Annotated in this window: 112 protein-coding genes (2 of these 112 running past the window's edge); 51 read left to right on the forward strand and 61 right to left on the reverse strand. The window is 31.8% G+C overall.

Annotated elements, in window-relative coordinates:
- The 3 genes from AC3IF2_RS02170 to AC3IF2_RS02180 all read right to left on the reverse strand — a co-directional run.
- On the reverse strand, nt 1-256 hold the beginning of the coding sequence (locus tag AC3IF2_RS02170) for a hypothetical protein (protein WP_489165371.1). 272 nt of this gene lie to the left of the window's left edge; only the first 256 of its 528 coding nucleotides appear in the window; its start codon is at nt 254-256; its stop codon lies off the left edge, out of view.
- Nucleotides 257-261: 5 nt separating this feature from the next.
- Complete coding sequence (locus AC3IF2_RS02175; RefSeq protein WP_489165372.1) at nt 262-1,173, reverse strand: OmpA family protein; 912 nt, start codon at nt 1,171-1,173, stop codon at nt 262-264.
- 125 nt (nt 1,174-1,298) lie between these two features.
- On the reverse strand, nt 1,299-3,503 hold the full coding sequence (locus AC3IF2_RS02180) for an endonuclease MutS2 (RefSeq protein WP_489165373.1): 2,205 nt from the start codon (nt 3,501-3,503) through the stop codon (nt 1,299-1,301).
- A 49-nt stretch (nt 3,504-3,552) separates the two neighbouring features.
- Here AC3IF2_RS02180 and AC3IF2_RS02185 point away from each other — a divergent pair, with 49 nt between their 5' ends.
- Entirely contained in the window at nt 3,553-4,218 is a 666-nt protein-coding gene (locus AC3IF2_RS02185) for a uracil-DNA glycosylase (RefSeq protein WP_489165374.1), read from the forward strand.
- 52 nt (nt 4,219-4,270) lie between these two features.
- On the opposite strand, the gene uvrB is transcribed toward AC3IF2_RS02185, so the two are convergent.
- The 4 genes from uvrB to AC3IF2_RS02205 form a co-directional block, all read right to left on the reverse strand.
- Nucleotides 4,271-6,259 (reverse strand): excinuclease ABC subunit UvrB, encoded by a 1,989-nt coding sequence (gene uvrB, locus AC3IF2_RS02190; RefSeq protein WP_489165375.1) that lies wholly within the window; start codon nt 6,257-6,259, stop codon nt 4,271-4,273.
- A gap of 160 nt (nt 6,260-6,419) precedes the next feature.
- Nucleotides 6,420-7,271: an ABC transporter permease gene (locus tag AC3IF2_RS02195; RefSeq protein WP_489165376.1), complete on the reverse strand. Its 852-nt coding sequence runs from the start codon at nt 7,269-7,271 to the stop codon at nt 6,420-6,422.
- A gap of 6 nt (nt 7,272-7,277) precedes the next feature.
- Nucleotides 7,278-8,177 (reverse strand): ABC transporter ATP-binding protein, encoded by a 900-nt coding sequence (locus AC3IF2_RS02200; protein WP_489165377.1) that lies wholly within the window; start codon nt 8,175-8,177, stop codon nt 7,278-7,280.
- Between the two features lie 67 nt (nt 8,178-8,244).
- On the reverse strand, nt 8,245-8,754 hold the full coding sequence (locus tag AC3IF2_RS02205) for an IS1096 element passenger TnpR family protein (protein WP_489165378.1): 510 nt from the start codon (nt 8,752-8,754) through the stop codon (nt 8,245-8,247).
- 89 nt (nt 8,755-8,843) lie between these two features.
- Between AC3IF2_RS02205 and AC3IF2_RS02210 the strand changes: the two genes are divergently transcribed.
- From AC3IF2_RS02210 to AC3IF2_RS02220, 3 genes are read left to right on the forward strand one after another with little or no spacing between them, the layout of a single operon-like run.
- Nucleotides 8,844-9,266 carry a hotdog fold thioesterase gene (locus tag AC3IF2_RS02210; RefSeq protein WP_489165379.1) on the forward strand — a complete coding sequence of 141 codons (423 nt, stop codon included), beginning with the start codon at nt 8,844-8,846 and terminating at the stop codon, nt 9,264-9,266.
- A gap of 2 nt (nt 9,267-9,268) precedes the next feature.
- The gene (locus AC3IF2_RS02215) at nt 9,269-10,126 is read left to right on the forward strand and encodes an alpha/beta fold hydrolase (protein ID WP_489165380.1); all 858 of its coding nucleotides are present in this window, start codon (nt 9,269-9,271) and stop codon (nt 10,124-10,126) included.
- Nucleotide 10,127: 1 nt separating this feature from the next.
- Nucleotides 10,128-11,183 carry a chorismate-binding protein gene (locus tag AC3IF2_RS02220; RefSeq protein ID WP_489165381.1) on the forward strand — a complete coding sequence of 352 codons (1,056 nt, stop codon included), beginning with the start codon at nt 10,128-10,130 and terminating at the stop codon, nt 11,181-11,183.
- Nucleotides 11,184-11,301: 118 nt separating this feature from the next.
- Here AC3IF2_RS02220 and AC3IF2_RS02225 read toward each other — a convergent pair whose 3' ends face one another.
- The 4 genes from AC3IF2_RS02225 to AC3IF2_RS02240 all read right to left on the reverse strand — a co-directional run bounded on the left by AC3IF2_RS02225 (nt 11,302) and on the right by AC3IF2_RS02240 (nt 14,358).
- On the reverse strand, nt 11,302-11,985 hold the full coding sequence (locus tag AC3IF2_RS02225) for a class I SAM-dependent methyltransferase (RefSeq protein WP_489165382.1): 684 nt from the start codon (nt 11,983-11,985) through the stop codon (nt 11,302-11,304).
- Nucleotides 11,986-12,128: 143 nt separating this feature from the next.
- The gene (locus tag AC3IF2_RS02230; protein WP_489165383.1) at nt 12,129-12,899 is read right to left on the reverse strand and encodes a DUF6090 family protein; all 771 of its coding nucleotides are present in this window, start codon (nt 12,897-12,899) and stop codon (nt 12,129-12,131) included.
- A 102-nt stretch (nt 12,900-13,001) separates the two neighbouring features.
- Nucleotides 13,002-13,877: a peptide chain release factor N(5)-glutamine methyltransferase gene (gene prmC / locus AC3IF2_RS02235; protein WP_489165384.1), complete on the reverse strand. Its 876-nt coding sequence runs from the start codon at nt 13,875-13,877 to the stop codon at nt 13,002-13,004.
- 1 nt (nt 13,878) lies between these two features.
- Nucleotides 13,879-14,358, reverse strand: coding sequence for a GNAT family N-acetyltransferase (locus AC3IF2_RS02240; protein WP_489165385.1), 480 nt, complete (start codon nt 14,356-14,358; stop codon nt 13,879-13,881).
- 35 nt (nt 14,359-14,393) lie between these two features.
- Here AC3IF2_RS02240 and ribD point away from each other — a divergent pair, with 35 nt between their 5' ends.
- Entirely contained in the window at nt 14,394-15,449 is a 1,056-nt protein-coding gene (ribD, locus tag AC3IF2_RS02245) for a bifunctional diaminohydroxyphosphoribosylaminopyrimidine deaminase/5-amino-6-(5-phosphoribosylamino)uracil reductase RibD (RefSeq protein ID WP_489165386.1), read from the forward strand.
- A 2-nt stretch (nt 15,450-15,451) separates the two neighbouring features.
- On the forward strand, nt 15,452-16,060 hold the full coding sequence (locus AC3IF2_RS02250) for an IMPACT family protein (RefSeq protein WP_489165387.1): 609 nt from the start codon (nt 15,452-15,454) through the stop codon (nt 16,058-16,060).
- On the opposite strand, the gene AC3IF2_RS02255 is transcribed toward AC3IF2_RS02250, so the two are convergent.
- On the reverse strand, nt 16,057-16,464 hold the full coding sequence (locus AC3IF2_RS02255; RefSeq protein ID WP_489165388.1) for an acyl-CoA thioesterase: 408 nt from the start codon (nt 16,462-16,464) through the stop codon (nt 16,057-16,059). The genes AC3IF2_RS02250 and AC3IF2_RS02255 overlap by 4 nt on opposite strands.
- Nucleotides 16,465-16,642: 178 nt before the next feature.
- Between AC3IF2_RS02255 and dnaA the strand changes: the two genes are divergently transcribed.
- Genes dnaA through AC3IF2_RS02270 form a run of 3 tightly spaced genes read left to right on the forward strand, consistent with a single transcriptional unit; the run spans nt 16,643 to nt 19,236 of the window.
- Nucleotides 16,643-18,070 (forward strand): chromosomal replication initiator protein DnaA, encoded by a 1,428-nt coding sequence (gene dnaA / locus AC3IF2_RS02260; protein ID WP_489165389.1) that lies wholly within the window; start codon nt 16,643-16,645, stop codon nt 18,068-18,070.
- Nucleotides 18,071-18,079: 9 nt separating this feature from the next.
- The gene (locus AC3IF2_RS02265; RefSeq protein WP_489165390.1) at nt 18,080-18,529 is read left to right on the forward strand and encodes a low molecular weight protein-tyrosine-phosphatase; all 450 of its coding nucleotides are present in this window, start codon (nt 18,080-18,082) and stop codon (nt 18,527-18,529) included.
- The gene (locus AC3IF2_RS02270; RefSeq protein WP_489165391.1) at nt 18,526-19,236 is read left to right on the forward strand and encodes an SAM-dependent methyltransferase; all 711 of its coding nucleotides are present in this window, start codon (nt 18,526-18,528) and stop codon (nt 19,234-19,236) included. The genes AC3IF2_RS02265 and AC3IF2_RS02270 overlap by 4 nt, the downstream gene beginning before the upstream one ends.
- A gap of 57 nt (nt 19,237-19,293) precedes the next feature.
- On the opposite strand, the gene AC3IF2_RS02275 is transcribed toward AC3IF2_RS02270, so the two are convergent.
- The 5 genes from AC3IF2_RS02275 to dapF form a co-directional block, all read right to left on the reverse strand.
- Nucleotides 19,294-19,926, reverse strand: coding sequence for a hypothetical protein (locus AC3IF2_RS02275; RefSeq protein WP_489165393.1), 633 nt, complete (start codon nt 19,924-19,926; stop codon nt 19,294-19,296).
- A 117-nt stretch (nt 19,927-20,043) separates the two neighbouring features.
- Complete coding sequence (locus tag AC3IF2_RS02280) at nt 20,044-20,958, reverse strand: DUF2279 domain-containing protein (protein WP_489165394.1); 915 nt, start codon at nt 20,956-20,958, stop codon at nt 20,044-20,046.
- 2 nt (nt 20,959-20,960) lie between these two features.
- Entirely contained in the window at nt 20,961-21,995 is a 1,035-nt protein-coding gene (gene mltG / locus AC3IF2_RS02285; RefSeq protein WP_489165395.1) for an endolytic transglycosylase MltG, read from the reverse strand.
- The gene (locus tag AC3IF2_RS02290) at nt 21,992-22,516 is read right to left on the reverse strand and encodes a GNAT family N-acetyltransferase (RefSeq protein ID WP_489165396.1); all 525 of its coding nucleotides are present in this window, start codon (nt 22,514-22,516) and stop codon (nt 21,992-21,994) included. Before AC3IF2_RS02290 ends, mltG begins: the two co-directional genes overlap by 4 nt.
- A complete protein-coding gene (gene dapF, locus AC3IF2_RS02295) occupies nt 22,516-23,295 on the reverse strand; it encodes a diaminopimelate epimerase (RefSeq protein ID WP_489165397.1) in 780 nt (259 codons plus the stop codon). The genes AC3IF2_RS02290 and dapF overlap by 1 nt, the downstream gene beginning before the upstream one ends.
- A gap of 150 nt (nt 23,296-23,445) precedes the next feature.
- On the opposite strand from dapF, the gene AC3IF2_RS02300 reads away from it, so the two are divergent.
- Together AC3IF2_RS02300 and AC3IF2_RS02305 are read left to right on the forward strand one after the other, a co-directional pair.
- On the forward strand, nt 23,446-24,894 hold the full coding sequence (locus tag AC3IF2_RS02300) for a trypsin-like peptidase domain-containing protein (RefSeq protein ID WP_489165398.1): 1,449 nt from the start codon (nt 23,446-23,448) through the stop codon (nt 24,892-24,894).
- Between the two features lie 123 nt (nt 24,895-25,017).
- Nucleotides 25,018-26,460, forward strand: coding sequence for a glyceraldehyde-3-phosphate dehydrogenase (locus tag AC3IF2_RS02305; RefSeq protein WP_489165399.1), 1,443 nt, complete (start codon nt 25,018-25,020; stop codon nt 26,458-26,460).
- Between the two features lie 110 nt (nt 26,461-26,570).
- On the opposite strand, the gene AC3IF2_RS02310 is transcribed toward AC3IF2_RS02305, so the two are convergent.
- Nucleotides 26,571-27,443, reverse strand: coding sequence for a class I SAM-dependent methyltransferase (locus tag AC3IF2_RS02310; RefSeq protein ID WP_489165400.1), 873 nt, complete (start codon nt 27,441-27,443; stop codon nt 26,571-26,573).
- A 149-nt stretch (nt 27,444-27,592) separates the two neighbouring features.
- Between AC3IF2_RS02310 and ligA the strand changes: the two genes are divergently transcribed.
- Complete coding sequence (gene ligA / locus AC3IF2_RS02315; protein WP_489165401.1) at nt 27,593-29,587, forward strand: NAD-dependent DNA ligase LigA; 1,995 nt, start codon at nt 27,593-27,595, stop codon at nt 29,585-29,587.
- Nucleotides 29,584-30,255: a lysoplasmalogenase gene (locus AC3IF2_RS02320; RefSeq protein ID WP_489165402.1), complete on the forward strand. Its 672-nt coding sequence runs from the start codon at nt 29,584-29,586 to the stop codon at nt 30,253-30,255. The genes ligA and AC3IF2_RS02320 overlap by 4 nt, the downstream gene beginning before the upstream one ends.
- On the opposite strand, the gene AC3IF2_RS02325 is transcribed toward AC3IF2_RS02320, so the two are convergent.
- Nucleotides 30,248-30,571, reverse strand: a complete 324-nt coding sequence (locus AC3IF2_RS02325; RefSeq protein ID WP_489165403.1) for a YbaB/EbfC family nucleoid-associated protein — start codon at nt 30,569-30,571, stop codon at nt 30,248-30,250. The two genes, AC3IF2_RS02320 and AC3IF2_RS02325, sit on opposite strands and share 8 nt — an antisense overlap.
- A gap of 65 nt (nt 30,572-30,636) precedes the next feature.
- On the opposite strand from AC3IF2_RS02325, the gene AC3IF2_RS02330 reads away from it, so the two are divergent.
- The 3 genes from AC3IF2_RS02330 (at nt 30,637) to capB (ending at nt 35,285) form a co-directional block, all read left to right on the forward strand.
- Complete coding sequence (locus tag AC3IF2_RS02330) at nt 30,637-32,808, forward strand: S9 family peptidase (protein WP_489165404.1); 2,172 nt, start codon at nt 30,637-30,639, stop codon at nt 32,806-32,808.
- A 58-nt stretch (nt 32,809-32,866) separates the two neighbouring features.
- Complete coding sequence (capA, locus tag AC3IF2_RS02335) at nt 32,867-33,904, forward strand: cysteate synthase (protein ID WP_489165405.1); 1,038 nt, start codon at nt 32,867-32,869, stop codon at nt 33,902-33,904.
- Nucleotides 33,905-34,037: 133 nt separating this feature from the next.
- Nucleotides 34,038-35,285, forward strand: a complete 1,248-nt coding sequence (gene capB / locus AC3IF2_RS02340; RefSeq protein WP_489165406.1) for a cysteate-C-fatty acyltransferase — start codon at nt 34,038-34,040, stop codon at nt 35,283-35,285.
- Nucleotides 35,286-35,512: 227 nt separating this feature from the next.
- On the opposite strand, the gene AC3IF2_RS02345 is transcribed toward capB, so the two are convergent.
- Nucleotides 35,513-36,589 carry a DUF418 domain-containing protein gene (locus tag AC3IF2_RS02345; protein ID WP_489165407.1) on the reverse strand — a complete coding sequence of 359 codons (1,077 nt, stop codon included), beginning with the start codon at nt 36,587-36,589 and terminating at the stop codon, nt 35,513-35,515.
- A gap of 202 nt (nt 36,590-36,791) precedes the next feature.
- Complete coding sequence (gene tsaD, locus AC3IF2_RS02350) at nt 36,792-37,823, reverse strand: tRNA (adenosine(37)-N6)-threonylcarbamoyltransferase complex transferase subunit TsaD (protein WP_489165408.1); 1,032 nt, start codon at nt 37,821-37,823, stop codon at nt 36,792-36,794.
- Between the two features lie 169 nt (nt 37,824-37,992).
- Between tsaD and AC3IF2_RS02355 the strand changes: the two genes are divergently transcribed.
- From AC3IF2_RS02355 to guaB, 14 genes are all read left to right on the forward strand, one after another.
- The gene (locus AC3IF2_RS02355) at nt 37,993-42,393 is read left to right on the forward strand and encodes a translocation/assembly module TamB domain-containing protein (RefSeq protein WP_489165409.1); all 4,401 of its coding nucleotides are present in this window, start codon (nt 37,993-37,995) and stop codon (nt 42,391-42,393) included.
- A 112-nt stretch (nt 42,394-42,505) separates the two neighbouring features.
- Nucleotides 42,506-43,492, forward strand: a complete 987-nt coding sequence (pfkA, locus tag AC3IF2_RS02360) for a 6-phosphofructokinase (RefSeq protein ID WP_489165410.1) — start codon at nt 42,506-42,508, stop codon at nt 43,490-43,492.
- A 13-nt stretch (nt 43,493-43,505) separates the two neighbouring features.
- Nucleotides 43,506-44,531 (forward strand): type I glyceraldehyde-3-phosphate dehydrogenase, encoded by a 1,026-nt coding sequence (gene gap, locus AC3IF2_RS02365; protein WP_489165411.1) that lies wholly within the window; start codon nt 43,506-43,508, stop codon nt 44,529-44,531.
- A gap of 96 nt (nt 44,532-44,627) precedes the next feature.
- Entirely contained in the window at nt 44,628-45,620 is a 993-nt protein-coding gene (gene gap, locus AC3IF2_RS02370; protein WP_489165412.1) for a type I glyceraldehyde-3-phosphate dehydrogenase, read from the forward strand.
- 86 nt (nt 45,621-45,706) lie between these two features.
- A complete protein-coding gene (locus AC3IF2_RS02375; protein WP_489165413.1) occupies nt 45,707-46,564 on the forward strand; it encodes a hydroxymethylglutaryl-CoA lyase in 858 nt (285 codons plus the stop codon).
- Nucleotides 46,565-46,574: 10 nt separating this feature from the next.
- The gene (locus AC3IF2_RS02380; RefSeq protein ID WP_489165415.1) at nt 46,575-48,113 is read left to right on the forward strand and encodes a bifunctional metallophosphatase/5'-nucleotidase; all 1,539 of its coding nucleotides are present in this window, start codon (nt 46,575-46,577) and stop codon (nt 48,111-48,113) included.
- A gap of 63 nt (nt 48,114-48,176) precedes the next feature.
- Complete coding sequence (locus AC3IF2_RS02385) at nt 48,177-48,530, forward strand: DUF6686 family protein (RefSeq protein ID WP_489165416.1); 354 nt, start codon at nt 48,177-48,179, stop codon at nt 48,528-48,530.
- Nucleotides 48,531-48,663: 133 nt separating this feature from the next.
- The gene (locus tag AC3IF2_RS02390; protein WP_489165417.1) at nt 48,664-49,839 is read left to right on the forward strand and encodes a hypothetical protein; all 1,176 of its coding nucleotides are present in this window, start codon (nt 48,664-48,666) and stop codon (nt 49,837-49,839) included.
- 147 nt (nt 49,840-49,986) lie between these two features.
- Nucleotides 49,987-50,493, forward strand: a complete 507-nt coding sequence (locus AC3IF2_RS02395) for an FMN-binding protein (protein ID WP_489165418.1) — start codon at nt 49,987-49,989, stop codon at nt 50,491-50,493.
- A gap of 5 nt (nt 50,494-50,498) precedes the next feature.
- Complete coding sequence (locus tag AC3IF2_RS02400; protein ID WP_489165420.1) at nt 50,499-50,987, forward strand: hypothetical protein; 489 nt, start codon at nt 50,499-50,501, stop codon at nt 50,985-50,987.
- A gap of 1 nt (nt 50,988) precedes the next feature.
- Nucleotides 50,989-51,219, forward strand: coding sequence for a FeoA family protein (locus tag AC3IF2_RS02405; RefSeq protein ID WP_489165421.1), 231 nt, complete (start codon nt 50,989-50,991; stop codon nt 51,217-51,219).
- Nucleotides 51,216-53,186, forward strand: a complete 1,971-nt coding sequence (feoB, locus tag AC3IF2_RS02410; protein ID WP_489165422.1) for a ferrous iron transport protein B — start codon at nt 51,216-51,218, stop codon at nt 53,184-53,186. Before AC3IF2_RS02405 ends, feoB begins: the two co-directional genes overlap by 4 nt.
- Entirely contained in the window at nt 53,187-53,312 is a 126-nt protein-coding gene (locus tag AC3IF2_RS02415) for a FeoB-associated Cys-rich membrane protein (protein ID WP_489165423.1), read from the forward strand.
- A 72-nt stretch (nt 53,313-53,384) separates the two neighbouring features.
- Entirely contained in the window at nt 53,385-54,860 is a 1,476-nt protein-coding gene (gene guaB / locus AC3IF2_RS02420; RefSeq protein ID WP_489165424.1) for an IMP dehydrogenase, read from the forward strand.
- Between the two features lie 143 nt (nt 54,861-55,003).
- On the opposite strand, the gene AC3IF2_RS02425 is transcribed toward guaB, so the two are convergent.
- On the reverse strand, nt 55,004-55,708 hold the full coding sequence (locus AC3IF2_RS02425) for a LamG domain-containing protein (RefSeq protein WP_489165425.1): 705 nt from the start codon (nt 55,706-55,708) through the stop codon (nt 55,004-55,006).
- Nucleotides 55,709-55,915: 207 nt separating this feature from the next.
- On the opposite strand from AC3IF2_RS02425, the gene yaaA reads away from it, so the two are divergent.
- Both yaaA and AC3IF2_RS02435 read left to right on the forward strand, forming a co-directional pair.
- Nucleotides 55,916-56,674 (forward strand): peroxide stress protein YaaA, encoded by a 759-nt coding sequence (gene yaaA / locus AC3IF2_RS02430; RefSeq protein WP_489165426.1) that lies wholly within the window; start codon nt 55,916-55,918, stop codon nt 56,672-56,674.
- Nucleotides 56,675-57,319 (forward strand): SanA/YdcF family protein, encoded by a 645-nt coding sequence (locus AC3IF2_RS02435; RefSeq protein WP_489165427.1) that lies wholly within the window; start codon nt 56,675-56,677, stop codon nt 57,317-57,319.
- On the opposite strand, the gene AC3IF2_RS02440 is transcribed toward AC3IF2_RS02435, so the two are convergent.
- Entirely contained in the window at nt 57,316-58,740 is a 1,425-nt protein-coding gene (locus AC3IF2_RS02440) for an L-serine ammonia-lyase (protein ID WP_489165428.1), read from the reverse strand. The genes AC3IF2_RS02435 and AC3IF2_RS02440 overlap by 4 nt on opposite strands.
- Nucleotides 58,741-58,948: 208 nt before the next feature.
- On the opposite strand from AC3IF2_RS02440, the gene dnaK reads away from it, so the two are divergent.
- Together dnaK and AC3IF2_RS02450 are read left to right on the forward strand one after the other, a co-directional pair.
- Nucleotides 58,949-60,859, forward strand: a complete 1,911-nt coding sequence (dnaK, locus tag AC3IF2_RS02445; protein WP_489165429.1) for a molecular chaperone DnaK — start codon at nt 58,949-58,951, stop codon at nt 60,857-60,859.
- A gap of 135 nt (nt 60,860-60,994) precedes the next feature.
- Nucleotides 60,995-61,432, forward strand: a complete 438-nt coding sequence (locus AC3IF2_RS02450; RefSeq protein WP_489165430.1) for a DUF7738 domain-containing protein — start codon at nt 60,995-60,997, stop codon at nt 61,430-61,432.
- A 132-nt stretch (nt 61,433-61,564) separates the two neighbouring features.
- Here AC3IF2_RS02450 and AC3IF2_RS02455 read toward each other — a convergent pair whose 3' ends face one another.
- From AC3IF2_RS02455 to AC3IF2_RS02470, 4 genes are all read right to left on the reverse strand, one after another.
- Nucleotides 61,565-62,353 (reverse strand): PhzF family phenazine biosynthesis protein, encoded by a 789-nt coding sequence (locus AC3IF2_RS02455; protein WP_489165431.1) that lies wholly within the window; start codon nt 62,351-62,353, stop codon nt 61,565-61,567.
- A 52-nt stretch (nt 62,354-62,405) separates the two neighbouring features.
- A complete protein-coding gene (locus AC3IF2_RS02460) occupies nt 62,406-62,867 on the reverse strand; it encodes a CAP domain-containing protein (RefSeq protein WP_489165432.1) in 462 nt (153 codons plus the stop codon).
- Between the two features lie 69 nt (nt 62,868-62,936).
- A complete protein-coding gene (locus AC3IF2_RS02465) occupies nt 62,937-63,419 on the reverse strand; it encodes a CAP domain-containing protein (protein WP_489165433.1) in 483 nt (160 codons plus the stop codon).
- A gap of 61 nt (nt 63,420-63,480) precedes the next feature.
- Nucleotides 63,481-64,551 (reverse strand): serine hydrolase domain-containing protein, encoded by a 1,071-nt coding sequence (locus AC3IF2_RS02470; protein ID WP_489165434.1) that lies wholly within the window; start codon nt 64,549-64,551, stop codon nt 63,481-63,483.
- A gap of 116 nt (nt 64,552-64,667) precedes the next feature.
- On the opposite strand from AC3IF2_RS02470, the gene AC3IF2_RS02475 reads away from it, so the two are divergent.
- Together AC3IF2_RS02475 and AC3IF2_RS02480 are read left to right on the forward strand one after the other, a co-directional pair.
- The gene (locus tag AC3IF2_RS02475; RefSeq protein ID WP_489165435.1) at nt 64,668-66,044 is read left to right on the forward strand and encodes an MATE family efflux transporter; all 1,377 of its coding nucleotides are present in this window, start codon (nt 64,668-64,670) and stop codon (nt 66,042-66,044) included.
- A 1-nt stretch (nt 66,045) separates the two neighbouring features.
- Complete coding sequence (locus tag AC3IF2_RS02480) at nt 66,046-67,500, forward strand: lipopolysaccharide biosynthesis protein (protein ID WP_489165437.1); 1,455 nt, start codon at nt 66,046-66,048, stop codon at nt 67,498-67,500.
- A 46-nt stretch (nt 67,501-67,546) separates the two neighbouring features.
- Here AC3IF2_RS02480 and AC3IF2_RS02485 read toward each other — a convergent pair whose 3' ends face one another.
- Entirely contained in the window at nt 67,547-68,278 is a 732-nt protein-coding gene (locus AC3IF2_RS02485; RefSeq protein WP_489165438.1) for a hypothetical protein, read from the reverse strand.
- 319 nt (nt 68,279-68,597) lie between these two features.
- Here AC3IF2_RS02485 and AC3IF2_RS02490 point away from each other — a divergent pair, with 319 nt between their 5' ends.
- On the forward strand, nt 68,598-69,098 hold the full coding sequence (locus AC3IF2_RS02490; protein ID WP_489165439.1) for a DinB family protein: 501 nt from the start codon (nt 68,598-68,600) through the stop codon (nt 69,096-69,098).
- Here AC3IF2_RS02490 and AC3IF2_RS02495 read toward each other — a convergent pair.
- From AC3IF2_RS02495 to AC3IF2_RS02585, 19 genes are all read right to left on the reverse strand, one after another.
- Nucleotides 69,095-70,153, reverse strand: coding sequence for a hypothetical protein (locus tag AC3IF2_RS02495; protein WP_489165440.1), 1,059 nt, complete (start codon nt 70,151-70,153; stop codon nt 69,095-69,097). The genes AC3IF2_RS02490 and AC3IF2_RS02495 overlap by 4 nt on opposite strands.
- A complete protein-coding gene (locus AC3IF2_RS02500) occupies nt 70,143-70,373 on the reverse strand; it encodes a DUF6095 family protein (RefSeq protein WP_489165441.1) in 231 nt (76 codons plus the stop codon). The genes AC3IF2_RS02495 and AC3IF2_RS02500 overlap by 11 nt, the downstream gene beginning before the upstream one ends.
- On the reverse strand, nt 70,370-71,182 hold the full coding sequence (gene murQ, locus AC3IF2_RS02505) for an N-acetylmuramic acid 6-phosphate etherase (RefSeq protein WP_489165442.1): 813 nt from the start codon (nt 71,180-71,182) through the stop codon (nt 70,370-70,372). The genes AC3IF2_RS02500 and murQ overlap by 4 nt, the downstream gene beginning before the upstream one ends.
- 208 nt (nt 71,183-71,390) lie before the next feature.
- Nucleotides 71,391-73,616, reverse strand: a complete 2,226-nt coding sequence (locus AC3IF2_RS02510; protein WP_489165443.1) for an NADP-dependent isocitrate dehydrogenase — start codon at nt 73,614-73,616, stop codon at nt 71,391-71,393.
- Between the two features lie 973 nt (nt 73,617-74,589).
- On the reverse strand, nt 74,590-74,940 hold the full coding sequence (gene rplS, locus AC3IF2_RS02515) for a 50S ribosomal protein L19 (protein ID WP_489165444.1): 351 nt from the start codon (nt 74,938-74,940) through the stop codon (nt 74,590-74,592).
- Between the two features lie 111 nt (nt 74,941-75,051).
- Nucleotides 75,052-75,738, reverse strand: a complete 687-nt coding sequence (gene trmD / locus AC3IF2_RS02520; RefSeq protein ID WP_489165446.1) for a tRNA (guanosine(37)-N1)-methyltransferase TrmD — start codon at nt 75,736-75,738, stop codon at nt 75,052-75,054.
- A gap of 276 nt (nt 75,739-76,014) precedes the next feature.
- Nucleotides 76,015-77,100, reverse strand: a complete 1,086-nt coding sequence (locus AC3IF2_RS02525) for a nickel-binding protein (protein WP_489165447.1) — start codon at nt 77,098-77,100, stop codon at nt 76,015-76,017.
- A gap of 78 nt (nt 77,101-77,178) precedes the next feature.
- Nucleotides 77,179-77,556, reverse strand: a complete 378-nt coding sequence (locus tag AC3IF2_RS02530) for a DUF4242 domain-containing protein (RefSeq protein ID WP_489165448.1) — start codon at nt 77,554-77,556, stop codon at nt 77,179-77,181.
- Nucleotides 77,557-77,847: 291 nt separating this feature from the next.
- Nucleotides 77,848-78,207, reverse strand: a complete 360-nt coding sequence (locus AC3IF2_RS02535; protein WP_489165449.1) for a hypothetical protein — start codon at nt 78,205-78,207, stop codon at nt 77,848-77,850.
- A 4-nt stretch (nt 78,208-78,211) separates the two neighbouring features.
- Nucleotides 78,212-78,382 carry a hypothetical protein gene (locus tag AC3IF2_RS02540; protein ID WP_489165450.1) on the reverse strand — a complete coding sequence of 57 codons (171 nt, stop codon included), beginning with the start codon at nt 78,380-78,382 and terminating at the stop codon, nt 78,212-78,214.
- A 169-nt stretch (nt 78,383-78,551) separates the two neighbouring features.
- A complete protein-coding gene (locus AC3IF2_RS02545) occupies nt 78,552-78,941 on the reverse strand; it encodes a hypothetical protein (RefSeq protein WP_489165451.1) in 390 nt (129 codons plus the stop codon).
- A 23-nt stretch (nt 78,942-78,964) separates the two neighbouring features.
- Nucleotides 78,965-81,175: a DUF5916 domain-containing protein gene (locus AC3IF2_RS02550; RefSeq protein WP_489165452.1), complete on the reverse strand. Its 2,211-nt coding sequence runs from the start codon at nt 81,173-81,175 to the stop codon at nt 78,965-78,967.
- 17 nt (nt 81,176-81,192) lie between these two features.
- Entirely contained in the window at nt 81,193-81,831 is a 639-nt protein-coding gene (locus tag AC3IF2_RS02555) for a DUF3526 domain-containing protein (RefSeq protein WP_489165453.1), read from the reverse strand.
- Between the two features lie 518 nt (nt 81,832-82,349).
- Nucleotides 82,350-84,692, reverse strand: coding sequence for a TonB-dependent receptor (locus tag AC3IF2_RS02560; RefSeq protein ID WP_489165454.1), 2,343 nt, complete (start codon nt 84,690-84,692; stop codon nt 82,350-82,352).
- A 61-nt stretch (nt 84,693-84,753) separates the two neighbouring features.
- On the reverse strand, nt 84,754-85,080 hold the full coding sequence (locus AC3IF2_RS02565) for a hypothetical protein (protein ID WP_489165455.1): 327 nt from the start codon (nt 85,078-85,080) through the stop codon (nt 84,754-84,756).
- A gap of 17 nt (nt 85,081-85,097) precedes the next feature.
- Nucleotides 85,098-85,895: a TerC family protein gene (locus AC3IF2_RS02570; protein WP_489165456.1), complete on the reverse strand. Its 798-nt coding sequence runs from the start codon at nt 85,893-85,895 to the stop codon at nt 85,098-85,100.
- Nucleotides 85,896-85,899: 4 nt separating this feature from the next.
- The gene (locus AC3IF2_RS02575) at nt 85,900-86,274 is read right to left on the reverse strand and encodes a hypothetical protein (RefSeq protein ID WP_489165457.1); all 375 of its coding nucleotides are present in this window, start codon (nt 86,272-86,274) and stop codon (nt 85,900-85,902) included.
- The gene (gene purB, locus AC3IF2_RS02580) at nt 86,274-87,614 is read right to left on the reverse strand and encodes an adenylosuccinate lyase (RefSeq protein WP_489165458.1); all 1,341 of its coding nucleotides are present in this window, start codon (nt 87,612-87,614) and stop codon (nt 86,274-86,276) included. Before purB ends, AC3IF2_RS02575 begins: the two co-directional genes overlap by 1 nt.
- Nucleotides 87,615-87,681: 67 nt before the next feature.
- A complete protein-coding gene (locus AC3IF2_RS02585) occupies nt 87,682-88,296 on the reverse strand; it encodes a hypothetical protein (RefSeq protein ID WP_489165459.1) in 615 nt (204 codons plus the stop codon).
- Between the two features lie 206 nt (nt 88,297-88,502).
- Here AC3IF2_RS02585 and AC3IF2_RS02590 point away from each other — a divergent pair, with 206 nt between their 5' ends.
- The 4 genes from AC3IF2_RS02590 to AC3IF2_RS02605 all read left to right on the forward strand — a co-directional run bounded on the left by AC3IF2_RS02590 (nt 88,503) and on the right by AC3IF2_RS02605 (nt 92,322).
- Nucleotides 88,503-89,225: a toxin-antitoxin system YwqK family antitoxin gene (locus tag AC3IF2_RS02590; RefSeq protein WP_489165460.1), complete on the forward strand. Its 723-nt coding sequence runs from the start codon at nt 88,503-88,505 to the stop codon at nt 89,223-89,225.
- A 115-nt stretch (nt 89,226-89,340) separates the two neighbouring features.
- The gene (gene mnmA / locus AC3IF2_RS02595) at nt 89,341-90,528 is read left to right on the forward strand and encodes a tRNA 2-thiouridine(34) synthase MnmA (protein ID WP_489165461.1); all 1,188 of its coding nucleotides are present in this window, start codon (nt 89,341-89,343) and stop codon (nt 90,526-90,528) included.
- A 10-nt stretch (nt 90,529-90,538) separates the two neighbouring features.
- On the forward strand, nt 90,539-91,480 hold the full coding sequence (locus tag AC3IF2_RS02600; RefSeq protein WP_489165462.1) for an NAD(P)H-dependent flavin oxidoreductase: 942 nt from the start codon (nt 90,539-90,541) through the stop codon (nt 91,478-91,480).
- Nucleotides 91,477-92,322 (forward strand): head GIN domain-containing protein, encoded by an 846-nt coding sequence (locus tag AC3IF2_RS02605; RefSeq protein WP_489165463.1) that lies wholly within the window; start codon nt 91,477-91,479, stop codon nt 92,320-92,322. Before AC3IF2_RS02600 ends, AC3IF2_RS02605 begins: the two co-directional genes overlap by 4 nt.
- On the opposite strand, the gene AC3IF2_RS02610 is transcribed toward AC3IF2_RS02605, so the two are convergent.
- Genes AC3IF2_RS02610 through mtaB form a run of 4 tightly spaced genes read right to left on the reverse strand, consistent with a single transcriptional unit; the run spans nt 92,323 to nt 95,799 of the window.
- Complete coding sequence (locus tag AC3IF2_RS02610; RefSeq protein ID WP_489165464.1) at nt 92,323-93,246, reverse strand: lytic transglycosylase domain-containing protein; 924 nt, start codon at nt 93,244-93,246, stop codon at nt 92,323-92,325.
- Nucleotides 93,247-93,257: 11 nt separating this feature from the next.
- Nucleotides 93,258-93,797 (reverse strand): dTDP-4-dehydrorhamnose 3,5-epimerase, encoded by a 540-nt coding sequence (gene rfbC, locus AC3IF2_RS02615; RefSeq protein ID WP_489165465.1) that lies wholly within the window; start codon nt 93,795-93,797, stop codon nt 93,258-93,260.
- A 12-nt stretch (nt 93,798-93,809) separates the two neighbouring features.
- Nucleotides 93,810-94,463, reverse strand: coding sequence for an alpha/beta hydrolase (locus tag AC3IF2_RS02620; RefSeq protein ID WP_489165466.1), 654 nt, complete (start codon nt 94,461-94,463; stop codon nt 93,810-93,812).
- 1 nt (nt 94,464) lies between these two features.
- Nucleotides 94,465-95,799 carry a tRNA (N(6)-L-threonylcarbamoyladenosine(37)-C(2))-methylthiotransferase MtaB gene (gene mtaB, locus AC3IF2_RS02625; protein WP_489165467.1) on the reverse strand — a complete coding sequence of 445 codons (1,335 nt, stop codon included), beginning with the start codon at nt 95,797-95,799 and terminating at the stop codon, nt 94,465-94,467.
- Between the two features lie 52 nt (nt 95,800-95,851).
- On the opposite strand from mtaB, the gene AC3IF2_RS02630 reads away from it, so the two are divergent.
- Genes AC3IF2_RS02630 through AC3IF2_RS02640 form a run of 3 tightly spaced genes read left to right on the forward strand, consistent with a single transcriptional unit; the run spans nt 95,852 to nt 98,263 of the window.
- On the forward strand, nt 95,852-96,355 hold the full coding sequence (locus AC3IF2_RS02630) for a GNAT family N-acetyltransferase (RefSeq protein WP_489165468.1): 504 nt from the start codon (nt 95,852-95,854) through the stop codon (nt 96,353-96,355).
- Nucleotides 96,352-96,669, forward strand: a complete 318-nt coding sequence (locus AC3IF2_RS02635) for an antibiotic biosynthesis monooxygenase family protein (RefSeq protein ID WP_489165469.1) — start codon at nt 96,352-96,354, stop codon at nt 96,667-96,669. The genes AC3IF2_RS02630 and AC3IF2_RS02635 overlap by 4 nt, the downstream gene beginning before the upstream one ends.
- Complete coding sequence (locus AC3IF2_RS02640) at nt 96,653-98,263, forward strand: ABC transporter substrate-binding protein (RefSeq protein ID WP_489165470.1); 1,611 nt, start codon at nt 96,653-96,655, stop codon at nt 98,261-98,263. Before AC3IF2_RS02635 ends, AC3IF2_RS02640 begins: the two co-directional genes overlap by 17 nt.
- Here the strand turns inward: AC3IF2_RS02640 and AC3IF2_RS02645 are convergent.
- From AC3IF2_RS02645 to AC3IF2_RS02675, 7 genes are all read right to left on the reverse strand, one after another.
- Nucleotides 98,247-99,269, reverse strand: coding sequence for an endonuclease/exonuclease/phosphatase family protein (locus AC3IF2_RS02645; protein ID WP_489165471.1), 1,023 nt, complete (start codon nt 99,267-99,269; stop codon nt 98,247-98,249). The genes AC3IF2_RS02640 and AC3IF2_RS02645 overlap by 17 nt on opposite strands.
- A gap of 24 nt (nt 99,270-99,293) precedes the next feature.
- Nucleotides 99,294-100,148, reverse strand: a complete 855-nt coding sequence (locus tag AC3IF2_RS02650; RefSeq protein WP_489165472.1) for a rhomboid family intramembrane serine protease — start codon at nt 100,146-100,148, stop codon at nt 99,294-99,296.
- A 29-nt stretch (nt 100,149-100,177) separates the two neighbouring features.
- Nucleotides 100,178-100,789, reverse strand: a complete 612-nt coding sequence (locus AC3IF2_RS02655) for a rhomboid family intramembrane serine protease (RefSeq protein ID WP_489165473.1) — start codon at nt 100,787-100,789, stop codon at nt 100,178-100,180.
- On the reverse strand, nt 100,790-102,619 hold the full coding sequence (gene mutL, locus AC3IF2_RS02660; protein WP_489165474.1) for a DNA mismatch repair endonuclease MutL: 1,830 nt from the start codon (nt 102,617-102,619) through the stop codon (nt 100,790-100,792).
- Nucleotides 102,619-102,897: a riboflavin synthase subunit beta gene (locus AC3IF2_RS02665; protein WP_489165475.1), complete on the reverse strand. Its 279-nt coding sequence runs from the start codon at nt 102,895-102,897 to the stop codon at nt 102,619-102,621. The genes mutL and AC3IF2_RS02665 overlap by 1 nt, the downstream gene beginning before the upstream one ends.
- 124 nt (nt 102,898-103,021) lie before the next feature.
- Entirely contained in the window at nt 103,022-103,492 is a 471-nt protein-coding gene (ribH, locus tag AC3IF2_RS02670) for a 6,7-dimethyl-8-ribityllumazine synthase (RefSeq protein ID WP_489165476.1), read from the reverse strand.
- Between the two features lie 9 nt (nt 103,493-103,501).
- The gene (locus AC3IF2_RS02675) at nt 103,502-104,266 is read right to left on the reverse strand and encodes a tetratricopeptide repeat protein (protein WP_489165477.1); all 765 of its coding nucleotides are present in this window, start codon (nt 104,264-104,266) and stop codon (nt 103,502-103,504) included.
- A gap of 101 nt (nt 104,267-104,367) precedes the next feature.
- Between AC3IF2_RS02675 and recF the strand changes: the two genes are divergently transcribed.
- The 4 genes from recF (at nt 104,368) to AC3IF2_RS02695 (ending at nt 109,728) form a co-directional block, all read left to right on the forward strand.
- Complete coding sequence (gene recF, locus AC3IF2_RS02680) at nt 104,368-105,474, forward strand: DNA replication/repair protein RecF (protein ID WP_489165478.1); 1,107 nt, start codon at nt 104,368-104,370, stop codon at nt 105,472-105,474.
- Nucleotides 105,458-105,754 carry a DciA family protein gene (locus tag AC3IF2_RS02685; protein ID WP_489165479.1) on the forward strand — a complete coding sequence of 99 codons (297 nt, stop codon included), beginning with the start codon at nt 105,458-105,460 and terminating at the stop codon, nt 105,752-105,754. Before recF ends, AC3IF2_RS02685 begins: the two co-directional genes overlap by 17 nt.
- A 68-nt stretch (nt 105,755-105,822) precedes the next feature.
- Entirely contained in the window at nt 105,823-109,251 is a 3,429-nt protein-coding gene (locus AC3IF2_RS02690) for a DUF8693 domain-containing protein (RefSeq protein WP_489165480.1), read from the forward strand.
- A gap of 63 nt (nt 109,252-109,314) precedes the next feature.
- A complete protein-coding gene (locus tag AC3IF2_RS02695) occupies nt 109,315-109,728 on the forward strand; it encodes a S1 RNA-binding domain-containing protein (protein WP_489165481.1) in 414 nt (137 codons plus the stop codon).
- A 51-nt stretch (nt 109,729-109,779) separates the two neighbouring features.
- On the opposite strand, the gene AC3IF2_RS02700 is transcribed toward AC3IF2_RS02695, so the two are convergent.
- Complete coding sequence (locus AC3IF2_RS02700; RefSeq protein ID WP_489165482.1) at nt 109,780-111,021, reverse strand: alpha/beta hydrolase; 1,242 nt, start codon at nt 111,019-111,021, stop codon at nt 109,780-109,782.
- Between the two features lie 84 nt (nt 111,022-111,105).
- Between AC3IF2_RS02700 and AC3IF2_RS02705 the strand changes: the two genes are divergently transcribed.
- Complete coding sequence (locus AC3IF2_RS02705) at nt 111,106-111,945, forward strand: 1,4-dihydroxy-2-naphthoyl-CoA synthase (protein WP_489165483.1); 840 nt, start codon at nt 111,106-111,108, stop codon at nt 111,943-111,945.
- A gap of 19 nt (nt 111,946-111,964) precedes the next feature.
- Nucleotides 111,965-112,573, forward strand: coding sequence for a fumarylacetoacetate hydrolase family protein (locus AC3IF2_RS02710; RefSeq protein WP_489165484.1), 609 nt, complete (start codon nt 111,965-111,967; stop codon nt 112,571-112,573).
- Nucleotide 112,574: 1 nt separating this feature from the next.
- Here AC3IF2_RS02710 and AC3IF2_RS02715 read toward each other — a convergent pair whose 3' ends face one another.
- Together AC3IF2_RS02715 and AC3IF2_RS02720 are read right to left on the reverse strand one after the other, a co-directional pair.
- Entirely contained in the window at nt 112,575-114,053 is a 1,479-nt protein-coding gene (locus AC3IF2_RS02715; protein WP_489165485.1) for a M28 family peptidase, read from the reverse strand.
- Nucleotides 114,054-114,125: 72 nt separating this feature from the next.
- On the reverse strand, nt 114,126-115,157 hold the full coding sequence (locus AC3IF2_RS02720) for an acetamidase/formamidase family protein (RefSeq protein WP_489165486.1): 1,032 nt from the start codon (nt 115,155-115,157) through the stop codon (nt 114,126-114,128).
- Nucleotides 115,158-115,243: 86 nt separating this feature from the next.
- Here AC3IF2_RS02720 and AC3IF2_RS02725 point away from each other — a divergent pair, with 86 nt between their 5' ends.
- A protein-coding gene (locus AC3IF2_RS02725) for a competence/damage-inducible protein A (RefSeq protein ID WP_489165487.1) crosses the window boundary here: on the forward strand, nt 115,244-115,343 show its beginning. 1,145 nt of this gene lie beyond the right edge of the window; only the first 100 of its 1,245 coding nucleotides appear in the window; its start codon is at nt 115,244-115,246; its stop codon lies beyond the right edge, outside the window.

A 115,343-nucleotide genomic window follows, 5' to 3' on the forward strand; every position in this document is an offset into this window, starting at 1 on the left:
CACCATCTACAAAACTAGTAGCAATATCCCCAGTATCTGCAATACCAGATGCAGTAACTTTTCTTGCTTTAATGATTGTGCTTTGTTCGTGTTCTAAATCTCTATACTTAGTTTTCCATTCTTCAATTTCATTTTGGCATCTATTATTATACCACCAGCGCCAAAAAAACCATCCGATTAAAAAGGCGCCCAACATCCATAAAAATAATTCTACTAAGTGTGCAGTATTTTGATTTGAAAATATTGATAAGGTCATGGTTATTATTTTATGGTTATTACTATTCTTCTATTTTTAGCTCTTCCTTCTTCACTTCTATTTGTTGCTACAGGTTCTGATTCACCTTTTGAAACTACTTCGATTATATTGGCCGGAATTCCTTGTGAAATTAGATAATTTTTCACATTGTTCGCACGATCTAGTCCCCATTGATAATTATTTACACCAACACTATCTGTATGCCCTGTTACTAAAACTTTTCTATTAGGATACTTTTGTAAATAATTTTTAAGCTCTATAGTATATGCTCTTAAAGTTCTATCTGGCTTAAATTCTGCAACGGCAAAATCTGAATACAATGTTTTATTTGCAATACCTGCTTCAATTTCTGTTACACGCTCTTTACTAATATTTTGAAATAACATTGAAACTCCATCATAATAATTTCCATTTTCATCGTAGCTAAATTCAGACAAAATAGTTTTAGGAACTATCCTGTCAGGATTTATACCTGCTTTAACTAAAATATTTTTTAAGAATTCAACTCTAGAATTACCAAAGTGAATATTCTTTGAACCACCGACTTCTGAAGCTAAATGTTTAACAGATACTAATAATTCTTTACCTTGATTGGCATTTAAATAATTGTAAATGGAGTCTTTAAAACCTAGCAATTCGTCAGGTATGTCAATCTTTCCATTTGAAGAGTTTATTGAAAATCCTTTAGGAAAGTTAAAAATAGAGGTCCCATCGGCTGTCATAATAGAGAATGCAGCTTTAGGAGTTTCTTTAAGATCTTTTGTTACTACAGGTTGTTCTTTGGTTTGATGTTTTTCTAATTGATTATGGGCGGTTGCACATTCTCCACAAATAGTATTGCTAACATATTGGTGAAAAAGTAATGCAAAAATGGCCCAAAGCAAAAAAACCAGAAAGGCTGGCCAGAATTTTTTCATGGTAGGGGATTTGGTTAATTAGTTATAAATATAGAGAAAAATGAATTTAATTCAAAGCTTGTTTGAAAGAGCATTTCTCGTTTATCATATTAAGACACAAAATATTATAAAAAGTCACTATTGCTTTATGGCTTTTTTGAAGCTTCTACCAATTCTAATTTATTTAATGATGCCTTTGTAGTGAATTGACCGTAATTAATTGTAGCGGTATTCTTTTCTATTTTCTCTATGATACCAACAGATCTGCTGTCAATAAGTCGAACGCGATCGTTCAATTTGTATTTATAATCAGATTTTCTTTTAGCCTCCTTTTTAGCTTCTATATCTTTTTCTTTTCTGACCTTCTTAACCTTTTCTAACACTTCTTTTTTTACAGTTTCTAGTTTTTGCTTTTGTTGTTGTTCTTGTTTTTTTTGTGCTACTTTTTCAGTCTTAGTATTAGGTCTATTCTTCTTTTGATGCTTAGATTTTTCTATAGTTACCCATTTCATCAAATCGGTTAAAAACTGCTTTTTGTTATTGGTCTGAAAATATTTATTGCTGAGCTCATTAAATTTTCTACCAACAGAAAGCATCTTTTGATTGTTGTCATACAGTTCTTGAAAACTTGCTAACTTTTCTTGAATTTTTTGTTCTTTATCAGATAAGTTTTCGGTGTGCTCTTGAGCTTTACTTTGAGCTTTCTCTAAGTTTTCTGATGTTTTTCTTAGTTTGTTGCGCTCTTGCTGTAGCTTAGAAATGGTTTTATCTAAACGTATTTTTTCTCGTTCTACTTTTTTCTTAGCACGATTAATTAAACTAAACGGAATACCATTTTTTTGAGCAACTTCAAATGTAAAAGAACTTCCGGCTTGACCGGTATATAATTTGAAAAGCGGCTCTAAGGTCTTTTCATCAAACTGCATATTGGCATTGGTCACGTTTTCTAACTCATCTGCCAATACTTTTAGATTTGCATAATGTGTAGTAATAATACCGTAAGCACCTTTTTCATAGAATTCTTCTAAGAAAATTTCAGCCAAAGCCCCGCCTAGTTCAGGGTCACTACCAGTACCGAATTCATCAATTAAAAAAAGTGTATTTGCATTACATTTTTTTAAGAAATTACGCATGTTTTTTAAGCGGTAGCTATAAGTGCTTAATTGATTCTGTATTGACTGATTATCCCCAATATCTGTAAGGATAGTGTCAAAAAAGTAAACTTCGCTGCGCTCGTGTACAGGTATTAAAATACCACTTTGTATCATTACTTGTAGTAGGCCAATAGTTTTTAAAGTGATACTTTTTCCACCAGCATTAGGACCAGATATTACTATGATCTGTTGCTCATTATTTAGCTCTAAAGTTTGTGGAATGGTCTCTATATTTTGTTCTCTGTTACTTTTTAATAGAATTGGGTGATATGCATCTTTTAAAAAGATTCTTTTTGTATTCGAAATGTTGGGGAGTATACCATTAATAGATTGCGCATATTTAGCTTTTGCAGCAACCAAGTCTAATTGTGTAAGGAATGTTTGATAATCGTTTAATAACGAGATAAACGGGCGAATATCGTTTGTTAACTTCTTTAAAATTCTAATAACTTCCTCTTGCTCTTCATGAATTAGATTTTGCAGTTCACGATTCAAATTAGTAGTAGATTCAGGTACTATAAAAACTATACTTCCTGTTTTAGAATTTCCTAAAATTGAACCTTTTACTTTACGTCTGTGCATGGCTTGCACAGCCAGAACCCGTTGATTTTCAATAACCGATTCTCTAATATCATCTAAATAACCAGCTTTAGCATTCTTACTTAAAGCACCAGAAAAACTTGAGCCGATCTTAGTACGAACAGAACTCATTTCTTTACGAATACTCTTTAATTGATCTGAGGCTTTATTATCTACTTCACCAAAATTATTGATGACTTTTCGAATTGCAGTAATTAATTCAGATGTTAATTCAATTTCAGAAGACTGGTTGTAAAGTGTCGGATAATATTCTTTAAATTTTTTTAAAAATTTTAATAGAATATTTACCGTTTCAGAGATTGCAGCAATTCTTAAAAAAGCTTCGGCTTCTAAAAAGCTGTCTTCAATACCTAGCAAATGTATCTCTTTGGTAACTTCTTCGAAATGATGATTGGGTATTTTGTTTTCGTTTTCAAAAGAACTTAGATATTCGTTTACCTGTTGTAATTCATCTAGTAATTTGAGCTTAGCGGTTATGGGTTTTATGCTTAGAACAGCTTGCCGCCCAAGATCAGAAACACAGAATTCACTTATACTGTTGATAACAGTATAAAATTCGAGGTCATTCAATGTTTTTTGGGTGATTTTACTACTCAAAACTGTATTTTTACAAACGAACTGCAAAGTAACTATTTTTACGAGTATTATGAATGTTAAGATTGCCGAAAGTTGGAAAGCTATTTTACAAGATGAGTTTGAGAAACCTTACTTTAAATCACTAGCTGACTTTGTGAAAACTGAATATAAAAATTATACTTGCTACCCCAATGGAAGTCAAATTTTTGCAGCTTTCGATCATTGTTCTTTTAATGACCTAAAGGTCGTAATTATTGGTCAAGATCCTTATCATGGTGTAGGCCAAGCAAACGGTTTATGTTTTTCGGTAAATGATGGTATTGTACATCCACCATCGTTGATTAATATTTTTAAAGAGTTAGAAACCGATTTAGGTTTACCAGTACCGTCAAGCGGAAATTTAGAACGATGGGCAGATCAAGGAGTATTACTATTAAATGCTACGTTAACTGTACGAGCACATCAGGCTGGTTCTCACCAAAATAAAGGTTGGGAGCAATTTACAGACGCTGTTATTGCCAAAGTTTCTGAACAAAAAGAAAATGTCGTCTTTTTACTGTGGGGTGGTTATGCTAAGAAAAAAGGAGCTAAAACAGACACTACCAGACACCATGTGTTAACTTCTGGTCATCCGTCTCCATTAAGTGCCAATAGAGGGTATTGGTTTGGTAACAAGCATTTTTCTAAAACAAATGATTTTTTGAGAAGTAGAAATTTAAATAGAATTGATTGGTAGTTTTCCGATAAATGATGAAGTTAACGGAAAAGGAATTAAGAGTCAAGTTAGATTATAGTTGCTCTCTTAACAACTTAATCTCATCACGCAATTGCGCCGCAGCGATAAAATCTAATGCTTTCGCAGCTTCTTCCATTAATTTTTGGCGATCTCTAATACGCTTTTCTATTTCTGGCTTTGGTAAGTATTCTAAATCTTGTTCTGCGGCTTTTAAAGCTGCAGAATCATAGTGAAAAGAAGTAATATTATTCTTCGTTAAACTATCATCAATATTCTTTTTAATTTGTGTAGGTGTAATACTATTCTTGGTATTATAAGAGATTTGTTTTTCGCGCCGCCGATTAGTTTCATCAATAGTCAATTGCATACTTCGCGTAACCTTATCAGCATACATAATAGCTTTTCCATTCACATTACGTGCTGCACGACCGACTGTTTGCGTTAATGATCTGTGGCTGCGTAAAAAACCTTCTTTATCGGCATCTAGAATAGCAACTAAAGAAACTTCTGGTAAGTCTAGCCCTTCACGTAAAAGATTTACTCCAATCAATACGTCGAATAACCCTTTGCGGAGATCTTGCATGATCTCAATACGCTCTAAGGTATCTACATCACTATGAATATATCGACAACGGATAGAAATCCTACTTAAATATTTAGTCAATTCTTCAGCCATTCTTTTAGTTAGTGTAGTCACTAATGTTCGTTCATCTTTTTCTACACGAACTTGAATTTCTTCGATCAAATCATCAATCTGATTTAGGCTTGGTCGCACTTCAATTTCAGGATCTAACAATCCTGTCGGGCGAATAATTTGCTCCACAAAGACACCTTCTGTTTTCTGCAATTCATAATCTGCAGGCGTAGCACTTACATAGATCACTTGATTTTGTATGGCTTCAAATTCTTCAAATTTTAATGGACGATTATCCATGGCGGCTGGTAACCTGAATCCGTACTCAACTAAATTTTCCTTTCGAGATCGATCACCGCCATACATTGCATGTGTTTGGGGTATAGTTACATGGCTCTCATCAATTACCATTAAATAATCATCCGGAAAATAATCTAATAAGCAGAAAGGTCTTGTACCCGCTTCTCTTCCATCAAGGTAACGAGAATAATTTTCGATACCAGAGCAATAACCCAATTCGCGGATCATTTCTAAATCAAATTCTGTACGCTCTTTTAGGCGTTTTGCCTCTAAATGCTTGCCAATTTCTTTATAATAATCAACTTGTTTTACTAAATCTTCTTGAATCTGATGGATGGCATTTTGCAACACATCTGGTGAGGTCACGAACAGGTTGGCCGGATATATATTGAGCTTCTCATACTTCTCGATGACCTTATTATTGACTATATCGAAGCTTTCGATTTCTTCAATCTCATCGCCAAAAAAATGTACACGATAGCCATAATCTCCGTATGATGGAAAAATAGTAATGGTATCGCCTTTTACCTTAAAAGTTCCACTTTTTATCTCAAAATCTGTTCTAGAGTATAAACTTTGAACTAATTGGTGCAAGAATCTTGTTCGAGCTAATTTTTGATCAACTTCAATGGAAATAACATTCTTTTTAAATTCTATTGGATTACCAATACCATATAAACAAGAAACCGATGCTACTACCAATACGTCACGCCTACCGGAAAGTAGGGAAGAAGTAGTGCTTAATCGCATTCGTTCTATATCATCATTTATAGATAGATCTTTTTCAATATAAGTACCTGAAACGGGTATATAGGCCTCTGGTTGATAATAATCATAATATGAAACGAAATACTCTACAGCGTTGTTCGGAAAGAATTGTTTGAACTCAGAATACAATTGTGCAGCCAACGTTTTATTATGTGCTAGAACCAGTGTAGGTCGCTGAATATTCTTAACAACATTAGCTACAGTAAATGTTTTACCAGAGCCAGTTACTCCTAAAAGTGTCTGATAACGTTCCCCTGATAAGATTTCTTTACTAATCTGCTCTATTGCTTGTGGCTGATCTCCGGTAGGTTTAAATTCTGATTTTAGTTTAAACTGCATCCTACAAAAATACGGTAATTTGTATTGATTTTAATTCAGAATAAAACAAACTTTATGTCATTTCGAGTGATTTTTCGAAGAAAATTATATCGAGAAATCTTCCGTTTTCTATACAAAATTGCTGTCGCAATTTCACTCAAACTGACAAGATTTTTCTAAACTATAAATCCCTTCTTTTAAGTAGACGATACGATAAATAGATAAAAAGAAATGTCCAAAACAATACTATTAGTATATCTGTTAACTGAACTGAAAAATCTTTAGATAAGTCTTCGCCAACTTGTTTTGCTACACTTTGTACAGCGTTTAATCTGGTAAATGGCTCTTTAATAAGATTAGACATAGATTCTAATGGCAAGAATTGCATAAATTGATTCACTTTTTCAGTGATATTTTCAAAACCTGTATCTCTAAATCTCCAAAAAAGAAATCCTTTAAAGATACTTTCTATAATAAACCAAACCAAGATGCCTCCTACAGCAAATGCAGAACGTTTTACAAGAATACCCATGAATAAACCGAAAGAAAAGAACCCGACTAATTTTATAAAGAATGCTAATAAATATTCTAAGTCAGAAAACACGATGCCAAGCTCATTGTAATCAGAATAAGCATATCCTAAAATTAAAGAAACCACAAAAACAAATATTGTAGATACAGCCGCAAAAACTAAGACTGTGTAGAACTTAGATAGAATAAACTCTTTCTTGCTTAGTCCATCTATTAAATTTTGTTTCAGTGTTTTATTACTGTACTCATTTGCCATCATAGAAACAATAACTAGTAATAAAAAGAATTTAAAAATAGCAGCCATAAAACTGTTAAAGTGCCAGATATATGGAAAGTTAAAAATACCTTGATCTGCTAAATGAAATTGTACAGGGCCAATATCAAATTTAATAGCTGCAATCAAAGCAATTGACGTTAACAAGGCAAAATATATGATCGATAGAACTCTACTAGCTCTATTGTGTTTTAGTTTATGAAATTCTATATTTAAAAGACGTAACATGGCTGATTAGTTGTTGTTGGTTAGGGTTAAGAATTGTTGCTCAAGGCTAGGTTTACGTTTTACTAAATGTGAGAGTGTAATACCATTTTTAAATAAGTAGGAATTGATATCTGTAGCAGACATTTCTTCATTTAAAGTAGCAATCAATTTTCCTTCGTCTAGTTTCACTGAACTTATGGATGCATGTTGTTCTAACAATTCTTTTAATTTATTTTCATCACCATCGGTATTTAATTCAAAAAATCCACTAGTGGCTACAATTTCATCAACACGACCGTCATATAATTTTATACCTTCTCGTATTACAACTACATGAGAACAAACTTTTTCTACTTCATCTAACAAGTGCGAAGCCAATAAAATAGTAGTACCATTGTTGGCAATATCTTTAATGATTTTACGAATTTCATGAATACCTTGTGGGTCTAATCCGTTTGTTGGTTCATCTAGGATCAATATTTCAGGATCATTTAGTAATGCAGAAGCAATAGCTAAACGTTGCTTCATCCCCAAAGAATAGGTTTTAAACTTACTATCTCTACGTTCATACAGATTAACAACCTTTAATTTTTCATCAATCTTATCGTATGCTACTCCTTTTATTTTACAAATCAGCTTTAAGTTTTGAGTTGCTGTCATATACGGATAAAAATTAGGTCGCTCGATAATAGCTCCAACTTTCTTTAGAGCTTCATGCGTAGAGATATTTCCATCAAACCAGCTAAAATCACCAGAAGTACGGTTTACTACATTTAAAATGATACCTAAAGTTGTAGATTTTCCGCTACCGTTTGGACCTAGAATTCCATAGACGCTTCCTTTTTTAATATCGAATGAAAGGTTGTTTACAGCATGTACTTTCCCGTATTTTTTATCGAGATTTTTAAGAGATAAGATTGTTTCCAAGTGTATTATCGTTTTGGTTGTTGTATAGTATGACGACCAAATTTAGGAATTGTAACAAAAAAATCAATTAATTCATAAGTTCATCAAAGTTGTCGAAGTCGAATTCATCAATGTCTATATCATCGTCTGCTACATTTGAAACATCATCAACTAGTTCACTTTTAAATTCCTTTTCTGGAGCCTTGTCCGGCACATTTCCAAGAGATAGAAGTAATAGAGGTAATTCACTTTCACTTAGGTTATCTACAAGACCTACTAGTTCTACAAAAAATGACCACATCGAAAAGAAATCATACACATAGATCAACTTAGATTTTTCTTCATCTATAATTTCTGATAGCAAAATATGTTGCATAGTGATAGCATCACCATCTTCACTCATGTCAAACAAAGGAATCTCTTCACCTTGATTCCAATTATCATCTGTAGTAAAAAACGAAGCCATTTCCGATCCGTCAAAACCAAAAGCATTAATAATAGCATTGTGCAGATCTTCTAATGAATCGTTTTGATTGATGGCAATCTCACGAATCACATCCTGTTCTGTGTCTAATATAATGCGTAGTTTGTAAACCATAAATAGTTATAAATACTGTGCAAAGTTAGCTATTTTAACAGGATAAAATAGTATAGTTTTAATTACTTTTACGTTTCTAAATTTTCTTTATGGATAAGCAAGCGATGCTAAAATTAATGAACCAAGCTTCTCAAAATACGTTGATGCAAACATTGGGTATTGAGTTTATAGATGTATCTCAAGATAAGGTGGTTGCTAGGATGCCCGTGTCTTCAAAGGTACATCAACCAGATGGTGTATTACATGGTGGAGCAAGTGTTGCCTTAGCAGAAACGGTGGGTAGTTTTGCTTCGTTTTTATCTATAGATCGAGAGAAAAAAATGGTACGAGGTTTAGAAATTTCTGCAAATCATTTGCGGGGGATTAAAGAAGGGTGGGTTACTGCAACGGCTAAACCATTACATAAAGGTAGAACTACACATTTATGGGAAATACGTATAGAAGATGAAGAACAAAGACTAATTTCTCTTTGCAAGCTTAGTACGATTGTTTTAGATAAAAAATCGGATTAAAAATGCGTATTCTAAAGCGTATTTTTAAGATATTATTAATTGTAGTTGTTGTACTTCTTTCTGGATTGCTAATAGCAACGCATGTATTTATGAGCCCCGACTCAGATAGAAAAGTGCTAAAAAAATTAACCAATAATTTTTCTGAACCAATTATAGCATATAATAATTATAAAGGTTTTGATTACCGTGTGATATCTATGCAAAAAGAAATAGATACAACATTACCTATTTTGATTTTTGTGCATGGTTCACCTGGTGACGCAATGGATTATCAGCGATATTTAAGAGATTCTTTATTGAATATCAAAGCCAATATATTAGCTTATGATAGAGTGGGGTATGGACCTAAAAACACAGGTAATGTCCAACCTACTTTAAAGTTCGAATTAGGAGTTTTACATAACCTAATTAAAGATTATCCTGAAGAAAGGATAGTCTTGGCAGGATATTCTTATGGCGGCCCCGTAATATTGGCATCTGATAAAAATTATAAATACAAAGTTTCTATGGCTAGTGCTGTGGTTGGTGAATATGAACCTATGTTTAAAGTGCTAAATTTTTATAAATGGAGATTAACTCGATGGTTGATTCCTGCAAAAGTAAAAGCAGCCGCTAAAGAAAAATATGCACATGTAGAAGAGTTTCCGAAGTATAAAGATCAATGGAATAAAAGTCCTTCAAAAATCATCAACATTCATGGTGACAAAGATTGGATAGTACCTTATAAAAATTCTGAATTTTTAGAGAAAGTTATTGATAAAGATAAATTTACGATGGTAACTATAAATGGTGGAGGCCATGATCTTATCTGGACTGATTTTGATTTGATTAAGGCTGAAATTTTAAAAACAGTAGACTAAGTTGGAATTTCAAGAGCTTTTAAATAAAATAGTATTTTCTTATACAAATCGACTCCCTTTTGTTGCATATAATAAGCCTAATAGCAAAGAAATTATAGGTTTTTTTCAAAAGAATGATGATTTATTTTACTTAGATTCTTTTAATACTTCAGGGTTTGTTTTCGCACCTTTTGATGATAGCGAAAAAACAATAGTAATCCCAGGGAGCGAGGCTGAAAGAATTGTAACACATTTTCCTGATAAAGAAGTGTTACTTAGTGCCAAAAATTTTCCTAAACCAACTAATAAATTTAAAGATCAGCATTTAAATTTAGTCAATAACGGAATAAAATTTATTAAATCTGGTAAAGCTCAGAAAATTGTTCTGTCAAGAAAAGAAGATGTTGAATTACATAATTTTTCGATTGCATCTGTATTCAAAAAATTAGTATTAAGCTATTCGAATGCTATGGTATACGTTTGGTGTCATCCTAAAATTGGATTATGGATGGGAGCCACGCCAGAGACCTTGATCTCTGTTACTAATAATGAATTTAAAACCATGGCATTGGCTGGAACTCAATCCTATAAAGGTAGTTTAGATATAGCATGGCAGCAAAAAGAAATAGAAGAGCAACAGTATGTGACTAACTATATTGAATCTCAATTAAAAGAAGTAACTATAGAATTGAGCTTTGGCAAACCGAATACAGTTAAGGCTGGAAATCTTTTGCATCTAAGAACAGATATTACTGGAAAATTAAATAACAAAAAAGATTTAGAAGTCTTAGTTAAAGAATTACATCCAACTCCAGCAGTATGTGGGTTGCCTAAGACTATTGCTAAGCAATATATTTTAGAAAACGAAAATTACAATAGAGATTTTTACACAGGCTTTTTAGGAGAGCTAAACATGAATAATTCTTCTAATTTATTTGTAAATCTACGTTGCATGAAAATTAATACCGATACCGCATCAATTTTTGTTGGTGGTGGCATTACTAAAGATAGTATTGCCGAAAATGAATGGCAAGAGACTGTAGAAAAATCGAAAGTGATGAAGATCAGTTTGGTTTAAAACATAAAAAAAGCCTTAGCGAAAAGCTAAGGCTTAACCCCTTTATTATACTTTGTTTTTAGTTTTCTATTTATAAAACAATCATGGTTCAAAAACTCCTACCTAATTTAAAGATTATTTATTTCTGAGCTTTAAAATGAGTCCAATAAACATCTTTTACAGATATCTCAAAATTTTTAAAGCCTACTTCTTTTAACCAATCTAGTTGATCGGTTACATTATCTGGCTTATCAAATTCATTATAATGATCCATGAGCCACTCCCACTTTTTGTTGTTGGGGTAGTTATTGAGAACAAAATTTTGCCAATATTTTAGCAATTGTTTATGCTCGGCAGCATTTTTATCGGTCATAAGATCTGAACTAGCATAAACACCATTTGGTTTTAAAGATTGGTAAATGCGTTTAAAAATTTCTTGCTTTTCTTTTTGATTACAATGATGGATACTAAACCCTGATACAATTAGATCAAAATGATTTTTAGGAAAATCATAATCATTAAAATAAGATTTAACGGTTTCGATATTTACATTTTTAAAACGCATCTGGCAATTAGAAAGCATTTCTTGCGAGGCATCTAGTAAAGTGTATTGTGCTTTAGGAAACAATAGCAATAACTGTTCTGTAACATTACCGTTGCCACAACCCAAATCTAAAATGGTTAGCGGATTAAAATCTTTAGAATAATTATTAGAAAAACAAGACAATAAATAATCGTAGTGCGGTACACATTTCTGCATATCGCTGGTATAGTTTTTAGAAAACTCGTCAAACTCAGATGCTATGTTGTCTTGTATTTTCAAGTTTCGCTTATCGGTTGGTGTATGGTTAGTTACGGAAAATCAGTTAGGATTTTCCGACGTACTCAAATGTAATTAATTCAAGTGAATTCCTGCGAAGGAATTCCGTAGTAATTAATTATACACGTTGTTGTGCTTTCGTTATTTTAATGATTCGAATCACAATATGGTTCTAGTTCAGATTTCAATTTTTGAGTACTTAAAAGTATTTGATTAAGTAATTGTTTTTCTCTAGAACTGACAATTATAGAAAGTGATATATGTTCTTGGAATTGCTTATAAATTACGTTGTTTTTATCTATATACCAGTTGACATTTGGCATCTGACTTAATAACTCATCACCAAATTCACTTTTATACAGAGGTGTTTGGTGAAGTCCAAAATCGGCTAAATCTTCATATTTGTATATAAATTGGTTTACATCTATGCGATTTTGATTAATGGTGTTCAATGCAAATTCTAAATCAGCATAATGTTGTAGAACTGCTATTTTTAAATCCGATTGTTTTAAATTTTCTAATTTACCAGACGATGTAATATCTTGTATTGCCAATTTACTTGGCACAAAATTATAAGACCTTATTGCTGGTAAATAATCTTTCATTATATCTGATTTATCATTTACTCCAGAATATAAATTAGTTAACACTCTTTTAGCAGAAGACTTCCTTTTATCTAACGATTCGATACTTGCCTTGATATTATTTTTATCAGTTTCTAAATCTTCCTTGATTTTACAATAGTAGATTTTTTCCTGCTCTTTTTTCTGAATATTTTGATTCCAATTGTTAATTGACAAGGCTATTAAAATTCCAATAACGACAAGTACAATTTCTCCAATTGCATATTTAAAATACTTTCCAGTTTTTCCTTCTGAAAGTAAATTTTGTCTAATTTTTCTAAAGAATTTTATCATTGGTTATTGGTTGGTCATAATGAAGCACAATGTTTAGATATCGTTCCGTTTTAATGAACTATATCGGCCGATAAGCGAAGTTAGCAGAAAACAAGTTAAGAATCAAGTTGAATTATAACATGCTTTTAGTATTCGATCATTACCAAAAAGGTCTTTTCGTAATGCTACATCTGCAAACCCTTTTTGTTGTAATAGTTGAACAGTTTCTTTACCTAAATATTGGTTGATCTCGAAAAATAAAAGTCCATTTTTGGTAAGCTGCACTTTAGAAATAGCAGCTATTTTATCATAAAACAATAAGGGGTTATTGCAATTTACAAATAATGCAAGATGTGGTTCATTATCTAAAACATTAGCTTTTATTTCTTGTTTTTCATCTTCTAAAACATATGGTGGGTTAGAAACAATGATGTCGAACATGAGGGATTTCTCATCTTCACTCGAAATAACATCAGTGTTTAGAATATCTTGCTGAATAAAATTTATATCTACTTTATTTAAATCGGCATTGTGTTTGGCTACAGCTAAAGCTTCAGTCGAAATATCTAAAGCAAAAACTTTTGCGTCTGGTAAATTTTTAGCAAGAGAAACTGCTATGCAGCCACTACCAGTACCAATATCTAGAATGTTTAAATTTCCTTTTTTGTTTTTAGTTTCTTTAATAATCCAATCCAGCAATTCTTCTGTTTCTGGTCGAGGTATTAAAACATCTTTTGTGACTTTAAATTTTAATCCAAAAAACAAAGTTTCACCTATAATATATTGTATAGGTTTTTGTTGTTGCAATTCCGCGAAAGCGTGTAGAAAAAAATCTAAATCGATATCATTTATTTTAAGACCTGGCTGCATAACTAGATCAACTCTGGTCAATCTTAATTTATATTCGATCAATAGCTGAAAAAAAGAAGCTATTTCTTCTTTAGGATATAGAGTTTTTAAACCGACATCGAATTTAGATCGTAATTCTTTTAAGGTCATGTTACAGATCTTTTAGCATCCAAACTCCGCAAGCTGTATGCCCAGTGCTACCCAAGGGGCCATTTAAATGTTTAAATCCGTTCTTCTCATATATTTTAATAGCAGATAACATACTGGGGTCAGACTCTAAGTAACATTGCTTGAATCCTAATTCTTTAGCGGCTTGTATGCAGGTATCAAATATGTTTTTACCATAACCTTTACCACGAACTTTAGGCATTAAATACATTTTCTGAAGCTCACATGTCTCACTTTTTGATCCTTTTAAAGCTTTAATACCGCCACCACCAACTACTTCTTCATCAACTTCAAGTACAAAGTAAGCTTGATCATTGGCTTGGTAGGCTTCATACATGGCTTTTGTATCGTCATCTTCATAAGCACTTCCGGTAGTTGGTAAGCCAAATTCGACAATGGTAGATTTGACAATTTGTTCAATTTTTTGATTGTCTTTGGGTTCTATTTTTCTAATATTCATCATATAAATACTATATCTTAAAACTGTACATTTGTGACGTGAATATACACGAAAAATATATAAAACGCTGCCTAGAATTAGCTAAAAACGGATTAGGAAATACAAGTCCAAATCCGATGGTTGGTTGTGTAATTGTTCATAATGATTTAATAATAGGCGAAGGGTATACCAGTGCTTATGGCGGAAATCATGCAGAAGTGAATGCCATAAATTCTGTGGAGGACAAATCTTTACTCAATGAGGCTATATTGTATGTTAGTTTAGAGCCGTGTAATCACTTTGGTAAAACACCACCATGTTCCGATTTAATTGTAAAAAGCGGAATTAAGAATGTGGTTATCGGTTGTGTTGATCCTTTCGAAAAAGTTGCTGGTAGCGGAATTCAAAAGTTAAAAGATAATGGGTGTAGTGTTACTGTTGGAGTTTTAGAAAAAGAATGTAGAGAAAGTAATAAGCGATTTTTTACCTATCAAACAAAAAAACGACCATATATTATTTTAAAATGGGCAGAAACTAAAGATGGTTTTATAGATATTGATAGACAGGTTAATGATATTGAGGATGCAAAACCGAATTGGATAACGAATCAATATTCACGCCAATTAGTGCATAAATGGAGAGCTAAGGAAGATGCTATTCTTATCGGAACTAATACTGCTGTAAAAGACAATCCTAAATTAGATGTGAGGGATTATAAAGGTAAAAATCCTGTTCGAGTAATTTTGGATAAAAGTTTACGAATTCCTACCTCTTACCATATATATAATAAAGGTGTAAAAACGATAATTTTAACAGAACAAGAAAAGGATTCTTCAAGTGATCTAGTTTTTGAACAAATTGATTTCTCTAAAAATGTAGCCAAACAAGTGTGTGAGGTTTTATTTAAACATAATTTATTATCTGTACTTGTAGAAGGTGGTGAACAAACGTTGCAATCTTTTATTGATTCAAATCTTTGGGATGAAGCTCGCATTTTTACTGGAAGCACTAATTTTTCAAATGGAATTGGAGCTCCAAGGGCCTCAGGAAAATTGATTTCTGAAACTAACATTCAAAAAGATGTTTTAAAAATCATTAAAAATGTTTCTTTTTAGAAATGATTGATACTTATAAAACAATTTCAAAACCTTCAGAAGAGGCTATTTTTAAAGATCGAGGCAGTAAATTTTTGGGTTATGCTTTTCCAATTCTTAGAGAAGAAGAAGTAAAAGAAATTATTATTGGTTTAAAAGAACAGCATCATAAAGCAAGGCATTGGTGTTATGCTTATAGAATAGGAATTGAGGAAAACACTATAAGATTTAGAGTAAATGATGATGGTGAGCCTAATAATTCTGCAGGTCAGCCTATTTATGGTCAAATTCTTTCAAAAGATTTAACAAATGTATTAATTGTAGTAGTTCGCTACTTTAGTGGCACTAAATTAGGTGTTAGTGGGCTTATAAATGCATATAAGACTGCTGCTGAAATGGCTTTAAATGCATCAAAAATTATTGAAAGAACAATTGAAACTACTTTTAAGCTTGTTTTTGACTATAAAGATATGAATAGAGTAATGCGTGTTATAAAAGAGAAACACATAAATATCTTAGAACAAAAAATGGAGCTTAATTGTGAATTAGTGATTTCAATAAGAAAAAGTGATGCTGAAATGGTAAGAACAGCTTTCGAAAACCTACGTTGTTTAAAAATTAACGAAATTTAACCGAACAGGTTTTCTGTTTTTTCTAAAATGTAATCTGGTGCTTTAGTTGGCTTGTTTTTTTTCATATCAATAAAAACTAAAGAGCAATACGCTTTGTTAAGTAATTCATTGTCTTCATTATATAGCTCAAAATTAAATTCTATTCGTACAGAAGGTTTTTTAATTAAGGTTGTTTTTAAGGTAAGCAGATCGTCATATTTTGCAGGTTTTAAATAATCGATATTTAAATTTAAAACTGGTAACATAATACCAAGCTCTTCCATACGTTTATAAGATAGGCCTAGGTTGCGTAACCATTCGACTCTCCCCATTTCAAAATATTGGGCATAGTTACCATAGTAAACGTAGCCCATTTGGTCGGTTTCTCCGTATCTGACGCGGAATTGAATAGTATGTGAGGACATTAATTTTTGTAAATTAGGTGCGAGAGTTTACGTAAAAAAAAATTAATAATCAATAGGAATTTTATTTTTTTATGACAAAAAATATTCACATTTTTGTAACGCCGAAGAATGAAAGAGTTCTCACCCAAGAATTCTTGATTTTTTACCCTTAACCAAAACAAAAACTAGACCCTAAATAATGACAAAAACTGCAACTTCAGTTTGGAATAATTGCCTGTCCTTTATAAAGGATAATATTAAGCCTCAAGCATACAAAACTTGGTTCGAACCAATTAAGCCGATTAAAATTACTGGAGAAGCATTAACTATTCAAGTTCCTAGCAAATTTTTTTATGAGTGGTTAGAAGAGCATTATATTAAATTATTAAGGGTTGCTTTAGTTAGAGAATTGGGTGATGATGCAAAGTTGATTTATGATGTAAGAATGGAAAATGCTTACAGTAGTAAGAATCCTCACACAGTAAAAATACCTAGCTCAAATAGAAAACCATTTAATTCGCAAGGAGTAACAGTTCCGTTAGAATTTGATAAACGTGAATTAAGAAATCCATTTGTTATACCTGGTATTCAAAAAGTTAAGATCGAATCTCAGTTAAATCCTAATTACAATTTCGATAGTTTTATAGAGGGTGATTCTAATAGATTAGCCAGATCTGCGGGCATGGCTGTTGCCAATAAGCCTGGAGGCACTTCTTTTAACCCTTTGTTGATCTATGGTGGTGTTGGATTGGGTAAAACACATTTAGCACATGCTTTAGGTGTAGATATTAAAGATAAATACCCTGAAAAAACGGTTCTTTATATTTCAGCTGAAAAATTCACACAGCAATATATAGATTCTGTTAAAGGAAATACTAGAAATGATTTTATTCATTTCTACCAAATGATCGATGTGTTAATTATTGATGATGTACAGTTCTTATCTGGTAAATCGGGTACTCAGGATGTATTCTTCCATATTTTCAATCATTTACACCAAAATGGCAAACAGGTGGTGTTAACGTCAGATAAAGCGCCTGTAGATATGCAAGATATTGAACAGCGTTTATTATCTCGTTTTAAATGGGGTTTGTCAGCAGAATTACAAGCGCCTGATTATGAGACAAGAATTTCTATTCTTCAAAAGAAGCTATTTAGAGATGGAGTAGAAATGCCTGATGAAATTGTTGAATATATTGCTAAGAATATTAAAACAAATGTTCGAGAATTAGAAGGAGTTCTAATTTCTATGATAGCGCAAGCATCATTTAATAGAAAAGAATTTACGCTAGCTTTAACGAAGCAGATCGTAGATAAGTTTGTTAAGAATACTAAGCGTGAAGTTTCTATTGATTATATACAAAAAGTAGTATCTAAATATTTCGAAATGGATGTTACTACATTGCAATCTAAAACCAGAAAACGTCATATTGTTCAAGCGCGTCAGTTAGCAATGTATTTTGCTAAAAAAATGACAAAAGCTTCGTTGGCAAGTATTGGTTCTCAGATAGGTAGCAGAGATCATGCAACAGTACTACACGCTTGTAAAACGGTTGATAATCTTACTGAAACTGATAAACAGTTTAGAAAATACGTAGAAGATATTACCAAAAAACTTTCGTTTTAATTTATTGATATGACTCGTATTCTAATGGTTTGTCTGGGCAATATTTGTCGCTCACCATTAGCAGAGGGTATTCTAAAATCTAAAGTCGATTCCAATAATATTTATATTGATTCTGCTGGTACAGGAGGTTATCACATAGGTGAATTACCAGATAAAAGATCTATAGCTGTAGCCAAGAAACATGGCATAGATATTACGGATCAACGTTGTAGAAAATTCACTGTACAGGATTTTGATGATTTTGACATAATTTTTGTTATGGATAATTCGAATAGGAGAGATATACTTTCTTTAGCTAGAAGTAAAGAAGATGAGGATAAAGTAAAAATGATCTTAAACGAAATATTTCCTAACGAAAATGTAGATGTTCCCGATCCTTATTATGGTGGTGAATTTGGCTTTGAAAGTGTATACGATATGCTAGATAAAGCTTGTGATATAATTGTTGAGAAATTATGAGTTTAGGTAAATTATATTTGATTCCTACTACTTTAGGAGATAATGAGCCTTTAGAAGTATTACCGCTTTCGGTAAGACAAGTGATTGAAAAAACACGTCATTTTATTGTAGAGAATGAAAAATCAGCCAGACGTTTTATTAAAAAGATCACACCAAAAAAGGCACAGGGATTATTACACATTTATATTTTAGATAAATTCACTGACAGCATAGAGATACAAGATTATTTAAATGCATGCTTAGATGGTAAAAATGTAGGATTACTATCTGAAGCTGGTGTTCCAGCTGTGGCAGATCCTGGCGCGTTAGTTGTGCAGTTAGCGCATCAAAAAGAAATTAGAGTAGTTCCATTAGTTGGTCCATCATCTATTATAATGGCCTTAATGGCATCAGGTTTAAATGGTCAAAATTTTGCTTTTAATGGCTATTTACCTATCGATAAATCTGATCGTAAGAAGAAAATTAAGCAATTAGAAAAACTATCTTCAGAAAAAGATCAATCTCAAATATTCATTGAAACACCATATAGAAACGAAAAAATGTTTGCAGATCTATTGCAAACATTAACACCAATAACAAGCCTTTGTATAGCTGCGGATATTACGTTGGCTACAGAATATATACATACCTATAGTGTTCAAGAATGGAAAAATAAAAAACCAGGCTTGCATAAACGCCCTGCAATTTTTATAATACATAAGAAATAAAAAATCCTCGACAATAGCCGAGGATTTTTTAATTAACTAACCAATAATTATAACCAATCAAATTGCGGGTTTTCTATTTGCTTCAACTAATGAAGTATCGTAACCAGCAAACTTTTTTAAGTAATGTTCAATTGTTGTGCCATAGGCATCAGTAAATTCAAACTCACCATTACTCCTTAAATATTTTTTTACACTTCCAGCCCCAGCTAAATGTGCTGCTGCTAGAATACCAGATTCAGTAATTCTAATTCCATTAATTCTTTTACCTACACTTCGTTTAATGTCTCTAATTAAGATCCACTTATTTACTGAACACAATGCTGAGAATGCATCTTCTTGTAGTTTAGCATCTTTTAAAAATTCTGTTGTGTCGTAAATTTTAAAGCGTTTTAGTGTAGATTTACCAAATTGGTACTTGCCTAAATAACCTAAAGTGTTTACAGTGTTGTACTTGCCTTGAGATTCTTTAAAGCCTAATGCTTCTTTAAAACCAATGAACGATCTACCAGTTACAGGTAGTAAGGGCTCTACTTGTGTCTCAATCAATCCGGTAGGGTATACCGTATAGATTGCATTTTCCGTTGGTACGTTATATTTTACAGATACTTGTTGTTTCCAGGTGGTAAAACCTGATGTAATAAAGTATATCACTGTAATAATACTGAATACCTTTAGTACTTTCCTTTTCATGATATTGCAAATTAAAAATCAACACTAGGCTGATTTAATTTGAGCGTGCAAATATATAGCAATTGGTCAAATTTACAAAAAAATTAATAAAATTTTAATATTCTGTAAATCAGTAATTTAAAAATATAAAATATGAAATTTGAGCTTGCCTTTTGAGTTTATTTCGAGTGTAGGGGCAGGAATTTTGATAAAGTTGATCGTAGAAAACACTGTTTTAAGCAGTTTAGAGCGTGTTTTTACCTTAGTAAGATCTACATCTAAACTAAAGTAAAATTGCCTGTATCGATCGATTTGAGGTAGGTTGGTTTCTAAGGGTAGCTCTTTTTTAGCAGAGATCATACCTTCTGCACCATACCCAAAGGCCAAATTGAACCATTTCGGCAAATTACTTTGCTTATTAAATGACCATAAATTAGCTGATAACCAGTATGTTTGACCATTATAGTCTTTTAAAGTTTGCTCTAAAAAGTTCTCTCCCAGCAATTCTGGTCGTAAATCTGCATAAGAAGTAGTATGAAATGAGTATTTTAAAGTAATCCTTTGCTCATTCCATAATAACTCTTGCCCTACTAGTAATCCTGTTCCGGTTGCATTTGCTATCAAATCACCAGTTGAAAAGCCCCATCGCTCTGAGAATCCGTCCAAGACTTCAACGGAAGTTAAAAACAGAAAACCTAAAGGAGCTCCATAAATTAACTGATTTTTTTTGCTTTCACCAGCCCAATCGAGAACTTCCATACCTAATTTGCCTACATAATAAGATGACATAACATGCCCTATCTTATCCATTTGTAGCCAGTGACTATTGTCATTTATTGTTTGAAAAGAAGTGCGTGGATAATCGGCATACCATAACTGATTCATACCTGTGAGTGCCGCCGCAGCCACAGCTACTTCTGTAATATAAACAGTGTTTCTGCGTGATTTATTTAAGGTATCTGATTTTTGCCAGAAAGTAGTTGTTTTTTGACCAAACCCGATAAGACAACTAATTATTAAAAAGCTTAATATGACCCATTTTTTAGGACACATATTTACCTATTTATACCTTGCTGACTTACCCACCTGTGGTATTTGCCGGCATTGATGTTATGCTGTGCTAATGTTCTTGCAAATTCATGGTAACCAAGCTTTGTAACACTCGCGCACATGTAATAATAATCATGTCTTTTATCATTTAAAACTGCATCGATTGAAGAGATATCTGGCATTGCGATTGGGCCAGGTGGTAAACCTTGATTTGTATATGTATTGTAAGGTGAATCTATTTCAAGGTCTTTGTTCAATACGCGTTTATATACTTTGTCTTGTCCATATTTTTGTTTCAGTGCAAAAATAATGGTAGGATCAGCACCTAATGGCCATCTACTTCTTAATCTATTTAAGTACAAACCAGCTACTATTGGTCTTTCTTCTGCTTGAGATGTTTCCTTTTGTACAATAGATGCTAATGTAATCACTTCATTTTTAGATAAATTAAGTCTATCAGCTTTAGCGAGACGATCTTTATTCCAAAATCTATCGTATTCTTTTAACATTCTGTCTCGAAATTTTTCTGGTGAAGTATTCCAGTAAAACTCATAGGAATTAGGAACAAATATCCCTAATACTGTAGCTTTTGTGAGTTTATTCTTTTTAAGAAAATCAGTATCTAAAATTGCAGCAACCAATTCTATAGAGTCCGCTTCTAGTTGCTCTGCAATTCTACCAGCTAGTCTTTCTATAGTATCTTGGTTGTTAAATGATATTTTTATTGGTGTTTGCTCTCCGCTTCTTAATAGATCAACAAGATCGTTATTGTTCATCCCGTTTTTTAAAACATAATGTCCAGCTTTTATTTTGTTGGGATAGTTTTTTTGTTTAGCGACCCATTCGAAGCTTTTTTCATTTTTTATAAATGGTGATACAGCAGTTATTACTTCCTCGAAAGTTGCCTCTGAAGAAATATAAAGTGAAGCATCTTCTTTTACATTACCATTATATATTTTATTGTAATAATTATAGCCTATAAATCCACCTACTACTAACGCAATTACAAATAAAATTAATATGATTTTTTTTAAACTCATTCTTTTATTAATTGGAATAAAACTTCATTTTTAAATTTTCCGTTAGAGAAAATCCAATCTTCTTTTGAACCCGCTTTTTTAAAACCTATTTTTTTAAACAGAGACAAGCTTTTTTTATTGTCTTCAGTTATATTGGCATATAGTTGATGCAAATTTAAAACAGTAAAACAGTAATTTTTTAGTAATTGTAAAGCTTCAGTGGCATACCCTTTTTGTTGATACTCTTTAATGATCAAGATACCTATACCAGCTCTTTGATGTTGAGGGTTAAAATCAAAAAGATCTACCATACCAATTGCATTGTTGGTTTCATTATTTACTATAATCAATCGCAATTGTTTCACCTCATAAATATCTAAATGTGCATTAGCGATGTATTGTTCTAATAAATGCTTAGAAAATGGTGTTAGAGTGTTGCTAACCTCCCAAAACGTTTCATTATTCTCTGTTGAGAATAAAAACTCTAAATCTTCGGATTCTACAGCTCTTAAATAAATATGTTTGCCAGTTAGTACTTGCATTAAATTTTAATAGTTCCTTTAAAAACTTGGTTTGTTACTCCTTTTAAGAACACATTTTTATACGAATTATTATCGAATTCAAAAGTAACCTCTAATTCACCACCAGGTGTTTCTAGAATAACAATTTTGCTAGTTGTTTTTTGTGCTCTATGTGAAGCAATAGCGACAGCTGTCACCCCAGTGCCACAACTTAAAGTTTCGTCTTCGACTCCACGTTCGTAAGTACGTACTTTAAATACATTCTTATTTACTTGTTCTACAAAATTCACATTACTTCCTTTTTCAAAATATGGAGCTCCATATCGGATCGTACTCCCCGTATTTTTTACATCTATATTCTCAATATTTTCTACAAAAGTGACATGATGTGGTGAACCTGAATCTAAAAATAAATGACTTTCAAATTCTTGAACTTCATTAATATTACTCATTTTTAAATTCACAATATTATTTTCAATCGTTGCTTCATGTAAACCGTCAATAGCTTCAAAAACAGCAATATCTTTTATAATTTTTAAATATTCTGCGAAAGCGACAATACATCTACCACCATTACCACACATGCTGCTCGTATTACCGTCTGAATTAAAGTAGACCATTTTAAAATCAGCGTTTGCTGCATTTTGTAATAAGATCAATCCGTCAGCTCCTATACCAAATTTTCTATCACAAAGTCGTGAAATAAGTTTGGTATTATTTTTGGGAAAAATTTCTTGTCGATCATCGATCATTACAAAGTCATTTCCAGTACCTTGATATTTGTAAAAATTGAGGTTCATAAGTAGGGCAAATGTAATGATTATTTCACAAGATGAAATGCTTGTTAAAGTATCGTTAAAGTGATTTTTTGTACATAATAAACTAGTATTTTTGAGTGTTATTTTGATTGATTATTAACGACTTATTTGTAAAGATTAAATTTTTTAAACATGAAAAGAATAGCAAGTTTAATTTTAGCGTCTGTTTTTGGAGGAACATTGGCTTTAGGAGGTTACTTTTTAGTAAATGGTTCGCCAGAAAATGGATCAGTAGTGAAGGATGCGAATCAAAATCCTAAAGTATTTCAAACAAAATATGTACCTACAACTGTAGCAACTTTAGATGGTGAGGCTATAGATTTTACTAAGGCAGCAGAAGAGACAGTTAATGCTGTTGTGCATGTTAAGAACAAGGCGGTAGCAGGCTCAAATTCTTTAGAAGAATTTCTTTTTGGTAGTAGCAGAAAATCTGGTAAACCTAGAACAGTAGGAGCTGGTTCAGGTGTTATTATTTCACCAGATGGTTATATTATTACAAATAATCATGTAATTAGAGGAGCAGAGGATATAGAGATCACCTTAAACAACCAAAAAACATATAAAGCAGAAGTTATTGGCGCTCATGAACGTTCAGACATTGCTTTATTAAAGATAAATGATACAGACTTACCTTTTGTACCCTTTGCAAATTCTGATAATGTTAGAATAGGTGAATGGGTATTGGCAGTTGGTAATCCTTTTAACTTGACTTCGACGGTTACTGCTGGTATTGTAAGTGCTAAAGCAAGAGACATTAATATTTCTAACAATTCTAAAATAGAATCATTTATTCAAACTGACGCAGCTGTGAATCCTGGCAACAGTGGCGGTGCTTTGGTAAATGTTCGAGGCGAATTGGTTGGTATAAATACAGCTATAACCTCTCAAACAGGCTCCTATGTTGGCTATTCTTTTGCCGTACCTTCTAATATTGCTAAAAAAGTAATTGAAGATATTATGGAATTTGGGGATGTACAGACAGCCTATATAGGGATAAATTTTGCTGAATTAGACAGTGAACAAGCCAAACAATTTGACTTAGGTGAAATTACTGAGGGTGTGTTAATTACTGGTCTTACAGAAAAAGGCGGAGCTCAAGAAGCTGGGATTAAAGTGAATGATGTTATTGTAAGAGTAGAAAACGTAAAAATTGGAAAGTTTGCTGACTTACAAGGTTTTTTAAGTTCTAAACGCCCAGGAGATAAAATCAACGTGACAGTTCTAAGGAATGGATATGAAAAAGATTTTAATGTTAAATTAAAGAATCAATTTAGTAAAGAAACTGTTGATAAACTTGATTACACAAAAAACTATGTTGGTAATTTAAAAAAGGTTTCTAAAAAAATAGCTTCTAAGTATAGAGTAAATTACGGTGTAGAAATTATAGGAGGAATGCATCAATATTTAATCGATCAAGGAGTTAAATCTGGCGACATTATTCTTAAAGCTAATGATGTTAAAGTATATGATGTATATGATGTAGAAGTAATTTTAAGAAAAAATAAAGGAAAAATTGTTATCCTTCAGGTAATAAACCAAGAAGGCTATGCTGAATATATCAAAACTTTTGTACAAGGTTAAAAAACTTAACTCATGTAAAAATCCCTCGATTTTGTCGAGGGATTTTTTTTGTAAAAACTTTTACGAAAACGTTTGAAATGAGTACTTTTGCGCCAAAATTTAAACACAACAAAATTTAAAAAAATGCATACAAACGAAACGTATGAAAAAGAATTAGCTTTTCAAGCCGACCGCAGAAGAGCTGCTGTAGAATTTATCAATATTACTAGTGATCTATGGTACGATAATGCTATAGAATTAGTACTTTTTAGAAATCAATTAATTGATAGAAAAGTAAGTGAAATTCTAAATCTTACTGAATATGCTGGCGATTTTGTACAAAAACCTATTTCTATCTTCGATGCTGTTGAAATTGCGAGAGCAATTAAGCAATTAGATTTACCTCCATCTAAATTAGATATTGGTAAACTGGCATACGAATTCCATATGGATGATTCTGATAAAGTGCTTGACTTTGTCTCTGATAAGTTAAAAGATGCTGATAAAAACAATGGTATTCAACCAAAAGATGTTGTATTGTATGGTTTTGGTCGTATTGGTCGTTTGTTAGCAAGAGAATTAATGACAAGAACAGGTAAAGGTAAGCAGATGCGTTTACGTGCTATTGTAACTAGAGGTGCTATAGACGAAACGATATTGGAAAAAAGAGCTTCTTTGCTGCGTAGTGATTCTGTACATGGTGATTTTCCTGGAACTGTAAAAGCTGATGTTGAAAACAGCGCGTTGATTATAGATGGTACAACTGTACATATTATCTCTGCTAATGCGCCAGAAGATATAGATTACACACAATACGGTATTAATGATGCCTTAGTGATCGATAATACAGGTGCTTTTAGAGATAAAGAGGCATTAAGTCGACACCTTGCCGGGAAAGGTGTAGATAAAGTATTATTAACTGCTCCTGGTAAAGGGGTGCCAAATATTGTTCACGGTGTTAATCATACAGAGCACAATCCAGATGAAGTAGATATTTATTCAGCTGCATCTTGTACTACAAATGCAATTACACCAGTATTAAAAGTAATCAATGATAGCTTTGGTATTAAATCAGGGCATTTAGAAACTATACATGCTTATACTAATGATCAGAACTTGGTAGATAATATGCATAAAAAATACCGTAGAGGTAGAGCAGCAGCTTTGAATATGGTAATTACTGAAACTGGAGCTGGTAAAGCAGTTTCTAAAGCATTACCAGAACTAGAAGGGAAATTAACTTCTAATGCTATACGTGTACCAGTGCCAAACGGTTCATTAGCCATTTTAAATTTACAATTAGAAAATGCAGCTAGTGCAGATGCTTTAAATGCTACAATGAAAAAATATGCATTAGAAGGAGACTTAGTAGAACAAATACAATATTCTTTAAGTAACGAGTTAGTGTCTTCTGATATAGTTGGTACTTCTGCACCATCTATTTTTGATAGTAATGCCACCATTGCAACACCAGATAAAAAAACATGTGTTATTTATGTATGGTACGATAACGAATATGGTTATAGTCATCAAGTAATACGTTTAGCTAAACATATTGCCAAAGTAAGACGTTATACTTACTATTAGTAGTTAATCATTATAAAGTAAAAACCGAAACAATTTTGTTTCGGTTTTTACTTTATAAATTAATTTAAAGTCAAATCATCACTCTGAGATATATAGAACGATGGAGGTAGTTATTTTTTTCTTATCCACAAATTTCCACCAGTATTTTTATAAGTTAGAGGCATATTTTTAAACGCATCTTTAAAGTGTTTATGAATATAATGAGAAAAAAGTAATATTTCAAATTCGTTATTATAACTCAAAAACGCTCTTAAAAGGTAATCTTCATTCCAGTTTCGTCCTCTTACAATCGATTCTTTAAGATATTCAAAAGGATAAAAAACATCATGAAAGTGAATTATTACACCTGATTTTAAGTTAGGTAAAATCTTAAACAATTCAAAATTTACGTCACTACCTGCTTTTGAGACATGACTGCTATCTATAAATAAAATATCATTTTCTTCTAATTCACGAAATATTTCAATAGGTACCTTTTGTACTTTAGTATTTAAAACTTTACACGAGTTTTCATCATCATCTTTTAAAAGGCTATAGAGTAATTTAGGATACGGTTCAATGAAAGTATAGCTTGTTTCCATTTTAAAGGTCTCTTTTGTATCAAGCATTAATGCAGATGAAAATCCCGAACCAATTTCTATGACTTTTTTAGGATTAAAATGCCTAATAAATGAGTAGAGCATGATTGCATCAGTATATTCATAGGAATTATTGTTGAAACAGTATCTTTTTTCAGGAGAAGCTTCATATTCAAAGGGCATCTCTTCATAATATTTCTCAAATTCTTTTATTAAAGAAATTTGTTTGTCAGGATTTAAATTGATTCCTGGTAATGTTTTACTTTCGGCTTCTGCCCATATTAGATCTTCAAATTCTAAAAACTCTTTTTTAGAGATAATAGGCGAATAAAAATGCCCTAACGGGTAACGATTAAGAGGCTTATGTTTTATACTTTTAATTAATAAATAAATTTGTTTTATCATTTATTTTTATTTTTTGAATTATTTTAATTACAGCCAGTTATAACTTTGATAACGAAGTTCGCTTTTTTTAATGAGATAGTCAATATGATTTTTTCTGTTTTTTTAACGGTATATTTCATTAAATTTAGCTTCTCTATTTTATCCAATCAATGCCTAACCCAAAAGAACAAATTGAGCAACTTCGTGAAGAGTTAGAGGAGCATTCTTATAATTATTATGTATTAGACAATGCTACTATCTCAGATTATGAGTTCGATATAAAATTGAAAGAATTAGAAGCTTTAGAAGCTGCTCATCCAGAATTTTTTGATGCTAATTCACCAACACAACGTGTAGGAGGTGAGATTACTAAGAATTTTAAAACGATCACTCATAAAAACAGAATGTATTCTTTAGATAATAGCTATTCTAAAGAAGATCTACTCGACTGGGAAAAACGATTACAAAAAATATTAGGTAGTACAGATATAGAATATACCTGCGAATTAAAATACGATGGTGCTTCTATTAACTTAACCTATGAAAATGGTGAATTAAAAAATGCGGTAACTCGAGGTGATGGATTTCAAGGCGATGATGTTACTACCAATATAAAAACCATTCGTTCTATTCCGCTAAAATTAAAAAGCAACGATGTTGCCGATTTTGAAATTAGAGGCGAGATCATTTTACCGCTTGAGGGATTTAATAAAATGAATGAAGAGCGTATTGCAGAAGGTGAAGAACCATATAGAAACCCGCGTAACACAGCTAGTGGTAGTTTAAAATTACAAGATAGTGCTGAGGTCGCTAAACGACCTTTAGATTGTTTACTCTATCATATGGTTGGTAAATTACCATATAAAACACATTATGAAGCTTTAGAAAATGCTAGAAAAGCTTGTTTTAAAGTACCAACTGCCATAAAAATTTCTAAAAGTATAGATGAGGTTTTAGAATTTATTAATCATTGGGATATTGAACGTCATGATTTGCCATACGAAACAGATGGTGTTGTTATAAAAGTAAATTCTTTATATCAGCAAGAAGAATTAGGCTATACAGCTAAGGCACCACGTTGGGCAATTGCATATAAATTCAAAACGGAACAGCAAAGTACGGTGTTAAATAAGATTACATATCAAGTAGGTCGAACTGGGGCTATCACTCCAGTTGCAAATTTAGAACCTGTACAATTAGCAGGAACCATCGTAAAACGTGCATCATTGCACAATGCAGATCAAATAGCAAAGTTAGATATTAGAGAAAATGATATAGTTTTTGTTGAAAAGGGAGGTGAGATCATACCTAAAGTAGTTGGTGTCGATTTATCAAAGCGATCTAAAGATTCTCAACCTACTTTTTATGCTACGAATTGTCCAGAATGTGATACAGAACTTGTTAGAAAAGAAGGTGAAGCACAGCATTATTGTCCGAATGAATATGGTTGCCCTACTCAGATTACTGGTCGAATTCAGCATTATATAGGTAGAAAAGCAATGGATATTGACGGTTTAGGAGCCGAAACTGTTGAATTACTTTTTAAAGAGGGTTTAATAAAGAACTATGCAGATTTATATGATTTAACTATTGAACAGGTAATGCCTTTGGAACGCATGGCCGAAAAATCTGCGCAAAATTTAGTTGCTGGTATAGAGGCTTCAAAACTGATCCCTTTTGAAAAAGTATTATTTGCGTTAGGTATAAGATATGTAGGTGAAACAGTTGCAAAAAAATTAGCTAAGCATTTTAAGAGTATGGATGCTTTAATGCAAGCATCCTTTGAAGAACTCATCGCTGTTGATGAAATTGGTGACCGTATAGCAAAAAGTGTTATTGATTTTTCTCAAAACCCTCAAAACATAGAGATTATTAATCGCCTCAGAAATTATGATCTACAACTAGAGCTTTCCGCTGAATCACAAGAGGGGCATACAGATAAATTAAAAGGTAGTATATTTGTTGTATCTGGAGTTTTTGAAAAATTATCTAGAAACGAACTAAAGAAATCAATTGAAGATAACGGAGGCAAAGTTTCTAGTTCTATCTCAAAAAAAACAACCTATGTAATTGCTGGCGATAATATGGGGCCTAGTAAGCGGATAAAAGCTGAAGATTTAGGTGTGCCTATTATTACCGAAGATGATTATCTTTCTATGCTATGAAGAAAAAACATCTTATTTTAATTTTTACCGCTCTATATTTTATAGTTGGAGCATTAGATTTATATGGAGTTATTCTAAATGATACTGGTTTTCGAAGTGTACTTAAACCTCTTATTATACCAATACTTACTCTACTATATGTAGTTTCTGTTAAAGAAGTTAATAAACTCTATTTGCTAGCTCTTTTCTTTGCTTTTTTAGGTGATGTGACATTACTCAATACAAACGATAACTTTTTTCTATATGGATTATTTGCATTTTTAATAATGCACTTAATTTACATCTTAATTATTAATAAGAATATTAATAAGTATAAATTAAAAACTTTAATTATAACATCAGCGCCTTACTTATTAACTCTAGTTACTATATTATTAATTGTTAAGGATAGTTTAGGAACATTATTAATACCTGTTTTTGTTTATGCAATTATAATAGCAATTTTTGGAACATTAGCTTTCTACAATTATTTAGAGAAAAGAAATAGAATAGCTCTTTTATTGTTTTTAGGAGCTTTTATTTTTGTAGTTTCAGATGGAATTATCGCTATAGAAAAGTTTAAAACAGACTATAGAGAATTAGAATTAAACCTTAGTATTATGGGTACTTATATAATAGCACAGTACTTAATATGTCGGTATATGGTAAAAAGTGCAGAGACTACTTAAATAGATCCATTCCTGGTATATTAGGCATTCCATCTTTAGCAGCCGCAGCTAATTTTACTTCGTTAATTTTTGTAGCTTTATCTATAGCATCATTAAGAGCTATAATAAGATAATCTTCTAATTCTTCTTTATCTTGTAAAAGGGTATCAGCAATTGTAATAGATTTTACTTTTCTATTTCCGGTAACTGTAACTTTTATGGCACCACTTTTGGCTTCACCATCAACTAAAACAGTATCTAATCGTAATTTAGTTTCTTCAACTTTTTGTTGAGCATCTTTTAACTTTTGCATCATACCAGATAAATCTCCAAACATATATTTTGTTTTAACATTTTCTTAGCGCAAAATTACTATTTTCGAATAACGTAAATCATTAATAAATGAAGAATTTATTTCGAATTTTAGTTGTAATATCTCTTACTTTTGCAACTTCGTGTAAACCCGAACAAGAACAAATGAAAAGACCAGATGTGCAAGCCCCTATAGCCGATAAACAGCCAAAAGAGTTAGAAAAGCATGGCGATGTACGCATCGATAATTACTATTGGATGCGTTTAACCGATGAGCAGAAAAATGCTAAAACCCCAGATGAGCATACTCAAAAAGTATTAGATTATTTAAATGCCGAAAATGCTTATTATGATACTATTACGGCTCATACAAAAGATTTTAAGGAATCACTTTTTCAAGAGATGAAAGCTCGCATAAAAGAGGATGATGAGTCTGTACCATATAAAAATAATGGCTATTACTACATAACACGTTATGAAAAAGGAGGGCAATATCCGATTCATTCACGCAAAAAAGAAAACCTTGGTGCAAATGAAGAGATTATGTTCGATGTAAATAAAATGGCAGAAGGACATGATTATTATGCCTTACGCGGGCTTAATGTAAGTGAAGATAATAAGATTGCTGTATTTGGAGTAGATACCGTAAGTCGTCGCCAATATACACTTCAATTTAAGAATTTAGAAACTGGTGAAATTTACCCTGATAAGATAGAAAATACTACTGGTGGAGCTACATGGGCAAACGACAATATGACAATTTTTTATACAAAAAAAGACCCAGTAACATTACGTAGCGAAAAAATATACAAACATGTTTTAGGTACTGATCCTGCAAAAGATGAAATTGTATTTCATGAAAAAGATGAAACATTTGATTCATTTGTCTATAAAACCAAATCTAAAAAGTATATTATAGTTGGTTCGTATAGTACGATAACTAACGAATATCAATTTTTAGATGCTAATAACCCTAATTCAGAACTAAAGATAATTCAACCTAGAGTTAGAGGATTAGAATACAGTGTTTCTCACTATGGAGATCATTTTTATATTTTGACTAATAAAGATGATGCAACTAACTTTAAGTTGATGAAAACCCCAGAAAATAAGACTACTAAAGAGAATTGGATAGATGTTATTCCACATAGAGATGATACGCTTTTAGAAGATATTTCAATTTTTAAGGATTATTTAGTTTTAGAAGAACGCAACAATGGGTTGAATAAAATCAGAATCAAACGCTGGGACGAAACCGAAGATTATTATTTGCCATTTGATGAAGAAACATATTCTACAGGAGTTTATACTAATCCTGAATTTGATACGGATATAATTCGTTATGCTTATAATTCATTTACTACACCAGCTTCTGTGATCGATTTTAATATGAAGGATCGATCAAAAGATGTGAAGAAAGAGCAGGAAGTACTTGGTGGCAAGTTTGACAAGGATAATTATACCAGTGAACGTGTTTGGATAGAAGCACGCGATGGTAAAAAAGTTGCTGTTTCTATTGTGCGAAGAAAGGATACAGAACTAAGTAGTGAGACACCATTATTATTATATGCATATGGTTCTTATGGTTATACTGTTCCAGATAGTTTTAGTACAACTCGTTTAAGTTTACTAGATAGAGGTTTTGTATTTGCCTTAGCCCATATTCGTGGAAGTCAATATTTAGGTAGAGAATGGTACGAGGATGGTAAGTTATTTAATAAAATGAATACGTTTACCGATTTTATTGATGCTGGAAAAGGTTTGATAGAAAAAGGATATACATCTGCAGATCACTTGTATGCAAGTGGAGGCTCAGCAGGTGGTTTATTAATGGGTGCAGTTGTTAATATGAACCCTGAATTATTTAATGGGGTATTAACAGCAGTTCCGTTTGTAGATGTAATGACTACTATGTTAGATGAAACGATACCATTAACCACATCTGAATATGATGAGTGGGGTAATCCTAATAAAAAAGAATATTACGATTACATGTTGTCATATTCGCCTTATGATCAGGTAAAAAAGCAAGATTATCCAAATATGTTAGTTACAACTGGCCTGCATGATAGCCAGGTTCAATATTATGAACCAGCAAAATGGGTAGCAAAACTTAGAGAATATAAAACCGACAATAATATCTTATTAATGCATACGAATATGGAAGCTGGTCATGGTGGTGCTTCGGGTAGATTTAATGCATTAAAAGAGACTGCGCGCGATTATGCTTTCTTCCTTGACCTAGAAGGGGTAAAACAGTAATTAAAAAAAAAATACTAAATTTGCGCGGTTATTTAAATATTAATCGGATTAGATTATTATGAAACAAAATTTAGGTGTAAACCAAAATGTGTTAGAACTGATTGGTAGCACTCCTATGATCAAGCTAAACAAGATTACGGAGGAATTAGAAGGAGAGTTCTACACAAAGTTTGAAGGTTTTAACCCAGGCCATTCAACTAAAGATAGAATAGCACTTCATATAATTGAACAAGCTGAGGAAAAAGGAATCCTTAAAAAAGGAGATACTATTATAGAAACTACTTCTGGTAATACTGGTTTTAGTATTGCTATGGTAAGTATCATTAAAGGGTATCAATGTATCTTAGCTGTAAGCTCTAAATCTTCGAAGGATAAGATTGATATGCTTAAGGCTCTAGGTGCAAAAGTATATGTATGTCCTGCTCACGTAAGCGCAGACGATCCTCGCTCATATTATAATGTTGCAAAGAAATTACATTCAGAAATAGCAGATTCAGTATACATTAATCAGTATTTTAATGAGTTAAATATAGATGCTCATTACAATACTACTGGCCCAGAAATTTGGGAACAAACTAAAGGAGAAATCACTCATTTAATAGCTGCAAGTGGTACAGGTGGTACTATTTCTGGTACTGCTCGTTTCTTAAAAGAGAAAAATCCTAATATTCAAATTATAGGTGTTGATGCTTTTGGGTCTGTATTGCAAAAATTTCACGAAACGGGTGAATTAGATCCGAAAGAAAGTTATCCTTACAGAATAGAAGGGTTAGGTAAAAACTTAATTCCTACAGCCACAGATTTCGATATTATCGATAAATTCGAAAAGGTAAATGATGAAGATAGTGCTCATAGAGCACGTCAGATAGCTTTAACTGAAGGGATTTTTGCTGGTTATACTAGTGGAGCTGCTATGCAAGCCGTTATGCAATTGGCTGATAAAGATGAATTTAATGAAGATAGTAAAGTTGTAGTAATATTTCCAGATCACGGTTCTAGATATATGGCTAAGGTTTATAGTGATGACTGGATGCTTGCTCAAGGATTTTTCGATTCACAAAAACACGCTCAAGAAGCAATAGAGTATATAAAATAAGACTCAATTTATACAATGAAACTAGAGGTTCACTGCAATGTAGAACCTCTTTTTTTGTTGAAAAAAATAAATAATACGTTTTGTATAGCCTTAAAAAAGTGGTTACTTTGCAATCGTCTAAAAATCATTGAAGATGAAGGATTTATTTGAAAGAATAATAAAGGATAAAGGACCACTAGGTAAATGGGCAGAACAAGCTGAAGGATATTATGTGTTTCCGAAATTAGAAGGACCTATTTCTAATAGAATGTCTTTTAATGGAAAGAAAGTAATTACATGGAGTATAAATGATTATTTAGGTTTAGCTAATCATCCAGAAGTTTTAAAGGTAGACGGTGAGGCAGCTATGCAACACGGAATGGCATACCCTATGGGAGCCAGAATGATGTCTGGTCATACCAAATACCATGAACAATTAGAGCAAGAATGTGCTGAATTTGTTGGTAAAGAAGCTGCTTATTTAGTGAATTTCGGATATCAAGGCATGGTATCTGCAATAGATGCTTTGGTTTCTAAAAATGATGTGATTGTTTATGATATGGATACGCATGCATGTATTATAGACGGTGTTCGCTTACATGCTGGTAAACGTTTTGTGTACAAACATAACGATGTAGAAAGTTTAGAAAAAAACTTAAAAAGAGCTGAAAAAATGGCTACCGAAAATAATGGAGGAATCTTAGTGATTTCTGAAGGTGTTTTTGGTATGCGTGGTGAGCAAGGTAAGCTTAAAGAAATTGTTGATCTAAAAAAGAACTATAATTTCAGACTATTAGTTGATGATGCGCATGGTTTTGGTACATTAGGAGATGGAGGTAGAGGTACAGGTTATGAGCAAGGTGTTCAAGACGATATAGATGTATATTTCGCAACTTTTGCGAAGTCTATGGCTGGTATTGGTGCTTTCTTTGCTGGTGATAAAGACATTATACAGTATTTACAATACAATATGCGTTCGCAAATGTTTGCTAAATCTTTACCGATGCCAATGGTAAAAGGAGCTTTAAAACGTTTAGATATGTTGCGAAGCATGCCTGAACTTAAAGAAAAACTTTGGGAGAATACCAATGCTTTACAAAACGGACTTAGAGAAGCTGGTTTTGATCTTGGTACTACACAAACATGTATAACACCAGTTTTCTTAAAAGGAGATATACCAGAAGCAATGGCTATGGTACATGATCTTAGAGAAAATCATGGTGTATTTTGTTCGATCGTTGTATATCCGGTGATACCAAAAGGATTAATTATTTTGCGATTAATACCTACTGCTACGCATACTATGGAAGATGTAAAAGAAACAATCGAGGCATTTTCTGCAATTAGAAGTAAACTCGAAGGAGGTATTTATAAACGTATTGCGGCTGCAATGCAGGCATAAGATATCTTAAGATAAGAATTAGAAATCCGCTTTAAGCGGATTTTTTTGTGATTAATCTTAATTTAAGAAGTAAAAGAATTTTAAAGTTTCGTTATCGGTTTCATGTATGGTTAGCAGTAGGTATTAATAAACAAAAAGGTCAACAGAAAGGAAAACCATCGGAATTTATGTCTTACACTTTACTTACTATTGGCAAATAATTATACACGTTGTTGTAGACAGTTTTTTCAATCCGTTACCTTTCGCATAATCCATTCTAATGGCCCATATTTTTTATACTTCCTCCAAATTACTGCAAATACAACGCATAACAAACTAAATCCTAACGCATAAATCACTGAAAATTCAATAGAGTATTTTCCCATTTCAGAAGAATCTATCGCATCTACTATTCCCATTCCGATAATGACATGTGCCACGTAAAAAGTCAAAGCTAATTGTCCAGTTTTGTTTAAAGCATCAATTATAAAGCTATTCTCAAATCGTTTGGAAATTATTATACAAGCAGAAATTATAGCGAAAGCAATTGCAATACCATTGAACATATAAATTGGTAATGGCGGCATTGGATTGGTTCCAAGAATTTCAGATAATTGCTTTGCATATTCTTGGTTTCCCTCTGATAAAAATGAAATAGACAAATAAGACAGTACTTGAATAGAAATAAAAATGATTGTACTAATCCAAAATATCTTCTTTAAGAATTTTCCACTATATAAATTCTGTTTTCCAAACCAATAACCTAATAACATAAAAGCAGCCCAAGGAATTATCGGATGAAAACCATTATAAAATAGATTTCTAATAAACCCTTTTATAGTCCAAAACCCTTGATAGTTTAATGTGTCAAAATTCCAACCTGTTTCGTAATTCCAAAATATCATTAGTATTGGGAAAACCATAATTAAAGAAATAGCCCAAATTAAAATAGTTTTTTCTTTACTAGATAATAGCAAGATCGTTATTGCCATATAAATACCATAAAAGTGTAGAATATCTGCTGGCCAAATTGCTATATATGAAATTCCTACGATAAACAAAAATAAAGCTCGTTTGACAATCCTACTCCGAGCGATCTTTAATTTTGCTTTGTCTTTTTGTTGAATAGCGGAGTTTGTAATTAAAGCAAGTCCAACACCAGCTAAAACAACAAATGTTGCAGCTGCTTTTCCTTCAAAAACACTTACTACAGATTTTACCCAATTCGAACCAGTATTACCAAAAACGACTTTAAAATTCACTATTATCATTCCGATTATAGCTAGAGCTCTCGCCACATCAATTCCAATTATCCGTTTTTTCATTCTCTTTAGGGTTAATAAATAAAATTTTTATTCTCTTAATTTGACATTCTAAATCAAAGAGACGTAAAATATTAAAAAATGTTACCAAGCTTTGAGTTTTATTTTTTAATTGGCTACAACGATTTAAGAATATGAAGTTATATCTACCGATATCGAAGTTCGATAAAAAGATGTTAAGAAGCAATTTAAATTTATAGACAAGTTACTCTAAAACACTTAATCTTGCCTTGGCAGAAATAGAAGCTGTATTAAAATCTTGCTTTAGATATTTATGGTAACCAACAATACCTATCATAGCAGCATTATCTGTGGTGTATTCAAACTTGGGTATATATGTTTTCCAACCATATCTTTTTTCGGCATCTTTTAAAGCATGTCTAATTCCAGAATTTGCTGAAACACCACCTGCAATAGCAATATGTTTAATATTAGTTTGCTTAATAGCTTTCTTCAATTTTTTCATCAAAATTTCAATAATAGTATACTGAATAGAAGCACAGATATCATTAAGGTTTTCTTTTATAAAGCTTGGATTCTCTATTACTTTTTTCTGAATGAAATAAAGAATAGAAGTTTTTAATCCGCTAAAGCTAAAATCTAATTCGTTTTTAGTCTTAGGGTTTGGAAATTTAAATGCTTTCGGATTACCGAGTTGAGCATATTTATCAATCAATGGTCCTCCAGGATATGAAAGTCCTAAAATTTTGGCCGATTTATCAAAAGCTTCACCTACGGCATCATCTATTGTCTCACCAAGAATTTCCATATCAAAATAATCCTTAATTTTAATCAACTGTGTATGTCCTCCGCTAATCGTTAAGCAGATAAAAGGAAATTCTGGTTTTTTCTGAGCTTCATCCTCAATAAAGTGAGCTAAAATATGAGCTTTCATATGGTTCACTGCAATTAACGGAATATTTAAAGCCATAGCCATTGACTTTGCAAATGATGTTCCTACAAGTAGCGAACCTAGTAAACCAGGCCCTCTTGTAAATGCAATGGCGCTTAGATCTTTTTTATCAATTTTAGCCTGTTTTAGAGCTTGATCTACTACTGGAATAATATGCTGTTGATGAGCTCTAGAAGCAAGCTCTGGAACTACTCCGCCATACTGAGAATGAATTTCTTGATTTGCCACAACATTAGATAATACTTTGTCGTTGTGTAATACAGCCACACTTGTATCATCACAAGAAGACTCAATCGCTAAAATATAGATCAAATTTTTACTCATCAATTATTTAAAAAAGGCACAAAAATTGTGCGTATAAAATGTGTACTTTTAAAGTTGCAAATTTATAACATTAAACACTATCAAAAGATTTAAAAAAATAACTTTAAGAATTCTATTAGGAATTATCTTTTTTCTATTAGTTTCGGTTATTTTGCTACGACTTCCGGTAGTGCAAACATATCTTGGTAAGCGCGTTACAACCTATCTCAATAACAGTTATGGTACAGATATGCAAATTAAGAAAGTTGACCTTTCTTTTTTAGGGAATGTTGAGCTTAAGGATATACAGATAAACGATCATAAAAAAGATTCTCTTGTTTATGTAAAAAGCTTAGTAACATCAGTTTTTAGTTATAGGAATATTTTAAATAATAGATTAGAGTTAGGAGAAGTAGATCTTGAAGGAGTAACGCTAAATATGATTACTCACAAAGGTGAAGAAACAGATAACCTAGCCATTTTTGCAGAAAGTTTTGATAAGAGTCAGAAAGAAGCCACAAACTCTCTTCCGTTTTTAATGACATCATCTAAATTAAATTTAACGAATGTTAATTTTATTTTATATGATAAGAATAAGCAAGAAGGTCCTATAGTTTTTTACAAGCATATAACTGGACAGGTTAAAGATTTTAAAGTAGATGGCCCAAATGTTTATGCTAAGATTAGAAGACTCGCTTTAATCAATGATCATGATATTGAAGTAACAGACCTCACTACAGATTTCGAGTACACTAAACAGTATATGAAGTTTGAAAACACAAAGCTTCAAACGAAGAACTCATTATTAAATAGTAATATTATTTTCAAGTATAATAGAGAGGATTTAGCAGATTTTAACAATAAAGTATATGTTGAAGCTGACTTTAATGAGTCGGCTATATCGTTGATCGACTTAAATAAATTTTACAACGAGTTTGGTAAAAATGATAAGATCAATTTTAAAACGAAACTAAAAGGAACTCTTAACGACTTTAAACTTGAAGGTCTGCATTTAGTTTCCAATCGCAATTCTATTATAGATGGAGACTTACACTTTAAAAATGTAGTTAATAAAGAAAATGGATTTTCATTAAACGCCAAGTTATATGAATTATCTTCTACTTATGAAAACCTTAAACAATTACTACCTAATATTTTAGGAAAGACTTTGCCGTCTACATTTCAAAAATTTGGTAGATTTTCTGTAGCTGGTCAATCGTACATAACTGACAAACAGGTTGACGCTCACATTACAATAAAGAGTGCTTTGGGAAGAACAATTTCAGATCTTCTACTTACAAATATTGATGATATAGATAATGCCAGATATAAAGGAAAAGTTGAATTTATTGATCTGAATTTTGGAGAAATTGTCAATGACAGTTTAATAGGAAACTTATCTTTAGTTGCTGATGTTGATGGAAAAGGATTTACACTAGACAAACTAGACACCAAAATAAAGGGTAACATTTCTAAACATCAATATAAAGGATATACGTATAGTAATATTGATATTAATGGTGTAGTTAAAAACCAATTATTTGATGGTTCTTTAACAACTAATGATGAAAATCTAAAAATGACTTTTAATGGATTAGCAGATCTATCCAGCAAAGATTATAAATTTGATTTTAAGGCAGATGTTGAATATTCAGACTTCAATAAATTAAATCTTTTCAAACAACACGAAAAAGCAATTCTTAAAGGTAAGATTGATATTAAAGTTACAGGAAATACTTTTGATAATATTGCTGGAGTTATTGATTTTAGAAACGCATCGTATACAAACCACATAGGAGATTACTTTTTTAAAGATTTTAATATAACCTCTACCTTTTTAGATTCAATAAGAACAATTACTGTAAATTCAACAGATATTGTTAATGGTACTTTAAAAGGTAAATATAAATTTGATCAACTCGCTAAACTTGCTAAAAATTCATTGGGTAGTATTTATACTAACTTCGAACCAGATGTAGTTGAATCTGGGCAATTTTTAGATTTTAATTTCAAAATCTATAATAAGATAGTAGAAGTTTTTTTCCCAAAAGTTAATTTGGGCCCAAATACTACTATTAAAGGTAAAGTCAATGCGGATAATGAAAAATTTGAGTTATTAGTAAAGTCTCCTAAAGTAGATGCTTATGAAAATATTGTTGAAAATATTCGTTTACAGATAGATAATAAAAACCCATTATATAATACTTTACTTAGTCTCGGTAAGGTAAATACTAAATATTACAACATTGCTGATTTAAACTTAGTAAATGTTACTTTAAATGACACATTATTCTTTAGAACTGATTTTGTTGGTGGAAATAAATTAAGTGAAAAATTTGACCTGAGTTTCTTTCATACACTTAATGAAAATAACCAATCTGTTATTGGCTTAAAAAGATCGAATATTAATTTTAAAGGCAATGATTGGAAAATAAATCCAACTAATAATAAGCAGAATAAAGTTGTTATTGACGAAAGATTCCAAACATTTGCTTTTGATAAGATTGATGCTATTTCTGGTAATCAGAAAATTGATCTACTTGGTGTTATCACCGGTAAAAATGATAAAGATTTAAAATTAAATCTAGAGAATGTTAAATTAGAAGGTATAACACCAAAAATTGATAGCCTAGCCTTAAAAGGATTAGTAAATGGTACAATAAATTATAAACAGTTAAAAGGAGAATCGCTACCAATCGCTAATCTAAGTATCAATGATTTAGAAGTGAATAGTTTTAGAAAAGGGGATCTTTTAATTACTGCTAGAGGAGATAATTCCTTTAAAAAGTATACCATAGATGCCTCACTTAAAAACAAACAGATTAATAGTTTAGCTATTAAAGGTGAGGTAGATTTCGCTCCAGAATCACCAACTATTTTGGGTAGTTTCTCATTAGATAAATTTGCTATAAGACCATTTAACCCTTTAGGAGAAGGAGTTCTAGATAATTTAAGAGGAAATGTGTCTGGTACGGGTATTATTACAGGACTACTACGTAACCCAGATATAGATGGAGAATTGATATTAGAAAATGCTGGATTAGCTTTCCCTTATTTAAATGTTGATTATGATTTTATAGGTAACACAAAAGTTAATCTAAAAAAACAAACTTTTACATTCGCGCCAACCACACTTGTAGATGTGGCACACGATACAGAAGCAACACTTAGAGGAAGTATAACACATCAACAGTTTAAAAGATGGTTTCTAAACTTTGATTTAAACACCAGTAATTTACTAGTATTAAATACGGAAGAAAACGAAGATATTCCGTACTACGGAATAGGTTTTTTAGAAGGAGAAGCATCTATAAAAGGCTATACAGATCAATTGGTTATTGATGTGGTAGGTAAAACAAATCCAGGTACTAATTTTATTATTCCTTTGAGTGATGTAAGTGCCATTGGAGATTCTAAATTGATAAAATTTATTTCGAAAGCTCAAAAAGGTATTGATGAAAATGTTGCTGACGAATTGGTATTTAATGCAGTAAAAGGATTGACTTTAAATTTTGATTTAGAGGCTACAGATGATGCTAGAGCAGAAATTGTAATTGATAAAAATACAGGTAGTGTATTAAGTGGTAGAGGTAATGGTTATTTAAATATAGCCATTAACACTAATGGAAAGTTTGAAGTTATTGGCACCTATGTTGTAAGTGAAGGAATTTATGAGTTTAGAAACATTGTAAATAAAGATTTTATTGTGCAACCTGGTGGAACAGTGGTTTGGGATGGTAACCCATTTGATGCTTATTTAAATATAGATGCTATCTACCGAACACAAGCAAATCCAAATGTTTTATTAGAAAATGTAAATTCAAGAGAAATTGATATAGACTTAATTGCAAAAATATCTGGACAATTACTTAATTCAAGCATAGAGTTCGATTTACAAATACCGAATTCTACCTCATTAGTTAATTCTGAGTTGCAATTTAAATTAAGTGATCAAGATAGTAAGATGACCCAGTTTTTCTCTTTGTTAGTGGCGGGTTCATTTACCAATGTAGATAGTGGCGGTTTAGGTTTTGATGCTGGAGCCGCGGGGACTTCATTACTTTCAGAAAAGATATCAAGTGTTTTATCAAATTTATTAAAAAGTGGAGGTGATAAGTTTAATGTAGGTGTATCTTATAGAATTGGCGAGGATAATAATTTAAATCAGGCACTAAATACAGATGATCAATTAGGTATAACTGCTTCGGGTCGTTTAGGAAAAAAAATAATTTGGAATGGCAAAGTGGGTGTTCCAGTAGGTGGAAATACACAATCTAGAATTGTAGGCGAAGTGGAACTTGAATTACCATTGAACAAGGCAGAAACATTTAGAGCAAAAATGTACAATAGACAAAATGAAGTACAATTTGCTGTAGCAGATGAAGAAGGTTATACACAAGGAGTAGGTTTGTCTTATCGCGTAGATTTTGATACAGGTAAAGAATTAAAAGAAAAGATTTTTGGCACAAAAAGTAAAAACGAAGCTAAAAAGAAGAAAAGAGATAGTATAAAAGTAAAGAATAAGCTAATTAAGTTTACTTCTAAAAAGAAAGATACTGCTAAAACTAGCTCAAAATCTTCCCAAAAATAATCTTGCATATAAGCTTTTATTAGGCGAATTCAGCGATAACGTTTTCGTACAAAAAACGATATTTGAAGAGAAAACATGATTATAATATATAATTTTACCAAACCATTTTATTATGCCACAGAAGATTAAAAAAATAGGTGTAATCACTTCCGGAGGAGATGCTCCAGGTATGAATGCTGCAATTAGGGCAGTAGTTCGAGCATGTTCTTATTATAATGTTGAATGCTTAGGCTTTTATAGAGGTTACCAAGGAATTATTGATAATGATTTTGTCAAGTTAAATGCACGTAGTGTAAAGAATATTATAAGTAAAGGAGGTACCATTTTAAAAACAGCACGATCTAAGGAATTTAGAACAGAAGAAGGTAGAAAAATTGCTTTCGATAATTTAAATAATAATGAAGTTGATGCCTTAGTTTTAATTGGTGGGGATGGTACTTTTACAGGAGGTGTGATTTTTAGTAGAGAGTATAATATTCCTTTTATTGGAGTTCCTGGCACTATTGATAACGACATAGCTGGCACAACTCATACTATAGGGTATGATACAGCTTTAAATACTGTTGTAGATGCAATCGATAAAATTAGAGATACAGCAATTTCTCATAATCGTTTGTTTTTTGTCGAAGTTATGGGGCGTGATGCAGGTTTTATTGCTTTAAATGCAGGAGTTGGAGCTGGTGCGGAAGAAATTTTAATCCCAGAAGAAGATTTAGGATTAGAGCGATTACTCGAGTCTTTAAAGCGTAGTAAAAGAAGTGGAAAGTCTTCGAGTATAGTTGTAGTTTCTGAAGGAGATAAAATTGGAAAAAATGTTTTTCAATTAGCCGATTATATAAAAGAGCACCTGCCAGAATACGAAGCCAGAGTTTCGGTTTTAGGGCACATGCAGCGAGGTGGTGGACCGACTTGTTTTGATAGAGTGTTAGCTAGTAGACTTGGTGTTAAAGCAGTAGAGTTATTATTAGATGGTAAGTCAAATTTAATGGTTGGTTTAATCAATAACATTATAGAAACTACAAGTATCGAAAAGGCCATAAAAGTTGAACACGATATAGATAGAGAATTACTAAGAATATCAGATATATTATCAATTTAAAATAGATTAAGAAATGATAAAAGTTGGAATTAATGGTTTTGGAAGAATAGGTAGATTAGCTTTAAGATCTGCGGTAGCTAGAAAAAATGTTCAAGTTGTTGCAATTAATGATTTATTAGAAGTAGATTATTTGGCTTATTTACTAGAGTATGATTCTGTTCATGGTAGGTTTGATGGAGAGATATCTGTTAAAGATGGTAAGTTAATAGTTAACGGAAATGAAATTAGAGTTACTGCCGAACGTAATCCAGAAGATTTAAAATGGGATGAAGTCGGAGCCGAGTATATTATAGAAGCCACAGGTTTTTTTACTGATAAAGATAAAGCAGCATTACATCTTAAAGCTGGAGCAAAAAAAGTAATTATTTCTGCGCCATCTAAAGATGCTCCTATGTTTGTTATGGGAGTTAATCATGATGAAATGAAGGCAGAAGATAATGTGATTTCTAACGCTTCTTGTACCACCAATTGCTTAGCGCCTATAGCTAAAGTATTGAATGATGAATTTGGTATCAAAGAAGGATTAATGACAACGGTTCATGCAACTACTGCTACTCAAAAAACAGTTGATGGTCCTTCATCTAAAGATTGGAGAGGAGGTAGAGCTGCATTACACAACATTATTCCATCTTCAACAGGTGCCGCAAAAGCAGTAGGTAAGGTGATACCAGAATTGAATGGTAAACTAACAGGTATGGCATTTAGAGTACCAACTATGGATGTGTCTGTTGTAGATTTGACGGTAAATTTAGCCAAACCAACTTCTTACGAGAAGATATGCAAAGTGATGAAAAACGCTTCAGAAAATGAAATGAAAGGAGTTTTAGGGTATACTGAAAAACCAGTTGTTTCACAAGATTTTGTTGGTGAGACTAATATATCTGTTTTTGATGCCAAGGCTGGAATTGCTATATCAGATAATTTTGTAAAGGTGGTATCTTGGTATGATAATGAATATGGCTATTCAACAAAAATAGTTGATTTGGTAGAGCATGCTGCAAAAATTGAAAAGGAAAAATTGGAAACAGTTTTAGCATAGAATATCTGAAATTTATAGTACTTTTAAATCCTGCTTTCGGCAGGATTTTTGCTTTTAAAAATCTTAGAAATTATATAAATAGAAAGAATAATAGAAATGATTAAAATAGGAATAAATGGTTTTGGTCGTATTGGTAGGTTGGCTTTTAGATCTGCTATATCAAGATCAAATATACAAGTGGTTGCCATTAATGATTTATTAGATGTTGAGTATTTGGCCTACCTTTTAAAATATGATTCCGTGCATGGTAGGTTTGATGGAGTTGTTGAGGTAAAGAATGGACAATTAATTGTAAACGGAGAGACCATTAGGGTAACTGCAGATAAAAATCCAGAAAATTTAAAATGGGATGAAGTTGGAGCTGAATACATTATTGAATCAACAGGGTTTTTCACTAAAGAAGAAGATGCTGCCAAGCATTTAAAAGCTGGTGCCAAGAAAGTAATTATATCTGCACCATCTAAAGATGCACCTATGTATGTAATGGGTGTTAATCATAAAGATATTAAACCAGATCAACAAGTTATTTCTAACGCTTCATGTACTACAAATTGTTTAGCACCATTGGCTAAGGTTTTAAACGACAATTTTACTATTACAGAAGGCTTAATGACTACAGTACATGCAGCTACATCTACCCAAAGTACAGTAGACGGACCAAATAAAAAATGGCGTAGAGGACGCTCAGTTGTGAATAATATTATTCCTACAACAACAGGTGCTGCAAAAGCCGTAACTAAGGTTATTCCTGAATTAAAAGGAAAATTAACGGGTATGGCCGTGAGAGTTCCTGTAGCTGATGTTTCTTTAGTCGATCTAACCTTCAAGACTAAAAAGGCAACATCTTATAGTGAGATTATGAAAACTTTAAAAGAAGCTTCTGAAAATGAGTTTAAAGGAATTATAGGTTATACAGAAGACGAAGTGGTATCGCAAGATTTTGTTTCAGAAACTAGAACATCTGTTATAGATGCTAGTGCAGGTCTAGAATTGAATGAAAATTTCTTTAAGATTATTTCTTGGTACGATAATGAGTATGGCTATGCAACCAAAATTGTAGATATGGTTGAATATGCAGCTACACTTTAAAATGAATAAATATAAATGTAATATAGAATCCTGCTTTGGCAGGATTTTTATTTTTACTTCTTTAAAAAGTACTATTTTTATCCTTAATGAGTAAAGCTGTAAAAATCATTGAATGTCCTAGAGATGCTATGCAAGGTATTAAGGAATTTATAGATACAGATATTAAAGCAAACTATATAAATTCACTGCTTAGAGTTGGTTTTGATACAATAGATTTTGGAAGTTTTGTTTCGCCTAAGGCAATTCCGCAAATGATAGATACAGCAAAGGTTTTAAGCAAGCTTGATCTTTCTGAAACTAATAGTAAATTGTTGGCAATTGTAGCTAATGTTAGGGGTGCAAATGATGCTTCACAATTTGATGAGATTGATTATTTAGGATACCCTTTTTCTATTTCAGAGAATTTCCAAATGCGTAATACTAGTAAAACAATAGAGCAATCTGTTGAAGTTTTAGATGAAATTTTAGAAATTGCAACTAAGACTAATAAAGAGGTTGTTGCATATTTATCAATGGGTTTCGGCAACCCTTATGGAGATCCTTGGAATGTCGATATTGTTGCTCAATGGACTGAGAAATTGGCAGGTATGGGTGTTAAAATTTTATCATTGTCAGATACTATAGGGAGCTCCACTCCAGAAATAATTGATTATCTCTTTTCAAATTTAATTCCACAATATCCTGATATTGAATTTGGTGCTCATTTACATACTACTCCAACAAAGTGGCATGAGAAAGTTGATGCTGCTTTTAAAGCTGGCTGTACACGTTTTGATGGAGCCGTTAAAGGATATGGTGGTTGCCCAATGGCAAAAGACGAACTAACGGGTAATATGCCAACAGAACATTTGGTTGCCTATTTTAAGGAGGAAAATGTTAATACAAACGTAGATTTTGATAAATTCAAAAAAGCCTATATACAATCATCTAAGGTGTTTCATTAATAATAGATTTATGAAAAATTTTAAACTACTTCTTTCAGTTCTTTTTTTAGGATTATTAATTTCTTGCTCATCAACAAAACAAGCTACAACTCAACAGATTGTAATAGATGATGGTAAGATCAGTTTCACTTTTTTACAATTAAATGATGTTTATGAAATTGCTCCTTTAGAAGGAGGAAAAGTAGGAGGAATGGCTCGCGTTGCTAACTTGAGAAATCAATTAATAAAAGAGAATCAGAACACATTTACATTTATGGCTGGTGATTTTTTAAATCCTTCTTTACTGGGTACTATTAAGTATGATGGGCAACGAATTAGAGGTAAGCAAATGATAGAAGTTATGAATGCCTTAGGTATGGATTTGGTAACTTTTGGGAATCATGAGTTTGATTTAAGTAAGAACGATTTGCAACAAAGAATGAACGAATCAAATTTTGCGTGGACGTCAGCTAATGTAAGACAAAAGGTGTGTGGTACCACATATCCTTTTTATAAGGAAAGAAACGGAATAAAAGAATTTGCAACAGATACTCATATTATAGAAGCAAAAGATGCAGATGGAACTACTATTAAAATTGGATTTTTCGGAGTAGTGCTTCCCTCTAACCCTGTAAGTTATGCTGAATATACAGATATGTTCGAACAATCTAAACGTGCTTACAATAACCTAAAGAGTAAAGCAGATATAATTTTCGGGCTTACACATGTTAAAGTTGAACAAGATAAAAAGATAGCAGAGATGTTATCTGAGTTACCTTTAATTATGGGGGGACATGAGCATCATAATATGATGTTAGATGTTGGTAAAACTAAAATTGCAAAAGCAGATGCCAACGCTAAAACTGTGTATGTTCATCGTATATCTTATGATAAAAAAACGAAGAATTATACTTTAAATTCAGAATTGGTTCCTATAAATGAAGAAACAGGTGAAGATCAAAAAGTAAAAGCAATTGTAAGTAGATGGAATGTTATTTTAGATAAAGAAATTAAGAAGATAGTTTCAAATCCTAATGAAATAATACATGTAGCTAGCGTTCCTTTAGATGGTAGAGATAAACCTATTCGTAGTGAACAAACTAATTTAGGAAAATTGATAACCAGAGCAATGGCTTATGGTTTTAATAATGAGGTAGATGCAGCTATTGTAAATGGAGGTTCTATTCGATTAGATGATCAATTAGAAGGCAATATTAATAGTGTAGATATTTTTAGAGTATTACCTTTTGGCGGAGGTATTTTAAAAGTTGATATAAAAGGTTCTCTTTTAAAAGAAGTTTTAGAATATGGAAAGTCGCAGACTGGTAAAGGAGCTTACCTACAGAGGTATCTTGCTGATTATAATAACGAATGGTTAATTAATAATATACCTATTGATCCTGAAAAAACGTATAAAGTTGCTTTTAGTGATTATCTATTAAAAGGGTTTGATATACCTTTTCTTAAACCCGATAATGATGGTGTACTGTCTATATATACACCCAAAAAAGAAGAGTTAGGTTCAGACATTCGTAAAACAGTAATCGCTTATCTTAAATCTATAAAATAATTATTTAGAATTATTCTAAATAATAAAAATACTTCTATATTTGTCATTTAAAATGATAAATATATGTGCGCTGAAATCAATATTATTAGTAAGACAAAAAATGGTATAGTTTTTCAATGTAAGAATTGCGAAAATTATCAGATAGTGTTCAATAATTTAAATTTTAGTTTTACAGATAAAGAATATTTTTATTTCTCAAAATATATTTCAAGTATAGATCTTGGCCATTACGATAATCATTTTAATGATGATATAAATGGAAGAAAAATTCATCTACCAATTGGCCATAAAAATTTGTTAATAGCACTTAATTGCAAAGAATTAAGTGAATTAAAGCTTCTTTTTAATCATAAACTAGAGCAAGACTACAATCTTATTAACTTAGACAAAATTCACTATAAATTGTTTATGAATTAATTTTTAGTATTGATTATTAGTGTGTTATATTTTTATTTAAAATTATTCTAAATAATATTTTGCTATAAAAATTCTGTTATATACATTTGTCATCGAAACAAATCGTTATTTATAATAAGTCTAAATAAAAGAAATGAAAAAAATCAACTTAATTTTAATAACACTTTTTTTAACAGTGTTTTCATTTGGTCAAACGGTTCCAGATTCATTAAATACAAATCCTCAAAATCAACAAAATGCTGCACAACGTATTTTATCTGGTAACATTAATACAGGTGTAACTGTTGGTGGTTATGGAGAGATATTATATAATCAACCTGAAGGAGGAAATGGCGAGCTAGATGTGCAACGTTTAGTAATTCTTTTCGGTTATAAGTTTAATGACAGAACACAGTTTGTAACTGAAATAGAATTTGAACATGTAAAAGAGGTCTTTGTAGAACAAGCTTTTTTACAGTATAGCGTTAGTGATAATGTAAACTTACGAGCCGGTTTAATGTTAGTACCTATGGGTATAGTAAACGAATACCATGAACCAACAACTTTTAATGGTGTAGAAAGACCCAGTATAGACGGAGCTATTGTACCTACAACTTGGCGTGAAATTGGTTTTGGTGTATCTGGTAGAATTAACAATGCTTCATTACGCTATCAAGCTTATATTATGAACGGGTTTAAATCTACAGAATCTGACGGCAACGGAGGTGTTAATGGATTCTTAGGAGGAAGCAAAGGTTTACGTGGAGGTCGCCAAAAAGGAATTCAATCTACTATAAATAAACCAACATTTGCTGCAAAATTAGATCATTACGGAATACCAGGATTGCGTTTAGGCCTATCTACTTATTTAGGTAGAACACAAGCCGAAGATGATGTAGATGCCATCGACGGGGCTGATGTTGGTATCGCTATGGTTGGAGCTGATGCACGTTATGCTTACCAACGCTTTACCGCAAGAGGACAATTTATTCACGCAAATATTACAGATTCTAAAGCTTACAATAATTTAACTGGTAAGAATTTAGGTAGTGCATTACAAGGATGGTATTTAGAAGCTGCATACAACTTATTACCACTAACTAAAAAACAGCAATTATTTGCTTTTGCACGTTACGAAGATTATGATACTCATGCTTCCGTAGATGGAAATTTACAAAGAAATCTATCTTACGATAGAGACGAGTGGACATTTGGTTTAAGTTACAAGTTAGCACCCGGAGCTGTAGTAAAAGCAGACTATCAAATCAAAGATAATGCAGCCAATAATAACACAAATCAGTTAAACTTTGGTGTTGGTGTTTGGTTCTAAAAATAATATTTGAGTTAGTTTCTTATTTTTAAATGTAAACCGTAGTAAATAATATTTTTTGCTACGGTTTTTACGTTTATTTAGATTTATTTTAAATAAAAATATTACTTTTGTAGCATGAATAAATCGAAGATTTTATTTCTTTTTATGGCAATAATTTCAATTGCTTTAATGTCTTTTAATTCTTTCTCTAAACTACAGAAAAAAGTTTCTAAAGAAATAAAAATTGCTTTTAACATCGAAGAGTTTTCTTTAGAACAAATTACCGTTTCACCAGAAGTTAATAAAGAATTAATTCAAAAAATAAGTGATAAGAATTTTTTAAAAATTTATCATGATCAAAAACTTATAGGTTATGCTTTTGTAGAAAAAGCTCCTAGTAAAACTGATGAGTTTGATTATTTAGTCTTATTTGATGAAAATTTTATTATTAAGAAAGCAAAAGTACTGATTTATAGAGAAGATTATGGAGGAGAAATAGGTAGCAAAAGATGGTTGAAACAATTCATTGGTAAAAATAAAACAGACAGATTAAAATACGAAAAAGATATTATTGCAATTTCCGGAGCCACTATTTCCGCAAATTCTATGACGATAGCTGTAAATAATCTTTTAAAAACCATCGAAAAACTTCAAGAGCATAAAGTGATATAATCAATATGCAATTAAACGGACTACTACTTACTTTCCCAAAAGAAATTAAACTCCTAATTGGAGCTTTTTTATTGGTGTTAAGTGTTGGTTTTTTTACAGGTTTGTCCTTTGTAGATGAAACCTCTGGGACTAAACCAAGTGGTATTGAAGAAAATTATCTAGGTAACGAAGATATTGATGATGTAGAGGTAATGAAATTCAAAAAATCTGATAGAGAAATGTTAACGATTGTACATTCTCATATATTATCAATGTCTTTAATATTCTTTTTAGTTGGGATTATATTAGTAACAGCAAAATTAAATTATCACTTAAAACTATTCTTATTATTAGAACCTTTTGCCTCAGTTCTACTCACATTCGGAGGGATATATTTCTTATGGAAAGGTATTTTATGGATGAAATACTTAGTTATGTTTTCGGGTACTTTAATGACACTTTCTTTTTCTACATCTGTAATTATAATTTTAAGTCAGCTTTTTAAAAGAAAATAAAATGAACAAGACTACCATAGCTGATTTAAATAAAGGAGAGAAAGCAATTATTAAGAGAGTTACTGTTAAAGAAATTCCATTAAAATTAATAGAAATGGGATGTATAGAAGGTAGTTATGTAGAGCTGGTTCAACATGCACCTTTTGCAGACCCATTATATTTAAATATTAATGGTACTTACTTAGCGATCCGTAAAGAAACTGCCTTTAAAATTCAAGTGGAAAAAGTATGAAAAGGCAGCTAAAGGTTGCCTTGGTAGGTAATCCTAATACAGGTAAAACATCGTTATTTAATAGGCTTACTGGTCTTAATCAAAAAGTAGGTAATTATCCTGGTGTTACAGTAGATAAAAAGACCGGTATAAGTAGTATATCAGATAAAACGAAAGCTCTAGTAATAGATTTGCCAGGCACTTATAGTTTAAATGCTAGTTCTATTGATGAAGATATAGCAGTTAAAGTGTTATCTGAGTCGTCCAATCAAAATTTTCCAGATGTCGTAATTGTTATAGCAGATGTAGAAAATCTAAAGCGAAATCTACTATTATTTACTCAAGTTAAAGATCTTGGGCTACCTACTATTCTTGCAATAAATATGCAAGATCAGATGAAAGCTAAAGGGATTTCTATTGATATAGAAAGTTTAGAGGATGATCTAAAAACTAAGATTTTACTAATTAGTACCAAAGAAAACACTGGTATTAAAGAGTTAAAAAAAGAGATTATTGACTATCAATCGCTGAATTTAGAACCTTGTTTTCAAAATGTGTACGGAATCTTAGATAAACAAGATAATGATGAAAAAAAGATCAAGCATCGCGAAACAATAAAGAGATATCAATTCTTAACAGATGCTTTAAATAAATCGTATACAGTAAGTAGAAATAAAGCAACTGATTTGCGAGCTAAACTAGATGCTGTATTAACTCATCCTATTTTTGGTTATATCATCTTTTTTGCAATTCTCTTTTTAATTTTTCAGGGATTATTCTATTGGTCAGAAGCTCCAATGGATTTTATAGATGCTTCTTTTGCATCAATGAGCGAATGGGTTAAAAATAATTTACCACCAGGCGTATTTACTAATTTATTAGCAGAAGGTATTATTCCTGGTATTGGTGGTGTGGTCATTTTTATACCGCAAATTGCTTTTTTATTTATGGTGTTATCCATTTTAGAGGAGACTGGCTATATGAGTCGTGTAGTTTTTTTAATGGATAGAATTATGAAGCGTTATGGCCTTAGCGGGAAGAGTGTAGTACCACTTATTTCAGGTACGGCGTGTGCAATTCCGGCAATTATGGCAGCTAGAAACATAGAAAGCTGGAAAGAACGTTTAATCACCATTTTAGTAACACCTTTTACTACATGTTCTGCTAGAATACCTGTTTATGCTATTATTATCAGCTTGGTAATTCCGAACCAAAGAGTCTTTGGTGGTCTTTTCAATCTGCAAGGTATTACTTTAATGTTGTTATATCTTTTAGGCTTTGTTTCTGCCATTTTTGCGGCATCTATTTTAAATAGAGTGTTAAAAATAAAGTCTAAATCATATTTCGTGATCGAAATGCCTGACTATAAATTGCCATTATTTAAGAATGTGCTATATCACATGATCGAAAAAACAAAAGCTTTTGTTTTTGGTGCAGGTAAGATCATTTTAGCAATATCAATATTATTATGGATGCTTGCTTCTTTTGGTCCAACAAATAATTTTAAAAATGCAGACGAGATTGTTCGAAAAGAATATTCAAGCTTAAATACCGAAGAATTAGAAAGTCGAATTGCTTCTTACAAGCTTGAAAATTCTTATATCGGTATTTTAGGAAAATCAATTGAGCCAGTTATTAAACCTTTAGGTTATGATTGGAAAATTGGCATTGCTTTAATTACTTCTTTTGCTGCTAGAGAAGTATTTGTAGGCACTTTGGCAACCATCTACAGCGTTGGTTCAGAAGATGAAACTCCTATCAAAAATAAAATGCGAAAAGATGTAGATAGTATAACAGGCAGACCAATTTATAATTTTGCTTCAGGTGTCTCCTTATTGCTGTTTTATGCCTTCGCTATGCAATGTATGAGTACCTTAGCAATAGTTAAGAGAGAAACAAATAGTTGGAAGTGGCCTGTAATTCAACTAGTAGGTATGACGACTATAGCTTATGTAGTCGCTTTAATAGTGTATCAGTTTTTAAAGTAAATGAACTTAGTTCAGAACATATTATTAATTGCAGCGGTAGCTTTTGCTTTATGGATTTTATACGATAAATTCCTTAAAAAGAAGAAGAAAACTGATGATTGTGGTAATGATAATTGTGGTTGCTAGATTTTTGATTTTAAATAATATAAATTCCTCTAAAAGAAGTATATTTGCTCGCAATTAAATCTTAATTGCATCATGACATCCCACCAATCTAAGTTTGTAGGAGAAGGATTAACCTACGACGACGTACTTTTAGTTCCGGCCTTTTCAGAAGTATTACCGCGAGAAGTAAATATTCAAACAAAATTTTCAAGAAACATTACCATTAATGTTCCTATAGTATCAGCTGCAATGGATACTGTGACTGAATCTGCCATGGCTATAGCCATCGCTCGCGAAGGTGGTATTGGTGTATTGCATAAAAACATGTCTATAGAGAGACAAGCTGCCGAAGTGCGTAAGGTAAAACGTGCCGAATCTGGTATGATTATAGATCCAGTTACTTTGCCTTTATCTGCTAAAGTTGGGGATGCAAAACGAAATATGGCTGAGCATAAGATAGGCGGAATTCCGATTGTTGATGATGAAGGAAAATTATTGGGTATTGTTACAAACCGTGATTTACGTTTTGAAAAAGATAATGACCGACCAATTACTGATGTAATGACAAGTGAAAATTTGGTTACTGCGGCAGTAGGAACTTCATTAAATGATGCTGAAGCTATTCTTCAAGCAAATAAAATTGAAAAATTATTGATTGTTGATGATAATTATAAACTTTCAGGTTTAATAACCTTTAGAGATATTACTAAGGTTACACAAAAACCAATAGCAAATAAAGATAAGTATGGTCGATTAAGAGTTGCCGCCGCTTTAGGTGTTACACCAGATGTATTAGATAGGACAGAGGCCTTGGTTAATGCTGGTGTAGATGCTGTAATAATTGATACGGCTCACGGTCATACAAAAGGAGTAGTAACTGTTCTTCATAAAATCAAGAAAAAATATTCTCAATTAGATGTTGTCGTGGGTAATATTGCCACACCAGAAGCTGCTAAATATTTGGTAGAAGCTGGAGCAGATGGAGTAAAAGTAGGTATCGGACCTGGTTCTATTTGCACAACTAGAGTAGTGGCAGGAGTAGGATTTCCACAATTTTCTGCTGTTTTAGATGTTGCTGAAGCTATTAAAAATAGTGGGGTACCTGTAATTGCCGATGGTGGAATTCGATATACAGGCGATATACCAAAAGCAATTGCCGCTGGAGCGGATAGTGTAATGTTAGGTTCATTGTTAGCAGGCACAAAAGAATCACCTGGAGAGACTATTATTTATGAAGGACGCAAGTTCAAATCTTATCGAGGGATGGGGTCGGTAGAAGCTATGAAACAAGGTTCAAAAGATCGTTATTTTCAGGATGTTGAAGACGATATTAAAAAATTAGTACCAGAAGGTATTGTAGGTCGAGTACCATATAAAGGCGAATTATTTGAAAGTATTCACCAATTTGTAGGTGGTTTACGAGCTGGTATGGGGTATTGTGGAGCCAAAGATATTGATGCACTTAAAGAAAACGGAAAATTTGTAAAAATTACATCTTCTGGTATTAATGAAAGCCACCCACATGATGTGATGATTACTAAAGAATCACCTAATTATTCTAGGAGGTAAATATCAATTTCGCTTATCTGTCTTGGCTATGAGTAGTTGCGTGGTATAACTGTTAACTTTGCAAGTGCACACCTAGCTGAAAATCCACAAGTATTTCCGTAAGTAGTCTAAAGTCAAGCAATTAATTATATCCGTAGTTGTGCTTAGTAATTACCAACAAATAATTCGTTTATTTCGTCCATATCAAGAGCTCTGTCATAAATCAAAACATCATCTATACTACCATTAAAACCCGTACCACTGCTAAAGCCATCTTGCTCTCCTATTCTGAAAGGATAATGGGTTCCCTCCATAATATTCTTAACAGAAACTTCCATAGAAATTATCCCATTCAAATAAATTTTAAGAATTGACGAATCATACGAAACCACAATGTGGGTCCATTTACGTATTGGGAAATTATCTAGTTCAATTGGAATTCCACCCATATTGAAACGAAAGTTCAAATTATCCGGATTTATGCCTAAATAATATCCATCTCCCCAACCCCATTTGCTAATAATAGTTTTCCAACGACCTTTTTCCGTAGGAGCTGAATTTACCCATACAGAAATTGTAAAGGATTCCAAAAGGTTGAGTTCGTCAGAATCATCTACATTTATGTAAGCCTGATTTGGTTTAAAGTACATGGCAGAGAGTTCATTCGAAAATCGGTTGTTAGTGGGTAATACATTTCCAGTAATCTCTCCGTGATTTTCATTTTTACTAGTATCAATAGTATTATTATTTAATGAATATTGCGCTATGAAGTCTTTTGAGATATTCGACGATTGTTCTATTTCATCATCATTTGAACAGCTAATAAATAATATTATCATTTGAATAAATAATAGTGATCGCGTAGTCATATTTTTTTTATTAAGCACAATGTTTAGGTATGGTTTCATTTCAATGAGCTATATCGGTCGATAAGCGAAGTTAACAGAAAATAGATTAAGAATCAAGTTTAATTAAAAGCATCAATTCTTGTGATTTTGATATCAATTTTTAAAATTGATAAAAGTTTGATGATTGTTATTTTCGGTTGTATTTTTATAACATAAATAAATGTAAAAATGAAAATAGTTATCTCACCAGCAAAATCACTCGATTGCGAAACCCAAATACCCACCAATAGATATACAGAACCAGCTTTTTTAGAACAATCAGAAAAGTTGTCGAATGTTTTAAAAAAGAAAAGTGCCAAGCAATTATCTAAGCTGATGAGTATATCCGATAATTTAGGTCAATTGAATTATGAACGTAATCAGAATTGGTCTTTACCATTCACTATCAATAATGCAAGACAAGCTATTTATACCTTTAAAGGAGACGTATACCGTGGCTTAGATATAGATACGTTACCAGAAGAGAAATTAGATCAATTACAAGATAAATTACGAATTCTTTCCGGTCAATATGGGTTGTTGAAGCCATTAGATCTAATGCAACCGTATCGTTTAGAAATGGGAACACGCTTAAAAGTTGGTAGAAAAGATAATTTATATCAGTTTTGGGACAACACTATTACAGAAGCTTTAAATGATGAGTTAGAAGAGGGTGAGCTCTTTGTTAATTTAGCTAGTGCAGAATATTTTAAAGCAATTAAACCTAAAGTATTAAAAGTGCCTATTGTTACACCGATTTTTAAAGATTTTAAAAATGGGCAATACAAAACTATTATGACATTTGCTAAGTTAGCACGAGGTTATATGGTGCGTTACATTGTTAATAATAATATTGAGGATATAGAAGGATTAAAAGGGTTCGATAGAGAAGGTTATGCTTACGACGCAAATATGTCTACAGAAACTGAATTGGTTTTTACTAGATAAATGAAGAAAAAACTTATCAAATTTTTTAGAATAAGTGTAATCCTGTCTTTTGTAATTTTGATATTTATTGTTCTCTCAAACTACAAAATAGAAAAAACTGCTAAGAACAAAACGTTTTCAACAATTGAATCAATTTCAAAAAACAAAGTAGGGTTGGTATTGGGTACATCCAAGTTTTTGCAAAACGGACAAATCAATTTATATTATAAATACCGTATTGAAGCCGCAATAAAATTATTTAAATCAGGAAAAATTGATTATGTCATTGTTAGCGGGGATAATGGTTCTAAAACGTATGATGAACCAACCACCTTTAAAAATGATTTAGTTGCTGCTGGAATACCAAAGAATAAAATTTATTTGGATTATGCAGGATTTAGAACACTGGATTCAGTAGTTCGCGTTAAAGAAATTTTCGAACAAGAAAGAGTAACTATAATATCACAGCAATTCCACAATGAACGGGCTATATATTTAGCCGAAAATTTTGGAATAAAAGCTATTGGGTTTAACGCAAGAGATATTTCGGGACGTTATGGTCTTAAGGTGAAATTGAGAGAATATCTAGCTAGAACAAAAGTCTTTTTGGATATATTATTTAATGTACAGCCTAAGTTTTTAGGTGATAAAGTAATAATAGATTAACAGTCAGACAAACTAACTTTTACAGCTAAGCCACCTTCTGAAGTTTCTTTGTACTTATTATTCATGTCTTTAGCGGTTTCCCACATCGTATCTACTACTTTATCTAAAGGCACTTTTACATTTTTAGGGTCGGTTTCTAAAGCTAATTCTGCAGCATGAATTGCTTTAATGGCACCCATAGAATTACGCTCTATACAAGGTACTTGTACAAGTCCGCCAATTGGGTCACAAGTTAATCCTAAGTGATGTTCCATAGCTATTTCTGCTGCTATCATTACCTGTTCTGGGTTTCCACCTAACAGTTCACACAAAGCTGCTGCAGCCATCGCTGATGACACACCGATTTCTGCCTGACAACCCCCCATGGCTGCAGATATCGTCGCTCCTTTTTTAAAGATACTACCTATTTCACCTGCTACTAATAAAAATTGTTTAATATGCTTGAAGTCAGCTTTATGATCTTCAATTACTAAATAGTACATTAATACAGCAGGAATTACACCTGCACTTCCGTTTGTTGGAGCTGTAACCACACGTCCTAAAGAAGCATTTACCTCATTCACACTCAAGGCGAAACAGCTTACCCATTTTAAAATTTGTCGAAATTTAACTTCAGTTTTTCGAATAGTTTCTAACCATTCTTGAGATGAGTTGTATGCAAAATCACCTTTTAATTTTTGATGTGTATCAAAAGCTCTACGACGTACATTTAATCCGCCGGGCAAGTTTCCTTCTGTGTGGCAACCAATGAACATACACTCGAGCATAGTGTTCCAAATTCGATTGATTTCATTATCAATTTTTTCAGTTGAGCGGATTGATTTTTCATTTTCTAAAACAACCTCAGAAATTGATTTGTTGAGATCGTTACAATATTTTAATAATTCATTTGCTTTTTGAATGGGGTACGGAAAAACTGTATTAAAAATTTTTTCCTGTTTTTTTGAATTTTCTAATTCCTCTTTAACTACAAAACCGCCACCAATAGAGTAGAAGGTAGAAGAGAGATCATCCTCTTTTGTATGGGCTGTAAAAGTTAATCCGTTTGCATGAAAAGGCAAGAATTCACGATTAAATATGATAGAATCTTTTATATTAAATGGAATTTTTAATTCATTATTTAAATTCAAGATTTCGGTATTCTTTATTTCATCAATAATCTTTGATATATTCTCAACAGGAACCGTTTCTGGGTCAGCACCCGATAATCCTAGTAAAATAGCTAAATCAGTAGCATGCCCTTTTCCCGTTAAGGATAAAGAACCGTATAAGTCAACTTTAACGCTATCAACTTTATTAAAAAGCTTAGCATCCTTTAGTTCTTGTATCCAACGTTCGGCAGCACGCCAAGGCCCTAGTGTATGAGAACTTGAAGGTCCAACGCCAATCTTTAACATGTCAAAAACACTAATGCTTTCCATTATAATGATACTTTCGGCTAAAGTAAAAAAAGGATTAATTAAGACAGCTTTTATAGTATAAATATTTTATTCTTCTTAAAAATTATGACACTCTGTCATTTTTATTAAAATTTTTCTGTCAAAACCTTTAAAATTGGCCACTGGCATAATGATTGACACTAACTAATCGAATTAGTAAATAAAATCAAAAAAACAATTAAAATATATTATGAGTAAAATTATAGGAATAGATTTAGGAACAACCAACTCATGTGTTTCTGTAATGGAAGGTAATGAGCCAGTTGTAATTCCTAATGCTGAAGGAAAAAGAACAACTCCGTCTGTAATTGCTTTTGTAGATGGTGGAGAGATTAAAGTTGGTGATCCTGCAAAGCGTCAAGCGGTTACAAACCCGACAAAAACAGTTTATTCTATTAAAAGATTTATGGGTAATAAATACTCTGAGTCTCAAAAAGAAGCTGAAAGAGTGCCTTACAAAGTTGTAAAAGGCGATAACAATACACCAAGAGTTGATATAGATGGTCGTTTATATACACCACAAGAATTATCGGCTATGGTATTGCAGAAAATGAAGAAAACTGCTGAAGATTACTTAGGTACTTCGGTAACTCAAGCGGTAATTACTGTACCAGCATATTTTAATGATGCACAGCGCCAAGCTACTAAAGAAGCTGGTGAAATTGCTGGATTAAAAGTAGAACGTATCATTAATGAGCCTACTGCTGCGGCATTGGCTTATGGGATGGATAAAAAGAATGAAGACAAGAAAATTGTTGTTTTTGACTTTGGTGGAGGTACGCATGATGTATCTATATTAGAGCTTGGAGATGGTGTTTTTGAAGTGTTATCTACTGATGGTGATACGCATTTAGGTGGTGACGACGTTGATCAAAAAATAATCAATTGGTTAGCTGAAGAATTTAAGAAAGATGAAAGCATGGATCTTCGTGAAGACCCAATGGCTTTACAACGTTTAAAAGAAGCTGCTGAAAAAGCGAAGATTGAATTATCTTCTTCTGCACAAACAGAAATCAATTTGCCATATGTTACAGCTACAGCAAGCGGTCCAAAACACTTGGTAAGAACATTAACTAGATCGCATTTCGAAAAATTAATTGATGATCTAATTAAAAGAACCATCGAGCCATGTAAAACTGCATTAAAGAATGCTGATTTATCAACCGGTGATATCGATGAAATTATTTTAGTTGGTGGTTCAACTCGTATTCCTGCAGTGCAAGCTGCTGTTGAAAAATTCTTTGGAAAAGCACCGAGTAAAGGAGTGAATCCTGATGAGGTAGTTGCTGTAGGTGCTGCAATTCAAGGTGGTGTATTAACAGGTGATGTAAAAGATGTATTGTTATTAGATGTTACTCCTTTATCATTAGGTATCGAAACTATGGGTAATGTGATGACTAAATTGATTGAAGCTAATACTACAATCCCAACTAAAAAATCTCAAGTATTCTCAACAGCTGCTGATAACCAACCATCAGTAGAGATTCACGTATTACAAGGTGAACGTGCTATGGCGGGAGATAATAAAACAATTGGTCGTTTCCATTTAGATGGAATTCCACCAGCGCCAAGAGGCGTACCTCAAATTGAAGTGACATTTGATATTGATGCGAATGGTATTATCAATGTATCTGCCAAGGATAAAGGTACTGGTAAAGAGCATAACATTAGAATTGAAGCTTCTTCTGGATTAACAGATGAGGAAATCGAAAAGATGAAGGCTGACGCAGAAGCTAACGCTGAAGCGGATAAAGCGGCTAAAGAAACTGCTGATAAGATAAACGGAGCTGATTCTATGATCTTCCAAACAGAAAAGCAATTAAGCGAATTTGGTGATAAATTATCTGATGATAAAAAAGCACCAATCGAAGCTGCTTTAGAAGAATTGAAGAAAGCGCATGAATCTAAAGATTTAGATCAAATTGATGCTGCAATGGAGAAGATCAATGAAGCTTGGAAAGTAGCTTCAGAAGAAATGTACAAAGCACAACAAGAAGCTCAAGCAGGTGGAGCTGCTGGTCCAGATGCTAGCGCAAACGGTTCTGCAACCGAAGGTGATGATGTACAAGATGTAGACTTCGAAGAAGTAAAAGAAGAGTAGTCTAAGACTACATTTAGTATAAAAAAATCCCGCTCATTTGAGTGGGATTTTTTTGTTTTGAACTATAGATGATATAGTAGTGACTTTAGAAAAACTTAAGAAATAGAAACTAAGTTTACTCCAAATATTGAAAGTATGATTAGGTTTTTTACAAAGAAAAAGAAGTATATTATAATAAATTGTATTTCAGATGAAGTTTTAATAGATGGACGTAAATTAATGTTTCCAGCTAATTACAACACTCTTATTGAAACTTTTGGTAAACCAAGTCGAGAATTACAAGAGAGTAAAAACTACATGTTTTGGGATGCTCTAGGTATTATATGTGCTTATAATAATGCAGATAAGATTTTGTCGATTAATTTTTATCAAAATAATAAAATAAAGAGTGAGTATAATACCAAGAAGCAATTTACAGGAGGTTTATTTTTTAATTCAAAAAATATTACGAATAAAGAATTTGGAAAGATTTCACTAGGTAAAGTAGCTATTCATAGATTGGGTAGCGAAAACGAAACTAGATTTGGTTTTAGCTTAGGGGTAAATAATAACTACATGAATGAATTAAATTAATGTAAAGTTACAGAAATTCTTTAATTGGTCTTCTTTCTTAAGGTTGATGTTATAAAACCGATTAATAATTTTACACAAAGTTTGGTTAATCAATAGTTGTTCATGTAATTATAAATTATAACCTTTTCTTATTTAAATAGTAATTTGACCTTTTAAATATTTTACTGCCTTTCCTTTAAGAAAAACTCGATTCTTTTCTAATCTACAGAATAATTCTCCCTTGCGTTCTGAGATTTGTAAAGCATGTAATTCTTTTTTGCCTAATCTATCAGACCAGAAGGGAACTAACGTGCAATGTGCAGAGCCTGTAGCAGGATCTTCAAACAGAGCTGCTTGTGGTGTGAAAAAGCGAGAAACAAAATCCACATTATTTCCTTTTGCTGTAACTATTATACCACCGGGATCTAAGTTTATTTGATTTAATAGTGCTTGATTAGGTTTTAAATTTTTAACATCATCCTCATTTTCATAAACTAATAAATAATCTCTAGCCTTATAAACCTCCTTTGGTTGAATATTTAGAGCATTAGATATAATTTTGGGTAATTCAGTTTTTTGAGGTGGGCGAGAAGGAAAGTTCATTTCTATGAAATCACCTTCTTTTTTAATATTTAAAATACCACTTTGAGTTTCAAAAGAGATTGTATCCTCGTTGTAATCTAAATGTTCAAATAAAACATATGCTGAAGCTAGAGTTGCATGACCACATAGGTCCATTTCTATTTCTGGCGTAAACCATCTTAAATGATAGTTGCCATTATCTAACTTTATAAAATAAGCTGTTTCTGCTAGATTATTTTCTTTAGCAATTTTTAGAAGAATATCGTCAGAAAGCCATCGTTCAAGTGGGCAAATAGCAGCAGGATTTCCACCAAAGTGTGTATCCGTAAAGGCATCTATTTGATAAATATCAATATACATTAGCCATACTTTTATGTATAGCTAATGTACAATAATATCCTTTTTTGAAATGTTACTTAAAGAAGATTTGGGTGTAGAAATATCTACCCTTGCTATCTTTTTTTACAGCAATACCTGTGTGTGTAAAATCACCCTCAACATTTGCTTTTAACCAGATGCTTTCTAAGCATGTGGCTAATGCTTTTTCAGCACTTATGTCAAAGCCAATGTTTTCAGTAACTTCTTCTGCATTCTCTTTTTCTTCTAGCACTTCCCACCTTGAGTCGTAATTGTCATGATTTACACCTTTTTTGGCAATGTATTCAGCATGCTGCGCAGCTAACTTATCTGCTGTTGCATTTCTCTTTAAAAGAGGCTTGCCAATACTAGCTCGATGATTGTTCACTAATGCTATTAATTCGTTAGCAACTGTAAATTCATCTGCCACATTTGGGTTGTGATCTAATTTGCCATCAGACCAAGACAATAATAATAAAGCGACTGGGATTACCCATAAAAATAATTTTTTATTCATGATAATTATAAATTGTTTAGCTTAGTTTATATAACTCAATTTTAAAGGTTTTAGTATACTTTTGTATAACTATTTACGGTAGAAAAGCTGGGTATAATAGTATCGCTGTTGATCATCTTTAATTGCGGCGATACCAATATGGGTAAAACTGCCCTCAATATTAGCTTTATGGCCGCTACTATTTAACCACCCATTCATTACACTTTTTGCTGAAGGATAACCAGAAGCTACATTTTCTCCAGCACTTTTAGCGTTTACTTTTTGTTGTAATTCATTAAATCTATCGTTAAAATTATCATGACTGATTTTCTCTTTGTTTATCATATAATTAGTATGTTCTTTTGCTAAATTATCAGCAACAGAGCTTCGATTTAGCTTTGATTTACCGATGCTTTCACGATGTTCATTTACTAATTTTAATATTTCTTCTTCAACAGATAGTTCACTATTAGAAATGACTTCTTCTTCAGGAGAAATAATTTCTTCGTCTTGAGAACATGATAAAACGATAAATAATAAGGGGAGTATCAAGAGTTTAATCTTTCTACTCATATAAAAAAGTTTAAATATATAACTACTTAAAAGCTAATTTCGTATATAAAATGTAGCTTATTTATTCAATAGATTGAAAAAGAGGATTAAATACATTAGTTAAAAAATCATTCCATTGTTTATTGCTTTGTGTAAAACTCACTAGATATTCTTGAAAAGCGATAATAATAATATTCTTTTCGGGTAATAGCATTAGGGTTTGACCTCCAAAACCTTGTCCATAATATAACGACGTATTTAAGTTTTGAGCAATCCACCATTGATTGCTATAACCAGTAGTTGAAGATGAACTTTGAATTTGAGTAGTTTTTGAAGCATCAATCCATTCTTGAGATATTAATCGTTGTCCGTTAAAAACACCATTGTTTAAATATAATTGTCCGAATTTAGCAAGATCTCGTGCTTTTAATTGTAATCCAGCCCCCGCCCAAGCAGCACCTTCCGTATCCTTTTGCCATTCATATTGAGATATGCCTAGGGGCAATAATAATTTTTCCTTAGCATAATCTTCAAAAGAAGTGTTGGCTTGATCACTGATAATGTAACTCAATACATGTGGAGATAAAGTATTGTAGTTAAATGTAGAACCAGGTGTAGCTGTAAGCTCTCTAGAAAGTAAGTTTGTAACTGAATTGGTTTTATTATTGCTTAAAAAATCAATTACTTCTTGCTCTTCATTCCAACTAAGGCCAGATGACATATTTAGCAAATGTTGTACAGTAATCGCTTCTTTATCACCTGTAATTAAATTGGGGTAAAAACTTTTAATCGAGCTATTCACTCCATCTATTAATCCTTCATTCATTGCAATATCAGCTAATGCTGAAGTAAAATTTTTAGTGATCGAACGTAAGTGAAACAAAGAATTTGAATTCTTATTATTATAATATTCTTCAATAACTATTTTGTTATCTTTTAAAACCAATAAAGCATAAAAATTATTCAGTGTAGAAGCATTTTTAATTGCTGTTTGCAATAGTTCAGTATTAAATCCATCTATAGAAGGAGGATTATTATCAATTGGAGTTGTAACACTATCATCGCCTTGACAACTCCCTAAAACAGGAATTATCATAAGAAGACTCCAAAATGTGACTACCTTAATAAGTGATGTTAAATGCTTAAAGACCATTATTTAATAAAGCTTTACATTAAAGTCGTATAAAAAACATAAAAGTTACAGTTTAAGATGTTTTGGTTAATAAATAGTAATGAATCTATTACCTTTATCAGCTGAATAATCAAACCTTGAATTTAAGCACCTATACTTCTGAATTCCGCTATAATTTAAAGCTTGCCTACCCAGTTATGTTGGGTATGATAGGGCATACGCTAGTGAGTTTTATAGATAATATTATGGTTGGTCAATTGGGTACAGCAGAATTAGCTGCAGTTTCTTTAGGTAACAGTTTTATTTTTATTGCAATGAGCTTAGGTATTGGTTTTTCTACAGCGATTACTCCTTTGGTAGCTGAAGCTGATGGCGAAAAAAATATAGAAAAAGGCAAACAAGCATTTAATCATGGGCTATTTCTTTGCACCATTTTAGGAGTGTCACTTTTCTTGATGATTTTACTCATCAAGCCCTTAATGTACCATATGAACCAACCTGTTGAAGTGGTAGAGTACGCAATGCCATATTTGAATTTGGTTGCTTTTTCGTTGATTCCGCTTATAATGTTTCAAGGATTTAAGCAATTTGCAGATGGGCTTTCACAAACAAAATACGCAATGTGGGCAACCATTTTAGCGAATGTAATTAATGTGATTTTGAATTATTTGTTAATTTTTGGAAAGTTTGGCTTTCCTCAATTAGGAATAATCGGTGCAGCTATCGGAACGTTGGTTTCAAGAATAATAATGTTAATCTTTATTTGGATTCTACTCAAACAAAAAGATAAGTTCAAGCCTTACATGGAGCGTTTTAGTTTTAGTAATATCAAAAAAAGAATACTCAAAAAAATTATCGATCTAGGTTTTCCTTCTGCTTTACAAATGCTTTTTGAAGTTGCCATATTTACTGCTGCTATTTGGCTCTCTGGAGCTTTAGGCAAAAACCCACAGGCGGCTAATCAGATTGCGTTAAACTTGTCTTCTATGACATTTATGGTTGCCATGGGTTTAAGTGTGGCGGCTATGATTCGAGTTGGAAATCAAAAAGGCCTACAAAATTTTAAAGAATTGCGAAGAATAGCAATTTCAATCTTTTTCTTGGTAGTTATTCTAGATATTTTCTTTGCATTGATTTTTATGATCTTTAATCAAGATTTACCATTGTTATACCTTGATCAAAATGATCTAAGTAATCAAGTTGATAATATGACTGTGATTGGTATAGCTGCTAAATTATTACTGGTTGCGGCGGTGTTTCAGATTTCTGATGGAGTTCAAGTGGTAGTTTTAGGTGCTTTGCGTGGATTACAAGATGTAAAGATTCCTACTTTTATAACTTTTATTGCTTATTGGGTTATAGGTTTCCCTATAAGTTATTTTTTAGGAAAAGAAGATGTTTATGGAAGTGTTGGTATTTGGATTGGTCTATTGGCAGGCTTAACAGCTTCTGCAATTATGTTGTATATTCGGTTTAATTATCTCACTAAAAAATTGATCACTCAGAAGCATTAATATGGGTATCGTTTTAAAGCAATCTTTTAAAAACACCATTGTTATTTTTTTAGGTTTCGCTATTGGCGGGATGAATGTACTGTTTTTATATACTCATTTCTTGCACGAAGATTATTACGGATTAGTTACCTTTTTACTTTCTTCTGCTAATATTATTTTACCCTTATTAATTTTTGGTATGCAGCATACCATAATTAAATTTTTTAGTGCTTATAAAACAAAATTTGAAAAAGATCAATTTTTAACAACATCTTTGGTGTTGCCATTATTAATTATAGTTCCTTTAGGGTTAATTGGTGCATTAACTTATGAAACAATTGCAGGGTGGTTGTCTAATAAGAACGCGATAATAAAGCCGTATACATACCTTATTTTCTTGGTAGCTATTTTTATGGGTTATTTCGAAGTATTTTATTCTTGGACGAAAATTAGGCTACAATCTGTCTTTGGTAATTTTATAAAAGAAGTTTTTGCCCGTGTTTCAGCAACTATTTTATTAGTCTTAGTTTATTTAGATAAGATTACCGAAGAGCAATTTATCTACGCAATTGTAATGGTCTATTTTATAAGAATGTTAATTATGATGATATACGCGTTCTCTGTTTATAAACCAACTTTTACATTTAAACTACCGGATAATATAAAGGAAATTTTATCCTATTCACTCTATATTATTCTCGCGGGTTCTGCAGCTGGCATTTTATTAGAAATAGATAAGTTTATGATACCGCAACAAGAACTAATAGCAAAAGTTGCATATTATTCTGTAGGTATCTATATCGCTTCTGTTATTTCTATTCCATCTAGAGCAATGAAACAAATTATTAACCCTCTTACGGCAAAAGAACTGAATGAAGACAATTTAGACGAAGTAGATTCTTTATATAAAAAGAGTTCATTAAACCTTTTAATTGGTGGTGGTTTATTGTTTTTACTTATTAATTTAAATGTAAAAGATCTTTATTTACTTATTAATAAATCAGAATTTTCTGTAGGAATTATTATCGTATTTATCATCTCATTATCCGAAATTATTAAAACTGCTATTGGTACTAATGGAGCCATTTTAACAAATTCTAAATACTATAAAGCCTTCTTTTATTTTTCAGTTGCTATGTCTATAAGTGTTATTATTTTAAATAAATGGTTAATTGGATTGTATGGAATTAACGGAGCAGCTTTAGCTACTTTAATTGTAGTGTTTATTTATAGTATTATTAAAGTTGTTTACGTGCAAAGAAAATTGAAGATGCAACCCTTTACTGAGGGTACGCTAAAAATAATGATTGTTATACTATTACTACTATTAACATTTTATTTCTGGAACTTTCCGTTTCATCCAATAGCAAATATTTTATTAAAGACTTTAATAGTTTCTGCTATTTATCTGTTTTTAATAATTAGACTAAAAATATCGAGTGATATTCAAGAAGTGTTTAGAAACTATACGAAATAAAAAACCCGCATCAAAATTTATGATACGGGTTTTAGCCATCGTCTAATTATCTTCTCTTTTTTCTCTCTTTATAACCATCATCGAAATCATCGATTTTTTTCAATTTTTTACGTTTAATGATCTTTCCTTTTTTGTGACCTTTTTTTAATCCTTTACTATATCCTTTTTTGCCACTTTTAGATCTATAGTAGTAATAATTATCATCTTCTCCATAATCTTCATAATCAGTATAAAAATCATCATTATAGAAGAAATCATCATGATAATCATAGATAAAGTCATCAAAGTAATAATCGTTATTTGCATATCCAAAACGTGATTTTACTTGACCAAAATATCTTACTCTACCTGAACGATCATATTTAAGGTGTAATCCTCCTACACGTTTTAATCTTCTACCTCGATGGTAATCGATAAAAACAGAACCAACCCTGGTTACATTACCGTATCTGTTATAATTGATAAATACATTACCCACTCTACGAACTCGACCGAAATAATCTCTATCTATTTTTACACCTCTATGCGGAATTCGTTTAGAATAACGTCTGCCATTTCTATAGTAATACTGTGTTCTATAATTGCGAGAATGTGTATTAAAATCTACATCGCCATTCGGGAACACAAAAAACTTAATACCGCGTTCGGTAAACTTAATTGGTTTAGTACCATAGTAGTTAAAATAACCCTTAGTACTGTTCGATTTAATGCCTTCGTTGGCTTCAGCAGTAGAAACCATCATGAGCATTCCTAAAATTAATAGTAGTCCTTTTTTCATAATATATGGTTTTAAGGATTATGCCTACTCTATCAGTTTTTCGGCTTCCACTTTCTATACAATTTTCAAAGAGCATGCCAAAGAAAATTTTCAAAGCATCGATGGTAAAAAAATGAGCTATTAAATCGCTGACAATCAAAATTTTAAAAAGTTTAATATTTTTAATGTAACCAAAAGAAAGAATGTAACACTAATTATAAATAGTACTCTTTAAATTATAGTTGTTGATAATAAGTTGATTAATGATAAATCTAAAAATAGTATCGCGTAAATTAATTATTATATTTGCGACTAACCGTCAAATTTTAACCCTTATAATATGATTAATGCTATTCAACACAATCTTAATAGAGGAGTAAGATTATTGAATAATATAACAGATATTCAGTATAGTGACGAATCTGTAAAACCTTATTACTCTAGTATTGGTAGGCATATGCGCCATATTTTAGATGTGTTCGACTGTATTTTTGATGGATTAGAAACACGGCAAATAGATCTTACAGCTAGAAAGCGTAATGAATTAGCCGAAAATAAAATTGCCTTTGGATTAGCTTATTTTGATGAAATTTTTTCTAAAGTAGAAACCATAAAAGAATTAGATTTAAATCAGTTAGTAGAAGTTACAGATGATTTAGGTTTAGGAAAAGTTACTGCTAATTATACGTTGAATTCTATTTTAATTCAGGCCCATAGCCATGCTATTCACCATTTCGCAAGCATAGGATATATTATTGCAGAGTTGGGTATTGAGTTACCAGATGCTGATTTTGGTTATAACCCAACAACTCCAAAGTTCGAAAGAAGAATAGGCTCTTAGTTTACTTTATTTAAACCAATTATTTTTTTTGAATACTTTCTTAACCAAAAAATATCTTTAAGATATGGTATTAGTTTTGGGTAAGACACGTTAAAAACATCATGATTTTTTCTAGCGATATTATTCATCACTTTCCAATGACTTTTAATACTCTTTAGAGCATCAAAATATGTAGCTCCTTGGGCGTCGTAAATATGTGTGGGTTCAGAAATAATACCATTGATTTCTAAAATTTTAAAATCTTCACCCTTTTTTAATTTTTCGAAAGTATCATATTTAATATCAAGCCTTCCATAAAACCAACCATTAATTTGCTGGTTCAGCGTATCTATGGTTTTTATTAATTCGTCACAAATAAGATGATTACCATTTAAAAATTGAGTCCCTTTAGAATGGTTACCGATAACAGTAAGTATTTTTTCTTCATCTTTTTTAAGAACTACCTCCATAGAATCTTTATGAATATTTTTTAAAAGATCATAATAAAGATAAGCACGCTTATCATTTAAAATAAGATTCGATAAGGTAGAAATTCCGTCGCCTTTAATAGTTAAAAATTTCTTTAATGTAATAGATGATATTTCGCCATTCTTGGTGTCCGGCACTCTAGAATAAAAAATACCACACTCGTTTTTATAATCTACAAATTCTTGAATAATGATATCAATATCATTTCTTTTTAGATAAGATTCAAGCTCGTTTTCTGTATCTATTTTTTTCACCAAATACCCTCTAAAACCTACATCTGGTTTTGCTATTAAAGGGTATTCAATTCCTTGACTCTTAACGAGCTCTTTAGTAACATTAAAGATTTGAGATTTAGCAACTAAAACAGTTTTTGGTCTAAATTGTTCAGGTATTAATTGAATCGTTTTGTATTTAGATTCAGTGCCATTGCCAGAATATTTTATTGCTGGATTTGTGGCTAAATAGAAAATTAAGTTTCTAGCTTTTATTGCTTTCCAGATGTAATAAGGTATTAATGGAACATAAAACATATAGGTAGGCCAGTGTTCCCATTTAGTAAGTTTTGTATAAAAAACCTTATTCTTCATCCTTTTCAAAAATCGCTCTCATAATACTAATAACAGCCTTAGCAGTAATTATTATGGCTAAAAGAGCCAGCAATATTCCGATAATTAAAATAATATAAGAATTGTCTTTTGCTAATGCTTTAAACCCCATAGTAATTATTATAGGAGCTCCAAAAAGTAATGGTAAAGCCAATGCAAAGTATTTCAATCCCTTAGAAACTGGTGTTTTTTGTTTGCTCATTTCTTGTAATTATTAATTGCATTGCGTACACTACCATATTTTAGTAGTAATTTGTTGGCTGAACTTTCACTAATATTAAGAGTATTCATAACCATTTTAGTACCTCTATCTACCAATTTGTTATTAGAAAGTTGCATATCTACCATTTTATTTCCTTTAACCTTTCCAAGTTGTATCATAGCAGAAGTAGAAAGCATATTTAATACTAATTTTTGAGCGGTACCTGCTTTCATTCGCGAACTTCCTGTCACAAATTCTGGCCCTACAACTATTACAATTGGAAACTGAGCAGTTAAAGCTAAAGGACTTTCTAGATTGCAAGTTATACATCCGGTAATAATATTATGTTCATTACAACTTTGTAATGCTCCAATTACATAAGGCGTGGTGCCAGAAGCTGCAATACCAACCACTACGTCTTTTTCTGAAACTTGATATTCTTGTAGATCTTTCCAACCTTGTTCTGTACTATCTTCAGCGAATTCTACGGCTTTTCTTATTGCTGAGTCTCCACCAGCCATTAATCCGATAACTAAATCATGTGAAACTCCAAAAGTTGGAGGGCATTCAGAGGCATCTACTATTCCTAAACGGCCACTTGTTCCAGCTCCTATATAGAATAATCGGCCTCCATTTTTTAATTTATTAACGATTTGTTCAGCTAATTTTTCTATTTGCGAAATAGCTTTTTCAACGGAATGAGCTACAGTTTTATCCTCATTGTTAATGTTTATTAACAACTCAGAAACAGACATTTTTTCTAAGTGATTGTAATTAGAATCTTGCTCGGTAGTTTTGGTAAAACTCATATTCAAAAATACTCATAAAAGAAATATGTAACTATTTTTTAGAATCAAATGTGACTTTTAACAAAAGTATGTGTCATAAAATATGAAAAAGGAAAAGTTGGTTTAGTGTTTTTTTAGTTCTGACTACTTTGAATTAAAAAAGGAAAAGATGGTAATTTAAAAAGCGGGTGAAATTTCACCCGCTTTTTTTATGAATTCAATTTTTTATTTAAATTGATGCTACTATATTATTAAGAATAGTATTAGGTCTCATAGCTGTGCTTACCAAATCTTCATTTGGCTCATAATAACCACCAATATTTATAGGATTACCTTGAATAGCATTTAATTCATTTATAATTTTAGATTCATTCGTTTCCATCTCTTTAGCAATTCTAGCGAATTGATCTTTTAACTCAGCATCTTTATCTTGACCAGCTAATGCTTGTGCCCAATACATTGCTAGATAAAAATGACTACCACGATTATCTAGTTCACCAGCCTTACGCGAAGGAGATTTCTTACTATCTAAAAACTTATCGGTAGCATCATCTAATGCTTCAGCTAATACAAATGCCTTCTTATTATTAGTAGTTTCGCCTAAATGTTCTAAAGATACTGCTAGTGCCAAAAATTCACCTAAAGAATCCCAGCGCAAATGATTTTCTGCAACAAATTGTTGTACATGCTTAGGTGCAGAACCACCAGCACCTGTTTCAAATAATCCTCCACCATTCATTAAAGGTACGATCGATAGCATTTTTGCTGATGTGCCTAATTCTAGAATAGGGAAGAGGTCGGTTAAATAATCACGTAATACATTACCAGTAACCGAAATAGTGTCTTTACCGTCTTTTATTCTTTCTAAAGTATATTGAGTTGCCTTTACAGGAGATAGAATTTTAATTTCTAAACCAGAAGTATCATGATTTGGTAAATATTTTTCAACTTTTTTAATCAATTCAGCATCATGAGCTCTATTTTTATCTAACCAAAAAACAGCAGGAGTCTGCGTTGCTTTTGCTCTAGATACAGCTAATTTTACCCAGTCTTGTACTGGGGCATCTTTAACCTGGCACATTCTCCAGATGTCACCTTCTTCTACTTCATGTTCAATTAAAGCTACACCATTTGAGTCAATAACCCGAACCTTACCTTTTGCTTCTATTTCAAAAGTTTTATCGTGTGACCCATATTCTTCGGCCTTTTGAGCCATTAATCCTACGTTTGGCACTGTACCCATAGTAGCAGGATCAAAAGCGCCATGTTTTTTACAAAAATCAATAGTTACTTGATAGATACCAGCATATGAACTATCTGGTATTACAGCTTTGGTATCTTGTTGATTACCATCTTTATTCCACATTTGCCCAGAAGTACGGATCATTGCTGGCATAGATGCATCTATAATTACATCAGAAGGAACATGTAAATTAGTAATCCCTTTATCAGAATTTACCATTGCCAGATCAGGATTCTTATTATAAATAGCTTCAATATCTGTTAAAATTTCATTCTTCTTATCTTTAGATAATTCATCAAGGTTACTCAATAAATTTCCAAAACCGTTATTTACATCAACACCAATCTCTTTAAAAGTATCACCATGTTTTTCAAACAATTCTTTAAAGAATACACGAACTGCATGACCAAAAATTATGGGGTCAGATACTTTCATCATTGTCGCTTTCATGTGTAAAGAAAAGAGTACACCTTTTTCTTTAGCATCTTGCACTTGTTCTTCTAAAAAAGCTAAAAGTGCTTTTTTATTCATTGCAGTAGCATCTATTATCTCTCCTTTTAATAATGGTATATCTTTCTTTAACAGGAAAGTACTTTTATTTTCGCCAACAAACTGAATACTAACTGATGTAGCTTCTTCTATAGTGATAGACTTTTCGTTATGTGCAAAATCGCTATGCGACATTGTAGATACATGCGATTTAGATTCTGAACTCCAAACACCCATAGAGTGAGGATTCTTTTTAGCATAATTTTTAACTGCCTTTGGAGCACGTCGATCAGAATTACCCTCACGCAATACAGGATTTACAGCAGACCCCTTCACTTTATTATAGAGAGCTAAAACAACTTTATCTTGTTCGCTTTCTGTTTCTTCTGGGTAATCTGGTAAGGCGTAGCCTAAACCTTGAAGTTCTTTTATTGCTGCTTTTAATTGTGGTACAGAAGCACTAATGTTTGGTAGTTTTATAATATTTGCTTCAGGTTTTTTTGCTAATTCACCTAACTGAGCAAGAGCATCTTCAACACGTTGATTTTCATTTAAGTAGTCTGAAAAGTTTGCTAAAATTCTTCCTGCTAGAGAAATGTCTTTGGTTTCTACAGTTACATTAGAAGATTTGGTAAAAGCTTTCACAATTGGTAAAAACGAATGTGTTGCTAAAGCCGGAGCCTCATCTGTTATGGTGTAAATAATCTTTGCTGTTTCAGACATGTTTTAATGTTTTAATTTTCTCTAAATAAAAACTAGTGCGTTTTTATAGGCTAAAAAATTAGCGAAGCAAATATACTATTTATAGCGTTAATTTTTTGAATAAAGCTATTGAAAAAGAAAATAGAAAATGTGCAAATAAAAAGCACCTTAATTATGCGGTTAAGGTGCTTTTAGGTTGTTGTTTTTATTATTTTTTATCAAAAAATTGTGCGCTAAACACTGAATTATGAAATGTTAAAAACAACATAAACGATTTCTCGTTTAAAACCGAATCTAAATAGCTCATAGTAATTCTCTTTCATAGCCTAATTAAAAAAGGGGTAATTTTAATTTTATTTAGATTCAGGAGTAAATTTAAAGTAATAAGTATCTTAAATACATCTATCAGTAAATCAACTTACTAACTACTTTTTAACATGAGTTATTAACAATTGTTAATAATAGTTATATATAAAACTAAAGCCGAACATGAAATTCATATTCGGCTTTTAGCTGAAACATTTAACACGAGTTTGTAATTAATTGCTTAATTACAGTTTACTATTAATAAAAACAGCTCACTCTGCTAATATATTTCGGTTAACCTTTTTTTGATACTTTTTGTTTGTTAAAAACAACCAAATATTGTATTTAAAATGATTAACAAATTTTTAATCTCTTCAATAATTCCAATTATTCATGCTAAATACTTGGTTCTATTCTATAGAAATTAAAAACAAAAGAACGTTCTTTTTAGAATTTACGTTTTATTAGTTTCAAAATATTTTAATCCGAAGGCTAAACCATTTCTCAACTTCTAACCCTTTGTAAATTCTATTGCTAAAATAGTATGTAAATTTATTTAGTCAAGAAAAATAGGTGCTTAGTTATTAATAAGTTTTCAATGAGATATTAGAAGTATTTATCAACATTTGTTAATACAAAAAGCCGCTTCAATATTGAAGCGGCTTTTTACATATTTTTAAGACTAGAATTAAATACGTTGTTCTTTTATTCTTGCTTTTTTACCAGTAAGGTTTCTAAAGTAATAGATTCTTGCTCTTCTTACTTTACCTTTCTTGTTAACTTCTATTTTTTGAATAGCAGGTAGGTTAATAGGGAAAATACGCTCAACCCCAACGGTACCAGACATTTTTCTAATAGTAAAAGTTTCTGATGTGCCAGTTCCTCTTCTTTGAATTACAACACCTCTAAAGAATTGAGTTCTAGTTTTGCTACCTTCTTTAATTTCGTAGTATACAGTAATTGTATCTCCTGCAGAAAATTCAGGAATTTCTTTTTTTGTTACAAATTCGTCTTGTACAAATTTTACTAACGATTCCATTTTAATAATTTTAATGGTTAACCAAAATCAACATTCACGATTTTCGTCAGAGGTTAATTTTGCGAGTGCAAAGATAATTAAAAGTTTTTATTTCAATGATTTAATTGAAGTTTATTTTTTTTCCTTTTTAAGGAGTTCTGGCCGAATCTTTTCGGTTCTTTCTATTGCTTTTTCGTGTCGCCAAGCTTCTATTTTAGGAAAATTACCAGATAATAAAACGTCTGGAACCATATCACCATTATAGTCTGAAGGCCTGGTGTAAACAGGTGGAGCTAATAATCCATCTTGAAAAGAATCTGATAGGGCAGAGGTTTCATCACCAATAACACCAGGTATTAATCGAATGATACTATCGCATAAAACTGCAGCACCTAATTCGCCACCACTTAAGACATAGTCTCCAATAGAGATTTCTTTGGTGATAAATTGATCGCGCACACGTTGATCGACACCTTTGTAATGACCACATAAAATAATAATATTCTCTTTTAAAGATAAGTTGTTAGCTATTTGTTGGTCGAGAATTTCGGCATCGGGTGTCATATAAATAACCTCGTTGTACTTTCGTTCTGATTTTAATTGAGTTATGCATTTATCTATTGGCTCTATCATTAAAACCATACCGGCACCACCACCAAATTGATAGTCGTCAATTTTACCATATTTATTAACGCCATACTTGCGAAGATCATGAAAATGAACTTCTACCAAACCCTTATCGATACCTCTTTTAATAATAGAATGCTCGAACGGGCTTTCAATCAATTCTGGAGCAACCGAAATAATATCTATACGCATTGGGCAAAAATAAACAATTAGGGAGACCTTTGTGGATAATAAAATTGCTTAATAAGTTATTTTTAAGTTTCGCTTATCGTGTTTGTATAAGATTAGTTGCGTAGTTTAAGTGCTAAATTTAGCAATAAATCACAGATTGAAAATCAGCGAGGCTTTCGTAAATTGTCTAAAACCAAGCAATTAATTTTACACTTTGTACCTTCTGGCTTTTCTTTTAATACACTAGCTATAATCGGAAATAAGGCACTTTTTTATCATTTTTTCTTTTGCTAATTGTTACTTCTTATATTTTGATGGTAAAACACCATAAGCTTCATAAAAACATTTTGAAAAATATGTTGGACTACTGAACCCTGTTTGATAAGCGATTTCAGAAATGTTTGATGTTTGTTTATCCAATAATTCAAGTGCTTTATTTAATCTAAACTCCTTAATGAAACTGTTTGGTGATTTCCCTATAATTGGCATTATAGTTCTATATAGTTTTGATTTACTTAAACCTAAATTCTTATTATAATTTGTGGCACTTATATTCGAATTTGTCCAAACGCTTTCAGTATAATCAAATAAGCGAATTACAAATTCCATTTCAGTGCTATTTAATGGTTTAATACCTTTAATATTAATTGGATTGTTTTGATTTTCACTTTCGTATAGATCTTTGACTTCTGGTGTTAATATTATGTTCCCATTAGTAACATAAGTCAAGTACTCCGCTTTTTTAATGGTATCTTCAAATATGCTTTCTTTGTTAGTAATAGGTATTCCTGCACTTATGCCAATTTTGAAATCTAAATCTGGTGTAATAACACAATTATGTAATTCTTGAATTTTTATGGCACTTTCAACAGCATTAGTGACACAAGAAAAAGACATTAAAAATGAATTGGATTCTTGCTTAACTACACGCCCTTTTTCCTTATTTACAATATTGATAATCGATTTATTATAGCCACGAATGGCTGCCTGTAAGGTTTCAATATTTTTAGTTCTTAAAGTATTCTTATTGAATTTAACGACCATTAAGGTTCTAAAAGCTGTATCGTTTATAATATTGAGTTCAATATTCTGTGATTTTTCGGGGTCTTCTATACGACCTAAAAAAGATTCAACTAGAGTATCATTTACTTCGATTATTCGTTGTGGTATTGCTCCATGTGCTTGCTCATGAAGTTCTTTAATGGCTTCTTTATTAGGCGCTTCCATTAAGCAAAATGCAGTTTGTCTTCTTTCATCACACCAATACGTTAATCCGCGACAATTGTATTTATGTTGTATTTTTAAATCTGCTTGATGCATTTCTGCAACATGTGCTGCAGTAACTCCATCAGGCAAATCATGAAAATCCATATATATTGGCATAGGTTTTTAAATTTTAAGTAATTTACTAATAATCTTGAAAAGAGAAGCTACCTATTGTATGTAGCTTCTCTTTAATTTTTACTGTTCTGCAGTTGCTGGACTAATTACTGTTGCAACTTCGCTTATAGTGTTTGCTGGAAAACCACCTTTTTTTGCATGCTCTTCAATTAATTCTTTATTTTCTGCTTTGTAAACACAATACACTTTATCTCCAGTAACATAACTGTGTTGCCATTCAATTTTTGGCCCCATTTCTTTTAATACTGTGCAAGATGTTTGAGAAATTCCTTTTAGTTGTTCTGATGTTAAGTCTCCTGCTCCTGGAATAACACGTTCGATTACATACGTTTTCATTGTGACATTGTTTTTAATTGTTGTTTGATTTTCTTTTTGCTGTGCTTGTGTATAATTGAGAGTAAACACGATTAGCACTAAAATTAATTTGATTGTTTTCATTATTAATATTTTAATTATTGATACTCCAAAACTAAAACAGTTTATAATCAATCAATTATGCTTTTAGCCCAAAAAATCACAATTTTGGTTCAATGCTTTTTTACAGCTTGTAGGTAATATTAGGATATGAATCCGTTTTAATGATTTATATTCGAAGGTAAGCGAGGTTAGCCGAAAATAAGCTAAGATTCAAGCTAAATTAAGCAAACTAGATTTGGCTAATTAACATTATAAGTTATTAAAAAAGGTAAGCCAAAAATGCTTACCTTTTTTATTTAGAAAATAAATTACCTACTCATTAACGGCAATTGCATTTTTAATTGGAGTTTCTTCCAATCTAGCTCTTTTCATTAATAAATTAGTCCAAAAGTTAACTTCATCTTCAGTGAAATCTGGAAAACGAACATGTAGTAATTCATGAATGATATCATCTTCGAGAAGTGGTCTAGTGTGGTAAATAACTCCACTTCTTTCTAATGAGTCTATAGCTATTCCAACAAATTCATGACCCGGAGTATTTTCATACAAAGAATCAACTACTTGCATTTCTGAAATAGATTTACATGTAATCTTCCAATCTGAAATTTGAAGCAAAGACTTCCATTGTTCTATTAATTCTGAACTTAAAAATGTAGCGTTGTTTATTATCATAGTATTATTTAAGCCGCTCGCCTTGCTCTTTAGATAATACTCTCCAACATTTATGGGTTCCACTTTGAGAGGGAGTTACCGCAAAGTAGCGATTGTTTTTTTTGGTTATTTCGTATTCGTTAGAATCGAATTTAGACTTACTTTTCACATCGTAAAAACTTAATGTTTCTTTCATGATTTTGAAATTTGTGGCCGCATAAAAACAGATTAGATATTATCGACCTGGTTAATAAATATTTATGAATAATCTTACTTATATACTATTGTAATGCGCAATGCATTACACCTAATTATAATAAGCTTGATATTTAAAATTTAAATGTAGTATACGAGCAATATATCCTTTAAAGAACAGGAGGCGCTCTACCAAGAATATGCTTATTAGTATTTGAAGTTATAAAAGAAAGTTCTTGACTCTCAGATAACTCTAAAAAAGGAGCTATTAGAACAAAGTTATAATCTTTGAGATCAATTAATTCTCTTTTTGAACTAATAAATTTGCAGAAATCGCAATCTTCTAAATTTTTAGAAAGATGATGATTGTGCTCACAATGCTTTTCTGGAAATTCACTATGATAAATGCTAATGTGGCATAAGTTTTTTTCTATCTCAGCATTTATCTCACATTGATGAAGCTCTTCTTCGTGATCATGTAAGGGATTTGAAGGTAGCAGAGTTATCAATAAACAAAGCAGTAGAAAATAAGCGATAAATTGTTTATTGTGTTTCATCATTATGTAAATATAATTAAGTTTTATTAAAACTGTTTTAAAAAAGTTATTTTACTTATGAATTGTCTAGTTTGTTGCTTAGGGTCAAAAAAATCTGTTTGAGTATCATTAAACACCAAATAGATAAAAGATAAAGGTTGATACTCCCAACTAAATCTAACATTCCAACGACCTTGTTTGTCAAAACTGTTGTATTGATAAAAAGTTGACAATTGAATTCTTGGATTTAAAGCTAACCGTGATCCAATAGCGTATAGGTTTGTCGATAAATCTTGCTGAGTTGATCCTATATTTTCTAAATTATTGTGTTCATAATCAAAAGTTAAGGCAATATGTGGAATCGGAGCTAATCTTCCCGAAAATTCGTAAGTACTACGTGTTCCATCATAAAATTTTCCAAAGCTATAAGAACTACCTATAGACCATTTTTTAGATTTATCAGTATTATAACGTACTTTAAATCGTGTATAATAATAGTTGTCTTGAGCAATTTCTAACCCTAAAGGAGCAAAATTAAAATTTATGTTTTGCCACGTAGGTGTAATTGACATTTCTAGAAAGCTTCTATCCTTGAAGTAAGTCCAAATAGGAAATAGCCATATACTTGCTTGTTGAAAATTTGATGGATTTGATGCATCATGACTATAGTCTGCAAAAAAACCAGGGTCCCAACGCCATATCCAGTCAATTTTCTTTGGTCTCCAAATATAATATCCCCCAGGATTATGTCTAATAACATTCTTTTGGCGAACAAAACCCATACTTGGGTTATAGTTGGAGTCAGTATACTCTGTAACCCAACCAAAATAATGATTGTTAGTCCTACTTCCTGCAAACAATCGTCCGGCAAATCCCGTCTCTCTTGATAATTTATCAACAGATGTTGAGAATAGGTATTGTATATCTATACTACTTGTGGGTCTAATCTGTCCATCAACTGTGATGGTTGTATTGTTATTTTCTTCCTGATTTAATTCTTCACTTTCTTCATCCATTTGATGAGTAACCATTACTCCTACATTGTTTTCTCTACCGTAGTTTTTTAAATACCTAAGTACACCAAAATTGGCAGCTGCAGAGTTATTTGTTTTTCTTTGTCTGACGTACAATGCAGCTATAGTATTTTTTTCGGTTCTTTGTGTATATCGAGCGCCTATATCAATTGGAGCTGGTGTAGCATTAAATGCACCTTGAAGACCAATTCTTCTACTAAAAAATGGGCGAATAGATCGTTGTAAACCACCAGCCCAAATACCAGAGTTTTCTAAAAAAAATTGTCTTCTTTCTGGAAAAAATATATTAAAACGATCTAAATTATTTACTGCTTTATCAACATCAGCTTGGGCAAAATCAGTATTTACCGTTAAATCTAAAACGGTTTTAGGGTTGATGGCCCATTTTGCATCGAAACCAACCTTTGGCTCACTGGAAGTACTTGATATTTTATTGCCTTCCTTACTTTCATCGTATTGATATAAAGCATAAGGTTCTACGCGTATATTTGTTGAAGGTGGAGGTGCTTCTATACCTATTAATTTTGCAGCGTAAGTCATTCTATAGGGAGTAAAAGATTGTGGTATTGAGGGAAATGTAGATACTTCAATATCTCTTCTAGAATAACGAACGAGGGTGAAACCTAATTCAATTTGATTTGAATTATTAGTAAGATTATAGCGTAAAGATTTAAAGGGAATAGCCATTTCAACAAAATAACCTAAATCTGTTCTATGGGTTCTCACACGCCATAAGGTGTTCCACCCATTGTCATAGCTATTCCCATTAAAGTTTTGAAAATCTCGTTGATTTCCATAAGGTGTAGTTTGAAATCCTTGAGCATATTGCTTTAGATTTTGAGGGTCTAACGCAATGCCAAAAATATCATTATCTCCCCAGTCAAAATCTCTACGTAGATCTTGAATACGAATACCATTTAGGCCTAGTGAATCTTTACAGAAAGCACCTATATAGAGATTCTTGTTATCATAGAGAAAACGTACTTCGGTTTTATAGCCAATGTTTCCGCCCTGCCTTGGTTCTCTTCTAAAAAAGTCGCTTAAGATTTCGGCATTTTTCCAATCGATTTCATCTAGATTTCCGTCAAGATTAATTGATTCTTTAACTTTTGATACTTTTACTTCGAGTTGTACATCAGGTGGTGGAAAATTATTTTCTTTTTTCTCCTGAGCTACTAAAGAAAGACTAACACCTATCAGCGCTACAACTAAGCAAAATCTCATAATTAGAATACTTAAAGTCATAATCGTCTCGCTTTTGAAATTGAACATATAATCATCAAGAAGATGGCTACTACTAGCGGAAACAATATTTTCAAAGATTTTACCCTAGTTTCAACATCATAGAATTCAGGTACAAATTGTTTCCATTCAATAGTATCTGCCTTCCGTTGCTCAAAAATCTTAGGATAGAAGTACAAGCGTAATTTTTCATGAAAAGCTTCAGCAGCATCTAAATAGTCAATATGCTGTTGAGAACTGGTACCTGCAAGCTGATTGAAAGCTAGTTGTACATGCATATTTGGTATTAAAGATGCTATAGATCGGCTGGTCTGCTCACGCAATCTAATTTTTGCATCCATTGCTTCCTGTTCATCTTTTGAATCATCATCTCCCATTTGTTGCATTGCATAATACCAGAGCCAATTGAAACCTTCATTTGGATAACCAAAAGTTTCAAACTGAGGATAATGGGCATAGAACTTTTTAATGGTTTCACGTTTATCGGTATCCCATTTGACATGATAACCATCACGCTGAGCAATTGTTGTAGTCAACGCCTCTGGCATTGGATATTTTGACGAAACATAGGCATTAATTCCCGCTGGCAATAAAATGATTATGATCAACCAATTGGTAAGATTAATTGCTTCAAGCATTGTAAGAAGTTTAAATATTTGTAGTAATTGATGGTATATAATACCAAATCATCATATACTCTTAGCAACTGACAGAATAATATTCGCAGAAGCTATTATAAGGTAAAATGTAAATAAATTAGATTTGAGGAGGGCCGCGAAGGTATAGTTGCTCTCCATAGACAGAGAAAACAAGTTCGGCTAAATTTTCCGGAGAAAAATTCGAGTGTTCTATAAGGTTAAATGAATAGACACTTTCGCTGTAAAGTTGTTTATCAAAATAAAGATCGCATATTTCGCAATCTAAATCATTATTAAGAACATCACTATTCAAATGATTAAAATCAACAAAATTTGAATGTACAGAGTGTGACTGTGCATGTATTGCAAGAAAAGCTGGCAATGATAAAATGTACATTGCTAGAACACCTGTCGCTATGCGAAGTTTTCTATTCACCGTAGATAAATTATAACTTTTATTTTTAATCTTAAAACTTCTACAATTTTTGCTGTAGAAGGTATTTTATATAGTCATTAGATTAAATATTAAATTGTAGACCTATTACTATATTTCTACCCATATTTTGTATACCATCTGCTTTTAAGCGAGAAAGGTGCGCAATATATTCTTTGTCTAATAAATTGTTCACATTTAAGCTAGCATTAAATTTAGTTTTACCTAAAGAGAAATCTCCACCAAAACCAAAGTTTAACAAGCTATAACCATCAGTTTCTGTTTCAAACAGGCTTATGTTGTTTTGCTTAAATGCAGTTTCTAAAGTCAGGGCAACAAAGCTGTTTTTTAACCAATTAGTATCTTTAAATTCAGTACGTAAGGTATTATTCCATTGGTTGGCCGGTATCAACGGTAAATAATCGCCATTGTCTTGTTTACCTACTACCATTTCAAAACTACTCTCTATATGTAACCAATCTAGCGGGTGAGGGTGAAAGTGAAATCCTGCCTCACCGCCATACAATTTGGCATTATCTTGTACATATTCAAATACCTGATTACCTTCTTCTAACTCACCTGTAGGGCGTAAGAAAATATAATCATTAATTTTATTGTAGAATCCGTTAACGAAAAATTCTATATGCTCATTTTTATACTCTAAAGCTAAATCTACTTGGTAGTTTTGTTCATTATCAAGATTTGCATTACCAATTTCAAAGCGATTAGTACCATGATGAACACCGTTAGAAGTTAACTCAGCTAAATTAGGTGCTCTAAAACCTGTTGCCAAATTAAATCGAGTGGTAATAACTTTGAATAATTCTGTTTTATAACCCAAAGAAGCAGTGAAGCTATTGAATGATCTATCTATAGCTTCAAAAACACGTTCTTCTTCCTCATGATCTTCTTCTTCATGATCTTCTTCATCTTCATGTTCCTCTTCTTCGTGTCCATGTTCTTCAATTTCCATACGTTCGGTAGTAATGTTTCTGTTATCAAAGCGAAGACCACCTTGTAGATAATTATTATCCCAGCTGTATGCTATAGTTCCAAAAGCACCTAAGTCATTTACTTTGGCATTTGGTATTAAAATTTCTTCACCAAAGTTTTTATTCTCTTGATGCAGCCCCTGAACACCAATAATAGTTTCCAGATTGCCGAACTTTGGTAAGTGATATTTTACATCGTATGTAAGCGTTTTTAGCTTCATATGTAAAGCCAACTCTGGTTCTTCTTCACCATGCTCTTCTTCCTCATGTTCCTCCTCTTCATGTTCTTCTTCCTCATGCTCATCTTCTTCATGATGTTCTTCAAATTCTTTTCTGTTATTAGCTATATAGCCAATATTTACATCTAGATTTGAATTCTTAAAATAGACATGATTATGCATACTTAAAATGTGATTATCGATACGTTGAAACGGAGCTTCTAAAGAGATATGGGTGTTTTGTTCACCTATTTCTTCGGGTATACCAATTTTAGATAAGTTGTAATTATATCGTAATTCAGAACGAAAATTTTGTAATTCTAAGCCCATCGCGGTTTTAAAATCGTACTCATCGAAACGTGAATTGGTAACGCGCTCATCGTTAGCTGTTTTATAATCTATATGACGGTTATATGTACCACGTCCTAAAAACTGTAGTTTTTCACCTGAAGCTTTAAATGCGTATGAAGTGTTTGTGCCTTCTGTATTCGAAAAATATTTAGAACCAACGGTTGAACTCACAGAATTTGCATTAGCAAATTTTTCAGGGTTTAAGTATAAAACACCACCTAAAGCATCTGAGCCATAGAGAAGAGAAGCAGGTCCTTTAATAACTTCAGCACTACCAATACCTGCTTCGTTTATACCTAACCCGTGTTCATCACCGAATTGCTGATTTTCTAAGCGTACACCTTGCGTATAAACTAAAACACGATTGCTACTTAATCCTCGAATAACTGGCTTACCTATATTTGTGCCAGTAGAGATTTGTGAAACGCCAGGAATCGTCGCTAAACCTTGAATTAAAGTTGGGGCGCCTGCTTTTTGAATTTGCTCTATGGTTTTATGTTCAACCTTCATCACATTTTCACTCTGTAGTTTGTTAAATGGCGTAGAAACGATGATTTCATCCATTTCAAAAACAGATTCTTCAAGAACTACATTTAATTCTTGTTCGGTGCCATCTAATGATACAGATTTAATTACAGATTGATATCCGATAAATGCAAAGACAATATCTACATTTCCTTTTGGGAGGTTGTTAAATTCGTAGGAACCATCTTCGTTAGAGGTTACTCCCTTATGAAGTTTTGGAGCATATATTTCTACACCAAATAATGGATTTTGATTTACGTCGGTAACTTTTCCGCGTAAGCTGTTTTGACTATATGTTATAATTGATAATCCTAAAAAAAGGATTGTAATATTAAATTTCATTTTAAAGTATTTTATTGTTTTTTCCACAAAAGTGGAAACCTAATTATTTGTGGTTGAATATTTAAACAATAAAATATGGAGGAGCTCTTGAAGGTTTAAGTTTAGAGTAGAGAGAATTGTAATTTTGTTGATCTACTAAAATAGGCTCATTAAACTCTTTAGCTATAAAAATGGAGTATAAAAAATTACCGTCAGATGAGTTTTGTTCAATAGGTGTGTGGTAGATACTACAATCGAATTCTTGGCTATGAAAATGCTTTACATTTTTGGCGTTACAAACTTTATGTTCATGGTTCTCTAAGGCATGAAAAGCTTGTAATGTAAAAGGAAACAATACAATAATTGTAAGAATAAATCCTAGAATTCTATGTTGGCAGCTTTTCTTCAAGACTTCAAATATACAATTTATGTAGTTATTGTCTTACGTAATTTCATATTTAAAGCTTCTACACCTAATGAAAAAGCAATAGTAAAGTATAAATAGCCTTTTGGTATTACACCAACTTTTTGATTAAAGATCTCTAAATGCGCCATATGTGCACCTTCAGAAATTAAAATAAATCCTATTAAGATCAAGAAAGATAGCCCTAACATTTGTACTGTTGGGTGTTTGCTTACAAATTTGTTTACAGGGTTAGCAAATAACATCATAATTATCATAGAAAGTACCACAGCAATAATCATTACTACAAGTGCTTCGTCAATAGATGTAGTTTGCTTATCTATACCAGTTGTCATACCAACAGCAGTTAAAATAGAATCGAATGAGAAAACGATGTTGATCATTGTAATTTGAAAAATAACACTATTAAGAGTTATTTTTCCTTTAGATTTTTTAGAATCATCTTCTTCATGCCCTTCAACTTTATGATGAATTTCTTGGACACTTTTATATAATAAGAATAGGCCGCCACCTAGCATAATTAAACTTTGACCTGTAATACCAACTTTAAGCCAAGAAGTATCTAGATGATAAATAACCTTGTTCATAGCTGTTAAGTAAGAGATACCAAAAAGCAAAATAACACGCAATAACATAGCTAAGAATAACCCTATATTAGTTGCTCTTTTCTGCTGACTTTCGGGTAGTTTATTCGACGCGATCGAAATAAATAGAATATTATCTATACCGAGCACAATCTCTAAAAAAACAAGTGTTAATAAGGCCATCCAAATATTTGGATCTGAAAACATTTCTATCATGATCTTAATCTTTTAATTTTATTGCTGTCCCTTTTTGTTTAAAATTGGAACCTTTATAATAGGCTTTAAATGTGTAAGTGTTTCCTTTTATTCCTGTAATTTTTACATGAAATGGTAAACTGTCTAATCCTTTTTTAGGATTTGCTTTGGTAAGTATATACTCAAAGTTCGATTTCCATTCTATATTAAAAGTATCCTTTTTATTATTATAAGTTTCTATTTGTATGGTCTCATTTCTCTCGGCAGTCGAAATTTCATCAGATTCATCTAAATGTGTTTCAAAAGTTCCAGTTCTAAGTTTAGAAGCATCTAAATTATTACTGTTTCCACAGGATGAAATTATAAAAAAAGATATTATGATTAATAAAGTATATCTCATTAAATACCAGTATAATTACTTGGTGTGATAGCTTTTAATTCTATTTTAATAGTATCAGAAACATCTAAGCTATCTATAAAATTAGCGATTGATTTTTGATTAATCTTTTCATTTGTTCTAGTTAATCCTTTCAACGCTTCATAAGGATTAGGGTAACTTTCTCTACGTAAAATAGTTTGAATTGCCTCAGCAACTACTGCCCAATTATTTTCGAGATCTTGTTCGAATTTTTCTTTGTTCAATAGCAATTTGTTCAATCCTTTTAATGTTGACTTAAACCCAATAATGGTATGTGCTAAGGGAACTCCCACGTTTCGTAATACAGTAGAATCTGTTAAATCACGCTGTAATCTAGAGATTGGTAATTTTGCAGCTAGGTATTCAAAAATTGCATTCGCTATACCAAGGTTTCCCTCAGAATTTTCAAAATCTATCGGATTCACTTTATGCGGCATAGCAGAAGAACCAACTTCACCTTTTTTGATTTTTTGTTTAAAATAATCCATCGAAATATAGGCCCATATATCGCGATCTAGATCGATTAAAATAGTATTAATCCTTTTAAGATTATCAAACAAAGCAGCCATATGATCATAATGTTCTATTTGAGTAGTAGGAAACGAATGCTGTAAACCTAAACTTTGTACAAAACTATTACCAAATTCTCTCCAATCAATATTTGGGTAAGCAACTTTATGCGCATTAAAATTACCTGTAGCTCCACCAAATTTAGCTGCGCTTGGTATATCATTTAATAAATTAAATTGTTCTTTTAAGCGAACTACAAAAACATCAATTTCTTTACCTAATCGGGTAGGAGATGCAGGTTGCCCGTGAGTGCGAGCAAGCATAGAGATTGTTGACCATTCTTCTACTAACTCTTCCAGTTTTTTTAAAATATTGAAATATTCTGACACATAAACATCACCAATAGCATCTCTCAATGATAGTGGAATTGCTGTATTATTAATGTCTTGTGACGTTAATCCGAAATGAATGAATTCTTTATGTTTTTGAAGTTCTAGATCGTCAAACTTTTCTTTTATAAAATATTCAACAGCTTTTACGTCATGGTTTGTTACACTTTCAATCTCTTTTATTGCTTGTGCATCTTTAGATGAAAAATTTTGATAGATTCTTCGAAGGTCATCATAAACAGATTTATCAAAATCTTCAAGTTGAGGTAATGGAATTTCGCAAAGTGCGATAAAATATTCGATCTCAACTTTTACACGGTATTTTATAAGAGCTTCTTCTGAAAAAAAGTTTGCGAATTGTGACACTTTATCTCTGTAGCGTCCATCTATAGGCGAAATAGCACTTAGGCTGTTTAAATCCATTCATTGCGTTGTTAGAAACGCAAAAATAATGATTTAAAAGAAGTTGCTAAATGAAAAATTAAAGATTTTAGGCAGCATTATTTTTTCCCATTCTTTCTAAGATTTTTAATCCTCTAGAAGAATAAGCAGGACTTTCTACCTCAAGATCACGCTTAATGATCATTTTTAATTCATAGTGTATCCAATGAAATTGTTTGCCTAAGAAATAAAGAGCTTCCATTGCATGAGCTTTACTTGCTACTTTGGTCTCTTCTTTAATCAACCAATCAAAGCAAGTTTCTATAATTTGCTCTATCTGATCTTTGGTGACAATAACTTTAACTGGTGAATCAAATTTAGAATTCACTTCTTGGGCGATCAAACTACAGATCTTGGCAGCTGGTCTAATAGCACTTTCGTTTTTAAGATATGCTATGTTCTCTGTAAAGTGAGAAAGGTTGTAAGCGATCCAATCTAATCGTTGTTCACAGGCATTTTCTAAAATAAGTGCGGCTTTTACTGAAGTTTCGTCATTATAATCAAATGCTATTTCTATAAGAGATTTAAAAAGAGCTTCGTCTTTTAATACAGCACGACTCACTTTATCTCTATGAGACTTACTCATAGTTTTTATAGCATTTAATTCTTTGATTAAAGAATATTTTGTCATTTTAGTTATGGCTCCCATTTCTTTTTTTGGCAAATTGGGTTAGGTTAATTTGTAAAAGTTCTGGATATCTAAAAACTCATTTTTCCGCTTTTTATTATATACTTCTATGTATTTTTTAGGATTATATTTTGTGCTATTTGAAAATAAAGTATCAAAATATTCGTTATTGTTTTGCTGAAATGGCAAGGATATTGTTTACACAACAAAAAAGATTTTATTGAGTTATTAACAATATGAAAATGCAAAACAAAATATTAATTTTCTGCTTTATCCTTTTTTTAAGTGTAGATTTTTCTAACGCACAAAGCGCTACAAATCAGCTTGATAAAAATGGTAAGCGCCATGGTGTTTGGAAAAAATTCTATAACAATGGCCGTGTACGTTATGTTGGTCAGTTTGAACATGGTAAAGAAATAGGAACGTTTAAGTTCTACTCGGCAGCTAGTTCTGACTTTCCAGTGGTTGTAAAAGAATATAATACACAAAACGATACTGCGAAAGTTAAGTTTTACACTCAAAAGGGAGTCATAGAGAGCAAAGGATTAATGTTGGGTAAAAATAGAGTTGGTAAATGGTTATATTTTCATGTAGATGGAAAAACCGTTATGTCTGAAGAAAATTATAATGCTGGGAAATTGCATGGATCATATAAAACATTTTATCAATCTGGTAAGCCAACCGAAATTGCTTATTATAATGATGGAAAATTAGATAGTACCTATAAAAAGTATTCGATTAAAGGACATTTATTTCAACACTTTACCTATAAAGGTGGAAAGTTGTATGGAAAAGCTGTTTATTATAATAGAAAAACAGGAGAAATTACAACTAAAGGGCAATTTATAAATGATGTTCGCGTTGGTACTTGGGAGAATTATGTAGATGGAGAATTAGTGAGCACAGAGCAACCTAATAAAAAGAAACCCCCTTTGAAGAAGAAAACTAAAACAAAAAAGAATTAAAATACCCTCAATACTAACTGAGTTAGCGCTAAACATTTAACTAATCAAACCATAGCTGATGCTATGGTTTTTTTATGCTCAATTATAATTATCTTTGCAGCTTCAATTTAGAATAATGAAACGAGTAATTGTTGGACTTTCTGGAGGTGTAGATTCTAGCGTTGCAGCTTTTTTATTAAAAGAGCAAGGTTATGAAGTGATAGGTCTTTTTATGAAAAATTGGCATGATGAATCTGTAACTATTTCAAATGAATGCCCATGGTTAGAAGATAGTAATGATGCCATGTTAGTTGCTGAAAAATTAGAGGTACCTTTTCAAGTTGTTGACTTAAGCGAGCAATATAAAGAACGTATTGTAGATTATATGTTTAGAGAATACGAAATGGGTAGAACACCTAATCCAGACGTGTTATGTAATAGAGAGATTAAGTTTGATGTTTTTATGAAGATTGCCCTAGATCTTGGAGCTGACTATGTGGCTACTGGTCATTATTGTAGAAAAGATCAATTTGAAAAAGATGGAAAAACTATTTATCAGCTTAAAGCAGGAAAGGACAATAATAAAGATCAATCTTATTTTTTATGTCAACTTTCACAAGAGCAACTGGCTAAATCCTTATTCCCAATTGGTGAGTTAACAAAACCCGAGGTCCGTAAAATCGCTTCCGAGCTAGATTTAATAACAGCAGAGAAGAGAGATTCTCAAGGACTTTGTTTTATTGGTAAAGTACGTTTACCGGAATTTTTACAACAAAAACTGGAACCGAAAGAGGGAAAAATTATCCAAATTCCTGATGGTGCTGGCATTCTAAATAAAGAAGAAAAAGATTTCAATTCTAAAGAAGAAGAACTTGCTTATAAAGCTGAAAAATTTAACTATACAATAACAGACGGAAAAATAGTGGGTACACATCAAGGTGCTCATTATTTTACGAAAGGTCAACGTAAAGGATTAGCTGTTGGTGGTACAAAAGAACCTTTATTTGTAATTGATACTGATGTTAAAGAGAATGTTATTTATACAGGTGAAGGTAAAGATCATAGAGGTCTTTATAGAAGTACGTTGTTTGTTTTAAATGAAGAAATTCATTGGATTAGAGAAGATCTAGAATTAAAAAATGGTGAATCCTTAAATGTTAAAGCTAGAATTCGTTACAGACAAGCTTTAGAAAATGCAACACTTTTTAAAGTGGAGAATGGTCTATATGTTGATTTTGAAAATGATCAATCTGCTATTACCGAAGGCCAATTTGTAGCTTGGTACAAAGAAGATGAATTATTAGGTTCTGGAGTTATTTCTTAAATTTAACTCCATGAATAATCGAATTACCTCACTTTTTAATATTGAATACCCTGTAATACAAGCTGGTATGATCTGGGCTAGTGGTTGGAGGTTAGCTTCTGCCGTAAGTAATGTAGGTGGATTAGGCTTACTAGGCGCAGGATCGATGTACCCTAAAGTATTATTAGAACACATTCAAAAATGTAAAAAGGCAACTGATAAACCATTTGGAGTAAATGTCCCTATGTTATATCCGAACATAGAAGAGATCATGAAAATTATTGTAGATGAAGATGTTAAGATTGTCTTTACTTCTGCCGGTAACCCTAAAACTTGGACTTCTTTCCTTAAAGAAAAAGGAATTACCGTTGTGCATGTAGTTAGTAGTGTAAAGTTCGCATTAAAGGCTCAAAATGCTGGAGTTGATGCTATTGTTGCAGAAGGTTTTGAAGCTGGTGGGCATAATGGTAGAGACGAAACAACTACTTTTACATTAATTCCGATGGTTAAAGAGCAAATTTCTATACCTTTAATTGCTGCTGGTGGTATTGCGACTGGCAGAGGTATGTTAGCTGCAATGGTTCTTGGTGCTGATGCAGTTCAGATAGGGAGTCGTTTTGTGGCTAGTAATGAAGCTTCTTCACATATAAATTTTAAGGAAGAAGTTGTTAAAGCCAAGGAAGGCGATACACAATTGACTTTAAAAGAATTGGCTCCTGTTAGATTGATGAAAAACAAATTTTATGATGATGTTCAACAATTATATCAGAAATGCCCTTCAGTTGACGAATTGAAAGAATTGTTAGGTAGAGCCAGAGCTAAACGAGGTATGTTTGAAGGGGACCTTATTGAAGGTGAATTAGAAATAGGACAAATAGCTGGATTAGTTAATGATATAAAACCTGCGGCACAGATTTTGAAAGATATTATTACAGAATATGAATATATAAAACAGACAATTTCTAAGTTATGAAGAAATTACCCCTACTATTAGCTCTATTATTATCGATTTTGTGCTTAGAAGCTCAAACAAAAATCAAAGGAAATAGAATTGTTACCAGTGAAGATCGTACGTTCGATTATTTCTCAAAACTTGAAGTAAACGATAAAATTAAACTTACTTTAAGGCAAGGAAATGAAAATAAACTGGAAATTACAGCAGACGAAAATTTACTCGATGTTTTAGATACAGATGTATTAAATAGTACATTGACTTTATCACTAAACAAAAAAATTACAAGAGCGAAACAATTTGATTTAGTACTTTATGTTGAAGATTTAGACTATATAGAACTAAATGACGATAGTAAAGTAATCGCGCTCGAAAAGTCTGAATTTTTTAATCTAGAAATTGTTTTAAATGATAAATCTGATCTAGAAATGATCGTTGATTCTAAGTTTTTAAGGGTAGAAACAAACGAACGCTCAAAAGGAGAACTCACCATAAAGGCTGATAGCTTAGAAGTTGACTTAAAAGAATCATCAAAATTAAAATCTAGTATAACTTCTGAAAGATTGATTCTTAATAACTCTGGTAATTCTAATTCTGAATTTTCAGGTAAGGTAACCAGCCTAGATTTAAATGCTAATGCTAATGCTACGTTTAAAGGGGCAGAACTTATTGTTAATACAGTTACCGTTAATGCGAGAAGTAAATCAGATTCTTATATAAATGCTCGAGAGACTATCGAAATCTCAGCGAAAGATAAGGCCAAGGTTTATATATTTAATAAGCCCGAAATACTAATTAAATTATTTGAAGATAATGCGAGTATTTTAAAAAGAGAATCTATGAAATTACTAGAAACGCTTTAACTATTTTTCTGGAATATTTATATAATAAACTTTTCCACTCTTATTATTTAAATGATTTTCACGCAACCAAGGATTGTGAATCTTCAATTCTTTGTAGTGTGTGTCAAACTTTTTAGCAAAAGCTGCAATATTTGATATTGGTGTATCTACTTTTACTTGATAACTATCAGGTAAAACATATAAATCTTCCCTATCAAATTGAAAACCATATTTTTTAGGGTTCGATAGAATTTCTTTAGCGGCAACAATTCTAGGCACGTATCGCTCTGTATTTTCTCCAGCTAATACATCCCAATAATTATCAACCATTTGCGTATTCATTCGTTTATCGATTCCATGATTACCTGCATGATAAGCACCAGCAGCTAAAGTCCAACTACCAAGCCTTTTTTTCGCAGTTATTAAATAATCACAAGCTGCCCTTGAGGCTTTTTCTAGATGATAGCGTTCGTCTACATTGGAGTTTACTTCTAATCCATTTTCGCGAGCAGCATTTCTAAGCATTTGCCACATACCTTTAGCCCCAGCTGGCGAAGTCACATTTCTTAGATCACTTTCTATAACTGCTAAATATTTAAAATCATTTGGCACACCTTTTTCTTTTAAAATAGGCTCAATTATCGGAAAATACTTGTGTGTTCTTTTAAACCATAATAAAGCGTTGGATTGCCAATAGGTATTTACTAATAATTCTCTATCTATCCTTTCTTTTACATCATGTCGCTCTAGCGGAACACGCTCTCCTGCAAAAGATAAATTCTCAGGTATTTTTAATGCTTTTATGTTATACGAGTCACTCGTGTTTTTTAAAGATATTTTCTTTTCCTGAGGTTTGTAATCAGGATCCTGTTGCGTTGCATTAATTAAAATTCCGCTAACAATAATTATAGCGATCAAGAGGATTATTTTATGTGATTTAAGCATTAAGAGGAGTTTTAAAATAATGAATTATAGTCCGCAAACTTTAGACCAACTTTATCTTTTTCAGAAATTATTGGATCTTCTACTTGCCAATTTATATTTAGAGTTTCGTCACACCATAACAACGATGTTTCAGAGTCTTTGTTGTAATATTCTGTGCATTTATAGCTAAAGATAGTATCATCTTCTAGCACTAAAAAACCATGAGCAAAACCTTTTGGTATATACAATTGCTCTTTGTGTTCACCAGAAAGTACATGCTTATAATGTTTACCATAAGTTTCAGAATCTTTCCTAAGATCTACAACTACATCCAGTACGCTTCCTTTAATAACACGAACCAGTTTTCCTTGCGTATATGGAGGATTTTGAAAATGCAATCCTCTTAAAACACCTTTTTGAGAAGCAGATTCATTATCCTGTACAAATTCTACATCTAAAATATCTTCTAAAGATTTTTTATTATAGCTTTCTAGAAAATAACCACGATCATCTGAGAATACTTTTGGTGTTATTACCAGTAATCCGTCTATAAATGTCTTTTCAATGTTCATTGGTGCAATTTACTAAATATGTTCGATCAATAACTGTGAAATCTTCTTAGCTTTATTTAAGATCATGACATGAGTTCCACCATGTACATGAATGCAATTTTTTATATGTTTTATAGGAAAAACACCATCTGCATTTCCATGAATATGAATTACATTATTTAAAGGGTTTTCTTGATTCCAGTGTAACACATTGTGAATGGCCCAAGGTAAATACAATTCATCATTCATAGACATATACTTTTTGTAAAGTTCAACACGTTTTTTAGTAAATCCGCTAAAAGCATATTTTTCGTATGCCTCGATATTACTAACTGTTTTGGTTGGAAATAATTTATATGCTTTTGTGGCCTTTGCTAATCTTAATCTTTTCGGAAGCTCTTTTTTAGACTTAACACTAGATATAATAATGGTTTTTCTAGTTTTAATAAGCTTGCTCATTTCTTGAACCATTACACCACCAAAGGAAACACCAATTAGAACAGGAAATTCATGTTGAATTCTATCACACATACGCTGCGCATAATGCTGAATAGACTCATTTAGAGATTCTGGAATTAACCAATCTAAATAATAAATTTCAAATTGATCTTCAGGGAATTCTAAATATTCAAAAATACTGATATTAGCACCTAATCCTGGAACAAAATATATAGGTATTTTATTCATCTTAACTTAAAACAGGTTCTTTTACAAAGTTTAAACGAACTAATCCGTCTGAATCGATTTCAGTCAACTCAATTTTATGCAAAGTATTTACTAATTCAGGATTCCAAGGTGTTTTTACTTTTACATAGTTTTCTGTGAATCCATGAATATATCCTTCTTTGTTCTCATTTTCAAAAAGTACAGTTGACTCATTACCCAATTGACTTTCATAAAAAGCACGACGTTTTTTGACAGACAAACCACGCAGCATTTTGCTTCGCTTATGGCGAATGTTTTTTGGTATCACGCCTTCCATTAGTATTGCTTCAGTATTTGGCCTTTCTGAGTAGGTAAACACATGTAAATAAGAAATGTCTAATTCATTTAGATAATTATATGTTTCTAAAAATAACTCATCTGTTTCTCCAGGAAAACCTACAATTACGTCTACACCTATACATGCATTTGGCATCACTTCACGAATTTTTGCAACTCTATCTGTGTATATTTTTCGTAAATAACGACGCTTCATTTTTTTAAGCAATTCATCACTTCCACTCTGTAATGGAATATGAAAATGAGGTACAAAACTATTAGAATTTGCTACAAAATCAATTGTTTCATTTTTAAGTAGATTTGGTTCTATAGATGAAATACGAAGTCTATGAATTCCTTCTACTTTATCTAAAGCCTGTACAAGTTCAAAAAATGTGTGCTCATGTTTTTTATTACCAAACTCACCTTTTCCGTAATCACCAATATTTACACCAGTTAGCACAATTTCTTTAATACCTTGCTCAGAAATTTCCTTAGCGTTATTCAATACATTTTCTAAGGTGTCACTTCGTGAAATTCCTCGTGCTAAAGGAATGGTACAATAAGTACATTTATAATCGCAACCGTCTTGTACTTTTAAAAAAGCACGAGTTCTATCACCAATTGAATAAGAGTCAACATAAAAATCTGCATCTGAAATTTCACAAGAATGAACCTCACCAATATCATTTTTAGAAAGATCGTTAACATAATCTGTTACTTTAAATTTTTCGGTAGCACCTAGAACTAGATCGACACCATCAATAGCAGCAAGTTCTTCAGATTTTAGCTGAGCATAGCATCCAATAGCAATTAAAAATGCATTTTCATTTTGTTTCAACGCAGATTTAACAATAGTTTTAAAGCGTTTATCTGCATTATCAGTAACAGAACAAGTATTTATCACATAGATATCAGCTTTATTTTCAAAATCAACACGTTCAAAACCCTCACTAGTAAAATTACGAGCGATAGTTGAAGTTTCAGAAAAATTTAGCTTACATCCTAAAGTGTAAAAAGCAACTTTTTTTTGTGCACTCATTACTGTACATTTACGGTTTGCAAAACTACAATAATATTAGCATTCTACCATAATGGAAGTGATTTTTGAAACGGAAAGATTAACAATTAGATTATTGAGATTAACTGACTTAAATCCGTTTCATAAAATGCAAAGTAATCCTTTGGTTATGCAATATGCTAAAGGGAAAGTTAAAAGTATTAATGCTCATAAAGAAGAACTTAAAGAGTTAATTTTAAAGTATCAAAATCCTATCAATAACTTTTGGATTTATGCCATTGAATGTAAAAATGATAATAAATTTATTGGAACATGTGCTTTGGTTAAAGACGGAGATGATGACGAAATTGGCTATCGTTTTTTACAAGAATATTGGGGAAACGGTTATGGTAATGAAATATGTAAAGGGTTAATAGATTTTTGTAAAAGAAAAGGATTTAAGAAACTGATAGCCTACGCAGTTGATAAAAATGTAGCTTCGGCTAAAATTCTTAAAAGGTTAAACTTTAAAGTGGTAAAGAAATTTATAAGTGAGGATATTAAATTACCAGAAACTAAATTCGAATTAATTCTATGATAGCAAACACTCCAAGTCCGCCATATTATGCTGTAATATTTTCTAGCATTCGATCTAAAGCCGAAGAAGGCTATGGAGAGATGGCAGATAAAATGTTTGAACTAGCAGCTACACAAGATGGGTATTTAGGAGTTGAAAAAGCAAGTAAAGAAATTGGTATTACGATTTCCTATTGGGATAGTTTAGAAGCTATTAAAAATTGGAAAATGAATGCCGAGCATACTATTGCTAGAGAAAAGGGTAGAGGTATTTGGTATCAATATTTCAAAGTTCGTATTTGTAAAGTAGAGCGTGATTATGAATTTGAAAAGTAAATTTTTAATTATTGGTTTTGTATTGGTGTTAATTTCATGTAAGAAGAAAACATCAAAATTTGATGATTCTCAAGTATTTAGGTACAATGAACATTCTAATATAAGCTCTCTTGATCCGGCCTTTGCAAAAAAACAAGCAGATATTTGGGCTGTAAATCAATTATATAACGGATTAGTACAATTAGATGATAGTTTGCATGTGCAACCAGATATTGCAAAAAATTGGCAAATAACTGAAGATGGAAAAACATATTCGTTTACTCTTAGAGATGATGTCCAGTTTCACAAGCACCATTTATTTGGTATAGATTCTATTAGATATGTAAATGCTACAGATTTTGAGTACTCCTTTAATCGGTTATTAGATAAGAAAGTTGCATCACCTGGAGGTTGGGTTCTTCAAAATGTTGAAAATTTTAAATCAGAAAACGATTCCGTGTTTATAATTAATTTAAAAAAACCATTTCCACCTTTTTTAGGTTTATTATCAATGAAATATTGTTCTGTAGTCCCTAAAGAAATTGTGGAGCATTATCGTAATGATTTTCGATCTAATCCCATAGGTACTGGCCCATTTCAATTTAAAATGTGGGTAGAAAATACCAAATTGGTGTATCGTAAGAATTCTAATTATTATGAAAGAGATAACAACGGAAAACAATTACCATATTTAGAAGCCGTAGCCATTACATTTTTACCAGATAAGCAGAGTGAATTTTTGCAGTTGGTACAAGGTAATATTGATTTTCTTTCAGGTTTAGATGCTTCTTATAAGGATGACGCACTAACGACAGACGGAAAACTAAAGGATGTATATGAAGATAGATTGAAATTAATTACTGGGTCTTATTTAAACACAGAGTATTTAGGATTGTTAATGGATGTTGATAGTAATTACCCAACTTCAAATCACTTACTCCGAAAAGCAATCAATTATGGATTTGATCGAGAAAAGATGATTCTTTATATGCGTAATGGTATTGGTACTCCTGCTTTAAATGGATTTATACCGAAAGGCTTACCATCTTTTAATGGATTTGAAGGATATACATACAATCCTTCAAAAGCAAAAACTTTAATAAACCAATTCAGAGAAGAAACTGGCAATCTAACTCCTGAAATTTCAATTACTACAAATAGTCAGTATTTAGATTTATGTGAATATATACAACGACAATTAGAAAAGATCGGATTAAAAGTAAATGTAGATGTAGTACCTCCATCTACTTTAAGACAGTCTAAGGCAAACGGAAAATTACCCATTTTTAGAGCTAGTTGGATAGCCGATTACCCAGATGCTGAAAATTATTTATCATTGTTTTACAGTAAAAATTTTGCTCCCAACGGGCCAAATTACACTCATTTTAAGAATGATCATTTTGATAAATTATATGAAGAAGCTTTTATAACCGTCGAAAATGAAAAAAGATATAAACTATATCAAAAAATGGATAGTATAATTATTGAGGAAGCTCCGATAGTTCCACTATATTATGATGCCATAGTGCGATTTTCTCAAAAAAATGTAAAAGGGCTTGGTATAAATCCAATCAATTTATTGAATCTCAAACATGTTTCTAAAATGAAACAGTAGCCATAATGGGGTAGTGATCAGAGTACTTTACATTATAATTTTTATGTTCAAGTATTTCTAGTTCAGAATCAACAAAAATATAATCTATCCGTAAAGGAAAACCCTTAAAATCGTAGGTTTTACCAAAACCACTACCTGCCTTTAAATAGGAATCTTGTAGATCAGCTTTTAAATTTTTATAAACCCACGAGGAGGCAGTATTATTCATATCTCCAACAGCAATACTTTTACCTGCATATGTTTTTTGAGATTTTGTTAAAGGAGTTAATTGGTTTTCTTGTAGTTTGAACGCACTTTTTAAGCGATTAATCAATTTATCAGAATCTTTTTGCCCTAAATATTCTTGATCGGGTTTTAAACCAAGTGATTGTAAGTGAAAATTATAGATTCTTATAGTGTCATTATTTCTAAGAACTTCAATGTAAATAAAACGATCATTTTTAGTTTCATCTAAATTAACTTTGTCTTTAGCAATTATTGGATATTTTGAAAAAAAAGCTAGGCCAGATTTGCTACGTTTACTAATACTAGGATTATAACTATATGGGTAGTTTAAAGAAAAATTCTCATTTTCTTTAAATTCTTGCAAAGCTACTATGTCTGGATTTTCTTGCGTAATAAATCTCTGAATCTTTTGAGGAATATTTTCATCACTTATCCATTTATTTCGATTAAATTTCCTAACATTATAACTCATAACTGAAATCTCAAGGTCAGCTTTTTTACTTGTAGGAGAAGAGAACTTATAAATAGGAGAAGCAATAAAATACCCTAGAAGTAATACTAAAACCGAAAGAAGAAATTGTTTCTTGAAACCAATGATAATCCAGTAACAGACGAATAGAATGTTTATTAGAATGAGTGCAGGAATAGTTAGCCCAACAATTGGTGCAATAGAAAACGAACTAGGTTTAACATAAGGCACAGCATATGATAACAATAATACAATAGCAAAAATACTATTGATGAAAAACAGTGCTTTATTTATAAAAGAGAGCTTTTTCATAGAGTTTTGCAGGGCATAATTAGCTTACTTTTTACCGACCGAAAATAGAAAATCTTTTTCTTCTTGCGTCAGCGTTTCGTAACCAGATTTGCTTATTTTATCTAAAATTGTATCAATCTTTCGTTGTTGAACATTTTTATCTAAAGATGCTTTAATTGGTTTAGCTTTTTTATAAACGGTTTTTAGTGGCTTTTGTTTTTTTGTTTTGGAAAAATTTGAGAAGAACTTACTGAAGTTTTTTCCATCATTAAATTGATTTGTAAGTAAAAAACCTATTAATGCACCTCCTAAATGTGCTAAATGACCTCCGGTATTACTCATGGGTAATTGAACAATATCTATTAAAACAATAGCCGCAGCAACATGCCATAATTTAATGGCTCCAATAAATCGAAAATGCATTGCATAATTAGGGACTTTTGTAGCCAACCCTACTAAAATTGCAGTTACACCAGCAGATGCACCAACCAAATAAGAAGAATGACTCTCTAATGCGGGAAAATAATTATAGCTTAACAAAAATACCATTCCGCCTAAAAGAATACCTAAAAAATAATAAGTTAAAAATTGTTTTTTAGAGAAGAAATCTAAAAATAAAATACCAAAATAATATAAAACGAGTGAATTAAAAAGTATATGTAAAAAATCACCATGAAGAAAGCCATAAGAAATGATAGTCCAAGGTTTTGAGAGAAACAAATTAAAATCAGCTGGTAGAGAAAACCAATTAAATAAAAAGTTATTACCCCACTGCATTAGAGATGAAATAGCTTTAAATAGGTAAGTAAGAATAAAAATAAATACGTTTATTACTATAATCTGCTCAACGATGGTTGCGGATTGAAAACGATGTTTTATTTGCTCTACTGAACTGTTCATTAACTTTTCTTAACTTCAATTTTTTGAACTTATTTATCCCAACGCTTAAATTGATTTTTCTTCCAATAAAGCATAATTAAAAAACCGATAAGGGCACCTCCAATATGTGCGAAATGCGCAATATTTCCAACTGAATAACTGGTAAAACCAAAAAACAAATCACCAAAAACAATTAGAGGAATAAAATATTTTGCAGCTATCGGAACAGGAAAAAATATCAAAGCTAATTTTGCATTTGGAAAATTCATTCCAAAAGCTACCAAAACACCATAAACAGCTCCAGAAGCACCAACAGCTACAGCACCGTAATCTTCAAAATAGTAATTTGCTAATGTGTAAATTAATGCTGCACCTAGTCCTGCAGAAAAATAGAAGAAGAAAAATTTATTTTTACCCCACATTTGTTCCAACGGAGAACCGAACGCCCAAAGTGCATACATATTGAATATAATATGCATTGCCCCACCATGCATAAACATATGAGTTATAAATTGCCAAGGTTTAAAAAATTCACTAGATGGATAAAATAATGCAAATAATTCAAACATTTTATCTTCCATGTTTGGAACAAAATATGTTACAACATAGAATAATACATTTATAATAAGTAAATGTTTTATAGCTTCGGTTAATCGTCCCATTTAATTATCAAATTTTAACTGAATTTCTTCTAATGGTAAAGTGATAAAAGTATTTTTACCATAAGGAGAATGATTAGGTTCTTTGCAAGAAAATAATTTTTCTAAGATTTCTTCTTGCTCAACTGTATCTAGCTTTACACCATTTTTAATGGCTAAACTTTTAGCCAAGCTCTTAGCAATAACATCTATTTGACTAAAACTTGTTTCTGGTATTTCGTGTCGAACATTTTCTAGTAGTTCTTCTAAAATAGATCGAATTTTACTTTCTTTAATTAAAGTTGGTATACCATTAATAACAACATTTTCAGAAACAATACTATCAAACTGAAAACCAATACTTTCAAGATCGGACCTCATATCTCTAAGCAATTGTATCTCAACAGGTGTAAAACTTAAATCTATTGGAAATAATAATTGTTGACAGGCTGCTTCATCAATAGTAATCTTGGTTAAAAACTCTTCATATAAAATGCGTTGGTGTGCTAAATTCTGATCGATCATTACCATACCAGATTTAATAACGCTAAGTATATATTTTTGATGTATTTGAAATGTTTTTGTGCCCCTATTAGCAGATTGCTGATCAAAAAGTTCTTTAGTGACTTCTTGCGCATCTACTTCTATATTTTCTATAGCTAGGGCATCATCCTTAACATTAACATATAAAGAACTCCAGTTGGTATTTTGTTCTTTTCTATAAATAGAGGATGATTTTTTCTCCGTTTCAAACGGATTAAAACTAGGGTCAACAGTTACTTTAGGTGATGTAGCTTTCTTTTCCTTAAAATCATAAGGAACATCAAGTGTGGCATCTTTGTCAAAATCGAGTACCGGTGCTACATTATATTGCCCTAAACTATGTTTTATGGTAGATCTTAATATTGCATATAATGCATGTTCATTATCAAATTTCACCTCGGTCTTTGTAGGATGAATATTAATATCTATGGTGTTTGTGGGTACTTTTAAGTATAAAAAATACGAAGGATGGTAACCATGTGCTAATAATCCGTCAAAAGCATTTACTACAGCATGATGTAGGTAGCCATGCTTTATAAAACGATCATTTACAAAAAAGAATTGCTCACCTCTTTTCTTCTTAGCAAAATTGGGTTTTGTTATAAATCCTTCTATTTTTACGATGTCTGTTTCTTCATTTATCGGAACCAATTTTTCGTTGGTTTTACTTCCTAAAATTGCTACTATGCGCTGACGAAGATTACCAGATTTTAAATTGAAAAGTTCACCATCATTATGATACAGAGAAAAAGCAACAGTAGGATGTGCTAAAGCAACTCTTTGAAATTCATCAATAATGTGCCGCATTTCTACAGCATTTGATTTTAAAAAATTACGCCTTGCCGGAATATTATAAAATAAATGTTTTACTGCTACGCTAGTTCCCTTTGTTGTAGAAATTAGATTTTGAGAAATGATTTTACTTCCTTCAAATTTTATCTGTGTACCTAATTCATTACTTTCTGATCTAGTTTTTAGTTCTACATGAGAAATGGCAACTATAGAAGCTAATGCCTCACCCCTAAATCCTTTAGTACTAAGATTAAAGAGATCATCAGCAGATTTTATTTTAGAAGTTGCATGACGTTCAAATGCTAATCTAGCGTCAGTTTCACTCATGCCAATGCCGTTATCAATAACTTGTATCAATGTTTTACCAGCATCTTTTACTAATAATTTCACCTCTGTAGCTTCTGCATCAATAGCGTTTTCTAATAATTCTTTAACAACTGAAGATGGTCGTTGAACTACTTCGCCTGCTGCAATTTGATTTGCAACATGATCTGGTAAAAGCTGAATGATATCTGGCATTATTTTGTTAGGAAGATTGAAAGGTCAAAATCGATGAGATATAAGAATATTAAAATTAAGATTCCAGCTACTATAAAAATAGTTTTATTAGAACCTTTATTTTCTGAACTTTTTAATTCGTCTACAGCATCAATAAATTTAGCTTTTAGATTTTTGTTTTTACCTGTAGTTGTTCTAAACTCGTCAAACTTATGCTTAATTTCAAAAGGATTTCCTTCTCCTTTATAATATCTTGGTTGATATTCAAATTTTTTAGGTTTGCGTTTAAAGAATCCCATAAGGCAAAAAAATTATAATTTAGATTTTTATCACAAAAATCCTACCATTTTTTGATGGTAAATCAAAAGTACCAAAATTAAAAAGAGTGGTCAAATTTTGTTTATAACAAGCACGTTAAACCTATCATAAAGTTGCCATTTTAATGGCGGCAATAGCACATTCTACACCTTTGCTCCCTAATTTACCACCAGAACGATCTATAGATTGCTGCATTGTATTATCTGTAAGCACACAGAAAATAGTTGGCGTATCGTATTGAATGTTTAGGTCTTTAATGCCTTGTGAGACAGCTTCGCAAACAAAATCGAAATGTTTGGTTTCACCTTGTATAACGCACCCAATAGCAATTACAGCGTCTAAAGATTGTTTTTTTAGTAGATGTTTGGCCCCGTAAACTAATTCATAACTACCAGGTACATCTAACCTAGAAATATTTACAGGTAAAGCGCCACAATCAATTAGTGTTTCTTTAGCCCCATTAAAAAGATTTTCGGTAATAGAACTATTCCATTCAGAAACAACAATCCCAAATCGAAGAGCCTTCGCATTTGGGATTGTAGCTTTATCATAGTATGATAAATTAGTTGTTGCCATATTAGCTATTTACTGCTGTGCAAATTTAGCTCTTTGTAAAAAGACATCTATTTCTAAGCCTTCTTCAGATTTAGAATAATTATCTTTTATTCTTTTAAATAGGCCTTCTGCTTTTTTGAATTCCTTTAAATCCATAGCAGTTCTACCAGCTTTCATTAAATATATAGGTGATGTAAATTCATTGCTTTTAAAATCTGCTGCTTTCTCATAATATTCTAATGCTTCTTCTGGCTGATTGATTTCCGCGAAAGCGTCACCAATATTACCTAAAGCTAAAGCACCTAAAATTTGATCATCAGTAGAAAAATCACTTAAATGGGTGATGGCATTTTGATAATCTTTCATTTTTAGATAAGAAATACCAGCCATATACTTTGCTAAATTTCCGGCATTAGTACTTCCGTAATTATCTACAATGTCTAATAACCCATATTTACCGTCTGCACCATTTAAAGCTAGATTATATAAAGAATCTGCAGCCACAGCATTCGTTTGAGCTTGATCAAAAAAGCTTTTAGAATATGCTAATTCATCAGCAGCCTCCAATTCTTTAGGTTCTTTTATGTATTTGTTATAAGCTAAATATCCTAAGATCAATGCAGCTACAATAACTAAACCTGCAAATAACGGCTTACTATTCTTTTCTACCCATTGCTCTGATTTTGAAGCAGTTTCATCAAGTGTATTAAATACTTCAGCAGTTGTACTATTAGCTTCAATATTTTGCTTTACTTCTTTATTCGCTTTTTTTCCTCTTTTCTTATAAGTTGCCATTCGTTTCAAAATTTGAATGCGCAAAAATATAATTTTTTATCGAATTCAGAAGCCTATAATTGCTGTAATTTTTGTTTTTTTGTAGTTGTACAGATATCATTATGCATCTTAAGAAAATAGCATTAGTTAATTATAAAAATTTTGATTCTACAGAATACAGCTTTGATGAAAAGATAAATTGTTTTGTTGGAAATAATGGTGTAGGTAAAACGAATGTTTTAGATGCAATTTATCATTTGGCTTTTGCTAAAGGATATTTTAATAGCATTGCCTTGCAAAATATTAAGCATGATGAAGATTTCTTTTTAATTGAAGGTGTTTTTGAAAAGGATGATCGTGAAGAAGTGATTAGTTGTAGTTTAAAGAGAGGCCAGAAAAAAGCAGTAAAAAGAAATGGTAAATTATATGAAAAACTATCGAATCATATAGGATTAATACCATTGGTCATTATTTCACCTTCAGATACTAATTTGATAATTGAAGGAAGCGATATCCGTCGAAAGTTTATAGACAGTGTAATCTCTCAGTCAGACAAATTATACTTACAGAATTTAATTGCTTATAACAAGGTGCTCTCCCAGCGAAATTCGTTATTAAAATATTTTGCATTAAATCACACATTTGATGCTTTAAATTTGAAGATATATAATGAACAATTAGTTGATTTTGGTCATAAAATTTATGAGAAGCGTAAACAGTTTTTAACCGATTTTATTCCTTTATTCAGAAAACGGTATCAATTAATTGCTGAAACAGAAGAAAATGCAGACTTGATTTACAAATCTCAATTAGAATCTGATTCATTAGATGTTTTGTTAGAAAGTAATCTAGAAAGAGATAGATTATTGCAATATACTTCAGTAGGAATACATAAAGATGACTTGTTATATACTATAGATAATTATTCAGTTAAGAAGTTTGGATCGCAAGGACAACAAAAATCGTATCTTATAGCGTTGAAATTAGCGCAATTCGATTTGATTAAAGAACAATCAAAGACAACACCAATATTGTTATTAGACGATATTTTTGATAAATTGGACGAAACAAGGGTAGAAAAGCTAATTTCTTTAGTAAATGATGATAATTTTGGGCAATTATTTATATCTGACACACATATAAACAGAACAGAAGAAGTGATTAAAAAAACAGGTCAATCCTTTAAAATGTTTGAATTAAAAAAGTTGAGCAATGTCGAAACGGAATAATGAATTTCAGTCTATTAGTGAAGCGATGCAGGAAATGCTAACTGAAAATAAATTGCAAAAAGGCATAGATCAAATTGCTGTAAAAGATGCTTGGTTAGAGGTTATGGGTCAGGGAGTTATGAGTTATACTATCTCTACCGAATTGAGAAAAAATGAATTAATTGTTAAGCTTTCTTCCTCAACTTTGCGAGAAGAGTTGAGTTATGGTAAAGATAAGATTATAACAATGTTGAACGAAAACTTAAAGAAAACCGTTATAAATAAGATAAAACTCCTGTAAAACAGGATAGAATTTATATATTTGTACATTAAGAAAAAGATTAAAAAGGGAATTTTAATATACTACTCATGATGAAAAAATTACTATGTTCAATTTTATTTGCTGTTCTTTCCATTGGGTTTATACAAGCTCAGGTATTAGGCAATGTAAGTGGAGGTATGCCTCTAGATGAAATTGAAACGACTAGTTCCGCACCACCTACAAATATACCTATTACAGCTGAAGGAACTGATTTTGGTTCGACAAGCGTAGGAAATACTTTAGCAGAGACATTTACTTTTACAAGTAATTCTAGCTCGCTATTGGCAATAGGAATTGGTGGAATTACCGGAACCAATGCCGACCAATTCAATAACGATTCTCCAAATCCAAGTAATACTAATAGTGTAGGAGCCACATCAACATTTAATGTTAATTTTGTTCCAACTTCAGAAGGAGAAAAGAATGCTATTATTGAGGTTACAGTTACTGATTTAATTACCTTTGATTCTGAAAGTTTTTTCTTCAATATTAGAGCTACAGCTTCGGCCGCCGCTCCAAACATTCAGTTATTTGGGGATGATAATGCAGAAATTCCTCACCTCACCCTTAACCCTAGTCCTGGAGATAATACTCATTATGGTAACGTAGTCGTGGGTCAATCGTTAACAAGACAGTTTACAATAGAAAATACCGGAACTGGTACTTTAACTATTACTAATATTTTTGGGATCTTTAATGAACCAGATTTCAATATAACCTTACCCGGAGGTGTAAGTTTTCCTCAGGATATTATCTCTGGAGGCTCTTTAACTTTTGATGTTACTTTCACTCCATCATCTCCTAATTCTATTAATGAATTTATTAGAATAGATAGTAATGATGGTGACACTCCTAACCTTGTTTTTGAAGTCTTGGGTGTTGGTATTCCAGCTACACCAAGTATTGAGGTGTTTGGTAATAATAACCCAATTACTGGTGATGATTTGAATGTTCCAAGTATAACTAATCATACTTATTTTGGAGATGTGCAAGTAAGTGGAGGGACATCTACTCGTACTTATACAATAGTTAATAATGGTACTTCAGATCTCATTTTAAATGGTATTCCTATTGTAAGAATTGAAGGAGTTGATGCTTCAGATTATACTGTGATTACTAATCCAGATACTACCATAGCACCAGGAGGAGGGTTTACTACTTTTGTGGTAGAGTTTGACCCTAGTGCTCCAGCTGGCACTAAAGATGCAGAAATAAATATTGATAATAATGCTAGCCCTGATCCTTATGTTTTTGACATTAGCGGTGATGCCAGTACTGGTCCACCAGCTGGTAGCCCTCTATTAATAACTCAATACTACGAAGGTGGTGGAAATGAACAATACTTAGAGATCAAAAATGTTTCTTCTTCGCCTGTTACACCTGGAAGTTTTTTTGTAGCTATATATTCTGATAATAGAACAACAACAAATATTATAACTACAGAAGCTCCAGATTTAAGCTATCGGATAAATACTATTATCCCTGCTGGAGGTGTGTTTTTACTTAAAAATATAAATGCAGGTGGTAATGGTACACCTACAGACCAATTGAGTTTTGATGGAAACGATGTTATTTTAATTTCCGAATCTAATGAAGATGACTGTTATGGTGTTAGAATTGATATGATGGGGGTCTCAACAAGCTCGCCTCCTCCTCAATGGGGAGCAAACGTTTCCTATATAAAAGGATGTGGTACCAATGAAATACCAAGCAAAGATTTTGATTATACAATTACACAAGCTGGGGTAGATGTAAATGATTATATCAGATTAGAATTAGAAGAGGTAGATAACGCTACCGCTGGCACAAATTTAGTTTTAGGTACACAAACGGTAGGTTCAACTACTTATGGAAGTTCATGGTCTAACGGCATTCCTGATAGAACCAAAAATGTTATAATAACTGGGACGTACAATGAATCTGCAGGCTCATTTGATGCATGTAACTTAACAATTAATGGTAGTATAAATATTAATGGAGGTACATCCACTACCATAAAGGTTGCTGAAAATTTAAATATTAACGGAAGTTTTATAATTGGTGATACTGAATCATTAATTACAACCAGTTCTGATTTAAATGCAGTAACCGGTTCAATCACAAAATTTGAAAACTCTACTCCTTTGGGGCATTTTAGAGATTTTACCTATTGGTCATCACCAGTAGAAAATGCAGATTTAGGAACGGTATTTAGTGGTGTTGAAAGAGTATTCTATTGGCGTGATCCTGATACTGGAAATCCAGGTGCTTGGGTGCCTGCAAATGCAGGAGTCATGGAAAAAGCTAGAGGGTACATAGCAGAAGCTCCTGAGGGTGTATTGCAACATAATGTTTCCTTTACTGGAACACCTCATCACGGGTTTTTTGATAAAAAAATTGGTTATGATAATAGTTTTGCGGCAACCGGTGGTTTTGGGTTTAATTTAATAGGAAATCCGTATCCTTCTGCTATTGATGCCGATATTTTTATAGAATTTACAGATAATGATCAAAACAATATTTTCGATAATAAAGCTATAGACGGAACCTTATGGTTTTGGACACATGCTACAGGTTATCAAGATAACCCCGGAGAAGATGATGATTATACAGTTAATGATTATGCTACTTACAATTTAGCAGGAGGAACTGCTGTTGGTAGTGGAAGTGGTGCAGGTGATGGAAATATCGCTTCTGGACAAGGATTTTTAGTAAATACAGTTACAGACGACCCTTTTATATACTTTGACCCTTCTATGCAATTAGAAGGTAATAATGATCAATTCTTTAGAGGCAAAACTAAAAAAATCAAAAATGTGGAGCCAAAAGATAGAATGTGGTTAAATGTTAATAGTAAACAAGGCGGTGCTTTTAATCAAATTTTAGTTGGATTTTTTGAGAATGCAAGTGATGGATTCGATAGAGGATATGACGGATTAAAATTTGACGGAGGTAACTTTATTAGTTTATATTCTAATATGGAAGAAGAGCGTTATGCGATTCAAGGATTTGGACCTTTTTCAGCCGACAAGAAAGTATCTATTGGTTTTGATTCTTATGTTAAAGAAGAATTTGTTATTTCTATTGATAAGACCGAGGGTATACTAGATAACGAAGAAATCTACTTAGTAGATAATGAATTGAATATTGTACATGACTTAAAGGCTTCTGGCTATGAGTTTGAAATTACTGAAGTAGGTAGTTTCTCTGATCGTTTTACTTTACAGTTCAATAAATCTGTATTAGGAATTAACGATGAGGCATTAAATAACAACTTTATTGTTTTCAGTGAAAATGGTGAACTACGAATAAGATCTAACAATGAGATTAAAGAAATGAAGGTATATGATATGTTAGGTAGATTATTAATTGATAATAAACCTAATCAATCTGATTTTTATTTGAATACCCAAAGTATAGCTAAGGGTACAGTTCTTGTTCTTAACGCAGTGTTAGAAAATGGCGCAGAAGTAAGTAAAAAAGCAATTAAGTATTAATTGATTTTAAAATATATAAATTTAAGCCTCGCAACTGCGAGGCTTTTTTAATAAATTATAATAATGAAAGAAGGTGATAAAGTCGATCTTATAATTGGTAAAGAATCGCCGTTAGGTTTTTCAGTGTTGATTGATGAGGAATTTGAAGGGTTGTTATATCGAAATGAAATTTATCAAGACATAAAAGAAGGACAAAGAATAGAAGGATATATAAAAAAGGTTAGAGAAGATGATAAGATTGATGTTAGTTTATCTCCACAAGGATTTAAAAATATTATAAACAATATTTCTAATCAGGTATTAGAGGTTTTAGAAGAGAATACAGGAGTTTTATATCTTACTGATAAAAGTTCACCAGATGATATCAAAGATCAGTTACAGATGAGTAAAAAGAATTTTAAAAAGGCGATTGGTAATCTCTATAAACAGAAAAGAATAAATATAACAGATGAGGCCATATATCTTTTAAAAAAGTAAAAGGGTAAGTTTATAAAACTTACCCTTTATAATATATAACTTTATTTACTATTATTTACCACCTTCAGTTTCTTCTTCAGTAGACTCTTCTTCTAAAGCTTCATCTTCAATTGGTTCATTTTTCTTTTTTGTTTTTGCTAAAACACGTTCAACATTTTGAAAATAGCCATCTGCATTAGGGTCATCAGAAGATATTTTTGCATAGCCATTTTTATAATATTTTAATGCTTTTTTAAGGTAATTAGCGGTTTCATAATATTGCCCAATGTAATAATCACCAATTGGCGATTCTGGATATAAACGATTAATCATTTTACCAAATTCTTCTAAATAAGCTCCTTCCTCTTTATCTAAAACAATAGACTCTATCGCAAAAATGTCACGTTGTCTTATTTTTAAATTTGAGCCAAACAAATATTGAATTTCAACATACTTACGTTCTAAGTATTCAATAGCTTCAGCCGGGCTTAATTCTGCAATATGGTTATCAAACTCATGTTTAGATATTGAAGAATACATTTCGAATATATGTGCAATTGCACCAGGAATTGCTTGTCCGATAGAAGATATTTTGGTTGAATTATCGAATTCATCAAACCTATAAATAAAACTTTCATTTTCAATATTATTTAAGATATAATGAATTTTTTCAATAGCTTCATCCTTTTTAACACCATTATATTTACCCGTGTTCATGTAGAAATATGTGTTACTTTCTAAACCAGGTATTTTTCCTTGAAAAAGCCCTGCCACATCAGGAGGAAACAGCGGATTAATATTAATATATGCTGTAAAAGACGGATTCTGTTCTACTAAATAGTAATTAATAAAATTGGCTGTTAATGTATTACCCACAATAGTTTTAAATGGAGAAATACGATACTTACTTTCTATATGATCTAATAACTCATTTTTAATAAATTTATAGAATTTAGAACTGGTTTCTGTTAACAGACCGTTTGCAATACTAATTTCACAATCAGTTTTCCGTTCATTTTTTTGATTTTGATAAACTCCCACTACAATTTGCTCTGGGGCTTTATCTTTTGAGGCAAAAAGTTTTGAATTAGCAACATAAATATCAAACAGATACTCTGCATCTAACACAATAGCAAGAGGGTAAACCCTTGTAGAATCTTCTTTATAAGAGTCTGGAACGTAGATTTTTAGTACACGTTCATTATTTAATTCTCCCGACATTTCGATAGATGTAAATTTCTCTAAATGAGTGTTTTGAGAGAATCCATAAACGGTAAAGAAGAGCAAAAATAGTTTAGCGAACAATTTTTTCATTTGTATGTTTTTTAAGTAATTCTTATCAATTTTTATTGTTTTTCATAATTGTATATTTACAAACGCAAAAAAGGATTAAATATTATGGATCAACCCAATTGGCAAATAGCCAAGACATTTGAAGATATCACCTATAAGAAGTGTAATGGTGTGGCTAGAATAGCATTTAATAGACCAGATGTGCGTAATGCCTTTAGACCAAAGACCACTAGTGAATTATATGATGCGTTTTATGATGCTCAAGAGGATACAAGTATTGGTGCTATTTTACTTTCAGCAGAGGGACCGTCAGCAAAAGATGGTGTTTATTCGTTTTGCAGTGGGGGAGATCAAAAAGCTCGAGGACATCAAGGTTATGTTGGTGAGGATGGCTATCATAGATTAAATATTTTAGAGGTACAGCGATTAATTCGTTTTATGCCAAAAGTTGTAATTGCTGTAGTGCCTGGATGGGCAGTTGGAGGCGGGCATAGCTTACATGTTGTGTGTGATATGACTCTAGCTAGTAAAGAACATGCTATTTTTAAGCAAACTGATGCAGATGTTACTAGTTTTGATGGTGGTTATGGCTCCGCTTATTTAGCTAAAATGGTAGGTCAAAAAAAAGCAAGAGAAATTTTCTTTTTAGGAAGAAATTATTCCGCACAAGAGGCCTATGAAATGGGTATGGTGAATGCAGTAATTCCTCATGTTGAATTAGAAGATACTGCGTATCAGTGGGCACAAGAGGTTTTGGCTAAGTCTCCTACCTCTATTAAAATGTTGAAGTTTGCAATGAATTTAACAGATGATGGTATGGTAGGTCAACAAGTCTTTGCTGGTGAAGCAACTCGATTAGCTTATATGACAGATGAAGCCAAAGAAGGAAGAAATGCTTTTCTTGAAAAACGAAAACCAAATTTTGAAAAAAAATGGATTCCTTAATTAAGGAAAATAAATTAGTATGAAAATTATTTGTATTGGTCGTAATTATGCTAAACATATTAAAGAATTAGCAAATGAAAAACCTGAAAATCCTGTTATTTTTTTAAAGCCTGATTCGGCAATTTTGCCAAAAAAGATGCCTTTTTTTATCCCACCTTTTTCTAATGATATTCATTACGAGGTAGAAGTTTTAGTTAAGATCAATAAGGTTGGTAAACATATAACTGAAAAATTCGCACATAAGTATTATGATGAAATTGGATTAGGTATAGATTTTACTGCTAGAGATGTACAATCAAATTGTAAAGAGAAAGGATTACCTTGGGAAAAGGCAAAAGCCTTTGATGGTAGTGCTGTGGTAAGTACTTTTTACCCTAAACATGAATTTGATCTTAATAATCTAAAATTTCAATTAAAAAAGAACGATAAAATAGTGCAAGATGGTAATACAAACGCTATGCTTTGGAAGATTGATGAATTAATAACATATGTATCACAATTTTTTACACTCAAAAAAGGTGATATTATATTTACAGGAACTCCTGCTGGAGTGGGTAAAGTTGCACCTAATGATATATTAACTGGAACTTTGGAAGGCAATAAAGCCTTCCAAATAAAAATTAAATAAATTAATTTTTAATAGCTGTTCTATTGTAAAGCTTTACTCCTGCATCATAGTACTTATCACCTTCTTTCCAAAAAGGAATTTCAGTATCATTTGCTATTAACCTACAAGCTAGCACATACGATTTGAAGAATTTTTCGAGATAGTCGTAATCTAAACCGTCTGGATTATCAGCTTGTTGATGGTAATATTTACCAATTTCAGCGTCAAAAGCAGTAAAGCCTAAACTAAAAGTTGGAGCTGGTATACCTTTCGCTGCAAAGTGTACGTTGTCAGATCGGTCAAACAAACCTTGCTCTGGAGCGGGGTCATCGATAGCTTTTAATCCAAAAGCTTCAGTTGCTTTTTTAATGTGTTTATCAGCTGTAGTTCTACCTAAACCAATTATGGTTGCTAAGCTTATGTCATTATATCCTCCATTATCACTATTAAAACAATATACCATTTTTTCTAATGGAATAACAGGATGCTCTACATACCATTTACTGCCTAACAATCCTTTTTCCTCTCCAGTAAATAGTATAAATAAGGCTGATCTCTTAGTAGGATATTTTGCAATGTTTTCTGCAGCACTTAGTACAGTAACTGTTCCTACAGCATTATCTCTAGCGCCATTGTAGATAGAGTCTTTTTCAGCATTTGGCTCACCAACACCTACATGATCATAATGCGCCGAATATATAACAAATTGGTCTTTTAATTTAGGATCTGAACCTTCAACCATGGCCACAACATTTCTACCTTTTATAGGAGTTTTATTAATACCATCTATGTTTAAACTAGCATTGATTGATTTTGTAGGTTCTAATTTTTTTAAGATAGAACCATCAGTGTCTTGTAGCCATAGATGAATAGATTTTTCATTATCATTTCCAGCTAACCCCATTTTATCAGTATTAAAAAAATGTGCAAAACGATCCCATAATTGGTCATTAGCACTACTAAGCTCGACTAAACCTGCTGCCTCATATTTTTTTACTAGCTCTCTTTTCTTTCTTCCGGCACCAAAAGCCGCTTGCGGATTATTACTCTCTGGCGTTCCAGATTTAACAATAACCAGTTTTCCTTTTACATCTTTATCTTTATAATCATCTTCTAATCCATAGTTGAGGTATATCGCTTTTCCATTAAAAAATGTGTTGTGCCCTCTTAATTGCATTAATTTATTAGAAGAAAAATCATTCAGTTTAATACCCAATTTAGTTGGAGCAGATGTGTTTTCTAATTCTACTTCTTGATAATAGCTACCATTATTAGCCGGTTTAGCACCATATCTTCTTAAAGTATTGGCTAAATATGAAGCTGCAATATCTATTTCGGGAGTTCCAGTTTCACGCCCCCTAAGTTCATCTGAAGCTAAAAAATAAATATGTCCTTCTATATCATTTTTTGAAATTGTAGCTTTTGTTTTTTCTAGATCTGTTTGCCCAGCTAGAGAAAAAAAGGATAGTAATAAAGCAAATGGTAGTAATGTTTTTTTCATAATTAAAATTTAAAGGACGCTAAAGGTAGCTGAATAAGGTATGAATTTCAAATATTTAACACAAAAGGTAAACTATTCAATTCCTAATACTTCTTTACTCATATGCATAGTAACTAGCATGTGAGGAACATCTACAGTTTCAGCTATTTTAAGATCACCAGACAGGGAACATAAAGCATAAGCTTCTAATTTAGAAAGTTTATGTTCTTTAATTAAATAATCTATCATATATAATGTAGCTTTTTTTGCAGCTTCATCTATAGTAGTGCCAAACCCAGTTGTAGCATAATAATCTTCTGTTTCGTATTGTGGTTCTTTAATGCTTTTGTCTTTAATCAACTCTATTTGATAGACAACCCTAAGAGGAACTTCAATTGCAGTACCACAAACTTCTCCATGACCTTGCACAGCATGACCATCACCTAAAGAAAACAAGCCGCCTTCAACAAAAACAGGAAAATAAACTGTAGTACCTTTAGTTAAGTTTGGATCATCCATATTACCACCATTTGCTCTTGGTGGAATTGTTGATAATAGTTCGGTAGTGGCCGGAGCAACCCCCATAACACCTGGAAAAGGGTTTAGTTCAATTTTTATATTGTCGTTAAAATTAACATGAGTTATATCTTTTCCTAATTTATAAGTTCTAAAATAGGATCCTTCAATAGAATCTGCAACAAAACCAAATCCCGAAAGAATAGCATTCCAACCCCAATCACCAACTTCAATTTCAAGGAGAGTAACTTTTAAGACATCTCCTGGTTGAGCATCTTCGACATAAACAGGCCCAGTAAGAGGGTGTACAAGATCTAAATTAAAATTTTTAAGATCTTCAACAGTAGAGTTTATATCAAATTGCTCATCAAAAGCATCTTCTGTAAATGCTTCTATAATTGCTCCAGATTTCACTGTTAAAATAGGCTTAATAGTGCTACTAAATTTATTATGTGTTTGGTCTTTAGTTAAGGTATATTGAGGTTTAATCTCATTTATAATTTTTGCCTTAGTTTCGATAATATTTTGTTCTTCGGTTTTAGTGTCATTTTTACAACTTGTAAAAAGCACTAATAATGTAAATAATCGAATATATTTTTTAGTTGGCATTTTAAAGAAATTTAAGGATGAATTAGTAATTAAAGTTACAAAATTATGAGGAATAGCGTTAAATTTGCTTTTTTATAAAAAAAGATTTGAACGCAGAAATAATAACTATTGGGGATGAAATTTTAATCGGACAAATAACCGATACTAATTCACAATGGATAGCCCAAGAGTTGAATAAAATTGGAG

This window comes from Maritimimonas rapanae (genome assembly GCF_057837205.1).

Coding starts and splice junctions, on each gene's coding strand:
- AC3IF2_RS02175 (WP_489165372.1), bottom strand. CDS start 1,173: ATGAAAAAATTCTGGCCAGCCTTTCTGGTTTTTTTGCTTTGGGCCATT.
- AC3IF2_RS02185 (WP_489165374.1), top strand. CDS start 3,553: ATGAATGTTAAGATTGCCGAAAGTTGGAAAGCTATTTTACAAGATGAG.
- uvrB (WP_489165375.1), bottom strand. CDS start 6,259: ATGCAGTTTAAACTAAAATCAGAATTTAAACCTACCGGAGATCAGCCA.
- AC3IF2_RS02195 (WP_489165376.1), bottom strand. CDS start 7,271: ATGTTACGTCTTTTAAATATAGAATTTCATAAACTAAAACACAATAGA.
- AC3IF2_RS02205 (WP_489165378.1), bottom strand. CDS start 8,754: ATGGTTTACAAACTACGCATTATATTAGACACAGAACAGGATGTGATT.
- AC3IF2_RS02210 (WP_489165379.1), top strand. CDS start 8,844: ATGGATAAGCAAGCGATGCTAAAATTAATGAACCAAGCTTCTCAAAAT.
- AC3IF2_RS02215 (WP_489165380.1), top strand. CDS start 9,269: ATGCGTATTCTAAAGCGTATTTTTAAGATATTATTAATTGTAGTTGTT.
- AC3IF2_RS02230 (WP_489165383.1), bottom strand. CDS start 12,899: ATGATAAAATTCTTTAGAAAAATTAGACAAAATTTACTTTCAGAAGGA.
- prmC (WP_489165384.1), bottom strand. CDS start 13,877: ATGACCTTAAAAGAATTACGATCTAAATTCGATGTCGGTTTAAAAACT.
- AC3IF2_RS02240 (WP_489165385.1), bottom strand. CDS start 14,358: ATGATGAATATTAGAAAAATAGAACCCAAAGACAATCAAAAAATTGAA.
- AC3IF2_RS02250 (WP_489165387.1), top strand. CDS start 15,452: ATGATTGATACTTATAAAACAATTTCAAAACCTTCAGAAGAGGCTATT.
- AC3IF2_RS02255 (WP_489165388.1), bottom strand. CDS start 16,464: ATGTCCTCACATACTATTCAATTCCGCGTCAGATACGGAGAAACCGAC.
- dnaA (WP_489165389.1), top strand. CDS start 16,643: ATGACAAAAACTGCAACTTCAGTTTGGAATAATTGCCTGTCCTTTATA.
- AC3IF2_RS02265 (WP_489165390.1), top strand. CDS start 18,080: ATGACTCGTATTCTAATGGTTTGTCTGGGCAATATTTGTCGCTCACCA.
- AC3IF2_RS02270 (WP_489165391.1), top strand. CDS start 18,526: ATGAGTTTAGGTAAATTATATTTGATTCCTACTACTTTAGGAGATAAT.
- AC3IF2_RS02275 (WP_489165393.1), bottom strand. CDS start 19,926: ATGAAAAGGAAAGTACTAAAGGTATTCAGTATTATTACAGTGATATAC.
- AC3IF2_RS02280 (WP_489165394.1), bottom strand. CDS start 20,958: ATGTGTCCTAAAAAATGGGTCATATTAAGCTTTTTAATAATTAGTTGT.
- mltG (WP_489165395.1), bottom strand. CDS start 21,995: ATGAGTTTAAAAAAAATCATATTAATTTTATTTGTAATTGCGTTAGTA.
- AC3IF2_RS02290 (WP_489165396.1), bottom strand. CDS start 22,516: ATGCAAGTACTAACTGGCAAACATATTTATTTAAGAGCTGTAGAATCC.
- dapF (WP_489165397.1), bottom strand. CDS start 23,295: ATGAACCTCAATTTTTACAAATATCAAGGTACTGGAAATGACTTTGTA.
- AC3IF2_RS02300 (WP_489165398.1), top strand. CDS start 23,446: ATGAAAAGAATAGCAAGTTTAATTTTAGCGTCTGTTTTTGGAGGAACA.
- AC3IF2_RS02305 (WP_489165399.1), top strand. CDS start 25,018: ATGCATACAAACGAAACGTATGAAAAAGAATTAGCTTTTCAAGCCGAC.
- AC3IF2_RS02310 (WP_489165400.1), bottom strand. CDS start 27,443: ATGATAAAACAAATTTATTTATTAATTAAAAGTATAAAACATAAGCCT.
- ligA (WP_489165401.1), top strand. CDS start 27,593: ATGCCTAACCCAAAAGAACAAATTGAGCAACTTCGTGAAGAGTTAGAG.
- AC3IF2_RS02320 (WP_489165402.1), top strand. CDS start 29,584: ATGAAGAAAAAACATCTTATTTTAATTTTTACCGCTCTATATTTTATA.
- AC3IF2_RS02325 (WP_489165403.1), bottom strand. CDS start 30,571: ATGTTTGGAGATTTATCTGGTATGATGCAAAAGTTAAAAGATGCTCAA.
- AC3IF2_RS02330 (WP_489165404.1), top strand. CDS start 30,637: ATGAAGAATTTATTTCGAATTTTAGTTGTAATATCTCTTACTTTTGCA.
- capA (WP_489165405.1), top strand. CDS start 32,867: ATGAAACAAAATTTAGGTGTAAACCAAAATGTGTTAGAACTGATTGGT.
- capB (WP_489165406.1), top strand. CDS start 34,038: ATGAAGGATTTATTTGAAAGAATAATAAAGGATAAAGGACCACTAGGT.
- AC3IF2_RS02345 (WP_489165407.1), bottom strand. CDS start 36,589: ATGAAAAAACGGATAATTGGAATTGATGTGGCGAGAGCTCTAGCTATA.
- tsaD (WP_489165408.1), bottom strand. CDS start 37,823: ATGAGTAAAAATTTGATCTATATTTTAGCGATTGAGTCTTCTTGTGAT.
- pfkA (WP_489165410.1), top strand. CDS start 42,506: ATGCCACAGAAGATTAAAAAAATAGGTGTAATCACTTCCGGAGGAGAT.
- gap (WP_489165411.1), top strand. CDS start 43,506: ATGATAAAAGTTGGAATTAATGGTTTTGGAAGAATAGGTAGATTAGCT.
- gap (WP_489165412.1), top strand. CDS start 44,628: ATGATTAAAATAGGAATAAATGGTTTTGGTCGTATTGGTAGGTTGGCT.
- AC3IF2_RS02375 (WP_489165413.1), top strand. CDS start 45,707: ATGAGTAAAGCTGTAAAAATCATTGAATGTCCTAGAGATGCTATGCAA.
- AC3IF2_RS02380 (WP_489165415.1), top strand. CDS start 46,575: ATGAAAAATTTTAAACTACTTCTTTCAGTTCTTTTTTTAGGATTATTA.
- AC3IF2_RS02385 (WP_489165416.1), top strand. CDS start 48,177: ATGTGCGCTGAAATCAATATTATTAGTAAGACAAAAAATGGTATAGTT.
- AC3IF2_RS02390 (WP_489165417.1), top strand. CDS start 48,664: ATGAAAAAAATCAACTTAATTTTAATAACACTTTTTTTAACAGTGTTT.
- AC3IF2_RS02395 (WP_489165418.1), top strand. CDS start 49,987: ATGGCAATAATTTCAATTGCTTTAATGTCTTTTAATTCTTTCTCTAAA.
- AC3IF2_RS02400 (WP_489165420.1), top strand. CDS start 50,499: ATGCAATTAAACGGACTACTACTTACTTTCCCAAAAGAAATTAAACTC.
- AC3IF2_RS02405 (WP_489165421.1), top strand. CDS start 50,989: ATGAACAAGACTACCATAGCTGATTTAAATAAAGGAGAGAAAGCAATT.
- feoB (WP_489165422.1), top strand. CDS start 51,216: ATGAAAAGGCAGCTAAAGGTTGCCTTGGTAGGTAATCCTAATACAGGT.
- AC3IF2_RS02415 (WP_489165423.1), top strand. CDS start 53,187: ATGAACTTAGTTCAGAACATATTATTAATTGCAGCGGTAGCTTTTGCT.
- guaB (WP_489165424.1), top strand. CDS start 53,385: ATGACATCCCACCAATCTAAGTTTGTAGGAGAAGGATTAACCTACGAC.
- AC3IF2_RS02425 (WP_489165425.1), bottom strand. CDS start 55,708: ATGACTACGCGATCACTATTATTTATTCAAATGATAATATTATTTATT.
- yaaA (WP_489165426.1), top strand. CDS start 55,916: ATGAAAATAGTTATCTCACCAGCAAAATCACTCGATTGCGAAACCCAA.
- AC3IF2_RS02435 (WP_489165427.1), top strand. CDS start 56,675: ATGAAGAAAAAACTTATCAAATTTTTTAGAATAAGTGTAATCCTGTCT.
- AC3IF2_RS02440 (WP_489165428.1), bottom strand. CDS start 58,740: ATGGAAAGCATTAGTGTTTTTGACATGTTAAAGATTGGCGTTGGACCT.
- dnaK (WP_489165429.1), top strand. CDS start 58,949: ATGAGTAAAATTATAGGAATAGATTTAGGAACAACCAACTCATGTGTT.
- AC3IF2_RS02450 (WP_489165430.1), top strand. CDS start 60,995: ATGATTAGGTTTTTTACAAAGAAAAAGAAGTATATTATAATAAATTGT.
- AC3IF2_RS02455 (WP_489165431.1), bottom strand. CDS start 62,353: ATGTATATTGATATTTATCAAATAGATGCCTTTACGGATACACACTTT.
- AC3IF2_RS02460 (WP_489165432.1), bottom strand. CDS start 62,867: ATGAATAAAAAATTATTTTTATGGGTAATCCCAGTCGCTTTATTATTA.
- AC3IF2_RS02465 (WP_489165433.1), bottom strand. CDS start 63,419: ATGAGTAGAAAGATTAAACTCTTGATACTCCCCTTATTATTTATCGTT.
- AC3IF2_RS02470 (WP_489165434.1), bottom strand. CDS start 64,551: ATGGTCTTTAAGCATTTAACATCACTTATTAAGGTAGTCACATTTTGG.
- AC3IF2_RS02480 (WP_489165437.1), top strand. CDS start 66,046: ATGGGTATCGTTTTAAAGCAATCTTTTAAAAACACCATTGTTATTTTT.
- AC3IF2_RS02485 (WP_489165438.1), bottom strand. CDS start 68,278: ATGAAAAAAGGACTACTATTAATTTTAGGAATGCTCATGATGGTTTCT.
- AC3IF2_RS02490 (WP_489165439.1), top strand. CDS start 68,598: ATGATTAATGCTATTCAACACAATCTTAATAGAGGAGTAAGATTATTG.
- AC3IF2_RS02495 (WP_489165440.1), bottom strand. CDS start 70,153: ATGAAGAATAAGGTTTTTTATACAAAACTTACTAAATGGGAACACTGG.
- AC3IF2_RS02500 (WP_489165441.1), bottom strand. CDS start 70,373: ATGAGCAAACAAAAAACACCAGTTTCTAAGGGATTGAAATACTTTGCA.
- murQ (WP_489165442.1), bottom strand. CDS start 71,182: ATGAGTTTTACCAAAACTACCGAGCAAGATTCTAATTACAATCACTTA.
- AC3IF2_RS02510 (WP_489165443.1), bottom strand. CDS start 73,616: ATGTCTGAAACAGCAAAGATTATTTACACCATAACAGATGAGGCTCCG.
- rplS (WP_489165444.1), bottom strand. CDS start 74,940: ATGGAATCGTTAGTAAAATTTGTACAAGACGAATTTGTAACAAAAAAA.
- trmD (WP_489165446.1), bottom strand. CDS start 75,738: ATGCGTATAGATATTATTTCGGTTGCTCCAGAATTGATTGAAAGCCCG.
- AC3IF2_RS02525 (WP_489165447.1), bottom strand. CDS start 77,100: ATGCCAATATATATGGATTTTCATGATTTGCCTGATGGAGTTACTGCA.
- AC3IF2_RS02530 (WP_489165448.1), bottom strand. CDS start 77,556: ATGAAAACAATCAAATTAATTTTAGTGCTAATCGTGTTTACTCTCAAT.
- AC3IF2_RS02535 (WP_489165449.1), bottom strand. CDS start 78,207: ATGATAATAAACAACGCTACATTTTTAAGTTCAGAATTAATAGAACAA.
- AC3IF2_RS02540 (WP_489165450.1), bottom strand. CDS start 78,382: ATGAAAGAAACATTAAGTTTTTACGATGTGAAAAGTAAGTCTAAATTC.
- AC3IF2_RS02545 (WP_489165451.1), bottom strand. CDS start 78,941: ATGATGAAACACAATAAACAATTTATCGCTTATTTTCTACTGCTTTGT.
- AC3IF2_RS02550 (WP_489165452.1), bottom strand. CDS start 81,175: ATGAGATTTTGCTTAGTTGTAGCGCTGATAGGTGTTAGTCTTTCTTTA.
- AC3IF2_RS02555 (WP_489165453.1), bottom strand. CDS start 81,831: ATGCTTGAAGCAATTAATCTTACCAATTGGTTGATCATAATCATTTTA.
- AC3IF2_RS02560 (WP_489165454.1), bottom strand. CDS start 84,692: ATGAAATTTAATATTACAATCCTTTTTTTAGGATTATCAATTATAACA.
- AC3IF2_RS02570 (WP_489165456.1), bottom strand. CDS start 85,895: ATGATAGAAATGTTTTCAGATCCAAATATTTGGATGGCCTTATTAACA.
- AC3IF2_RS02575 (WP_489165457.1), bottom strand. CDS start 86,274: ATGAGATATACTTTATTAATCATAATATCTTTTTTTATAATTTCATCC.
- purB (WP_489165458.1), bottom strand. CDS start 87,614: ATGGATTTAAACAGCCTAAGTGCTATTTCGCCTATAGATGGACGCTAC.
- AC3IF2_RS02590 (WP_489165460.1), top strand. CDS start 88,503: ATGCAAAACAAAATATTAATTTTCTGCTTTATCCTTTTTTTAAGTGTA.
- mnmA (WP_489165461.1), top strand. CDS start 89,341: ATGAAACGAGTAATTGTTGGACTTTCTGGAGGTGTAGATTCTAGCGTT.
- AC3IF2_RS02600 (WP_489165462.1), top strand. CDS start 90,539: ATGAATAATCGAATTACCTCACTTTTTAATATTGAATACCCTGTAATA.
- AC3IF2_RS02605 (WP_489165463.1), top strand. CDS start 91,477: ATGAAGAAATTACCCCTACTATTAGCTCTATTATTATCGATTTTGTGC.
- AC3IF2_RS02610 (WP_489165464.1), bottom strand. CDS start 93,246: ATGCTTAAATCACATAAAATAATCCTCTTGATCGCTATAATTATTGTT.
- rfbC (WP_489165465.1), bottom strand. CDS start 93,797: ATGAACATTGAAAAGACATTTATAGACGGATTACTGGTAATAACACCA.
- AC3IF2_RS02620 (WP_489165466.1), bottom strand. CDS start 94,463: ATGAATAAAATACCTATATATTTTGTTCCAGGATTAGGTGCTAATATC.
- mtaB (WP_489165467.1), bottom strand. CDS start 95,799: ATGAGTGCACAAAAAAAAGTTGCTTTTTACACTTTAGGATGTAAGCTA.
- AC3IF2_RS02630 (WP_489165468.1), top strand. CDS start 95,852: ATGGAAGTGATTTTTGAAACGGAAAGATTAACAATTAGATTATTGAGA.
- AC3IF2_RS02635 (WP_489165469.1), top strand. CDS start 96,352: ATGATAGCAAACACTCCAAGTCCGCCATATTATGCTGTAATATTTTCT.
- AC3IF2_RS02640 (WP_489165470.1), top strand. CDS start 96,653: ATGAATTTGAAAAGTAAATTTTTAATTATTGGTTTTGTATTGGTGTTA.
- AC3IF2_RS02645 (WP_489165471.1), bottom strand. CDS start 99,269: ATGAAAAAGCTCTCTTTTATAAATAAAGCACTGTTTTTCATCAATAGT.
- AC3IF2_RS02650 (WP_489165472.1), bottom strand. CDS start 100,148: ATGAACAGTTCAGTAGAGCAAATAAAACATCGTTTTCAATCCGCAACC.
- AC3IF2_RS02655 (WP_489165473.1), bottom strand. CDS start 100,789: ATGGGACGATTAACCGAAGCTATAAAACATTTACTTATTATAAATGTA.
- mutL (WP_489165474.1), bottom strand. CDS start 102,619: ATGCCAGATATCATTCAGCTTTTACCAGATCATGTTGCAAATCAAATT.
- AC3IF2_RS02665 (WP_489165475.1), bottom strand. CDS start 102,897: ATGGGATTCTTTAAACGCAAACCTAAAAAATTTGAATATCAACCAAGA.
- ribH (WP_489165476.1), bottom strand. CDS start 103,492: ATGGCAACAACTAATTTATCATACTATGATAAAGCTACAATCCCAAAT.
- AC3IF2_RS02675 (WP_489165477.1), bottom strand. CDS start 104,266: ATGGCAACTTATAAGAAAAGAGGAAAAAAAGCGAATAAAGAAGTAAAG.
- recF (WP_489165478.1), top strand. CDS start 104,368: ATGCATCTTAAGAAAATAGCATTAGTTAATTATAAAAATTTTGATTCT.
- AC3IF2_RS02685 (WP_489165479.1), top strand. CDS start 105,458: ATGTCGAAACGGAATAATGAATTTCAGTCTATTAGTGAAGCGATGCAG.
- AC3IF2_RS02690 (WP_489165480.1), top strand. CDS start 105,823: ATGATGAAAAAATTACTATGTTCAATTTTATTTGCTGTTCTTTCCATT.
- AC3IF2_RS02695 (WP_489165481.1), top strand. CDS start 109,315: ATGAAAGAAGGTGATAAAGTCGATCTTATAATTGGTAAAGAATCGCCG.
- AC3IF2_RS02700 (WP_489165482.1), bottom strand. CDS start 111,021: ATGAAAAAATTGTTCGCTAAACTATTTTTGCTCTTCTTTACCGTTTAT.
- AC3IF2_RS02705 (WP_489165483.1), top strand. CDS start 111,106: ATGGATCAACCCAATTGGCAAATAGCCAAGACATTTGAAGATATCACC.
- AC3IF2_RS02710 (WP_489165484.1), top strand. CDS start 111,965: ATGAAAATTATTTGTATTGGTCGTAATTATGCTAAACATATTAAAGAA.
- AC3IF2_RS02715 (WP_489165485.1), bottom strand. CDS start 114,053: ATGAAAAAAACATTACTACCATTTGCTTTATTACTATCCTTTTTTTCT.
- AC3IF2_RS02720 (WP_489165486.1), bottom strand. CDS start 115,157: ATGCCAACTAAAAAATATATTCGATTATTTACATTATTAGTGCTTTTT.